This is a genomic window from Leisingera sp. ANG49, assembly GCF_059694505.1.
In genome coordinates this window covers 56161-165005 of the sequence record NZ_JCATZN010000001.1, presented here as the reverse complement: position 1 = coordinate 165005, position 108845 = coordinate 56161, and the positions used below count along the sequence as shown (strand labels likewise).

Here is a 108845-nt window from a genome sequence, read left to right as displayed (position 1 = left end):
GGATGACTTCTGGGATGCATTCCGCGAGATCGCAGCCCGGGAAGACAGGGCAATCAATGACTTGGCAGCAGAAATTGACGAGACCCGCGGCGAGGACTGCGGCCTGGCATCCGCCATCCGGCTGTTTGTGCTGCGCCGGTTAAGGGCGCGTTAACCACGATCCCGGAGATTTGCGGGATGGCAAATGTGTTTCGCACTGTCTCACCCGAATTGTGGATGCAGCAGATTTTCGATGTGAAGTCTGCCCGCCAAGGTGGTGTCGTGCGCCGCAAGCTGCGGGATGTTGAACGCAATGTCGGCCTGGCCCGGCTGCAAAACGAAGTGCGGCGGCGCGGATATCATGCGGTCTCGAACGGTGAGCAGGTTGTCATCTTCTGCAACAATCAGCCTGTTCGCTTGCTGTGCTGACGCCAAAGTTTTCTAAAAACTTTGGCCAAAACTATTCAGAAAAGTTTTGGCTGCCGGGGTGATAGCCGCAGCCAGATCCCGTTTTTCGACCGCACTGTCAGATGCGCAACAGGCACCGGCGCCTTGCCAGCCACCGGTTCTATGCGGAACCGGCGCAGGATCATCGACAGGATCAGCGGCCCCTCCACCATGGCAAAGCCTGCGCCTGTGCAGACCCGGGAGCCTGCCGAAAACGGGATATAGGCCTCCCGCTGGCATTGCTTGCCGTTCTCCGTCCCCCAGCGCGCAGGGTCGAACCCGTCCGGGTTCTCCCACAGCCGCTCGTGCCGGTGCAGGTGCCAGGGGCTGAGGACCATCTGCGCGCCCTTGGGCACGGTGCGGTTGCGAAAGTGCTCGGGACAGGTGGCCTCGCGCACCATCATCGGCACCGGCGGGTAGAGCCGCAGGGTTTCGCGGAACACATCGCGGCTGATCTTCAGCTTCGACACCGCGGTAAAACTCTCATCTTCCAGAACCGAGGCTTCTGCCGCCACCTTCTCTTGCCACTCGGGGTACAGCGCCATCAGGTAGAGCGCCCAGGCCAAAGCGGAGGCGCTGGTTTCATGCCCTGCGAGGAAGAAGATCGCCACTTGATCGACCATCTCGGCGGTATCAAACGTGCTTCCGGTTTCCGGGTCCCGGGTTGTCATGATCTTGGTCGCCAGGTCATCGGGCGCCCTGCCCGCTTGGATCGCTGCCATCCGTTCGGCCGTCAGCTGCGCGATCAGCACCCGGATCGTTTCTGCGTTCCGGCGGGTCCCGCGTCGGAAGAACCGCGGCATCCAGCGCGGCAGCGGCACGAAGGCAGCCAGGTTCAGCAAGGGCTGGCTGCGCTGGTAATCGCGGAACCGGGTGAAGACTTTGCCTGCCACCTCATGCTCGATCGGGATGGAGAACAGGGTTCGGAAAATCACATCCGCTGCCGCGTGCGAGGTCTCCTCCTCGATCTCCACTGGCCCCTGCCTGCCCTCCAGCCGCTTGACTGCCGCCTCTGCCGCGGCGCGCATCGCCGGGTAGGTATCCTTCAGCCGCCCGCCCTCAAAAGCCGGATCAATGATCCGGCGCTGCCGCTTCCAGGCCTCGCCATTGGTCAGGAACACGGAATTGCCCAGCAAGGGCTTCAGCCCCTCGGCAATGCGGTCCGACTTGGGGAAGTCGTCCGGCCGCTCCTTCAGCAGCAGCTTCACCAGATCCGGCTGGTTGACCAGGAAGGAGCGGAAGAACGGCGTGCGGAACTCGGCCATCCAGGCGCGGTACAGGCGCGCAGGCTGGGCCGACAGGATGTCCTGGCGGAACAGTTTCGCATAGCGCCACAGCGACACCCGGTCGGGACGCGCCGGAGGTTTCGGCGGCATCACCTGCGTCATTCAGCGGCCACCGACGTGAATTTCGACACCGGCACGTCAATCCGCGACTGCGAGGGTTTGCGGTCCCTATAGCGCTCGGCCAGCGTCAGCGGACCGGCTGTAATCCGGAAATAGTCATAGTCGCCCGGCCGGTCGAAGGCGCAAAGATACTGGAAATGCAGCCGGAAGAAGCGCCAGCGCAGCTGCTGCCAGCGCTGAGGGCTGAGGGTCTGGGTGAAGGCGGCGGAGAACACCAGCGGCCAGCGCTTGCCCTCTGGTGCGACGCCGCTGACAGCCACCGGGTCACACAGCGCAAAGGCACAGCCGTCACCCGGCGCGGTGACATCCACCCAGGCAAGCTCCTGGCGTTGGCACAAGTATTTCAGATCGGTCCGCAAGCGCCGGGCCCGCGGCAGGAAAGAGACCATCGGCACCACCTGCCCCAATGTCAGGAACCCCAGGGCGGGCCGTTCTGGCGGTAACCCTTCGCGGATCAGGTCCGCCAGCACCGACACACCCAGGTGCGCTCCGGAGGAATGGCCGACAACCAGCACCTCGTCCAGGTTTTGATCCTGCAAAGCTTCTGCGAGCAAATCACGGAACTGGCCCATCCGAGCCTCCATCTCCGGCGCTATCGCGCCTCGCGTGGCAGCCGTATGTGCATAGTCGTGCATCAGATAATAGGCAAAGAACTTGCCGTCGCGTTTTTTGAACCAGCGCAGCAGCGCGTACCCGGCACCAAGGCCTAACGCCCAGCCAATGAGCACTAAAAGCGACCCGCCGAGGTCCGCGAATCCGGCCAGAATGCCAATGGCATGGCTGACGCCCCAGGCCAGCAGCAATGCCAGCAGCGCCTGCAAGAGTAGCATTCCCACCGGATAGAGCGCCGCAATCACCGGCCCCTTGCGCAGCCGCATCAGCCGCCTGAGCGCACCGGTGGAGATGTAGATCCAGGCGGTGCGCAACAGCTGCCAGTAGGTGCCGGGGATCGTCGCCTCCATACTGCCCCGAACGATGTCGGACCAGACCAGCACTTCGATATCGGCTTCTGTCCGCTGCCCGTCCATCTCCGCCGCCGTATGCCAGCCGTAGGGGCCTTTGGTCCGCTTGGGGGCCAGCGTCAGGCTGTAGCCGGAAATCTGCGCCTGCGCGGCCCCTTCCTTGCGGTAGAGCTCCCGGTAGCGGCGCGGGTGAATCGGGTCATAGCCGGGGATGTAGAACACCCGGCGTTTGCGCACCAGCTGGGGGTTGGAACCGATGTGAGCCACACTGTCCTGCTTTGACGTTTCAAGGGCAGACTAGCAGCGTAATCCGGCAAGAGTAAGGCCGGGAGGGGCAAAGAAAAAGGGGCCCGGAGGCCCCTTGGAAATCCCGGGCTCAACCCAGTGCTGCCAGCGCCGGGAAGGTCTCCAGCAGCCACCAGGAGAAGGTGGTGAACAGGCCGGTGACCAGCATGATGCCGACAAACAGCAACAGGCCGCCCATCACCTTTTCGATCAGCCCCATGTGGCGCTTCATCTTGTTCATCAGCGTCATCGAGCGGTTGAGGAACATCGCCGCCAGCAGGAACGGCACACCCAGGCCCGCGGCATAAACGCCGAGCAGAATGGTCCCGCGGCTGACTGAGGCCTCGGACGCCGCCAGAGACAGGATCGCGCCCAGCTGCGGACCGATGCAGGGCGTCCAACCAAAGGCGAATGCCAGCCCCAGCACATAAGCACCCAGGGCGGAGCCGCCGGATTCGCCGGCCTCCATCCGCGCCTCGCGGTCCAGCAGAGGAATGCGGAACACCGACAGGAAATGCAGGCCGAAGATGATCACCACGACACCTGAGACTTGCGCGAAAAGCTCCTGATTTTTCAGCACAAAGGCACCGAAGGCCGAAGCCGTGAAGCCAAGCAGCAGAAACACCGTCGACAGCCCCAGCACAAAGAACAGCGCCGCGATGATCGCCTTGCGCCGTGCGGCAACCGTGCCCTGCATCTCGCCGATGGTGACACCGCTCATATAGGCCAGATATGGCGGCACAATCGGCAGCACGCAGGGCGACAGGAAACTGATCACGCCGCCCAGCAGCGCCACCAGCATGGCAGGGAGCAGCCCTGCGTCGATGATCTCGATTCCAAACATGTCCAACACTTATGTCAGCGGCAGACCAACGTCACGGGGACGGCTGGTCACATCCTTGTGGACAGCATGAAACATCCCGCTTATCTGCACACCATGACCGAGATCAAAGAAACAGTAGACGCAATCGGGCTGCTCTGCCCCCTGCCCGTCCTGAAAGCCCGCAAGCGGCTGAAATCGCTGCAGCCCGGCCAGGTTCTGGAACTGCTGGCGGATGATCCGGCGGCCGTAATTGACGTGCCGCATTTCTGCAATGAGGCAGGCCATGATTTTCTGGGCCACAGCACCAGTGCGGGCCATCAGATTTATTTGATCCGCAAGGGCAGCTAACTCCTGACAGTGTCCGTGCTTTACCGCGAGGCAACCGGAATTCGGCGCGAATTCCGGCTCGGATTATCCGTGTTTGCCCCGCCGGGACGCGGCTGCAGCCCGGCCACCGGCTGAGAAGATACTGGCGGCACGCAAAAAGAAAGGCAGGCGAAACAGCCTGCCTTCCCTTCCATCTTTTCAGCCTCAGCTGCCCATAGACCACCAGCCGCGGCGCTTAGGCTTGGACGGGGCCGCAGGTTCGGACTCAGCCTCAGCTCCGGCCATTGCAGGCTCCGGCTGCATTTCCTCAGCCGCAGGTGCAGGCTCGGCTGCTTCGGTCTCTTCCTCAGCAACCGCTTCTGCAGCAGGCTCTTCAGCGGCGGGCTCCGCCTCCGCCTCGGCCTCTGCAACAGCAGCTTCTTCTGCAGCTTCCTCAGCGATCCCGGCAGGAGCAGCTTCAGCTTCCGCAGCATCCTTTTGCGCTGGGGCCTCGCCGGCCTCTGCCGGAGCGTCCTCGGACTCTGCCGCAGTTTCTGCCACCGGCTCCGCAGCCTCTGCCACCGGCGCTTCTGCTTCTGCCTCCTGCACGGGGGCTTCAGCTGCATCGGCAGTTTCCACAGCCTCGGCTGCTTCCTCAGCAGCTTCGGCAGGAGCCGTCTCTTCGGCCGCAGCTTCTTCACCAGCAGCGGCTTCGGCCTCAGCCGGCTTGGCCTTCGGCTTGCGCGAACGGGTCCGGGTGCGGGTGCGTTTCTTTTCCTTCACCTCTTCCGCCGGGGCTTCCTCGCCTTCGGCAGCGGGTTCAGCCGCTTCAACGGCCTCTTCCTTGGGCTGCTCCTCAACGTCGGACGCCTCGTCGCCGTTCTCGCCGCCCTCACCGTTCTGAGACTGCTCGCCACTGCCGGACTTGCGGCGGCGGCGGCGGCGGCGCTTGCGCTTGGGTTTGTCGTCTTGCGATGCCTCATCCGCAGTCTCGGGCGTGGCCGGGGCCTCATCCTCGTCCTGCTTGGCCTCATCCGCGTCGACCTGATCCATGATCGAAGTATCGACCGACACCACCGGAGCGGCGGCGGCAGGCACGTTGCGCGATGCGGTCTTGAACTTTTCAAGCACAAAGTCCGGACTGACCAGATGCGCGTCGCCTTCGATGCGCACGGACAGGCCGTAACGCGCCTCGATCTGGGCGATGTGCTCGCGCTTCTGGTTCATCAGGAAGTTGGCGATGGAGACCGGGCAGCGCACCAGCACTTCGCGCGAACGGCGGCGGGTGCCCTCTTCCTCGATCTGGCGCAGGATCGACAGCGCCATCGAGTCGTCGGAGCGGATCAGGCCGGTGCCGTGGCAATGCGGGCACGGCGCGGTGGTCGCCTCGATCATACCGGGGCGCAGGCGCTGGCGCGACATTTCCATCAGGCCAAAGCCGGAGATCCGGCCCACCTGGATGCGGGCGCGGTCGGTCTTCAGCTTGTCCTTCATGCGCTTTTCGACGGCGGCGTTGTTCTTGCGCTCGTCCATGTCGATGAAGTCGATGACGATCAGACCGGCAAGGTCGCGCAGACGCAGCTGGCGCGCCACCTCTTCAGCGGCCTCCAGGTTGGTCTTGAGCGCGGTTTCCTCGATCGAGCCTTCCTTGGTTGCACGGCCGGAGTTCACGTCGATCGCCACCAGCGCCTCAGTGACGCCGATCACGATATAGCCGCCGGATTTCAGCTGCACCGTCGGGTTGAACATGCCTGCCAGGTAGCTTTCCACCTGGAAGCGCGCAAACAGCGGCAGGCCGTCCTGGTAGTGCTTCACGTTCTTGGCATGGGACGGCATGATCATCTTCATGAAGTCCTTGGCGATGCGGTAGCCGCGGTCGCCTTCCACCAGAACCTCGTCGATCTCGCGGCTGTAGAGGTCGCGGATCGAGCGTTTGATCAGGTCGCCCTCTTCATAGATCTTGGCCGGCGCGATGGATTTCAGCGTCAGTTCGCGAATCTGCTCCCACAGGCGCTGCAGGTATTCATAGTCGCGCTTGATCTCGGACTTGGTGCGCTTGGCACCGGCGGTGCGCACGATCAGGCCCGCGCCTGTGGGCACGTCCAGTTCGGTTGCGATGTCTTTCAGTTTCTTGCGGTCGGCTGCGTTGGTGATCTTGCGGGAGATGCCGCCGCCGCGGGCGGTGTTGGGCATCAGCACGCAGTAGCGGCCTGCCAGAGACAGGTAGGTGGTCAGCGCTGCGCCCTTGTTGCCGCGCTCTTCCTTGACGACCTGCACCAGCAGCACCTGGCGCACCTTGATCACTTCCTGGATCTTGTAGCGGCGCGGACGCGGTTTGCGCGGCGGACGGATGTCCTCGCTGTCATCCTCATCGGCAACCGACTCGATGCTTTCGTCCTTGGAGGTTGCATCGGCGCGGCCGGTCTCGGCTTCGTCGTCGCTGTCTTCAGCGTCATCTTCGGCATTTGATTCATCAGCAGCAATCTCGGCATCCGCCGAAGCGGTCTCTGCCTCTGCCTCGGCTTCGCCTTCGCCGGTTGTTTCCGCAACGGCTCCCTCAGCCGGAGCCTCTTCAGCCTCCGGGACCTCTGCAGCGGCAGTTGTCTCTTCCGCCTCCGGTGCAGCTTCCGAAGCGTTGCCCTCTTCCGGCTCTTCCACCGGGGTTTCGGCGACACGTTCCATCGGCGAGGAGCCTTCCGGCACCTCGGCCAGCTCAGCCGGAACATCCGCAGCTTCAGAGCTGTCGGTCAGGTCGATCGTTTCCATACCGGCAATTTCGCCGGTGGCGGCGTCAGAGGCTTCGACCTCCTTGGTTTCCACGGCATCCTTGGACGATGCCTTGGCCGCCTTGGCAGAGGACTTGGAGCGGCGCGAGCGCTTGGGCTTGGCCGGTTTTTCATCCTCGTCCTCATCGCGGACGCGCATCGCCTCGGCATAGGCGCGCTCTTCCTCCATCAGGGCCTCACGGTCCGCAACGGGGATTTGGTAGTAATCCGGGTGGATTTCCGAAAACGCCAGGAAACCATGGCGGTTTCCGCCATAGTCCACAAAGGCCGCCTGCAGGGACGGTTCGACGCGTGTTACTTTTGCGAGGTAAATGTTGCCAGCAAGCTGGCGTTTGTTTTCGGATTCAAAGTCGAATTCCTCAACCTTGTTTCCATCGACCACCACAACGCGGGTCTCTTCCGCGTGGGTGGCGTCAATAAGCATCTTCTTTGCCATGGGTCCTTGGTGCACCTGCCCTGTGCGCCCGCAAGCCTTCTGCTTCCAGGCGGCCGCGCGCGTTTCGGGTGGTGTCTTGTCAGGGCGATAATGGACGGCGCGGTGCAGCAGGTGGTCCCGGGGTCTATGCCCGGCCTTCCTGCCTCAGTGCTCTTCGCTCTCGCGCGCGTCATCGCGGTTCTTCTCCGGCAGTCGGGGTGTGCCCGCGCCTGCCTTGTTATCCCTGCACCGGTGATAATTCCGGCTTGGGCGCTAAACTGCCCCCTTTGTTCAAGAGGGCCAATCGGTCTGGCTGCAGCTTTCTCGGATCATGCCGGACAAAAGCCGAAGCCAGCGAATCTCATCAGGACGGGCGGAACCACTTGCCGGTTTCCGGCCCGTTGCGCCAGCATAAGGCCTGTGGATAGGTAATGACAATGGACATTCGTCACCACCGGGCCTGAAAATGCAAACGGCCTGCCCCTATCAGGCAAGCCGTTAATTTCAGGTTAGTTTTCCAATCCACTCCGGCTCCAGACGCGAACTCCGCCGCGGAAAACCCTGTTTCCCGGGTGGCTTCCCGCCAAGGGTAAGGGCTTGGGCCAGACGTCAGGCGAGGTAGTCGGACCGTTGCAGGCCGTATTTCGCCATTTTCTCGTTCAACGTCCGACGCGGCAGGCACAACTCGTCCATCACACTGGCGATCGAGCCCTTGTGGCGGCGCATTGTGTTGTCGATCAGCATCCGCTCAAACGCTTCCACGTATTCCTTCAGCGGCTTGCCTTCGGTGGTCATCACCGGCTGCATCTCCTCGTGATCAGACATCAGAAGCGACGCAATGGTGCCGGATCCGCGGCGCGACTGCAGCACCGCGCGTTCGGCAATGTTGATCAGCTGGCGCACGTTGCCCGGCCAGGGCGCCTGCAGCAGTTGTGCGGCCTCCTGGGCGCTCACCTGCGGCGCGTCACAGCCGTATTCCTCGGAGAACTGTTCGCTGAGGCGGGTGAACAGCGTCAGGATATCCTCGCCGCGCTGGCGCAGCGGCGGCACGGTGATGCGCAGCGCCGCCAGACGGTAGAACAGGTCCGGGCGCAGCGCGTCCTCGCAGGTCTTGCCTGCCTCCTGCAGGTTGGAAATGGCGATGATCCGGGTTTCAGCCGGGGTGCCCTGCTCGTTGATCACGCTCAGCAGCTTGGCCTGCAGGGTCTCAGACAGCGCGTCGATGTCTTCCAGCACCAGGGTGCCGCCGCGGGCCTCTTCAATCGCAGGCAGCATGCTGTCTTCGGGCAGCATCGGGCCGAACAGGCGCTTGGCCAGCGCTCCTTCTTCCAGTGCAGCGCAGGAAATCAGCACGAACTTTTTGCCTGCCCGGCTGCCGACTGCGTGCAGCGCGTGCGCGACCAGCGTCTTGCCGGTGCCGGTCTCGCCGTCGATCAGCACATGGCCGTCTGCCTGGCCGAGGTCCAGGATATCCTCGCGCAGGCGCTCCATCACCGGGCTCTGGCCGATCAGCTTCTTCATGATCTGGCCGCCGTCCGACAGTTCGCGGCGCAGCGCCCGGTTGTCCAGCGTCAGACGGCGGGCACCGGTGGCGCGCTTCGCCAGCTCCGACATGCGGTCCGGGTTGAACGGTTTTTCCAGAAAGTCGAAAGCGCCGACGCGCATCGCCTCAACCGCCATCGGCACGTCGCCGTGGCCGGTGATCATGATCACCGGCAGCGCAGAGTCGCTGCCCATCAGCTTTTTCAGGAACTGCATCCCGTCCATGCCCGGCATCTTGATATCAGAGATCACGATGCCCGGATAATCCGGCCCCAGAACCTTCAGCGCCTCTTCCGCGCTGGAGAAGGTCTCCGTGTCATAGCCAGACAGCGCCAGCCACTGGCTGATCGACTGCCGCATATCCTGTTCGTCGTCCACGATCGCGATTTTCATAGCCTGGGCCATGCGCGTTCACTCCTAATCACTCCGGGCTGCCTATTCGGCAGCTTCGATACCGTCCACCAGGACCGGCAATTGCATTTCAAAGACCGCCCCGCCGTTCTGCCCGTTGCGGGCGGTCAGCCGTCCCCCAAGGTCGTTGACGATCCCCGAGGAGATGGCAAGCCCCAATCCAACCCCGTCGCCGGGCTGCTTGGTGGTGTAAAAAGGTTCAAACAGGTTGTCGAAGTCCTTGATACCCATCCCATTGTCACGCACCGACAAGGTTGCCGTCTCGCCCGCCGCCAGCAGGATCTCCACCTCCGGGTCGGCCACTGATTTGGTGGCGTCCAGCGCATTGCGCAAGAGGTTGACCATCACCTGCTCCAGCCGCATCCGGTCGCCCATCACCATAACAGGTTCTTCCGGCAGGATGCGGGTTATTTTCACATGCCGCTGGCGCAGCTGCGGCTCCATCATCGACAGGCTGGAAGCCAGCGCATCACCCAAGTTTACAGGGCTGAACGCATCGCCGCCCTTGCGCGCATACGACTTGAGCTGGCGCGTGATCGCGCCCATCCGCTCGATCAGATCGTCGATGCGCCCGAAGGAGGCCAGCGCCTCGTCCGGGCGGTTCCGGTTCAAGAGCAGCCGGGCGCCGGCCAGGTAGGTTTTCATCGCCGCCAGCGGCTGGTTCAGCTCGTGGCTGACAGCCGCGGACATCTCGCCCAAGGCCGCCAGTTTGGAGCTTTGCGCCAGGCTTTGCTCGGCCACCGCCAGGGTCTTTTGCATGCGTTCACGCTCGGCGATTTCCCGCTGAAGGCGAGCGTTTAATACGCGAAGCTCTGCCGACTCGCGCTGGAACAGCGCCATCCGCAGCGCCGTCTTGCGGCTGAGAAAGTAGAAAGCCAGCGCCAGGAGGATCGCGAATCCCATGATCTCCAGCGCCAGCACCGCATTCACCCGCTCGCGAACCGAGGAATAGGTGGTAAATGTGGCCATCCGCCATCCCTGGAACGGCACCCGGGTTTCCAGCCGCATCACCGCCTCGCCCTGCAGATAGGCGTCCGGCGGCAGCGCCGTCCAGTCGGTGGTGGCGCGAATCGCCCGCTGGATGGCGCCTTCGGGCGTTTGCAGCGTCATTGCATCGCCCTCCTTCAGCCCGCGCCAGCGTGCCTCGGTGGCCAGTATGATGGTGCCGGTGCTGTCGGTGACCAGCACCGCATCGGAAATCCCCGCCCAGGCGCGCTCGAACTTTTGCAGGTCGACCTCGACCACAATCGCACCCAGCACGCCGGTCGCATCAATGATGCGGCGCGAATAGGTGAAGCGGTAGCCGCCCACCTCGCGCGGGATGACCGAGAACACTGTCGACTTGGCCCGCACCGCATCAACGAAATAGGCGGCATTGCGGTGGCTCTCACCCAGCCGGTTACGGTCGGTGGCCGCCACCGTGCGCCCGTCCTGCGCCAGCAGCATGATCGACGCGGCGCCGATCTCATCCACAAAAGAGATCAGCCGCTGGGTGGACAGGGAGAAGTCGCTGGATTGCAACGCCGAGATCAGCGTCTGATCGCGGGCCAGAAGCTGCGGCACGATGGCGTGCTGGCGCAGCTCGCTCAGCAGATTGCCGGAATAAAGCGCCAGGCGCAGCTCGGCACGGTTGCGGGTGCTTTCGGTAAACCGGTGGGTCAACGCCCGGTTGGTGGTCCAAACGGTGACCGCTGCCACCGCCATGAACAGCACGAGCGCCAGCCGCGCCCGCCAGGAAATCGTGCGGGAACGCGCCTTTGGCTCAGATTTGGTCAGATCGGTGCGCGGGGCGGTCATAAAGATACACTATGGCCGCCGCCGCCTATCCTCAAGTCACGCAGCGGTGACCATCCCCGCCAATGCGCGGAACACTGCCGTGCCGTCGGTGCCGCCGTGGCCCTCGTCCGCAGCCCGCTCCGGATGCGGCATCATCCCGAGAACGCGGCGGTTTTCCGACAGGATGCCCGCGATGTCAGCTACCGAACCGTTGGGGTTTTCCTCGTATGTGAAGGCCACCCGGTCCTGATCCTGCAGCGCCTTGATGGTCTCTGCATCGGCAAAGTAGTTGCCGTCGTGGTGGGCAATCGGCACCCCGATCACATCACCGGCGTTGTAGCCCTGGGTGAAGACGCTCTCGGAAGTCGTCACCTTCAGGTTCACGGTGCGGCAGATGTATTTAAGGCCCGCATTTCGCAGCAGCGCCCCCGGCAGCACGCCGGTTTCGGTCAGGATCTGAAAACCGTTGCAGACGCCGATGGCATAGCCGCCACGGTCGGCATGCTCGATCACGGCCTTGCAGATCGGCGACTGCGCCGCGATGGCGCCGCAGCGCAGGTAATCGCCATAAGAGAAACCGCCCGGCACGCCGACGATGTCCACGCCTGCGGGCAGCGCGCTGTCCTTGTGCCAGACCATCGAGACGTCGAAACCAGCCTGTTCAAACGCCACCGCCAGATCGCGGTCGCAGTTCGACCCCGGGAAAACAACAACCGCCGCCTTCATCAGGCCATCTCGATGCTGTAGGATTCGATCACGGTGTTGGCCAGCAGCTTCTCGCACATTGCGGTCACATCTGCCTCGGTTGCGCCTTCGGCCAGATCCAGGTCAATCACCTTGCCTTGCCGGACGCCTTCGACCTTGTCAAAGCCCAGAGCGCCGAGCGCGTGGCGCACAGCCTCGCCCTGCGGATCCAGAACCCCGTTCTTCAGCATCACATGCACCCGTGCCTTCATCGCATCATCCCTCAGGTTTTCGATGGCGAAGCCCTGCCGGGCTTCATCTTTCCAAAAATACTCAAGGACCCGCGGCGCGGCAGGCGCAGCGGGTCCCTATCTCAGTTCACCAGCGTCGGCTTGCCCGGCGCGGGCGGGTTGTTCGGCATCACGCCCAGGCGGCGCGCCACTTCGCTGTAGGCGTCGGTCAGGCTGCCCAGGTCGCGGCGGAACACGTCCTTGTCCAGCTTCTGGCCGGTCTTGATGTCCCACAGACGGCAGCTGTCGGGGCTGATCTCATCGGCGATCACCAGGCGCTGGAAGTCGCCTTCGTAGATACGGCCGATCTCGATCTTGAAGTCGACCAGGCGGATGCCCACAGCCAGGAACACGCCGGACAGGAAGTCGTTCACGCGCAGGGCCAGGCTCAGGATGTCGTCCATGTCCTGCTGGCTGGCCCAGCCAAAGGCGGCGATGTGCTCCTCGGTGACCAGCGGATCGCCCAGGGCGTCGTCCTTATAGCAGTATTCCACCACCGGGCGCGGCAGCTGGGTGCCCTCATCGATGCCCAGGCGCTTGGAGATCGAACCGGCCGCGTAGTTGCGCACGATCACTTCCAGCGGAATGATCTCGCAGCTGCGCACCAGCTGCTCGCGCATGTTCAGGCGCTTCAGAAAATGGGTCGGCACGCCGATCTGCGCCAGACCCAGCATGAAAAACTCGCTCAGGATGTTGTTCAGAACACCCTTCCCCTCGATCACGTCGTGTTTTTCGGCGTTGAAGGCGGTGGCGTCATCCTTGAAGTATTGCACGATGGTGCCGGGCTCGGGGCCCTCGTACAAAGTCTTGGCCTTGCCTTCGTAAATCTTCTTGCGACGCGCCATTGGGAACCTTTCGGGTCAATGCCGGGAATCCGGCCCTGCGATGTGCCGCTCTCATAGTGCAAGGGGGCCTCAGCCGCAAGCGTGCTGCATGGATCAGGTGAACGCCGCCCCTGCCCTCAGCCGCAGCCTCCTGCGCCCGTGGCCCGGACCACATTCGCGCGCACCGCTTGCGCAACAGCACAAGGGCCTTGCCGGGCACAGTTTTTTCTTGCCCTGAGCCGCTATCATGCTCCTATCATGTGAAGGGGCGCAATAGGTTAAATGAGGACGCGATATGACAACATTCGACGAGCGCGAACAGGCCTTTGAAGCGAAGTTCGCGCATGATGAGGAGATGCAGTTCAATGCGCAGGCGCGCTGCAACAAGCTTCTGGGCATGTGGGCTGCCGGCCTGCTGGGACTTGGCGGCAAGGACGCCGAGGCCTTTGCCGGAACGATTGTAACAGCTGATCTGGAAGAAGCAGGCCACGAGGACGTGGTGCGCAAGCTGGAAGGCGAGCTGCAGGGCAAGGCCTCTGCCGATGAGATCCGGGCGAAACGCGCGGAGCTGCTGCCGGAAGCCAAGGACCAGATACTGAGCGAAGCCGGCTGAGACCCTTTTGCCGGCTTCCACATGCCGCATTAGCCTTTTGTTTGCCGGTATTGCCGGAAACTCCGCCGGTCGCGGCGGCAACCGCGCGGTGTCATGACGCAATCTGCCGCATGCCGCCATCTTTGCGGCAGCCGCGCAGCGCTCTCATAATGAAGATGAAGAAAATGAAATTGCCCTTGCCAGCGTAGCGTGAGACAGGGGAAGCAGACCAATTTGCCACCCGGCACACCGGGACGGCCTGCTGACACGGAATCCAACTGATGACAAACACCTTCAAACAGCTGCTGGACACCAAGGACGTGCTGCTGGCGGATGGTGCAACCGGCACCAACCTTTTCGCCATGGGCCTGCAGTCCGGCGACGCGCCGGAGCTGTGGAACGTTGATGAGCCCAAGAAAATCCTGGCGCTGTACCAGGGGTCGGTCGATGCCGGCAGCGACCTGTTCCTGACCAACAGCTTTGGCGGCACCGCCGCGCGCCTGAAATTGCATGACGCGCAGGGCCGCGTGCGCGAGCTGAACCGCATCGCCGCCGAACTTGGCCGCGAGGTTGCCGACAAGGCAAAGCGCAAGATCGCCGTCGCCGGCTCCGTCGGCCCGACCGGCGAAATCTTTGAGCCGGTTGGAGAAATGTCCCATTCCCTGGCGGTGGAAATGTTCCACGAGCAGGCCGACGCCCTGAAGGAAGGCGGCGCCGACGTGTTGTGGCTGGAAACCATTTCTGCGCCGGAAGAATTCCGCGCCGCCGCCGAGGCCTTCAAGCTGGCAGACATGCCCTGGTGCGGCACCATGAGCTTTGACACCGCAGGCCGGACCATGATGGGCGTGACCTCCTCGGACCTGGCCCAGCTGGTGGAAGAGTTTGAAAACACGCCGCTGGCCTTTGGCGCCAACTGCGGCACCGGCGCCTCCGACATCCTGCGCACCGTGCTCGGCTTTGCGGCCCAAGGCACTGAGCGCCCGATTATCTCCAAGGGCAATGCCGGTATCCCGAAATATGTCGACGGCCACATCCACTACGACGGCACCCCGGAGCTGATGGGCGAATATGCGGTGATGGCCCGCGATGCCGGCGCCAAGATCATTGGCGGCTGCTGCGGCACCATGCCCGATCACCTGCGCTCCATGCGCGATGCCCTGGACAGCCGACCGCGCGGCGATGCACCGGCGCTGGAGAAAATCGTTGAGGTGCTGGGCCCCTTCACCTCTGACAGCGATGGCACCGGCGAAGATGCCGGGGCTGGTGGTGAGCGCCGTAGCCGCCGCGGACGGCGCCGCGCCTGACCGCTGCAGCAGGCAGCGACAAAAAGAATGGCGCCGCGTCTTCGCACGCGGCGCTTTTTTACTGCCGGCCCTGCCTATCCAGTGATGCTGAATCCGCTGATCCCCGGCTCGGGATCGGTTCTTTCCGTTAGCACGTCCTTCACCGAGGCCGCCCCGGGCCCGCGGCCCATTCTGCGCACCATATCCGCGACGCTGGCTGCAGGCCCTATCAGCAAGGCCCGGACCGAGCCGTCAGGTTCATTGCGGACCCAGCCCGACAGCCCGTGGCGCAGCGCTTCCGCCCGCGCCCAGGTGCGGAAGGCCACGCCTTGCACACGTCCTGTGACACGCGCTTTCACAGCAACAGAAGCCATTGGACACCTTCCTTTCTGTCATGAAGGCCTCCAGCATAGCACAAAACGCGGCCCGGCTGGCCGGGAAACGTCAGAACAGTGCCAGCTGGTCGCCCGGCTGCGGCGGACGGGAAAACAGGTCGCAGCGCAGCGCCTTTGCCCGCTCCTGCAGGCCCAGCCTCTTGCAGGCCGCCTTGAACCGCTGCGCGATCATCTCCGCATAACGCCCCTCGCCCCGCATCCGGTGGCCCCAGCGCGGATCATAGTCGCGCCCGCCATGCATCTCCCGCAGCCGCGCCATTACCTTGACGGCGCGGCTAGGTTCATGTTCCGCCAGCCATTCCTGCCAGAGCTCCGACACCTCCCGCGGCAGCCGCAGCATAATCCAGCTGGCGGCATCCGCCCCGGCCTCCGCCCCGGCTGCCAGCAGCGCCTCCAGTTCATGATCGGTCAGCCCAGGCACGATGGGCGAGGTCATTACCCGCACCGGCACCCCTGCCTCGGTCAGCCGCCGGATGGCGGCCAGCCGCCGCGCCGGCAGCGGCGCCCGCGGCTCCATCCGGCGGGACAGGTCCGGGTCCAGCGTGGTGACGGAAATCCCCACCCTTACCAGTCCCTTGGCCGCCATCGGCGCGAGGATGTCCAGATCCCGCTCAACCATGGCGCCCTTGGTCACGATTGCCACCGGGTGGTTGAAGTCGCACAGAACCTCCAGGCAGGCGCGCGAGATGCGCAGATCCCGCTCGCACGGCTGATAGGGGTCAGTGTTAGTGCCAAGCGCCAGAGCGGCCACCTTGTAACGCGGTGCCGACAACTCCTTGCGCAGAACCTCGGCAGCATTTGGGCGCGCAATCAGCCGGGTTTCGAAATCCATCCCTGGCGACAGACCCAGATAGGCATGGGTTGGCCGCGCAAAACAGTAGATGCAGCCATGCTCGCAACCGCGGTAAGGATTGATCGACCGGTCGAAGGGCAGATCGGGGGAGCGGTTGTAGGTGATCAGAGTGCGCGCCGTTTCCTGACGCACCTCAGTGGGAATCACCGTCTCCGGCATCTCCTGGAACCAGCCGTCGTCTACGGCCTCCCGCGCCATGTCGAACCGGCCTGCCGCATTGCTGAGGCTGGCGCGTGTTTTGCGGCGCATGGTATGTGGCGTGTTTTCCGGCGGCATGGACGCAAATTAGCCGCCAGATAAGAACAAATAAAGAACAAATGGGCAAATTCGAAGATTTCCATGTGGAATCTTCATTATTCTTGCGCCGGAATTGTCTCTATACGTCGGTTAGAACAGCGGCGATGTCGCAAACAATGCAGTCCGCGGAGTGCATTCTGTCACAAAAGCTTCTGAAATAGGCCAACACCGGGGATTCCCCCGTCAGCAAGGATTAGGCGCATGTCGGACGAAGAAGACATCATCCTCTCGGAACTCGATGACGAGGAACTTGTTCAGCAGATGTTTGACGACCTCTATGATGGTCTCAAAGAGGAAATCGAAGAAGGCGTGAACATCCTTCTGGAGCGCGGCTGGGTTCCCTACGACATCCTGACCAAAGCGCTGGTTGGCGGCATGACCATCGTCGGCGCCGACTTCCGCGACGGCATCCTGTTCGTTCCGGAAGTGCTGCTGGCAGCAAACGCGATGAAGGGCGGCATGGCCATCCTGAAGCCGCTGCTGGCCGAAACCGGCGCACCGCGCGTGGGCTCCATGGTCATCGGCACCGTGAAGGGCGACATCCACGACATCGGCAAGAACCTGGTTTCTATGATGATGGAAGGCGCGGGCTTCGAAGTCGTCGACATCGGCATCAACAACCCGGTCGAGAACTACCTGGAAGCCATGGAAGAGCACAAGCCGGACATCCTCGGCATGTCCGCTCTGCTGACCACCACCATGCCCTACATGAAGGTGGTTATCGACACCATGGTCGAACAGGGCCTGCGCGACGACTACATCGTGCTGGTTGGCGGCGCGCCGCTGAACGAAGAGTTCGGCAAGGCAATCGGCGCCGACGGCTATTGCCGTGACGCAGCCGTGGCCGTGGAGATGGCCAAGGACTTCGTTGCGCGCAAGCACAACTCGATGAGCGCCTGATTTGGCACGCAAAGGACGCGCAGCCCGCTTGACAGAGCGGGCTGCCTTCCGCCCCCCGACCGGGCGGACGCTTGAGGAAAGCTCCCTCACCGAGCAGGGCCTGGCCGCGCCCGAAAAGAAGACCGGCCGCATCCTGCTGATCGCCTGCGGCGCGCTGGCGCGCGAGATCCTTGATATCAAGGAGAAAAACGGGCTGGATCACATCGACCTCACCTGCCTGCCCGCCAAGCTGCACCTGTATCCGGAGCAGATCACCGACGCTGTCGATGGCGCCGTGGCCAAGCATTCAGCGGTCTATGACAAGATCTACGTGGTTTATGCCGACTGCGGCACTGGCGGCGCGCTGGAGCGCAAATGCGCCGAGCTCGGCGTCGAGATGGTGGCGGGCCCGCATTGCTATTCCTTCTTCGAGGGCAATGACACCTTTGCCAAACATGCCGATGAGGGTGAAATCACCGCCTTCTACCTGACCGACTTCCTGGTCAAGCAGTTCGACGCCTTCGTCTGGCGGCCGATGGGGCTCGACAAGAATCCGGAGCTGCGGGACATGGTGTTCGGCAACTACACAAAGCTGGTCTACCAGTCGCAGATCAGCGACCCCAGGCTGGTGGAAAAGGCCCGCGAATGCGCAGACCGCATGGGGCTGGCGTTTGAGCACCGCCACACCGGCTACGGCGATCTGGAAACCGCCATTTCCGGCTGGGCCAGGTAAGCCCTTCATCTTTCCAAAAATACTCCGGGGAGCGCGAGGGGCCGGCCCATCGCCCGCGCTGCTCAGGCCTGCGCCATCGCAGTTTCGCGGATCCGCTCGATCATCGCCCTCAGGCCGTTGGAGCGCTGCGAAGACAGGTGCTCATTCAGCTCCAGCCGCCCCAGCTCCGCCTTGGCGTCCACCGACGCAACCTGCTGCAGGGGCAGACCGTTGTACAGGCAGCGCAGCACCGCGATCAGCCCGCGCACGATCATCGCGTCGCTGTCGCCGTCGAACCGGAACACCCCGCCCTCGACCGTGGCGTGCAGCCAGACCTGGCTGGCGCAGCCGTCGACCTTGGTCGCAGGCACCTTCAGCGCCTCTTCCAGCGGCTCCATGGCCTTGCCCAGATCGATCACATGGCGGTAGCGGTCTTCCCAGTCCTCCATGAACTCGAAGTCCTCCACGATCTCTTCAAAGGCGGCTGTGGCCATCGTCCGTCAATCCTCAAAATCCGCTTTCCGGGGCTGATCAGCACCTAAGCCCCTGCCCGCCCCTTTTCAACCGCTTTTCAAGCTGCAGCCAATCGGGTAATCCGTTGCAAAGACATTTTGAATGGGCGGGGACGGATGCAAAAACCATTGGCTCTTACATTGGCCTGCGCGCTGGTGCTTTCAGCGTGCGGCTGGCGGGATTCACGGCTGAACCCGAGCAACTGGTTTGGCAGCTCCGAACCGGCAGAGGTTGAGGTGGCCGCGAACGTCAACCCGCTGCTGCCGCAGGAAAGCAATGCGCGCGGCATCTTTGCCAAGAAACCGCCCGAAGACAAAAGCGTCCTGGTCAGCCGGATCGACGGCCTGGAAATCGAGCGGACCAGCACGGGAGCCATCATCCACGCAACCGGCATCGCTGCGCGCCAAGGTGCCTTCGACGTTGAGCTGCGCCGGGTCGAGGGCACTGAGGAAGGTGTTCTGACCTATGACTTCCGGATCGTATACCCGGAAGAGCCGACGATCACCGGCAGCGAATTCAGCCGCACCCTGCACGCCGCTCGCACCCTGTCGAACCAGGACCTGCAGGAGGTGCGCCTCGTGCGAGTGAACGGCGAGGCAAACGCCAGGGAAAGCCGCCGCCGCTAACCCAATCCTTCTAAAAAAGAAAGCGCCCGCGGATGCGGGCGTTTTTTCGTGGTCATACGCTTAAGCAGGGCGATCAGAGTTCGACCACCATCACGTCCTGGCCTTTGGCAGCCAATCCGATCTTGCCCTCGCACAGCCGCAGCGCATCGGCGCCGAAGACTTCGCGGCGCCAGCCGCTGAGGGCCGGCACATCGCGCAAACCAGCGGCAATTGCGTCCAGATCGGCGCTCGGTGCGATCAGCTTGGCGGCAACGCCTTCGGATTCCGTCTTGGCCTTCAGCAGCACCCGCAGCAGATCCGCCAGCGCCGGGTTCACTTGCAGCTTCTCCTTGCTGCGGTCCATCTTCGGGTGCTTCTCTGCCGGGCAGGCAACGCCCTTGGCCACGGCCTCCAGAATACCCTCGGCAATCGCGCCCTTTCGCGCCTCGCGCAGCAGCAGGCGGGAGCCGCCCAGATCCCCCGGATTGCGCGGCTTGGTTGAGGCCAGCTCGACCAGCGCATCATCCTTGAACACCCGGTTGCGAGGCACGTTGTTGCTCTGCGCATAGGTCTCCCGGAAGGCCGCCAGTTCACGCACCACGGCCAGAAACTTGCCGGAGTTGGTCCGGGTCTTCACCCGTTTCCAGGCATCCTGGGGCTGAATGTCATAGGTCGCAGGGTCGGTCAGCACCTGCAATTCCTCGGTCACCCAATGGGCGCGGCCGCTTTTGCCCAGTTCCGCAGCAAGGAACTCATAAATCTTGCGCAGGTGGGTCACATCCGCCAGCGCATAGGTTTTCTGCGCCTCGCTCAGCGGGCGGCGCGACCAGTCGGTGAAGCGCGAGGTCTTGTCCAGCCCCTGCTTGACGATCTTGCGCACCAGCGTCTCATAGCCCGCCTGCTCGCCAAAGCCGCAGACCATCGCCGCAACCTGGGTGTCGAACAGCGGCTTCGGAAACACCTGCGCGTCGACCCAGAAGATCTCCAAGTCCTGGCGTGCGGCGTGGAACACCTTGACCACATTCTCGTTGCGGAACAGCTCATACAGCGGCTCCAGCGAGATGCCATCGGCCAGCGGGTCGACCAGAACCGCGTCATTCTCCCCGTCGCCGGCAAAGGCCAGCTGGATCAGGCAGAGCTTGGAGTAATAGGTCCGTTCGCGCAGAAACTCGGTATCCACCGTGACATAGGCGTGCTGCGCTGCAGCTTCGCAGAAAGCCTGCAGTTCTTCGGTAGAGGTCAGAGTTTTCATCAATTACGGCTTTTTCATTATCAGTAAGACCGGGCCGTGATACGCGCTTGTCCCGGCCAATGCAAACAAGTGCGAGGCTCGGCAGAGAATTCTGCCAGCGGCGCTGTGGCCGCCAGCACACGGGCGCCACATGGGTTCACGATCCGTGATGCGAACCGTTTCAAACATTCATTTTCATAATGGCTGCAGCGCTCCTAGATTGGGGATACACCCGTCACAGGAGGACAAACTATGACCATACTTGATCTTTCTCCCGCCAAAACCGGTGGTTTCACACTGTCCCGAGGATTGATTCCGGTACTTGCGGCAGCATTGCTGCTGGTGCTGATCGGCCTGCCCGCACTGATGGCGCCGGAACAGCAGGCCGAACAGCTGGACTGGCGCGGAAACAGCGCGGCCGTGCAGGAAACCCGTTAAGGCAGCCGCACCGGCGTCTTGTCGCCCGCGGCAAAGCGGCGAAGCACCGCCGGATAGAGCTTGTGCTCTTGCTCCAGCACCCGCGCGGCCAGCGCGTCCGGCGTATCACCCGCCAGCACCGGCACCCGCGCCTGGCCCAGGATCGGGCCATCATCCAGCAGCGGAGTTACCTCATGAACGGTGCAGCCATGCTCTGCGTCGCCCGCTTCCAGCGCCCGCGCATGGGTATGCAGCCCCTTGTATTTGGGCAGCAAAGAGGGGTGGATATTCAGCATCCGCCCCTCGAATTGCGAGACGAACCCAGCGGTAAGTACCCGCATGAAGCCGGCCAGGCAGACGATATCGGCGCCCGCTTCAAAGATGGGCTTCACCAGTTCGGTCTCAAAGGCTTCCCGGTCGCCATGGAACGGGCGGTGGTCAACCACTGCGGTTGCCACACCAGCCGCAGCGGCCTTGGCCAACCCGCCGGCATCCGCATTATTGGACAGCACAAGGCAGGCGCGTGCCGGGTGATCGCCGGTCATGCTTTCCAGCAGCGACACCATATTGGAGCCGCCGCCGGAAATCAGGATCGCGACCTTCTTATGGCTCACAGCAGCTTGCCCGAGTAGCGCATGCCGGCGCCTGCAGTGACAGTGCCTAGGCGGGCGACGGTCTCGCCTTCTGCTTCCAGCACCTTGACCAGCTCATCAGCGCGGTCCGCGGAGACCGACAGGATCATGCCGATGCCGCAGTTAAAGGTTTTCAGCATTTCAGCCTCGGCAATGCCGCCGGTCTCGGCCATCCATTTGAACACGGGCGGCAGTTCCCAGGCGTTCAGGTCGATGTCGGCACCCAGATCCTCGGGCAGCACCCGCGGCAGGTTCTCGGTCAGGCCGCCGCCGGTGATATGGGCCAGCGCATGCACGCCCCCTGCCCGCACCGCGGCCAGGCACTGCTTGACGTAAAGGCGCGTCGGGGTCAGCAGCGCCTCACCCAGGGCACCTTCGCCGAACGGGCAGTCCGCGTCCCAGCCAAGACCGGAAACTTCAACCAGCTTGCGCACCAGCGAGTAGCCGTTGGAGTGCACGCCGTCGGACGCCAGCCCCAGCAGCACGTCGCCCTCGACCACGCCCTCAGGCAGCGCGGTGCCGCGCTCCATGGCGCCCACGGCAAAGCCCGCGAGGTCAAAATCGCCTTCCGGGTACATGCCCGGCATTTCCGCGGTCTCGCCGCCGATCAGCGCGCAGCCGGAGCGCACGCAACCCTCGGCGATGCCTTCGATGATGCGTGCAGCGACGTCGGTTTCCAGTTTGCCGGTCGCGAAGTAATCCAGGAAGAACAGCGGCTCAGCCCCCTGGCAGACCAGGTCGTTGACGCACATCGCCACCAGGTCGATGCCAACGCCGCCAACCACGCCGGTGTCGATGGCGATCCGCAGCTTGGTGCCGACGCCATCGGTGGCGCCCACCAGGATCGGGTCGTTGTAACCCGCAGCCTTCAGATCAAAGAGGGCGCCGAAACCACCCAGCCCGCTGGCCACGCCGGGGCGGTTGGTGCGCTTGGCGGCCGGCTTGATCCGGTCAACCAGGGCGTTACCCGCATCAATGTCCACACCTGCATCTGCATAGGTCAGGCCGTTCTTGCCGCTGGTCATCACATGGCTCCTTCCAACACGTTGCGGCAGCCTTTAGCGCAAGGCGGAACGGAAGGAAACAAGCGATTGCACCGCACCCCGATTCAGGGGCGCGGCACCGGGTTTCATCGGGTCAAATGCCGAACTGCCAGGGCGCCGCCTGATAGGCAAAGGCGTCGCCCCGCCGCAGCACCCGGCCCAGCGCCGGGAAGTCCAGATGCGCACCGGTCACCAGCAGGTTGTCCGCCGCCGCCCGGTCCATCATCTTGCGCCGGGTCTGCGCAGTCTGCGCCGGATCGGTATCAAAGGCGATGGTCCATTCCGGCAGCGCAAACTGCAACGCGGCGCTGTGGACCAGGTCGCCCCAGAACAGCAGCCCCTCGCTGCCTGCATCCAGCATAAACCCGGTGTGGCCCGGCGTATGGCCCGGCAGTTCCAGCGCGGTGAAGCCGGGCGCGGCCTCACCCTCTCCCTGAAGCAGTTGCAAACGGTCCGCATATGGCGCAACCGAACTGCGGGCCATGTCAAAGAACCCGCGGCTGCTTTCCGGCACGCCTGCCAGGACGGCATCGTCGTGCCAGAAGTCCCATTCGCGCTGCGCCATAACCAGTTCGGCATTGGCAAAGGCCGCGGCGCCGTCCGCTGTGATCAGCCCGCCGGAATGGTCCGGATGGATATGCGTCAGAAGCACCCTATCGATGCTCTCCGGTGCAACGCCCGCTGCTGCCAGACCAGCGCCCAGCGCTCCTAGCCCCGGCCCCATCAGCTGCGCCGTGCCGGTGTCGATCAGCAGCTTCTGCCCGCCGCGCTCCACCAGGTAACCATTGACCGGAATTTGCAGCGCATCGTCCTGCAGCCGGTGCAGCCCCTGCACCAGCACGGTTTCCGCCTTGGCCGGGTCATAATCGTTGAACAGCTGCGTCCGCAGCGGCAGATGCCCGTCCAGCAGCACGGTGATCCTGGCATCTCCAAGGGTGAAGGAGTGGATTACAGGAGAAGCCGCCGCAGCCCCCTCAGCCGCCCACGCCCAGCTGCCGCCTGCAAAACCGGTTGCCAGTGCCGCTGCCGGGGCCACTGCCAGCCCGCCCAGAAATGCCCTGCGATTGATTGTCATAAGAAACTCCAATATCTGTTTCGGAAAATATTCCTGTGCACCGGACTTAAGGCTGCATTTTCCCGGCTCACAGCCCGAAAGCTCCGATAACAGTTATTAGCAATGCTTATAGGGATGCCATGGACAAGCTGACGCTATTGGAGACATTCACCATTGCCCTGGACGAGGGCAGCCTGAACCGGGCTGCCCGGCGTCGCGGCATCACCCAATCCGCCGTCAGCCAGCAGATCAAGCAGCTCGAGGCCGTGATGGGCCAGCAGTTGCTGCACCGCACCGCCAAGGGGATTCATGCCACCCGGGCGGGCGATCTGGTCTACAGCCACGCGCAGACGCTGCTGTCTGGCTACAACCGCATGACTGCCGAAGTGGACGCACTGGAATGCAGCGTCTCCGGCACCTTCCGCATCAGCGTGAACTCCTTTCTCGGGCGCAGTGTGATCGGGCCGATGCTTCTGGATCTGAACCGGGAGCACCCGGACCTGAACATCGTGATGCGGCTTGAGGACCGGCTGGTCGATGTGGTGCGCGAGGGATACGACCTGGCCATCCGCACAGGGCGGCTGGGGGACACTGACGGCTTCGGGCGCAAGATTTCCACCCTGGAAACGGTGCTGTTTGCCACCCCGGACTACCTGGACCGCGAGACCCGCCCGCAGACACCGGAGGAGTTGAAGCGGCTCAAGTTCATCCAGCACCACGAGGACCAGACCCGCGGGTTCTTCCCTTTGCGCCGCGGCGGCCAGGAATATCCTGCGCCGGTGCAGGTGGGGTTCACCGCCGATGATCCCGACCTGATCATGCACGCCGTCAGCAGCGGCTCCGGCTACACCCGTGCGCCCCGCTTCATGGTCGAGGACCAGCTGGCCAGCGGCGAATATGAGCAGGTGCTGCCTGGCTATGAGGCCCCCTTGAAGGATGTGTTTGCCGTCTACCCGTCCCGCCGCACTCCGGACCGGCGCCGGGACCTGGCCATCGAGCACACGGTGGTCAGTCTGGAAGCCCTGCACCGGGCCCGGGCAGCGGAAACGCCGGCGGCTTCTGCAATCACCGCTTGACCTTGCCTGCCTCATTTCCTAACCACAAATCCATGGCGGGCCTGTAGCTCAACGGTTAGAGCAGAGCGCTCATAACGCTTTGGTTGCAGGTTCGAATCCTGCCGGGCCTACCAGAAACCCCGCCAAACTATTGATTTCAAACAGTAGAAACGCTCTAGGGCGGCAAAACCACCACTAGTGAAATCAATAGATTAGATACTCGGTAACGCCGCGATTCCCGAGAATTCGGGCAAGCGAAGCCCCGGTTTTCTAACCACACGCCACAACAGAGGTCAGGGTTCTCAGCTCTCTGACATCGCCTTGAACGCGCGCCACGCTGCCTCGAAATTGCGGCTGAGCGGTGCGGTAGGCCTTGACTGCGCCGCGTAATAGGCGCCAGTGCGGCAGAGCTGCGCGGCAAACTCCGGATGCACGCCGGCATCATCGAACTTGCGCACCTTCTCCTGGGTCAGCCAGCCGCGGCTTTTCACTTCCTTCTGGATCAGCTCCAGCCGCTGCACGCAATGCAGGGCGGTATAAGCTGAGAGATATTCCAAGTATGCGCCAATCTCGTGGCCGCAGCCTGGATCGAAAGTCTCGATCATCACATCGGCCATCTTGTCCGGCGCAATGGGCCAGGTCTCGTCGCCGATCAGCCAGGCAAAATCCTCCGCCCCGTGGCGCAGGCCGGCATACTCAAAATCGAACCAGCGGACATAACCGTCGTCGCCGATCGCCGCGTTGCCTGAGCGGCAGTCCCACTTCAGGAACTGCACCCCGGGATGCTCCATGTATTCGGCAACCGCCGGGTAGTCGAAATCGCCGGGAATGCCCATGGAATAAGCTTCCAGCGCCTCAACCGAGCTGACGAAATTGCGAATCCAGCTGCGGTTGGCGCCCAGATGCGGCAGCACCGTGTGCAGCTCGGTTTTGCGGGCCGCCGCCTGGATGCGGAAGATCGCTGCACAGGCCTCGGCTGCCAGGTCGAGCTGGTCGGCTTCCTCGTGCTCAATGATCTCTTCACTCAGCCGCGTCTCGCCGGTATCGGACTGGAACAGCACGTCATTATGCACCCCCAGCACTTTTGGAATGTCATCGCAGTGGGGCGCCAGCTGTTCCAGTACGAAAGCTTCCAGATGGGTGCGGCGGAAATTGGCGCGCAGCGTGGCGATTGCGGTGCGGTCCTTGAAATGCAGCCGCAGCGAGGAGCGCGACTTGCCGCCCGGAGCGCTGATTTCCAACGGCTCTTCGCCGAGAACCTCCCAGGCCGCGCCCGCGATATAGGCGGTGCGGTCGTCGAATCTTCCATCAGCCAAAACGTGCTCCCTTTCCCAACCCGCTGCGCAAAACAGGCGCAGCGCACCCCAGCCCCCTTAACCCTTTAGCGGTGAAAGAGGGCGTTTTTCGGGACAGATTGGGGCAATCCATCCTCCTCACGCGCTGATTCGAAGGCCCCAGGCGGAAGGCTGGCAATGCGATTGGATCAAGCCGGCGCACAATGGAAAGCTCCGCCTTGCGATTGTTTCTCGCAACCGCTGCTCAATCGGGAATTTTGACTAAAATGTGCCGAAAATTTGGCCGTTCCCGCCCGCTTTCCTACCCTCGTTCAAGGCGCACTTACGGCCTGCCGAAGGCGTTGGCGCATCTGTGGTTCAGGATTTCTGTGGGGGTAGATAATGGGTCGGGGACATTATTCATGGGGCTGGGGCGGCAAGCACGCTTGCGGCGGCAACAGCTATTACAATGGCGGCGTGCAGGGCGGCAATTTCAGCCGCTGGTATGACGGCCACTTGTCGGACCGCTATAGCTGGAAGGGCAAAGGCTACAAGGCCTGGCGGGAAGACAAAGAAGAGGACGGAACCGGCGGCACCAAGGGATCCGGCGGCACCAATGGATCCGGCGGCACCAGGGGGTCCGGGGGCACCAAGGGATCCGGCGGCACCAAGGGATCCGGCGGCACCAAGGGATCCGGCGGCACCAAGGGATCCGGCGGCACCAAGGGATCCGGCGGCACCAAGGGATCCGGCGGCACCAAGGGATCCGGCGGCACCAATGGATCCGGCGGCACCAGGGGGTCCGGGGGCACCAAGGGATCCGGCGGCACCAAGGGCTGTGGAACCAAGGGCCATCACGGCAAGAAGCATTGGTGGTACCGCGAGGAAGATGATTGGAACGACAGCTCCGGCGGCACCAGAGGTTCGGGCGGCACCCGCGGCTCCGGTGGGTCAGGCGGCTCCCGCGGCTGCGGCTCGGGCACCAAGGGCTCGGGCGGCACCAAGGGATCCGGCAGTGGCGGGACCAAGGGGTCCGGTGGGACCAAAGGAAGCGGAGGCACCAAAGGCTCCGGCGGGACCGGCGGCACCAAAGGAACCGGCGGCGGCAATAGCGGCGGCGACAAGACCTCGGTGTTCTTCGAGATCGGCGGCAACGGTGATCCGAGTGTCACTGTCGAGGTTCTGCAGACGCCGGAGAACCAGCTGTTCATCAAACTGGAACCCACTTCCTATGACGGAGAGGTCGCGGATATCGACGGCGTGTTCTTCAACCTCGTGGATGAAACCAAGCTCGACGGTCTGAACTTCTTCCCGGATGAGAACGCGCTGCCGGTGACCGGCCATGAGGCCAATGCCAACGCGGTCAACCAGTTGGATGATGGCGCCACCGTCCCGGAGAACTTCGACGCAATGGTGCAATTCGGCCAAGTGCCGGACAGCACCGATGGCACCGTAGCCACCGCCAACTTCACGCTGTGGTCCGACGCCGGGCTGTCGCTGGACGATATCGACCTCAGCAGCATGTCGCTGGTCATCAGCAACCCGGACGGCTCGCAAGAGGTGCTGGAAGGCGGCTATGATCCGGCAGCCGCGGCCAGCACCGGCAGCAGCTACGCCAACGGCGGGGTGACCGGAGACGGGCTCAGCAACTGGTATGACGCCCATATGGCGGGCCAGTACGGCGGCAGCTCTGAACCCGGCACCGGGGACATCCTGGCACTGATGAACCAGCCGGTGGGCGGTACCATGCCCGGCACCGGCGCCAGCGGCGGCACCGGCGGGATCTACGACCTCGCCTGAGCCCTTCCGGCTTTGCCAAGACATCTGAGAGGGCGCCTGCAAGCGCCCTCTTTGTTCGTTGCGCAGCAGGCCGGCGGGTGGCGAAAGCCCATCCCTGCTCCTTACTTGGATGGCCCATTCGCTCCACCCTCAAAAAGTCCGGGCGCGCGGCAAAGGTTTCAATCAAATCACCGCACTTCGGACAATGGATGGCTTGCAAGCCCAACCGCCTCTTGATCGCCTCCAGACTGCTTTAAATGGCCTTTGCGCGTTCTCTTGCAGCTCCGCAAATCTTCTTCCACTCCACTTCTCGCTGATGCAAACGGAGAAGGGCTCCCACTTGCTGACCCCGCAGCCGCTTTTCATTCAGGAAATCAATTTGGCAAACACAAAAGCCGGCCTTGGGTCTGATCAGCAGGAGTCCCGGCCGCGGTTCAAGCGCCCTCAGCCTGGCCCGGCGCGCCTATCCAATCCCCCAACCGTCCTTCAGATAGCTGACATTGCTGCCCGCCGCCCCTGCATCCAGGGTATCCGAGTAGGCCAGCACCTCGCATACCGGCCCCCGCCACGCCCGGCTGGACCCGTTATTGCGCCCGCCGATTGCCGCCAGGGCAAAAGGCGCGGCGGATTTGATGTGGACCACCGACAACGGCATTGGCAGCAGTGTCGTGGTGGCGTCTCCGCCATTCAGGTGGATTGTCATCCCGGGCGGCAGCGAAGAAGTGAAAACGCCGGCGTCACCCTCCTGACCCATGACCCGGTTGACGCCACTGGAATCAAGGCCCGCAAGGTCGGTGATCAGCGTGTTATAGGTGTCAAACGCCCCCCGCGCGCCATCGGCGTAGGCCATGACCGCAAACACCTCTCTGACAAGCGCATCCGCTGCGAGCGCCAAGCCGCTGGCGTTGGCCGCATCCGGCCAGACCAGCGCCGGGCGCCCGCCTGCGAGCGGCTCCGACGCCGCATAGACCGGCCCCCCGCCGGACAGCTTGCTGAGGCCGGCGCCTCCGGGAACCAGATTGGCGACAGCGGTGGCTTCCTCCCCTGCCCCGCGGGTGATGGTCCCTGTCGCCTTGGCGCTGTACCATCCGATCAGGCCGGCGCCGACAGGACGGGATCCAGGCCCCAGCAGTGCCGCGCCGGTGACGGAAAACCCCAGCCCCAGCATCAGTACCACCCCGCAACGGATGCGGTGGTGCCAGTTGCCTCGATACCAACGGCCGAGAAGCCGATGGTTTCGCCAGCGGTGACCGCATAGGCAATCACGGTGCCCGCTTCATCGCGCAGGGCCAGGTCGCCGGAGGCCAGCACCCGCAGGACCCTGGGCCGGACGGGCAGATCCACCCCGTCCTGCGGAGTAATGGCAATTTGGTGAGTGGCCGGGCTTTCGAGGCCGCGGCGGAAGCTGGTGAACGGATCGATCTGAGGCATGTGAAAACTCCCAGGCAGGTTGCGCTACAGGACTGCTTCCCCTGAGCCTGAGTGATACCGGCAAAAGACGAAGATCCGGAAAACCGGGCGTGCGCTGTCCGGGCGCCCTGCGCAACACCCTGCGACCGGCAGCCACCCGCCTGAGCCGTGCCAGGCCAATGCAGCGGCAATACGCACACGATGCTGTTCTTCCCTGCCGCCTTCATCCGGCCGTAAGCTTTTTGCTTTCATAATCCCCGCCGTCCGGTAGGGTGGCCTGAGAACAGGGCAAATTACTTGTTCCGTAGCGATTTCGAGACTGTTTTCAGGCGCCGCCCCCGCCGCAAGAAAATTTGAGAGGCACCAGATTTATGGCGACAGAAAAGCTCACCATCATCAAAGCTGACGTGAAAAACGAGGTCACCAAAAAGGTGAAACCGAAGTTCGTGCAGCTCGGCAACATGAACTTTGCGGCCACCGTCGAGGTGGACAAGAGCGCCGCCAAGGAGCTCGACACCGACGCGCGCTTTGTCGCCAAGCTCTATGACGATGCCACCAAGGAATACAAAAAACTGGTGAACGAGTGCAGCCTGCGGGTCAGCCAGGCCAATGATCTCGGCTCGGTGATGCCGCTCACCGACAAGGAATGCAAAGAGCTGGACGCCGACATCCAGAAGATCTTTGCCAAGTACCAGAAGTCGATCGAACAGGTGACGAACAAGCATTTCGACAAGTGGAAGCAGGCCAACAAGGACCGCAAGAAATACCGCATCAAGGTGGTGGGCGCGATTGTGCTCGGCAGCGCCTGCGCCATCGGCTCCACCGCTTCGCTGGCGGCCGGAGCGGTGACCGGCGGCGTGTCCATTGCTGCCAGCATTTATGGCATCGCGCAAAGCATCGTCTCGGTGGCGCGCGCCGTGCAGAAGGTGACATCCGACATCGTCAAGATCCACGGCGAGCTTGAGAAAGCGCTGAAGCAGCTGGTCTCGGCCTATGAGAAACAGTCCAAGGCCAAGGTGAAGGCGAAGGAGATCGGCAAGGAGTTCCTGGCGGACTTCCTGATGATCGAAACCGCCGGCTTCAACCGCGTCGACAAGCACCTGGAGACCTACAAGGCAAAGCTCAAGAATATCGACCTGGAAATCGCCGCCCTCGGCAAGGAGCTGAACAAGCTGCTGGACAAACAGAGCAAGCTCGACAAGGAAATCGAGAAGAAGCTGGGCAAGATGGCCAAGGACCGCGGCTACAAGAGCAAGAAGCTGGACGGCTTGTTTGCCGCCATGGAGGCGACCCGCAAGGAAACGGCCAAGCTGATCAAGAGCATCGAGGCCTATCACGTCAGCATAAAGCCGGCCGAGAAGTTCCGCGACAACTCGCAAAAAGCCGTCGACGCCCTGCGCCACAAGGATCCGGTCTGGGCCAAATGGGTGATCTGGGTCGGCAGCCTGGGCCTCAGCACCACAGTTACCAGCATTGCCTCTGGCGGCGAAAACCTGGTCAAGGCCGCTTCGGCAATCGAAACCGGCTTCAATACTTTGTCCAAAGAATTTGCGTGACGGCCGACTGGCCTGCAGGCGCAGATCATTGGAAATTCAAGCTGGCAGCCTCTTCAGGGCTGCCGGTTTGCTTTGGCCGGGGCGGTATCAGCGGGCGATGACAATATCCGCCTTCAGCCCGCCCAGATCAGCGCTTTCGCCCAGCCGCAGGGTGCCGCCATGCGCGCGCGCGGTATCGGCCACAATTGCCAGCCCCAGCCCCACGCCAGAGCCCAGGTTCTGATTGCGAGCCGGGTCGAGGCGGGTGAAGGGGCGCACCGCGTCGCCGCGCTGCTCTGCCGGGATGCCCGGCCCGTCATCCTCGACCCGGATCCGCATGGACTTGTCGGTCACTGCAACCGAAACCCGCGCCCGGGTGCCATAACGCACTGCATTGGAAATCAGGTTCGACACCGCCCGCTGCATCGGCTGGCGGCGCAGCATCACCTCCCCCTCGCCGGTCATCTCGCCCATTGTCACCTGCTGCTCCTGGCGCTGCCAATCGCTGATGATATCCCGGACCAGCTCCTGCGGGTCCACCGGCTCCGGCTCGCTGACCGCCGCGCCGCGGGAGAAATCCAGAAACGCGTCCAGCAGCGCCTGCATCTCGTCGACGTCGCGCAGCATCGGGGCCGCGTCCTCCTCGTCCAGCATTGCCAGTTCCAGTTTCATCCGGGTCAGCGGGGTGCGCAGATCGTGGCTCACCCCGGACAGCATCAGCGTGCGCTGCTCGATCTGCCGTTCGATCCGGGCGCGCATGTCCAGAAAGGCGCTGCCCGCGGCCCGCACCTCGGTTGCGCCGGACGGCGAATACGGCACTGCCCGCCCGCGCCCGAACGCCTCTGCCGCGTTGGCCAGCCGCTTGATCGGACGCAGCTGATTGCGCATGTACAGGAAGGAGATCATCATCATGAAAAAGCCGAACAGCAGCATGGTGACGATCAGCTGGTGCGGCGCCGCCGCAGTCAGCCTGCGGCGGTCAAAGCTCAACTCCAACAGCCCGTGCGCGGTGCCGAAATAGATCTGCACCACCCGGTTCGGCAGGAACCGCGCCGCCAGGAAGCCCGGGAAAGTCTTCTCCATTTCCTCCCGCACCACCCGCCCGGAGAATTCGATCAGGCTGAATTCATCCTCCGGCAGCGGTGCACCCGGCGGCAGAAACCGCGCCTGCATCTGCAGCGGCTGCAGCACCGGCGCGATCTGCACCAGTGCCGCATCCTGGTCCGGCGCCGCATCCGCGATCTGGCGCAGCAGCTCCATCTCGCGCTGGATGGTCGCCGTCATCTGCACCGTCACATCCTCCAGGTCGCGCTTGATGAACACAACAGAGATCACGATCTGCAGCGCCACGATGGGCACCACCAGGATCAGGGCCGCCCGGGCATAGAGGCTGCGCGGCATATATCGTTTGAGCCATTGGAAGAACATGGGCTAAGCCTATAGGGCACCGGGGAAAGAAGGAAGATTGCCCGGGCCAGGAAACAGCAATGGGGCAGGACAATGCAGGCACCGGACGACTTCAACCCGCAACCCGGACTGGCCGAGGAGCTGGAGCCGGGGCTGCGCCGGATCCTGGCGCCGAATCCTTCGCCGATGACCTACCGCGGCACCAATACCTATGTGCTGGGCACCGGCGGGCTGGCGGTGATTGACCCGGGGCCGGATTCGGACACGCATCTGAAGGCAATCCTTGCCGCGGTGCAGCCCGGCCAGCAGATCACCCACATCATCGTCACCCACAGCCATCTGGACCATTCGCCGCTGGCCCGCGGCCTGAGCCAGGCCACCGGCGCACCTGTCTATGCCTTTGGCGGGCCGCAAGCGGGGCGCAGCAAAGTGATGTCCGGCCTCGCCGCTGACGGGCTGGCCGGCGGCGGCGAGGGCATCGACAGAGAGTTCTCTCCCGATGTGACCGTTGCCGATGGCGAGGTCATCAGCGGGAACGGCTGGGAGCTGGAAGTGATCCACACGCCCGGGCACCTGGGCAACCACATTGCGTTGGCCTGGCAGGATGCCTGCTTCACCGCCGATCACGTTATGGGCTGGGCCAGCTCGCTGGTATCGCCTCCGGACGGCGACCTGACCGACTTCATGGCCTCCTGCCGCCGCCTGCGGCAACGCGATTGGCGGATCTTTCACGCAGGCCACGGCGCGCCCATCGCCGACCCGGCCAGGCGGCTCGACTGGCTGATTGCGCACCGGGAATCGCGCGAGGCCGCGATTCTGGCGGCCTTGGCACAGGCCCCCGCCACCGCCCGCAGCCTGGCAGAGCAGATCTATACCGACACCCCGCCCGCTTTGCTGAAAGCCGCGGAACGCAATGTTTTTGCTCATCTCGTGGACCTCACAGGCCGCGGCCGGACAGCACCGCAAAGCCCCCTCTCTGCATCGTCGGTCTTTGCGCTGAGCAGCGGCTGAATTTTTTCAAAAAATTGCCTGCTGCCCTCTGGACGCCCAATCCCGGGAACGCTATACGGCACGGACCGTTCCGGCGTAGCTCAGCGGTAGAGCAGTTGACTGTTAATCAATTGGTCGTAGGTTCGATCCCTACCGCCGGAGCCATAAAAAGCCCTCAAGCCTCAACCGCTTGAGGGCTTTTTTGCATTTACACGCTCCCTGCACCGCAAACCGCAAGGCACGCGGCGACAGGCTTTGCACGGCCGGTTATGTCTATATATATAAGCATTAAGTCATTTTATTGGAGGCAGCATGGCCGCACCCCGGGCAAACATGAGCTACCGCGACATCAAGCAGGTGGTGCTAGACCGAATCCATAACAAAATCTGGGCGCCGGACAGCCTGCTGCCCAGTGAAACCGACCTTGCGGAAGAATTTTCCAGCACCCGCACCACCGTCAACCGGGCGCTGCGGGAACTGGCAGAGGAAGGCTATCTGGAGCGGAAGCGCAAGGCCGGCACCAGGGTTCTGAATGCGCCGGTCAGAAAGGCCCAGTTTTCAATTCCGCTGGTCCGCGATGAGATCACGGAAACAGGGTCTGAGTACCGCTATGCACTGGTCGAGCGTGCCGTCATGCCGGCCCCGGCCTGGCTGTCGGCACGGATGAACATCCCGCAAGGCCGGGACGTTCTGCACTTGCGGTGCATGCATTACGCGGACAATGCGCCTTTTCAGTATGAGGTCCGCTGGATTGTTCCGGACAGCATTCCGGAGGTTCTGACGGCGGATTTTTCCCGCTCCGGCCCCAACGACTGGCTGGTGCAGAAGGTGCCGTTCACCAATCTGGAGCTGAGCTTTCTGGCGACCAAGGCGGACCAGGCCGTGGCTGAATTTCTGGACACCCAGTCGGGCGATCCGATCTTCACCGCCGAACGCATCACCTGGCTGCGCGGCCAGCCCGTAACGCTGGCCAAGCTGTTCTTTGCACCTGGTTACAGGATGACAACCCACCTTTGATAAGGTTGCGAAGAGGGGTCTCATCGCAACCTCCCGGCCGCCGCCGGCACACCGCCATGCGCATCGAAAAAAATTCGCTTTGCGTGAGAATTTCCTCTGGACGCCGCAGGCCGGAAATCCTATACGACGCCACATGTTCCGGCGTAGCTCAGCGGTAGAGCAGTTGACTGTTAATCAATTGGTCGTAGGTTCGATCCCTACCGCCGGAGCCAAAGAATTCAAGGGCTTAGCGATCTCTCGCTAAGCCCTTTTCTTTTACGGCATTGGCCCGGGAAGGGCAGTTGAGGGCCGGTCTTACAGTTCGGGACACCTCCTCAAATGCGCACCGCCAAACAGCCCTGCCCATGGCGATGCACCTTCCAGGCTCAGCTGTTGGGACGCACCCGGGCGGCGGTCTTGTTGGCAAAGGCCTCCAGCCGTTCCCGCGCCGCGGGCTGGGTGTTCACCACGCCGGCCACAACCGCCTCCGCATAGGCGGCATCCATGCCGGACATGTTGTTCAGATGGCTGATTGCCGAACAGATCGCATAATTGGTCAGCGGCAGGTTCTCGGCAATCTTGTCCGCCAGTTCCAGCGCCTTGTCGAAACTGGAGCCTTCGGTGATGTATTGCGCCAGGCCCAGTTCAACCGCTTCCTGGCCCTGATAGACGCGGCCGGTCAGAATCATGTCGATCATCCGGTATTTCCCGATCATATCAGAGACCCGGATGGTGGCGCCGCCGCCGGTGAAGATACCGCGCTGGCCTTCGGGAAGCGCAAAATAGGTGCTCTGGTCGATCACCCGGATATGGGCCGCACTGGCCAGTTCCAGCCCGCCGCCGACAACCGCGCCCTGCAGCGCTGCGATAACCGGGACGCCGCCGTATTCCATCTTGTTGAAGGCCTCATGCCAGCGCAGGCACACATGCATGAAATCGTCAGGGCTGCGGTCCGCCTTCCAATGCTCGACCAAGTCGAGCCCGGCGCAGAAGTGGTCGCCCTTCCCGGCCAGCACCACCGCCTTCACACCGTTGCGATGGGCGCTGCTGAAAAAGCTGACCAGTTCCTCGATGGTGGCGGTATCCAGCGCGTTGCGCTTGGTCGGCCGGTTCAGCCGGACGATGCTGACACCGTTGTCCCGCTGTTCGACTTCAAGGTTTTCATAAGTTTGCGCATTTGCCGCTTGGGTCATGGGTCCAACCCTTTCTTTGTTTTCCAGCACAGAGCCGTGCCACTGTTGTTCGATGTTCAGAGGTTAACCGCAGCATCGCCCAAGCTGGCGCTGCCTTCAGTGATACGCAGGCCTTCGGCGCCGCATTCCACAAGGATGTGCTGGGCGTAGAAGGCTGCCGTGGCGATCTTCTGCGTCATGAAAGCCGTGTCTTCGCCCTGCTCCAGCTTGGCGCTGGCCGCCAGTACGGACCGACCCAACTGCCAAGCCGCAGCGAGATTGCCGGTCAGCATCAGGAACGGGACACTGCCGCCATAGGCCGCATTCGGGTCCGCCGCTGCATTGTCCAGCAGCCAGGCAAGGCTGGCCTCAAACATCCGGCGCGCCTCGCCCAGGCGTTTTGCCACGGCCTGCGCCTGTTCAGATCCCTGCTGCAGGGCCTGTTCGGTCTCCTGCACCAGCCCGGCAAAGCGGCGTGCGGTTGCGCCGCCGTCCCGCAGCACCTTGCGGCCCAGAAGGTCGTTCGCCTGGATCGCAGTGGTGCCCTCATAGATCGGCAGTATCCGCGCATCGCGGTAGAACTGGGCGACACCGGTCTCCTCGATGAAGCCCATGCCGCCATGCACCTGCACCCCCAGCGAGGTGACTTCCAGCGACCGCTCGGTGCAGAAAGCCTTAACCAGCGGCACCAGGAATTCGGCCATATCCACTGCGTCAGAGGCGCCCTGCGTCTCAGCCTGCTTTGCCAAATCCAGCCAGCCCGCAGTGGCAATCGCCAGCGCTCGCCCGCCTTCGGTCAGCGCCCGCATCCGCAGCAGCATCCGCTGCACATCCGGGTGCCGGATGATCGGTGCGGCATCCTTGGTGCTGCCATCCACCGGGCGGCTTTGCACGCGGTCCTGCGCATACTGCAGGGCGTGCTGACAGGCCCGCTCCGACACCGCTACGCCCTGCACGCCAACGGCAAAGCGCGCGGCGCGCATCATCACGAACATGTACTCCAGCCCGCGGTTCTCCTCGCCGACCAGAAAACCGGTCGCGCCATCGTATTCCAGCACCGCGGTCGGGCTGGCCCGGACGCCCAGCTTGTGCTCTAGGCTGACGCAGGTGACCGCGTTTCGGCGGCCGAGCGTGCCGTCCTCCTCCACCAGGAACTTGGGCACGATGAACAAGCTCAGCCCCTTGGGACCGGCCGGCGCGCCGGGCGTCCGGGCCAGCACCAGGTGGATGATGTTCTCCGTCAGCCCATGCTCGCCATAGGTGATGAAGATCTTGGTGCCGGAAACCGCATAGGTCACGTCCGCAGCCGGCTCCGCCTTGCATCGCACCCGTCCCAGGTCGCTGCCGGCCTGCGGTTCGGTCAGGTTCATGGTGCCGGACCACTGGCCGGAAATCATCGGCCCCAGGTACTTCTGTTGCTGGGCATCCGACCCGGTCAGCAGCAGAGCCTCCACCGCGCCGTCGGTCAGCAGCGGGCACAGGCCGAAACTCAGATCAGAGGCATTCAAAATCTCGGTCGCTGCCGCCGCTGCCGCCCGCGGGAGACCCATGCCGCCGAACTCTTCCGGGTGCGGCAGACTTTGCCAGCCCATCTCGGCAAATTGCGCATAGGCCTGCGCGTAAGGTTCGGGCAGTACGGCCTCTGCCCCCTCCAGCCGCGCGCCGGCCTCATCCCCGGTCCGGGACAGCGGCGCAATAACGTCCGAGCAGAAGCGCCCCAGCCCTTCCAGCGCTGCCTCGATATCCGACAGCTCAATCCCGCCGCCTGCTGCCGCCGTTTTGGCCGGCAGGTGTTCAATGTTGAACATGATATCGCGAATAGGCGCCTGATAGGTCATTTCCGTCGCTCCGGATTATTGTTCCTTCATGCCAGATACGCGTTGCAAGGAGGCTGTTCCACGTTCATTACAGACATTATCCTATCCAAAAGTGACAAACCGCCCTGACACCCATGCAGTTCTCCACACCAGACTCTTCCAGCCTTGCAACGGTTTCGCCGCAGTTGGCCGGGGATTGGATACTGGCGTTGCGGCACTGCTGCACGGATGTCCAGCTGGCGTCCTTTCTGCAGCGGGCGGGATTGCACCTGTCAGAGGGGCAGCTGACCCACCGGGTTACCCTGGATCAGATCGTCCGCCTGTACCAGATAGCCGCCGTCGAGACCCAGGACGAAATGACGGGTCTTTGGAGCCGGCCGGTCAGGCCAAGAGCCCTGCAGCACCTTTTGACCACGGTCCGCGAAGCCGGCACGCTACCCGCCGCCCTGCACCGGTTCTCCACTTTCTGGAACCTGCTGCTGGACGACTACAGGATCGATCTGACAGAGGACAGCACCAGTACCGGCCTGCAGCTGGTGCCGCAGGGCGGGCAGCCCGTGCAGCGGTTCGGCCACATGCTGATCCTGAAGCTGGCGCATGGGCTGCTCTCGTGGCTGGCAGGTTATGAGGTGCCGGTCCGGGCGGTGCACTTTGCCTTTGAACGGCCCGCGTTTTCGCAGGATTACTCGGTCATTTTCCCAGCCTTGGTGAGTTTCAAGGCGCCCTGTTCGGCAATTGTCTTCGAGACCGGCAAGTTGGGCCTGCCCGGCCACCGCACCAATGCAGAGCTGAACGAGTTCCTGGCCCGCGCCCCCCGCGACTGGATCTTCACCGGGTTCCGCGAGCATACTCAGTCGCTGAAAGTGCGGGAATTCCTGTACCGGTCCAGCTGGGAGAACTGCCATCTGGCGGATGCGGCGCAGGCATTGAGCGTCACCCCGCGAACGCTGATGCGGCGGCTGGATGCGGAGGACACCTCGTTTCAAGCCATCAAGGACGGGCTGCGCCGTGACCTGGCAATCCGCGACCTGCAATCCGGCCTTAAAAGCATCGAAGAAATATCGCAGGATACCGGGTTTTCTTCCGCGGCGAACTTTCACCGGGCGTTCCGCCGCTGGACCGGTGCACCGCCAAGCGCCTACAGATCACCCGGGGCCTGAACGCAGGCGCCGCGTCACCCCGGCTCCGCAGGCAAGGCCGCATAGCCGCGGAACCGGATCCGCCCGCCAGGCACCCGCCCGGGCAAAATGCGGTAGTCCGGAAACCGGCGCAGCAGGCGCTCTATGGCAATCTTCCCCTCCAGCCGTGCCAGCGTCAGGCCGACACAGACATGCGGCCCGCCAGCAAAGGCCAAGTGCCGGTTCGGTGCACGAGTGATGTCAAATTCCCCGGGGTTCTCGAACACGTCCGGATCGCGGTTCGCCGCCCCGATCACCAGATGCAGGTTGGTTCCCGCGGGCACCCGGATGCCGCCGATCTCCGCCTCTGCGGTAGTTTCGCGGTTGCCCAACTGGTTCGGAGATCGGAACCGCAGCATCTCCTCCACCGCGGGCTTGATCAGCTCCGGCTCCGCCAGTAGTTTCTGCTTCTGGTCCGGATGATCATTCAGCAGCGCCAGACCGTTGCCGATCAGGTTGGTGGTGGTCTCATGGCCCGCATTCAGAATGAAGATGCAGTTCTGGATCAGCTCGATCTCGCTCAGGGTCCCGTCCGCGCCCTCGCCCCGGATCAGCCGGGTCAGCACGTCAGTCTCGATGTCGCCGGGCTTGGCCCGCCGCCGGGCGATCAGGTCCTGCAGATAGGTCCTGAACTCCTCCACCGCGCGGTGTCCAGCCGCCAGTTGCGCCTCGCTCAGCGCAGGTTCCAGCGCCCCCAGGATCGCCAGCGACCAGTCGCGCAAGGGCGCCCGTTCGTCCATCGGCACATCCAGCAGGTTGCCGATGATCTGGATCGGGATGGAGGCGGCAAAATCGCCGATCAGATCCACATTGTCCCGGCCCGTCATGGCGTCCAGCAGATAGTCGACAGTCTCAACCAGGCCCGGTTCCATTTTTGCAATTGCCCGCGGTGTCAGCGCCGCTGTCATGATCTTGCGCACACGCGTGTGCAGCGGCGGATCCGAGAACACCAGCGAGGTGGTGTGATGCTCAAACAGCGGCGACCCCTCGCCGTATTTGGGGGCAAAGGCGCGCTTCTTGTCCGAGGAGAACAACGTGGTGTCACGGTAGATCCGGTCCAGGTCCGCATGGCGGCAGACCAGCAGAGAGCCGTCCGGCTGCGGCAGAACCGGTGCCTCGCGCAGGAGGGCATCGTAGTAGGGAAAGGGATCCTCCACAAAGCCCTCAGGAGGATTTGCAAGATCAAATCCCTCAGTATTCACAGCCACATGCGCCCCATCACTCATCCGTCGTCCTCCCCTCGGCCCTGGTGTCAGCGTTTCCGGCGCAAATGCGACTGTCAATCACCCAATCAGGTGCGGAACCCAGCGTCAGTGCACCGGAGCGCGATTTACGACGATACCGGATTTCCGCGTGACAACGGACCAAGGCAGGGATAGAAACAAACCATGAACACAGCCATTTCCTCCATCCGAAACCTTGGCCCCGCTTATGAGGAAGCGTGCCACCGCGCCGGCATCACCTCAGCTGAGGAGCTGCGCGCGATCGGCGCCGATGCGGCCTATGCCAAGCTTCTGCAAACCGGCACCCGGCCGCATTTTATCGGCTATTACGTGCTGGTGATGGCGCTGCAGGGACGGCCCTGGAATGATTGCAAGGGCAAGGAGAAGGAAGAGCTGCGCAAACGCTTTGATGCGATCAAGGCAGAGACCCGCCCGCAGCACAGCTCGAAGCTGCTGGCGGAACTGGACGCCATTGGTGTGCGGGCCACGCCCGCGGATTTGAAAGTCACCTAGGCCTCCCGGCGCTGCCACTCTCACATAAGAAAAGAAAAGGCCGCCCCTGAACGGGACGGCCCCAAAACTTTCGGTAAGCCCTGAAGCTTAGCCGACCAGCTCGATGCCGGAGAAGAAGTAAGCGATTTCCACGGCAGCGGTTTCCGGCGCGTCGGAACCGTGCACGGAGTTTTCGCCAACCGATTCAGCGAACTCTGCGCGGATGGTGCCGGCCGCTGCGTCTGCCGGATTGGTGGCGCCCATCACTTCGCGGTTCTTGGCGATGGCGTTTTCGCCTTCCAGAACCTGCACAACCACCGGAGCGGAGGACATGAATTCGCACAGTTCGTCGTAGAACGGGCGCTCGGCGTGCACTTCGTAGAACTTGCCTGCCTGCTCTTTGGTCATGTGGATGCGCTTCTGCGCCACGATGCGCAGACCGGCTTCTTCAAACTTGGCGTTGATCTTGCCGGTCAGGTTGCGGCGGGTTGCATCGGGCTTGATGATCGAGAAAGTGCGTTCCAGTGCCATGGGGCAGACTCCTGTGCTGAAAAGCCGGACGTCATGCCCGGCCCGTTACGAATTGCCGCCCCGATAGCATGGCTCTGTGACAGGATAAAGAGGTGATTGCGCAGCTTTGACGCAGCTGCAGATTCGGGGTTGCACTTACTTGATTATTTTAGTCAGGTACCGCGGCGCGAACAGGGTTGAAACTTGAAACAAGGTTGAACAATGAAACCTGCATTTGCTCTGATCGCCTGCCTCGCAGCCGCACCGGCCTTTGCCGCTGAAACCGCAATGCCAATGACCTACGGGTTGTTCGAAACAGCTGTTGCCCACGCCGATCTGGACAGCTGCCCGTCGGCACTCGCCAAAGAAGGCAGTTTCTGCCGCGCGACCCTGCGCCATGACGAAATCCACGTCTTTGCCTTCAGCCGCGAGGGTGACAATCCGCTGGTCGGCTTTGCTTCCTATTCCTTCGATGAATTCGCCGAACATTTGAACTAGCCGGGGCCGCCAGCCGCCGCCAGCTCCCTCCCCCATTGACAACACCGCAGCACTGCCGCAGTGCTCCGTCCATGTTACGCATTCAGGACATTACCTATTCGGTCGAAGGCCGCCCGCTGATCGAGGGCGCATCGGCCACCATTCCCACCGGCCACAAAGTCGGCCTGGTCGGGCGCAACGGCACCGGCAAGACGACGCTGTTCCGGCTGATCCGGGGCGAGCTGGCGCTGGAGACCGGCAGCATCTCCCTGCCCTCCAAGGCCCGCATCGGCGGTGTCGCGCAGGAGGTGCCCTCGTCAAATGTCTCTTTGACCGACACCGTGCTGGCGGCCGATACCGAACGCGCCGCTCTGCTGGCCGAGGCCGACAGCGCCACTGATCCTGCGCGGATTGCTGAGATTCAAACCCGGCTTTCGGACATTGACGCCTGGTCGGCCGAGGCACGTGCCGCCTCCATCCTCAAGGGCCTGGGTTTCGACGACGAAGATCAGAAACGCCCCTGTTCCGATTTCTCCGGCGGCTGGCGCATGCGTGTGGCGCTGGCCGCTGTGCTGTTTGCCCAGCCGGATCTGCTGCTCTTGGACGAGCCGACCAACTATCTCGACCTCGAAGGCGCGCTGTGGCTGGAAAGCTACCTGGCGAAATACCCGCACACCGTCGTGATCGTCAGCCACGACCGCGGCCTTCTGAACCGGGCGGTGGGGGCGATCCTGCATCTGGAAGACAAGAAGCTCACCCTCTACCAGGGCAACTACGACACCTTTGCCGAGACCCGCGCCGCCCGCATTCTGGCGGCCCAGTCCGAGGCCAAGAAGCAGGAGGCCCGCCGCGCCCATCTGCAAAGCTTCGTCGACCGCTTCCGCGCCAAGGCAACCAAGGCGAAACAGGCTCAGGCCCGCCTCAAGATGATCGCCAAGATGAAGCCGATCACCACCCCGCAAGAAGCCGCCCTGCGTGCCTTCACCTTCCCGGAGCCGGAGGAAATGTCGCCGCCGATCATCCATATCGAGGGCGGCATCACCGGCTATGGCGACACCGAGATCCTGAAACGGCTGAACCTGCGGATCGATCAGGACGACCGCATCGCGCTGTTGGGCAAGAACGGCCAGGGCAAGTCGACCCTGTCAAAACTGCTGGCCGACCGGCTGCCGCTGATGGCGGGCAAGATGACCCGGTCCTCCAAGCTGCGCATCGGCTATTTCGCCCAGCATCAAGTGGATGAACTGTATGTCGACGAAACCCCGCTCGACCACCTGCGCCGCCTGCGCCCGGACGAGGCACCGGCAAGGTGGCGTGCGCGGCTGGCAGGCTTCGGCCTAGGCGCCGCACAGGCTGAAACCGAGGTCGGGCGGCTGTCCGGCGGCCAGAAGGCGCGGTTGTCGCTCCTGATTGCCACCATCGACGCGCCGCATATGCTGATCCTAGACGAGCCGACCAACCACCTCGACATCGAAAGCCGCGAGGCGCTGGTGGAGGCGCTCACCGCCTATTCCGGCGCGGTGATCCTGGTCAGCCACGACATGCACCTCCTCAGCCTGGTGGCAGACCGGCTGTGGCTGGTCTCGGACGGCACCGTCAAACCTTATGACGGCGACCTGGAAAGCTACCGCGCCCTGCTGCTTGCCCGTGAAAAACCCGCCGCCAAAGCCGACGCGCCCAAGCCCGCCAAGCCCAAGCGCGCCTCCCGCGATGTGCTGCTTGGCTTGCGCGCGGACGTGCGCAAGTCCGAGGCGCGGGTGGAGAAGCTCAGCGAAATGCGTGAAAAGCTTGACGAAAAGCTCGCCGACCCTAGCCTGTACGAACCGGGCAAGGCGTCGGATATGGCGGTCTGGCAGAAAAAACACGCTGAGTGCATCGAGGCGCTGGAACGGGCCGAGGGCCTGTGGATGGACGCGCTGGAAAAACTGGAGCAGGCAGAGGCACAATGATCGACACCGCATTCCTGATCACCTCCTTTGTGACGCTGTTCGTGATCGTCGACCCGATCGGCCTGACGCCGGTTTTCATTGCCCTGACTCAGGGCATGCCGTCAGCCCGCCGCCGCTCCATCGCTCTGCGGGCGACGATCACTGCCGCGGTCCTGCTGGCGATCTTCGCCGCCCTGGGCGAAGCGGTGCTGGGCTTCATCGGCATTTCCATGCCCGCTTTCCGGGTGGCCGGCGGCGCGCTGCTGTTCCTGACGGCGCTCGACATGCTGTTCGAACGCCGCAACAAACGGCGCGAAGACCGCAGCGAGGAAGATGACTTCGACGACCCCTCTGTCTTTCCGCTGGCAATCCCGCTGATGGCAGGCCCCGGCTCCATCGCGACCGTGATCCTGCTGACCGGCCAGCAGCCGGGGTTCGCAGGCTTTGCCATGGTCATGGGCGTGGTCATTGCGGTGCTGGCGATTCTCCTGGTGATGTGCCTGTTTTCCGGTCTGTTCGAGCGGATGCTGGGCAAGACCGGCATCACCGTTGTCACCCGGCTTCTTGGCATGCTGCTGGCAGCGCTTTCGGTGCAGTTCGTGCTGGACGGCCTGCGCGACTTCGGTTTCGCAGGCTAGTATAACGCCCCGGCCCGCCTACATCATAACCAGGAGGTGAGCGCATGGGCGAATATGAAATCGGGCGGTTTATCTATCTGATCATCCTGCTGGTTGCGGTCGGGTCCTGGGTCTTTGTCCAGAACCGCCAGAGCATCGGCAAGACGCTGCAGATGTTTGCGGTCTGGGGCTTCATCTTCCTTGGCGTCATCGCTTCATACGGGTTGTGGGAAGACATCCGCCAGACTGTCCGCCCGCAGCAAAGCGTCGCCATTGACGCAGGCCGGGTCGAGGTGCCGCGCGCACCGGACGGCCACTATTACCTTACACTGGACGTGAACGGCGCCCCGGTGGAGTTTCTGGTCGATACCGGCGCCAGCCAGGTTGTCCTGAATGAGCGCGACGCCCAAAGCGCGGGCATCGACACCGGCAGCCTTGCCTATCTCGGCCGCGCCAGCACCGCCAATGGCGAGGTGCGCACCGCATCGGTCTGGGTCGATGAGATTTCGCTTGGCGGCATCACCGACACGGACGTGCGCGTCTGGGTCAACCAGGGGGAGCTGGAACAGTCTCTGCTGGGCATGGGGTATCTGCAGCGCTGGTCCAGCATCGAGATCCGCAACGGTGCGCTGGTGCTGACACGTTAAGGTCACCCCCATTCATCCTGCCCGCCCTGAAACCATGGTTTGCAACGTATTGAGGCGGATCAAGGAAAGACACCTGTTTGGCCCCTAGATTGGTCGTGAACAATCCAATCAAACAGGAGGAAGACAAGCCAGTGAACGAAGCAGAACTGAAACAGCTGCAGGACAGCTACAGCAAGCTGAAAGATGCAGCCGACAAGGCGCCTACGTATTTCTACGACGCGCTGTTCCGCCGTGCGCCCGAACTGCGCCAGATGTTCCGGGAAGACCTGGAAGGCCAGGGCATGAAATTCATGACCACGCTTGGCGTCATTCTGGCCAAACTGAATGACGAGAGTGCCGTGAGCACGCAATTTCAGGAGCTCGGCAAGACGCATGCGTCTCTTGGCGTCCTAACCCCTCACTTTACCCCGATGGAAGAAGCGCTGATCGACACTCTGCGCAATGCCCTCGGCAAGGAGATGACACCTGAACTCGAAGGTCTCTGGCGCGCTGCCTTCAAGGAGATTGCCGGCAAGATGATCCAGCGCGGCAACATTCCAGGCAAATGACCCAAGCCGGGGCAGCGGTTCTATCCGTTGCCAGGCTCCGCTGCAATGAACCCCTTGACGGGATAGACCCGCCCGAACGCGCCCGGATAGCTCTCCAGGCGGACCGCGGACCAGTCGTTCTTTTCAGACACATCGATCACAGCCATGCCCAGCGAGATCTTGTTGCGGTGCCAATTGGCGTGGTTGACCCGGATTCTGCGCGCATCCTCGACTTTGGACACAACAGCAACATGACCCAGCGGGTTGGAGCGGGTGGCGCTGAACGCCATCACGGCGCCGGGCTGCGGCTCCCTGCTGCGGGCAAACTGGTCCTTGGCCTGCGCCCACCAGGTCTTGGCATTGCCGAAGATCTCGATCCCGCTGGCATTGCGGGCAAAGGGTACACACCAGACGCGGCGGCCCTTGGATTGCAGGTACTGAACTTCCTGAACCGCATACTCCAGCCGCGCGGCCTCAGCCTCTGCCCGGCTTACTGATCCGTTCTGAAAATCGCCGCAATTGGCCAGAAAAAGAAGGCCGGCGCCGGCAATAGGAAGCAGCCGCAGCCGCTTGACCGCACGTCCAAATTTCATCTGTCCCCCCAGTGTCCTGGTTGTTTTTCCGGTGGTCCGGATATTGTGCTGGCAGGGATAAAGGCCGAGTGACAAAAAATCGAGTAATTGCTGCCCTTGTGAAACAAATCACACCAGCCGTCGGCGATTTTTTGCCGACGCCAGACATCGCCACCCGATTTCCGCCTATTTCTCGGCCTTCTTTTCCCAGCGGCCGCTTTCCTCGGACCAGTACTGGGCGGAACAGCCCGCATCAGTCAGGGACTTCCACTGGGTGCGGGCGTGCTGGACGGCCTCGGGATCAGTGCCGTCAAACAGGATGCAGACCCGGCTCAGCGCCTGCACTTCCTCTGCGCTGACGGCGGCGCCATCGACCGCCATCACGCAGTCAGGACTATTGGCCGCCTCTGGCCCTGCTGTCAGCAGGATGGGCTGCAGCGCATCATGGTGGCCGCCCGCCAGGCCATGGGCCAGGAAGCTCTCCTCGGGCCCCTGCCACAGGCGGTCATCCAGCCAGGCCATGCGCTCCGGGTCGCGCCCGCGCACCGCAATGCGCCAGCCCGCCCCGCGCGCCTTGTCCAGAAGCACCGGCAGGGTCTCCTCCAGCGGCCTGCGCGTCAGATGATAGAAATAGGCGGCCCCCATTGGTGCTTATTCCGCCTCGAACTTGTCCGCGACCAGCCGGTTCAGCGCCATCACGCCCCAGCCAGTGGCGCCTTTGGGCGCATAGTCCGTGTCTTTGCTGACCGAAGCCACACCGGCAATATCCAAGTGGATCCACGGCATATCGTCCTTGATGAACCGCTGCAGGAACTGCGCCGCGGTGATCGAGCCGGCCGGGCGGCCGCCCACGTTCTTCATGTCGGCGATGCGCGATTTCAGCTGCTCGTCATAGGCCTTGCCCAACGGCATCCGCCAGGCGCCCTCGTTCTCCGCCTTGGCGGCCTTCAGGAACGCATTGCAAAGGTCGTCATCATTAGAGAACACCCCGGCGTTTTCATGCCCCAGCCCGATAATGATCGCGCCGGTCAGGGTTGCCAGATCAATCACGCCTGCGGGCTTGAACCGTTCCTGTGCGTACCAAAGGACGTCGCACAGCACCAAACGGCCCTCGGCATCGGTGTTGATGATCTCGACGGTGTCGCCCTTCATCGATTTCACCACGTCGCCCGGGCGGGTGGCATTGCCCGACGGCATGTTTTCCACGAGACCAACCAGGCCAACCACATTTGCCTTGGCCTTGCGCAGCGCCAGCGCCCGCATAGCGCCGGCCACGACGCCTGCGCCGCCCATATCCATGGTCATCTCTTCCATGCCGGCGGCGGGCTTCAGGGAAATGCCGCCGGTGTCGAACACCACGCCCTTGCCGACCAGTGCCAGCGGCGCGGCATCCTTGGCGCCGCCCTTCCATTGCATCACCGCAACTTTGGACGGGCTGTCGGAGCCCTGCCCGACGCTCAGCAGCGTGCGCATGCCCAGCTTTTCCAAGTCAGCCTCTTCCAAAATCTCGACCTCCAGGCCGATCTCTTTCATTTCCTCAATGCGGCGGGCAAATTCCGTGGTGGTCAGTACGTTTGCGGGCTCATTGACCAGATCCCGGGTCATATGCACCCCCTCGGCCACCGCCAGCAGCGGCGCGCAGGCGGCCTCCAGTTCCGCGGGCGACTTGGAAGCAATCACCACTTCCCCCTCCGGCTTGTCGTCCTTTGGCGATTTGTGGTTGTCAAAGGTATAGTCCCGCAAGGCCATTCCCATGGTCAGATCCGCAGCCTTGTTCATGCTGCCGGCCATGACGGTCAGCCGCTTGCCAGCAGCCCCCTTCACCAGCTTGGCGCCCGCCTGGCGCGCTTCCACCGGCGTCAGCTTGCGCGGCAGCACCAGCACGTCCAGCGCCTCGGCCTTCATGCCCGCGGGCCAGCCCAGCGAAATCACATCGCCTGCCTTTGCCTTCTTGAAGCCTTCCGAGTCGATCAGCCGGGCAATCGCACCCTTGGCCAGACGGTTGGCACTGCGTGCAGCCTGATCCATGCTGCCTTCCGGCGTCACCAGAACCGCAACACGGCCGGTCATCTCCGCCAGCGCCTTGGGGTCGTATTCGGCAAAACGGATCGGGGTAAGGCTGCTCATTCTTGCGCGCTCCTGCTGAAATCGTTTGGTTCTTGGCACCAGAGGTATCCTGCGCGGCAGCGCTTGGAAAGACCCCCGCGGCACAGTCCGGCACCTGCGGTCCGCCGCCGATCGAAGGCTTGCTCGAGAATGCAGTTTTCCCCGCCATTCAAATCCACTAAGGTCCGGCAAAATAACAATGGCAAGATCTGGGGGGATCGGGTGTCACGCTACGACAGATATGTGCTGTCACAGTATCTGCTCTTCTTTGGCTTCTTTGCCCTGATTCTGGTGGCCGTGTTCTGGGTCAACCGGGCGGTTGTCCTGTTTGATACGCTGATCGGCAACGGGCAGTCCGCGCTGGTGTTCCTGGAATTCACCGCGCTCACCCTGCCGAACCTGATCCGCATGGTGCTGCCGATCGCCGCCTTTGGCGCCGCGGTCTGGGTCACCAACCGGCTCAACGGCGAAAGCGAACTGACCGTGCTGCGCGCCACAGGCACCAGCCCTTGGCAGATGGCCCGCCCTGCTCTGGCATTCGGCATCATCACCGCGCTGATGATGTCGGCGCTGACCCACTATCTGCTGCCCGCCTCGATCAGCCAGTTGGAAGTGCGCGAAAGCGAGGTCTCCCGTAACATCACCGCCAAGCTGCTGAGTGAGGGCGACTTCCTGCACCCTGCAGACGGGGTCACCTTCTACATCCGCCAGATCGACCCGGACGGTACCCTGAACGATGTCTTCCTGTCGGACCGCCGCGACCCGGCGCTGACAGTGACCTATACAGGCGCGCGTGCCTTTCTGGTGCGTGATGGCGCCAGCGCGCATCTGATCATGGTCGAAGGCATGGCGCAGCGGCTGGACCACGAAACACAGCGGCTTTCGACCACCTTCTTCTCGGATTTCTCCTATGATATCAGCTCCCTGGCCCGCAAAGCTGAGAACCCCGCCCGCAATATCCGAGCCATTCCCAGCCTCGAGCTGATTAACAGCACCGCAGCCATTACCAAAAGCGATGGCTATTCCGCGGGCGCCCAGGCCGAAGAGCTGCACCTGCGCTTTGCCCGTGCACTGGTCTGTGTCGCGGTAGCGCTGATCGGATTCTCCGCGCTGATGCTGGGCACCTTCTCCCGCTTCGGGGTCTGGCGTCAGGCTTTCCTCGCCTTCGTCGTGCTGATCTTCATCGAGGGCCTGCGCGGTGTTGTCACTGAACCGGTCTTGCAAAATCCCGGCCTGTGGCCGCTGATCTACGTGCCCGCCCTGCTGGGCCTGGTTGTAGCGCTGATCTTTCTGATCCTGTCTGCCCGTCCGAAGCGGATCCGGGCCCGGACGCCGGAGGCCGCGGCATGAAGCTGGATATCTACTACGCCCGCCGCTTCCTGCAGTGGTTCCTGGTGATCGTTGCGGTACTGATGACGCTAGTGGTGCTGATCGACCTGAACGAGCAGGTCCGCCGCTTCGAAGCGGTCGACCTCAGCCTGGCACAGCTGGTTGGCCTGACGCTGCTGAACATCCCTGCAGCGCTCAGCGAGTTCCTGCCGCTGATCATGATCCTGTCGACCATCGTGCTGTTTGTCGGCCTTGCCCGCAGCAGCGAACTGGTGGTTACCCGTGCCATCGGCCGGTCCGGCATCAGGGCCCTCGCGGCGCCGGTGCTGATGGCCGCCGTTATCGGCGGCCTCGCTGTCACCATGCTCAACCCGATCGCAGCCGCCACTGCCAACCGCTATCAGGATCTGGCCGAGACTTACCACAACGGCGGCCCCTCGGCGCTGTCGCTCAGCGGCGAAGGGCTGTGGCTGCGCCAGGGCGGACTCCGCGGCCAGTCGGTCATTCACGCCAAGGGCTACAGTGGCGATAGCGCCGACATCACACTGTTTGACGTCTCAATCCATGCCTATTCCAATGCCGGCGGGCCGGTGCGCCGCATCAATGCCGACAGCGCCCGGCTGGACGGCAGCAACTGGATCCTGACCAATGCCAAGGTCTGGCCGCTGACGGCCGGCATCAACCCGGAAACCGGCGCTGCTCAGCATGATGAGCTGCAGCTGCCCACAACCCTGACAACGGACCGCATTCGCGATACGCTGGGCTCGGCCAGCGGCATCTCGATCTACGATCTGCCCTCCACCATCCGCGAGCTGTCCGCCGCGGGCTTCACCACCAAGCGGTATGAAGTCCAGTTCCAGGCACAACTGGCCCGGCCGCTGTTCCTGATAGCCATGGTTCTGGTCGGTGCCTCCTTCACCATGCGGCACGCCCGCTTCGGCGGCACCGGCCTGGCGGTGCTGATGGCGGTTCTGTTGGGATTTGGGCTTTATTTCATCCGCAATTTCGCGCAAATCCTTGGCGAGAACGGGCAAATTCCGGTGGCACTTGCCGCCTGGGCGCCGCCTGCTGCCGCAATTTTATTGACCTTGGGACTGCTTCTCCATGCCGAAGACGGGTAATCTGCGCCGCGCCCTGCTGCTTTCCGCCGTACTGCCCTGGCTGGCGCTGTCCTCCCCTGCCCTGCAAGCCCAGACTGCCGTGCCGCCGGATCCGGCCCAGCCCGCGATGCTGGTTGCCGACCAGGTGTTCATCACCCCGGACCGCACCCTGGTGGCAGAAGGCAATGTCGAAGCCTTCCAAGGCAATATCCGGCTGCGCGCTCAAAAGATCACCTTTGACCAGGCCACCGGCACCCTGCAGATCGAAGGCCCGATCCGCATTGACCAGAACGGCGATATCACCATTCTGGCCAATGCCGCGGAGCTGGACCAGGATCTGCGCAACGGCCTGCTGACCGGAGCCCGCATGGTGTTCCAGCAGCAGCTGCAGCTGGCCTCGCTGCAGATGACCCGGGTTAGCGGCCGCTACACGCAGCTTTACAAGACCGCCGTCACCTCCTGCCATGTCTGCGATGACGGCCGCCCGCCGCTCTGGCAGATCCGCGCCGAACGAGTGACCCACGACCAGCTGGAACGGCAGCTCTATTTTGAGAGCGCCCAGCTGCGGGTGCTGGATGTGCCGGTCTTCTACTTCCCGGCAATCCGCCTGCCGGACCCCTCGCTGGAACGGGCCAATGGCTTTCTGGTTCCCTCGGTCCGCTCGACTTCGAACCTCGGCACCGGGCTGAAGATCCCCTATTTCTTCACGTTCGGCCCGCACAGGGATCTGACCCTGGCACCTTATATCTCGTCCAGCACAAAAACCCTGGACCTGCGCTACCGCCAGGCGTTCCGGCGCGGCCGGATCGAGTTCAACGGCGCCTATACCCGGGACGATCTGTACCCGGATCAGGACCGCGGCTACATCTTCGGTGAAGGCCAGTTCGACCTGCCGCGCGATTACCGCTTCACGTTTGACGTCAAGGCGGTCTCGGATGATGCCTATCTCGAAGATTACGGCCTGCCGGATCTCGACCGCCTGCGATCGCGGGCGGAGCTGGACCGGATCCGCCGCGACAGCCTGTTCCACCTATCGCTGACCCATTACAAGACCCTGCGCGACAGCGAGGTCCAAAGCGACATTCCTTCCGGCATTGCAGAGGCCTTCTATCAGAAGCGCTATTTCCCTGCCCTGACCGGCGGCGAAATGCGCTTCACGCTTCAGGGCCACGGCCACCACCGCAGCTCCAGCATCGAAGCCACCGAAACAGACAGCAATGGCCGCGACCTGGCCCGGCTGACGGCCGATCTCAGCTGGAACCGCACCTGGAAGCTTGGCTACGGCCTCCTGGCAGAGGCTGAGCTTGGCGCCGCTGCCGATGCCTTCCGGGCTTACGATGACGCCTTTTTCACCGAAGACGTCACCCGCCTGACACCGCGCGGCGGGCTGACGTTCCGATTGCCGATGACCCGGCGCGAGGCCAGCGGCGCCACCCAGTACCTGGAGCCGATCCTGCAATTGGGCTGGCGGGACGAGGGCGGCGGCGAAGTGGTCAGCGAGGAGAGCCGGTTTGTGGAGTTCGACCAGGGCAATCTGCTGTCGCTGTCCCGCTTCCCATCGACCGATGCGCGCGAAGATGGCTTTACCCTGGTCTATGGCACCAATTGGGCACGCTATTCCCCCAATGGCTGGCAGGCCTATGCCACCATCGGTCAGGTCCTGCGCAGCGAAGACGACGCCCGCTTCACCAAGAGCTCGGGCCTCAGCGGCACATCTTCGGACCTGCTGCTGGCCGGCCAGATCAAATTCGGCGACGGTCTGGCGATCTCCAGCCGCGGTCTGCTGAACGGCTCGCTGAACTTCTCCAAGGCCGAAGTCCGCGGCGATTGGCACACCGAACGGTACAGCCTTTCCGGCACCTACCTGTGGCTTGGCACCGATCCGGACGAGGACCGGACAGAGGAAAGCTCGGAAATCTGGGTCGACGGGCGCTACGATATCAACCCCAGCTGGTCCGCCAGCGCCCGGCTGCGATATGACATTTCCGGCGCCCAAGCAACACGCGCAGGCCTAGGACTGGCTTACCAGAACGAATGCGTAACGGTCGACCTTTCGGTCAACCGCCGCTATACCTCAACAACAAGTGTTGAGCCGACAACGGATTTCGGCTTTACCATCTCGCTCAGCGGTTTCTCCGTGAAGAGCGGCAACAAACAGTACAGGCGGTCATGCAGCAAGACGTGAATACCCGGTTCCCGGCTCCCTTCCTTTCCCGTGCTCTCAAATCCGCAGCCGCACTGGCGCTGGCCGCGGGTCTTTCCCTGACCGGCCTGCCGGCAGCGGCACAGAACCTTTTTGCTCCCGCTATCACCGTGAATGACGAGGTCATCACCCGCTACGAGCTGGAACAGCGCGCCCGCTTCCAGTCGGCGCTGCGGGTTCCGGGCGACCCGCTGGAGACCGCCCGCGATGAGCTGATCAACGACCGCCTCAAACTGGCAGTGCTGGAACAGGCGGGTATTGAACTCTCCGACGAGGATGTCACCGCCGGCATGGAAGAACTGGCGGGCCGCGCCAACCTGTCGCTGAACGACTTCCTGACCGCGCTTCAGCAGCAGGGTGTCGCCCCGCAAACCCTACGCGATTTTACCAAGATCGGCCTGGGCTGGCGCGAGTATACCCGCGCCCGTTTCCTCTCCCAGGCCCGGCCGACTCCGGAAGAGATCGATCGTGCCATGGGGGCTGCAGGCACCGGCAGCGTCCAAGTGCTGCTGAGCGAATTCATCGTGCCGATCAACGAGCAGAACGCAGCTCAGGTCGAAGAGCTGATCGAGCAGGTTTCGCAGCTCAAAGGCTACGACAGTTTTGCCGCCGCAGCCACTCAGTACTCCGCCGCAGCCAGCCGCAACGAGGGCGGCCGCCTGCCGTGGATGCCGCTGACCAAACTGCCGCCCCAGCTGCAGGAAATCGTGCTGGCGCTGAAGCCGGGTGAGATTTCCGAACCGCTGCCGCTGCAAAACGCCGTGGCACTGTTCCAGATGCGCGGCGTGCGTGAGGTCGAGGGCGCCGCTCCGCGCTATACCGCAATCGAATACGCCACCTACTACCTGCCCGGCGGGCGAACACCGGAAAGCCTGACTGCAGCGCAGGAGGTCGTGAACAGAGTCGACACCTGCGAGGACTTTTACGGCCTGGCGCAGGGCCAGGACCCTTCGGTGCTGGACATCCAAAGCCTGCCCCCCGCGGACATCCCCCGCGACATTGCGCTGGAACTGGCCAAGCTCGACCCCAGCGAAACCTCCACCGCGCTGACCCGCAACAACGGCCAGACGCTGATGGTTCTGATGCTTTGCGGCCGCACTGCCGACCTCGGTGAAGGCGCCAACCGCGAAACCGTGGCCAATGCGCTTACCGGGCAGCGGCTGACTTCGCTGACTGACAGCTTCCTGGAACAGCTGCGCGCAGACGCCCGGATCGACATCAAATGACCTCCTCCGGGCCTGTTGCTCTCAGCTGCGGTGAGCCCGCAGGCATCGGCCCGGAGATCGCCGTCAAGGCCTGGGAAACCCTGCGCGCCGCCTGCCCGTTCTTCTGGATCGGCGACCCGCGCCACCTGCCCGCCGGCACCCCGGTCAAGGAAATCGCCGCCCCGGCAGAGGCCGCGGCAGCCTGCGCGGACCACTTCCCCGTGATGCCGCTCGCCTTCGGCGGCAGCGCCGCGAAGGGGACCGCTGACCCGGCCAATGCCGCCGGTGTCATCCAATCCATCGAAACCGCCGTGCGGCTGGTCCAGCAGGGTGAAGCCTCTGCCGTTTGCACCGCCCCCATCCACAAGAAAGCGCTGATTGACGGCGCAGGATTTGCTTACCCCGGACATACCGAGTTCCTCGCGTCTCTTGCGGGCCGGGACCGCGTGGTGATGATGCTGGCCAGCGAGCAGCTGCGGGTGGTGCCTGCCACCATCCACATTGCCCTGTCGGACGTGCCAACGGTGCTGACCCCGGGCCTCCTGCGCGAAACCGTTGAAATTACCGCCGCAGGCCTGCGCGGCCAGTTCGGCATCGCCGCGCCGCGCATCGCAGTTGCGGGCGTCAACCCGCACGCAGGCGAAGGCGGCGCCATGGGCCGCGAAGAACTCGACTGGATCAACGCGCTGGTCGTTGAGATGCAGAATGAAGGGTTGAACATCACCGGCCCGCACCCCGCCGACACTATGTTCCATGCCGCCGCCCGTGCGCGCTACGACGCGGCCGTCTGCATGTACCACGACCAGGCGCTGATCCCGATCAAGACGCTGGACTTCGACCGCGGCGTCAACGTGACCCTGGGGCTGCCCTTCATCCGCACCTCCCCCGATCACGGCACCGCCTTCGACATCGCAGGCACAGGTCAGGCCAACCCTTCCAGCCTGATCGAGGCGCTGAAGCTGGCGCAAGCCATGGCCGCCAGCACTTGATTCTTCTACTGGCGGCAAATATCCCCGCCGGAGGCATGAAAATTCCGGCGCGCCCCCCCGCGCCCTGTCCCAAGGTCCAGATGACATGAGCGCCATCGACTCTCTCCCTCCCCTGCGTGAGGTGATCGCCACCCATCAGCTGTCGGCGCGCAAATCGCTGGGCCAGAACTTCCTTCTTGACCTCAACCTCACCGCCAAGATCGCCCGCCAGGCAGGCGACCTCACCGGCTGCGACGTGCTGGAGATCGGCCCCGGCCCCGGCGGCCTGACCCGCGGCCTGCTGGCCGAAGGTGCCCGCCGCGTTCTGGCGGTGGAGAAGGATCAGCGCTGCCTGCCCGCACTGCAAGAGATCGCGGATGCCTATCCGGGCCGCTTCGACGTCATCAACGGCGACGCGCTGGAGATCGACCCGCTGGAGCATCTCACACCGCCGATCCGCATCGCTGCCAACCTGCCCTACAACGTCGGCACCGAACTTCTGGTGCGCTGGCTGACGCCCAAAGCATGGCCGCCTTTCTGGCAGAGCCTCACCCTGATGTTCCAGCGCGAAGTGGCCGAGCGCATCGTGGCGCAGCCCGGCACCAAGGCCTATGGCCGCCTGGCGATCCTGGCGCAGTGGCGCGCGGATGCAAGGATCGTGCTGTCGCTGCCCCCCGGCGCCTTCACCCCGCCGCCCAAGGTCTCCAGCGCCGTGGTGCATCTGGACGCCCTGCCGGAACCGCGTTTCCCGGCCGATGCTGCGATCCTGTCCCGCTTGGTGGCCGCCGCCTTCAACCAGCGCCGCAAGATGCTGCGTGCCTCGCTCAAGGGCATCTCGCCCGATATTGAGGCGCATCTGACGGCGGCCGGTATTCCGCCGACTGAGCGTGCCGAGCAAGTGAGCCTCGAGGCCTTCTGCGCCCTGGCCCGCGAAGTGGCCAAGGCCTGATCCTCATTCCCCAAAGAACTTGCCGGAGCATGATTCCCCGATGACCCAGCCCGTCGCCCCGCGCCCGACCCTCCTGTCCGTAAACGTCAACGCGGTCGCCTATTTGCGCAACCGGCGCGAGGTGCCCTGGCCCGACCTGATCGACATCTCCCGCGCCATCCTGCAGGCCGGCGCCCACGGCATCACCGTGCATCCGCGTCCGGATGAGCGCCACATCCGCTTTTCCGACCTGCCCGCCCTGTCGCGGCTGATCGCCGAGGAATTCCCGCAAGCCGAGTTCAACATCGAGGGCTACCCGACCCGCCATTTCATCGACCTGGTGCTGGAAAACAAACCGCATCAGGTGACACTGGTCCCTGACACCCCGGAACAGTCCACCTCCGACCACGGCTGGGACTTTGCCGCCGACGGCGAAATGCTCCTGCCCATCGCCGGGGAGTTCAAGGCGGCCGGCATCCGAGTCTCCTACTTCGTGGACGCCAGCCCGGCTGACCCCGCACTGGCGCGGCAGGCGGGTGCCGACCGGATCGAGTTCTACACCGGCCCCTACGCAGAACAAACCACGTCCGGTGCCGTCGCGCAGGAGCTTGGCAAGATCAAGGACACCGCCGACGCCGCCCGCGCGTTGGCCGCGGACGGCAACGGCTCGCTGATGATGAACGCAGGCCATGACCTGACCGTGGAAAATCTCCCCGGCCTGCGCCAGGCCATCCCCGATCTGGCCGAAGTCTCCATCGGCCATGGCCTGACTGCCGACGCCCTGATGCTGGGGTTCCCCGAAGCTGTCCGCCGCTACTTGCGGGTGCTTGGCCACGAGGCCTGAACGGCGCCACAGCGGACCGCCTTCACGAAAAACCCCCGGGGCCAGCGGCTCCGGGGGGTTTGCATATCTGACTGAAACCCGCTTACTCGGCGGCTTCTGCCGGGCCATCCTCTGCCTTCGGCTTCGGTTTGGCGCGCGGCCGGCTTGGCTTCTTCAGCGCCGGGGCGTCGCCGCCTCCGCCTGCCGCTTCAGCTCCCTCAGCCTTGGCTGCGGGCTTGCGGGCGCGGGGCTTGCGGGCCGGGGCTTTCTTCGGGGACGCTTCCTCGCCGCCTTCTGCCGGAGCCGCGCTCTGGCTCTCCGGGGTTTCGACGAGGCCGCTGTCCTGGCCGTTGCCGTTGTCGCCGCGCGGATCAATCACCTCCGGCTGCGGCGCGCTGGCCGGGTCGCTGTCTGCCGCGGCAGTGGCTGCCGCCTCGCGCTCCTGGCGCTCCAGCCGTTCCGCGCGCTCGCGGTCGCGCTCGGCCTGGCGCTCGCGGTTCTGGCGCTCCTGTTCCTCGCGGCGCGCCTCGATCTCGCGCTGCGCCTCGTTCAGCATCCGCAGGTAATGCTCCGCGTGCTGCTGGAAGTTCTCGGCCGCAACCCGGTCATTGCCCAGCTGCGCGTCGCGGGCCAGCTGGTTGTATTTGTCGATGATCTGCTGCGGGGTTCCGCGCACCTTGCCTTCGGGGCCGGAGCTGTCGAACACCCGGTTGACCACATTGGCGCCGTTCGGGCGATTCCGGTTCGACTTGGAGCGTGAACGTGATTTGGACGATCTCATATGCCTATCATAAGCCTTGAGTTAATGCGCCGTTGACCCTGTACAGCGCGCCTCGGCGCCGGATCGTTAGCTTTTTTGGGCTTGATGCCGCGGGAATGCTTGGAAAGCGTTCACCTCATACGGCTCATCTTGAGTAACCATGTTCCGGAGCCCCAGACAAGGGGGCCAAAGGGATTTTCTGTGTTTTTTCGGCCGAATCTGCGGATTTTCGCGTTAAAATCCGCAATTTGAGGGGGAATGCGCCCGTACTACCCGGTCGCGCCCGTCCAGGTCCGGCAGCACCGCGATGCCACTGAAACCTGCTGCCTCCAGCAATGCGCTGACCGCCTGGCCCTGGGTCGGGCCGATTTCCAGCAGCAGCCGCCCGCCCGGTGCCAGATGCGCGGCTGCCTGCGCGGCAATCTTCCGGTAGGCCCCCAGCCCGTCGCCGCCATCGGTCAGGGCGATGCCTGGCTCATGCCCGCGCACCTCGGCTGACAGCCCCTCCATCTCATCCAACGCGATATAGGGCGGGTTCGACACGATCAGGTCAAACTGCCCCTCAACATTTTCAAACCAATCCGATTTCTGGATATCGGCGCGCGCCTCCACCCGGTGCAGCACCGCGTTGGCGCTGGCCTGCAGGCAGGCCGCCTCGCTGATGTCGACCCCCAGCGCGGTGGCCTCCTGCCGTTCCGCCAGCAGAGTTACCAGAATGCAGCCGGAGCCGACGCCCAGATCCAGCACCCGCGCGTAAGGTTCAGCCAGCGCTGCCTCGATCAGGATCTCGGTCTCCGGCCGCGGGTCCAGAACATCCCGCGAGACCTTAAACCGGCGGCCGTAGAACTCCCGCTCGCCGATCAGATGCGACACCGGCACCCGCACGGCACGCAGCGAGATCAGCTGCTCATAGCGTTCCGCCACTTCCGCCGCCAGCTCCTCCGGCGCAATCAGGGTGACACGGCTGGCCTCGATCCTGGCCGCATGCGCCAGCAGCACCCGCGCATCGCGTGCCGGGTCCGGCACCCCGGCGGCCCGGAGCTTGGCCGTTGCTGCCGCCATTGCCTGTGCCGCGGTCTCAGCCATGCTCACTGCCCCATCTCGGCCAGCAGCCGCGCCTGATTGTCCGCGGTCAGCGCGTCGATGATCTCGTCCAGGTCGCCGCCCATCACCTGATCCAGCTTGTAAAGCGTCAGGTTGATGCGGTGATCGGTCATGCGGCCTTGCGGAAAGTTGTAGGTCCGGATGCGCTCGGACCGGTCGCCTGAACCAACCTGGCTGGCCCGGTCCGCCGAGCGTTCGCTGTCGATCCGCTGGCGTTCCAGGTCATAAAGACGTGTCTTCAGCACCTGCATGGCGATCTCGCGGTTGCGGTGCTGGGACTTTTCCGACGAGGTCACTACCAGCCCGGTCGGCAAGTGGGTGATCCGCACCGCTGAGTCGGTGGTGTTCACATGCTGCCCGCCTGCGCCGGACGCGCGCATGGTGTCGATACGAATGTCGTTGGCGTCGATATGTATATCCACATCCTCCGCCTCCGGCAGCACCGCCACGGTGGCGGCCGATGTATGGATGCGCCCGCCGCTTTCGGTCGTTGGCACCCTCTGCACCCGGTGCACGCCGGATTCGTACTTCAAGCGGGCAAAGACGTTTTCGCCCTTGATATGGGCAACCACTTCCTTGATGCCGCCCAGCTCGGTTGCCTGCTCCTCGATGATGTCAAACTTCCAGCCCTGCCCCTCGGCATAACGCTGGTACATGCGCAGCAGGTCGCCCGCGAACAAAGCCGCCTCATCGCCGCCGGTGCCGGGGCGGATTTCCAGCATCGCCGGGCGGCTGTCCGCCGCGTCCTTGGGCAGCAGTGCCAGCTGCAGCGCGTGCTCAGCTTCAGGAATGGCCGCCTTCAAGGCCGGGATCTCCTCCGCGGCCAAATCCTTCATGTCCGGATCCGCCAGCATCAGCTCGGCCTCTTCCAGATCGCCCAGCAGCTTGCGGTAGGCCGTCACCTGCTCCGCCACCGGCCGCAGGTCGGAATATTCCTTGGCCAGAGCAGCAATATCCCCGCCCCCGGCACCATCCGCCATAGCGGCTTCAAGATACTGAAACCGCTGCAGGATCTGTTCCAGCCGTTCTTCGGGGACCATGGGTGCGCCTATTGTTGCTCATGTTTTGGCCAAGTGACCCCCATGTGATATGCTAGACCCATGCGACATGCCAGAGCCCTTATTGCCACAATCCTCCTCACCCTGCCCGGCGTAGGGCTGGCGGATGTGAAGGGACCGGGCGGCAGGACCATCGACTGCTACTGCACCGACAAATCGGGCGCCCGGGTGGAACTGGGCGAACTGCGCTGCCTGCAGGTGGACGGGCGGATGTTCATGGCGCAATGCCAGATGTCGCTGAACGTGCCGATGTGGCGCGAGGTGCAAAGCAGCTGCCTGTCAGCGTCGCTGGCCCCGCTGCCCGGCATTTCAGGCGCCCCGTCAGAGCTGCCGCGGCTCTGATTCACTGCGTCCCAGCTGCATTACAGTTCATACAAAGAAAATAGGAACCCTGGAAACGCTCCTCATTTGGACTTCACCCATTTTTCCAGCTCGCCATCGTAGCGATAGGTCACCACAACACCGCCGAGACTGATCGGGTAGAATACATCAATGGTGGCGTCATCGATGCGGGAATAGTGCTGGGCCCACTTGGATTTTGCCGCGTCAACACCCCTGCAGTGTATCCGCCTCCCGTCGCCAAGATCGAGCACTGCAATATAATCCAACCGGCCTGTCCTCCCTGGCTGGTGCAATCCAACTGGCACCTGAAGCGCTTCTCAACAAACTAAGGCTCTACCGCCGAAGGCGGAAGAACCAGCGAACAGGCGGGTGCCTCCGCTTACTCCCCAGCAGCAGAAGCCTGCGGCGCATCCTCCAACGCCGCCAGCCAGCCGTTGATCCGCTCCTTGTTGGCGCCCAGGTCAGAGCGGCCGAACCGCAGGCGGGCATAGACCTTCAGCAGATCGCCGTCCTGCGCCGCGGTGGTGTAGTCGGGAAAGCCCAGCACCTGGGTGCGGGTGATATAGGTCACCATCCCGTCATCCGGCCCGCCCGCCAGCACGCTGGTGCGCGGCGCGTGGCTGGCGATGCGGTGGAACCGCTCCAGCCCGTCCGGGCCGGTGCGCACCACCCGGAACACGCCGCCGCGGAATTCCTTGTCCTCGCTCAGCTCCGGCTGAGTGTTCCAATCCAGCGGATCGCTCGGCGCCAGCCGGATGAACCCCAGTCCGGCGACAATCGCGGCCAGCAGCAGCCAGCCCAGCAGCATCAGCCGCCTCAATGCGGTTTCAAGGTCACCCCTTGCCTCCTCCTCACGCGGCCCTCCCCCGGCCTCACGTTCAGGCCGGACCGCTTATTTTGTTTGCACGCCCGGCAGCACGCACAACAGCTCATAGAGCAGGTTGGCGCCCACAAGGGCGGTGTTGCCCGAGGGATCATAAGGCGGCGACACCTCCACCAGGTCGCAGCCAACGATATTCACCCCCTTCAGCGCCCGTATCAGCTCCAGCGCCTGCGGCGTTGTCAGTCCGCCGATTTCCGGCGTGCCGGTGCCCGGCGCATAAGCCGGGTCAAGACTATCGATATCATAGGAGACATAGACCGGCCTATTGCCGATATCGCGGCGAATTTCCGCACCCATCTGGTGCAGCGAGCGGTTCCACAGCTCCTGCGCCGGGAAGTGCTGAAAGCCCCAGCCCTGCGCCTCGGAAAAATCGGTGGCGGCATAACCGGTCCCGCGGATGCCGATCTGATAGGTCTTGTCCGGGACGATCAGCCCTTCTTCATAAGCGCGGCGGAACACCGTGCCATGGGTTTCGCGCTCGCCGAACATCTCGTCGTTCACATCGGCATGGGCATCCACATGCATCAGTGCAACGGGGCCGTATTTCTTGGCAATCGCGCGCAGGATCGGCAGGGTGATCGAATGATCGCCGCCCATCGCAACCGGGATCACCCCGCCCGACAGGATCGCGTCGTAGCTGTCCTCGATGATGCGCAGCGAATCCTTCAGCGAAAACGTGTTGATCGCCAGATCGCCGATATCGGCGATGTTCAGGCTGTCGAACGGCGCCGCCCCGGTCGCCATGTTGTAGGGCCGCAGCATCGCGCTCTCGGCCCGGATCTGTTTGGGGCCGAACCGCGTGCCCGACCGCCAGGAAGTGCCGATGTCCATCGGAACCCCCAGCACTGCCACATCCAATCCCTCCAGCGAGGTTGCCTGCGGCAGCCGCATATAGGTGTTCGGCCCGGAAAACCGCGCCAGGTCGTTTCCGCTGATCGGTTGATTGAAGTCAGTCATTGTCTCTCACGTTTCCGCCAAGGCGGCAGATGCATCCCGCCGCTGCCTGTTCCGGCAATAACACCTGCGCCGCGGCTGTCAAAGGGCGGAGACCGCCGCCGCGGCTCCGCCCCAAGGAGTGGTGCAGAGGCGCCGCGCCTTACCCGTTCAGCGGCTGCGCCCGTTCTACCAGCCGGGCAAAAAAGGACGCCCCCACCGGCGCAATCGCATCATTGAAGTCGTACTTCGGGTGATGCAGCCCGGCGCTGTCGCCCTGTCCCAGGAACAGGTAGGAGCCGGGCCGCGCCTGCAGCATATAGGCAAAATCCTCTGCCCCCATCTCGCGCCCGCCATCCGCTTCCACATTGGACTCGCCGGAAATCTCCCGCGCGACGTCCACCGCAAAACCGGTTTTTTCCGCGTCGTTGAAGGTGGCCGGATAGCCGACCTCATAGTCCAGTTCCGCCTCGACCCCGTAGCTGGCCGCCTGCCCCGCGACGATCTCCTTCATACGCCGCATCACCATTTTCTGAACTTCGGGGTTAAAGGTGCGCACGGTGCCGTTGATATAGGCGGTGTCCGGGATCACGTTGTCGACGGTGCCGGTGTGAATCTGGGTGACCGAAACCACCAGATCCTCCAGCGTGTGGTGATTGCGGCTGACGATGGTCTGGATCGCCTGCGCCATGCCGCAGGCCGCCATCACCGGATCACGGGTCTCATGCGGCATCGCCCCATGGCCGCCCTTCCCCTGAATATGGATGTGAAACGTGTCCACCGCCGCCATCAGCGCCCCTGGCGTGGTCAGGAAATGCCCCTCCGGCAGGCCGGGCGCGTTGTGCAGCGCATAGACCTCGCCGATATCAAACCGCTCCATGATGCCTTCCTCGACCATGATGCGGGCGCCGCCGATCGCCTCCTCCGCGGGCTGGAAGATCAGCGCCGCCCGGCCCCGGAAATTGCGCGTCTCCGCCAGGTATTTCGCCGCCCCCAGCAGCATCGCGGTATGGCCGTCATGGCCGCAGGCATGCATGTTGCCCGCGTGGCCTGAGGCGTACTCCACCCCGGTTTCTTCCGGGATCGGCAGCGCATCCATATCCGCGCGCAAGCCGATGGTCGGCCCCTCTCCCTGCCCGTTGATGATCGCCACCATGCCGGTCTGCGCGATGCTTTCATGCAGCTCATCAACCCCGAACTCCCGCAGCCGCTCCGCCACAAAACCCGCCGTCTTGGGCAGATCCAGCGCCAGCTCCGGGATCTGGTGCAGATGCCTCCGCCAGGCCTTCATCTCCTCGGCAAAATCGGCAATACGGTTCACAACGGGCATCGGGGTGGACTCCTGCTCCAGACTCGGGATGATGCATCTGACACCGGAACAAGAGCAGCCGCAATGCAAGAAACAGACCTGATCCACGACCAGACCGCAGGCATCGAGCGCCTGCTGGAAATCATGGCACGCCTGCGCGATCCCGAAACCGGCTGCCCTTGGGACATCGAACAGGATTTCGCCACCATCGCCCCTTATACCATTGAAGAGGCGTATGAAGTTGCTGACGCGATCGAACGTGAAGCCTGGGATGAGCTGAAAGGGGAACTGGGCGATCTGCTGTTCCAATCGGTCTTCCACGCCCAGATGGCACAGGAAGCCGGGCATTTCTCCTTCCAGGACGTGGTCAGGACGATGTCGGACAAGATGGTCTCGCGCCACCCGCATGTGTTCGGGGACGAAAGCCGCGAGAAATCAGCCGAACAGCAGACCCGCGACTGGGAGGCGATCAAGGCCGCCGAACGCGCAGGAAAAGCGCAAAAGGGCACGCTGGACGGCGTTGCGGTCGGCTTGCCCGCCCTGCTGCGCGCCTACAAACTGCAGAAACGCGCCGCCCGCGTCGGCTTCGACTGGCCCTCCGCCGACAATGTCATCGCCAAGATCACCGAAGAATGCGCTGAGCTGGTCGAGGCCCGCGACAGCCTCTCCCATGCGGAAGTCGAAGAGGAATTCGGCGACCTGCTGTTTGTGATGGCCAACCTCGGCCGCCATCTGGGGGTTGAGCCCGAAGCCGCCCTGCGCGCCGCCAACGCCAAATTCACCCGCCGGTTCGAAGGCGTCGAAGCCAAGCTCGCCGCCCGCGGCAAACGCCCCGAGGACAGTGATCTGGCGGAAATGGACGCGCTCTGGGATCAGGTCAAAGCCGACGAGCGCGCCTGAGCGCGCCCCTCGCCTTCATCTTTCCCCGAACACTCAAATCCCGGCGGCCCCGCCACCGGGTCCCACCGGCTCCGGAATCAGACCAGGCTCGCCTTTTTCAGCGCCGAGGACATTGCCTTGTAGTCCTCGATGATTTTTTCCTTCTTCATCAGCTCTTTCCAAAGCTTCTCGGCAGTCTTCTTGTCGTCGACCGCGACGTTGACCATTACGTCTTTCAGCTTCTTCACATCTGTGATGCCCAGCAGCTTGGCCGCCTTCTTGGGATCGCCCATGCCGTTTTCGGCGACGTATTTCTTGTACTCGTCGCTGCCGGTGAACCCCATCACGTCCTTGTTCAGCATCTTCACGACCTCATCCTTGCCGGTCGCGATGATCTTCTTCCAGTCGCCGTTCTTGAAGTCGCCCTTGTCGGCCAGCGCCTTAGCGGCGAGATGGGTCTTGGAGGTGATGTTGACCGGCTCCTTGCCCTTCTTCTGGTCCATGTATCGGGTCCAGAGCGATTCCGGATTGCCCTTATTCTGGGTGAACATGAACTCGTTCAGGCAGTAGCGCCGCTTGCAATAATCCATGTAGGCGGCGGTCATCTTCTTGTCTTTCAGGATGTCGCCAACAACTTTGGGCTCTTTGGGCATGTCTTGTTTTCCCCATACAAATCAATGTGTTTCCGGCCAAACAATGCCGTACCAATAAGGCCCGCGATCCGGGCCGGCAGTCACTGCCTCGCCCGCGGGCCATCCCGCCCGTGACGCAGCGTAAGGCAACTATAGGAAGCAAACGCGGGGGCGGCAAACTTCCGTCGCAGAAAATCTCCGGAAATTTGCAAAGGTTTGCGCGGCAGCGGTTCAATCCCGGCTGAACTGCGCGTAGTCTCGTGGCTCACGACCAGCGGAGGCCGACATGAGCGCCAGGAAAATCATCATCGACACCGATCCGGGCCAGGATGATGCCGTCGCCATCCTGCTGGCGCTGGCCAGTCCTGAGGAACTGGACCTGCTCGGCATCACCTGTGTTGCCGGCAATGTGCCGCTGAAGCTGACCAGCAAGAACGCCCGCATCGTCTGCGAAGCCGCGGGCCATACAGATGTGCCGGTCTATGCCGGCAACAAGGCGCCGCTTGCCCGGCCGTTGATCACCGCCGAACATGTGCACGGCCAGACCGGACTCGACGGCCCCGAGCTGTGGGAACCGCAAATGCCGGTGGCCGAGGGCAATGGCGTCGATTTCATCATCGAAACGTTGCGGGCGCTTGATCCGGGCACCGTCACCCTCTGCACCCTGGGCCCGCTCACCAATATCGCCGCCGCCTTCAACACCGCGCCCGACATCATCGAACGGGTGCAGGAGATCGTGATGATGGGCGGCGCCTATTTCGAGGTGGGCAACATCACTCCGGCGGCTGAGTTCAACATCTACGTCGACCCGGAAGCCGCTGAAATCGTGTTCAGATCCGGCGCACCGATCACTGTGATGCCGCTCGATGTGACACATAAGGTGCTGGCCACCAAGCCGCGCGTCGAGGCGATCCGCGCCCTCAATACTCGGGTCGGCCACTTCACCGCCGAAATGCTCGATTTCTTCGAACGCTTCGATGTGGAGAAATACGGCTCCGAAGGCGGCCCGCTGCATGATCCCTGCGTGATCGCCTGGCTCTTGAAGCCGGAGATGTTTTCGGGCCGCCACGTGAATGTCGAGATCGAAACCGCCTCCGACCTCACCCTCGGCATGACTGTCGCCGACTGGTGGGGGGTCACGGACCGCAAGCCAAATGCCCTGTTCATCGGCGATGCGGACGCCGACGGCTTCTTCAATCTTCTGACCGAAAGGCTCGCCCGCCTATGAGCGCCGCCCTGCATCTCGCCAAACCCGAACACCTGGACACCGTGCTGGCGTTGGTCGCCGCCTTCCACGCCGAATCCGGGCTGGACAGCAGCGACGAGCACCGCCGCGCCGGGATCGAGCCGCTGCTGAACGGCCACCCTTACGGCGCCGTCTACCTGATCGGCCCGACCCGGGCGCCGATCGGCTATATCGTGATAACCTTCGGCTGGTCGGTTGAATTCGGCGGCATGGACGGCTTTGTCGATGAGCTTTACATCCGCCCCGCCGTGCGCGGCCGCGGCATCGCCACCGAAGTGCTGACCGAATTGCCGAAATCACTGGCCAGTGCCGGCATGCGCGCGCTGCACCTTGAGGTCGACCGCGGCAACGAGACCGCCCAGCGGCTCTATTTGCGCACCCGCTTCCAGCCGCGGAAAAACTACATCCTGATGAGCAAGGAGCTCTGAAACTCCGCTGCAAAGGCGCCCCACCTGCAGGGAAGGCCCGGAAATCACCGGATCTCCGGGCCGCAGCCCGCCGCGGATCCCGGCATCTCGCGGCGGGCCTTCCACCCCTCCCCGGCAAAAGCCCGCCGCTGAACGCCCGCCTCCGGCAGAATTGCGCTGCTGTCCCCGCCGCGCGCATTTATGCGGAACCATCCCCCAAGGCTCGGCGTTATAGTCCCGTCTGCGGCCCGCAATAGGGCCGCCTTCGACCTGAAAATGGAGATACCAAATGACTTTCCGCTGGATCCCTGCACTTGCAAGTTCCGCTGTACTGGGCTTGGGCGCCTGTACCAACCTGACCCCGGAACAGCGCACCGTTGCCGGTGTGGCAGGCGGTGCCGCAGCCGGCCTGATCGCAGCCGACGCGCTCAAGGCTGACGACGACTGGCGCCTGATCGCGGCCCTTGGCGGCGCCGCCGCAGGCACCCTGGTTGCGCAAAACAACCAGAGCCGGCAGTGCGCCTATTCCCGCGGCGACGGCACCTATTACACCGCCCCGTGCTAATAACAAATTCCCGATCTGGCGCCCGCCCCCCGGCCGGGGCGCCAGATCTCCGGATGCAGCCTGTCAGGCCGCCTCCCTGGCATCAGCGTATTTCACCACCAAGATTCAACCGCTGGACCGGATCATCCGGTGACGCGGTCTGGCCGCTGAACGGATAGGTTCCCGGCTCGCTGCATCCCAGAAGGGTCGAAAGAACTGCACAGATTGCCACTGTGCGCAAAGCCCGCATCGTCATGGCCTGTTCCCCTTTCCGGCAGCGCCTGCTGCGCCGCGCAAGAACAAGTTACCATGACGCCAGCGTGAGCGTCTGTGATCCCGGCCACATATGCTGTTTCCGGCAGGTATCGGGTCAGATTAACGCGTAATCCCGGAAACTTGCCGCCTCGCCCAGTTTCTTCCCGTCACGGCCAAGCAGCGGCCAGATCACCGCCCCCTGGATCTCGAACCGCCGCCCTGAGGCGCTGATCCGAACACCTGCATAGTTGCCGATGAACCCCTTGGCCCGCATCTCCGCAAACATCGCATCGCGCTGCTCCCGGTGCGCAGGCTCCGCCGTCAGCCGCGACGGCATCGACGTCAGCTGTTCCCAGCCCAACTCCCACAGCGCCTGCGCCGCCAGGTTGCCATAGGTCAGCACCGGATCGGCGGCAGTGTTGTGCGACAGCACCGGGAACGGAGCGCGGTACAGCGCCTCGGCATCCGCGTTGTCCAGCAGCGCGCGGCCTGTCGCTTGTTCAAAGGACCGCAGCAGCAGCTCTGCGTGCGCGGATTGATAGCTGTTTTCCGGTCCGGGTGCCTGCATCTCTGCCGCCTCTGAAGAACAATCCCGCTGGAGCAATAGACTGCCTCCGCTTTTTCTTCCAGCCGCTCTGCATGCGAACCAGCTGGCGCACAAAGCAAAAAACCCCGCCAGACAGGCGGGGCTTTCAGGCGGGTTATCCCGCCAATCTCTTGGCCTGCTGGCTTACTTCAGGATCGAGCGGCCCGCGTATTCGGCCACTTCGCCCAGCGCTTCCTCGATGCGGATCAGCTGATTGTACTTGGCAAGCCGATCAGAGCGTGCCAGCGAGCCGGTCTTGATCTGGCCGCAGTTGGTGGCAACCGCCAGATCGGCAATGGTGGCGTCCTCGGTCTCGCCGGAGCGGTGCGACATCACGTTGGTGTAGCGGGCGCGGTGGGCCATATCGACCGCCTTCAGGGTCTCGGTCAGGGAGCCGATCTGGTTCACCTTCACCAGCATCGAGTTCGCCACGCCGCGCTCAATGCCATCGGCCAGACGTGCCGGGTTGGTCACGAACAGATCGTCGCCCACCAGTTGCACGCTGTTGCCGATCTTGTCGGTCAGCAGCTTCCAGCCGTCCCAGTCGTCCTCGGACATGCCGTCTTCGATGGAGATGATCGGATAGTCGTTGACCAGCGCCGCCAGATAGTCGGCGTTTTCCTCGGAGGTCAGGCTCTTGCCTTCGCCGGACAGAACGTATTTGCCGTCCTTGTAGTACTCGGTCGCCGCGCAATCCAGCGCCAGGTAGATTTCCTCGCCCGGCTTGTAGCCCGCTTTCTCGATGGATTTCAGGATGAAGTCCAGCGCTTCGCGGGAGGAGCCGATGTTCGGGGCAAAGCCGCCCTCGTCGCCGATTCCGGTGCTGAGGCCCGCCGCCGAAAGCTCTTTCTTCAGGGTGTGAAACACCTCGGAGCCCATCCGCACCGCCTCGCGGATGTTGTCCGCGGCCACCGGCATGATCATGAATTCCTGGATGTCGATCGGGTTGTCGGCGTGCTCGCCGCCGTTGATGATGTTCATCATCGGCACCGGCAGCACACGGGCCGAGGTGCCGCCGATGTAGCGGTAGAGCGGCTGGGTGGTGAAATCCGCCGCGGCCTTGGCCACTGCCATCGACACGCCCAGGATCGCATTGGCGCCCAGGCGGCCCTTGTTCTCGGTGCCGTCCAGCTCGATCATCGCCTGGTCAACTGCGACCTGCTCGGTGGCGTCAAAGCCGACAAGCTCCTCAGCGATCTCGCCGTTCACCGCGGCCACCGCTTCCAGCACGCCCTTGCCCATGTAGCGGGACTTGTCGCCGTCGCGCTTCTCCACCGCCTCGTAGGCGCCAGTCGATGCGCCCGAGGGCACGGCAGCACGGCCCATGGTGCCGTCTTCCAGGATCACGTCGACCTCAACCGTCGGGTTGCCCCGGCTGTCGAGGATCTCACGGGCGTGAATGTCGATAATGGTGCTCATCTGTCCATCCTTGGTTGGGCCTGAAAGCGGCGCGTTTTGCTGCCAGCGTCATACCAGCCGCGGCAGAAATGTAAACCGTGCACGTTATCGCTAACACACCTAAATCCGACAGGTTAGGGCTAACAAGGCGCTGTTTGCGCCAACAGGCCTGCGGAAAACTGCGCGCCGGAACCCGGCCCGGGGCGTCAGGCCGCAGCCGCTAGCGCCCGGCGCGCCCGCCGTGCCAGCCGCTGCTCGCGCACAAAGGTATAGAGGCCGGAGCCGATGATCAGCGCCGCCCCGGTCAGGGTCAGCGTATCTGGCCGCTCGCCAAAGACCAGCACGCCCGCCAGGATCGAAAACAGAAGGCGCGTGTAACGGAACGGCGTCACCGCCGAGGCATCCCCCACCCGCATTGCGGTGACAATGCCGTAGTAGCCCAGAACGCCGAACAGCACCCCGCCTGCCATCATCAGATATTCATTCTGCTCCATCACCTGCGCCTCGCCGGGGGTGAAGGCCAGCAGCAGCAGACCCGCAGGAATGACCGCCAGGAACGCTTGGAAGCTGACAACGGTGGAGGGCACCGCGCTGTCCATCACCCGCGTCATCAGGTCCCGTGCGGCAACCCCCAGCACGGCAATCAATACCAGCAAAACAGCAGGTTCAAAACTGTCGAGCCCCGGCCGGATGATCAGCAGCACCCCGGCAAAGCCGGTGCAGATTGCCAGCCAGCGCCGCCAGCCGACCTGTTCGCCCAGAAACAGCGCTGCCCCCATGGTGATCACCAGCGGCGTCGCCTGAAACACCGCCGCGACCGTGGAAATGTCGACCAGCGCCAGCGCCGAGGCGAACCCCAGCGCCGATACGGCCTCCATTGCAGCCCGCAGAACCGGCCTGATCCGCCAGGACCGCGGCGCAAACAGCCGGTGCCCCTGCAACTTCGCCATCACCGCAAAGACCAGCCCGCTGCCGATACCAAGACAGATCAGGATCTGCCCCACCGGCAAAGTGCCCGACAACTGCTTGATGAACATGTCCTCAAGCGTGAAGGCCGCCATCGAGGCGATGACCAGCAGAATGCCGTGCAGGTTGTTCATGTGCGCGCGTCCCGTATCTCGTCCCGGCAGCATGCCGGGCCATCCGGGCAAAAAACACCAGTGCCCAGGCACCGGCAACTCCGTTTCCGACCCCGCTCCATGACAAGTCGTTACGGCAATCATCAAGAGTTATGATATATGTTAAGGAACGGCGGCTCCCGTTTTCAGGCGCGCGGCGCTCCAGCCGCGCCCCGGTTTCCTGACGAAAACGTACCACGGATTGCGCCGCCTGCCGTTTCCATACCCAGCCGGAGACATCCTGATGCCAGACTTCGACCCGCTGAATTCGATGATCAAAACCGCCAAGGACGCCGAAAAAGCGATCGACGAACTGGGCAAATCCGCGGTGGATGAAGTCAAGGCGGCAATGCACGACGCCAACAAATCAGCGAACAAGAATTACCCCATCGCCTACGAACACATGAAGCGCTCCATCGATGGCAAGGGAAACATCAGCCACGGGGTGAAGTCGAAGATCTCACAGGCCGTTCTGCACAGCGCGGAACTGCGCAAGATCGCCGCCAAGCACAAGAAGCCCGCCAAGCTGAAGAACACCACGATCTTCTTCGTCAAGAACCGCGACCTGGCCAGAACGCTGTATCAGGCCTCCCTCTCCGGCAGCTTGACCCCCAAAGGCAAGACATTCGAGTTCGATGGCGCAGTGAATGATGTCTATGACTTCCGCTGGGACTGGCTGCCCAAGAAGACAACCGTCAAAGGGTTCAAGCTGCGCTACGCAGGCAATGCCGCCTACCTGGCGCAGAAGATGAAACTGATGAGGTCCTACAAGATCACGGTCCTGATCAAAGGCGAAGCCAAACTGTAGAACAGGCTGCTCCGGCGGGCTCAGGCCTTCTTGGCCGGCACCCCGTAAAGCTCCAGCTTGTGCCCGCGCAGCTCATACCCCAGCTTGCGCGCAATCCGCTCCTGCAACTCCTCGATCTCGGGGTCGCAGAACTCGATCACCTCGCCGGTGTTCATGTCGATCAGGTGGTCGTGATGCTCGCGCTCCGCATCCTCATAGCGCGCGCGTCCGTCGCCGAACTCCAGCCGCTCCAGTATGCCCGCCTCCTCGAACAGCTTCACCGTGCGGTAGACGGTGGCGATGGAAATTCCGGCATCCATCGCGCTGGCGCGGGCATAAAGCTCCTCGACATCCGGATGATCATCGCTGTCCTGCAGCACCTGGGCAATCACCCGGCGCTGACCGGTCATGCGCAGCCCCTTGGCTTCGCAGCGGGCGATAATCGGCTTTGGCATCGATGGTCCTCGCGGTTTTCTGGGCTTCCTCTTTAACGGATGCACTCTGCGGCGAAAACAGGCTTTTCACCCGTATCAAAGGTTGACAAACGGCTTATCCACAGCCATTTGGCGCCTAGGCATCCTTCCCTGCCGCGTGAGCAGAGGCCGAAAACCGGACGCGCATCCTGCGCATGACCAATGCTCCGGGGTCTAGTGATATGCCGCCATTCCCAAGATCACGCGTGGGGATTGCAGAGGCCAGCGGCCTGGCATCCGGCCAGCGCACGTGTGAGGTCCCTGCCCCACCCCATCCGCGGGTCTGATCCGCGGCACCGGCCTGTGCGCTTTGCCTGGCCGCACAAGGATATGAATGTGACTGAATTTTCGACCATGGGGCTGCCCGAGAAGCTCCTCGCACGCCTCAAGGACATGGGTCTCAATGATCCCACCCCGATCCAGGCCCGCGCTATTCCCCATGCGCTGAACGGCAAGGACGTGCTGGGCCTGGCGCAGACCGGCACCGGCAAGACCGCCGCCTTCGGCGTGCCGCTGGTGGCACGGATGCTGGAATACGGCCGCAAGCCCGCCGCGATGACCGTGCGCGGACTGGTGCTGGCGCCGACCCGCGAGCTTGCCAACCAGATCGCCGACACGCTGAAGGGCCTGACCGAAGGCACCCCGATGAAGGTGGGCCTGGTGGTCGGCGGCGTCTCCATCAACCCGCAGATCGCCCGCATCGCCAAAGGCACCGACATCCTGGTTGCCACCCCGGGCCGCCTGATCGACATCCTCGACCGCGGCGCGCTGGACCTCGGCTCCTGCGACTTCCTGGTGCTTGACGAGGCCGACCAGATGCTGGACCTCGGTTTCATCCACACCCTGCGCAAGATCGCGGCGCTGATCCCGGCGGAACGCCAGACCATGCTGTTCTCTGCCACCATGCCGAAACAGATGAACGAGATCGCCAACTCCTACCTGCAAAGCCCGGTCCGGATTGAGGTCTCCCCCCCGGGCAAGGCTGCCGACAAGATCACCCAATCGGTGCATTTCATTGCCAAGGCCGCCAAGCTGGACCTGCTGAAGGAACTGCTGGACCAGCACAAGGATGAGCGCACCCTGGTGTTCGGGCGCACCAAATGGGGCATGGAAAAGCTGATGAAAACCCTCGATAAAGCGGGTTTTGCAGCGGCATCCATCCACGGCAACAAGAGCCAGGGCCAGCGAGAGCGCGCCCTCGCCGCCTTCAAGGCAGGCGAAATCAAGGTGCTGGTGGCCACTGATGTGGCGGCCCGCGGGCTCGACATTCCGGATGTGAAATACGTCTACAACTACGAACTGCCGAATGTGCCGGACGCCTATGTCCACCGCATCGGCCGCACCGCGCGTGCGGGCAAGGACGGCCAGGCAATTGCGCTGTGCGCCCCGGATGAGATGGAAGAGCTGAAGGCGATCCAGAAAGTGATGAAAATCACCATCCCCACGGCCTCCGGACGCGCTTGGGAAGCCATGCCCGATCCGGCAGCCCCCGCAGGCAAACCGGGCGGCCGTCCCGGCGGGCGCCGCGGCGGCGGCAAACCCGGCGGCCAGCGCCGCCGTGGCGGCGGCAACAGCGGCCAGGGCAAACCGCAGGGCAGCAAACCCGGCAACGCCCAGCGCCGCGGCCAGAAACAGCGCGCGCGCTAAGCCTTCCCCGCCAGCGCCGGGTCAAGGGTCCCGCAGGGACCGCGCGGCACGCCCTTGACGCGGCGCTGGCGGAACACACACTTGAAATGGCGCTTCAGGGCAAACCTGCCCTTAAGCGCCTCTCAGCACTAAGAAAACGCGCTGCGCAGCAGCGCCACGCCCAAGCCTGACGGCAACTTGCCGGAAAAGGCGCGGGAGCGCTCCCGGCTCAAACCGCCCGCAAATCCGCCCAGACCGGCAAATGGTCAGAGGCGATATGCGCCGGCCGAGCGCCATGCACCCCATGCTCAACTGCCTTCAGCCGCTTGCAATGGGCAATCCGGTCCAGCGCTCCCAGCGGCCGCACCGCCGGAAAGCTCGGTTTCGGCGGCAGAAAATTCAACCCGGGGGCAATATGCTCCAGCACCGGGGTGCGCGACCATTCGTTGAAATCCCCCGCCAGCACCACTGCAGCGTCCTCCCGCTTTGCGGCCCGCGCCAGCGCATGCATCTGCTCGCGCCGCGCCCGGCCGGTCAGCCCCAGATGGGCGCCGATCACCCGCACCGGCCCCACCGCCGTCTCCAGCTCCACCCAGACCGCGCCGCGCGGCTCCAGGCCCGGCAGCGCGATATGGCCCTTGCCCCGCAGCTGCACGCCGTTCCTGTAGAGCACCGCATTGCCATGCCAGCCCAGCGACCCGGCGCCGCCCAGATCCGCCGCCTGCCAGCCGGTTTCCTCGATCAGGAAATGCGGCAGCGCTGCCGGCCGCGGCGGCAAGCGCTTGTCGGCCTCCTGCAGCACCGCCACATCCGCGCCCAGCCCCGACAGCACCTGAAGGGTGCGCTCCGGCCGCCGGCGCAGATCCAGGCCAACGCATTTCTGAATGTTGTAGGTGGCAATCCGCAGGGTATCCGGCGGGGGGGTCTTTGGCATCTGCTCTCTCCGGGCCTGCCGGAAGTGTGGCGCAGAATGCGGCCCAAGCACAACCGGCTTCAGGCCGCAACCGGCACAGGGGGCTGTCTGCCCCCAATTGAGCTTTCAGCTCAATTCATCCACGAAGATATTTTCAGCCGGATGAACAGGGGATCAGGTGCCGCAGAAAGTCGCCTGCACCACTTCCTCCGGCAGCGGCGGGCGCTGCAGATCGCTGTGCTCCGGCTGATCCGCATAAGGTGTCGCCAGCACCGCGCTCAGCCTGTGGAACAGCGCATAGTCGCCTGCCACAGCGCCGGCGATCATCTCCTCGATCCGGTGGTTGCGCGGGATAAAGGCCGGGTTGGCCGCGAGCATGATGCTTTCCGGCTCCGGCTCATCCTCCAGCCTCGGCTGCCAGTCCTCCGCCCAAGCGTCGAAGGCAGCCGGATCGGTGAACTGGTCCCGCGCCGTGCCGTCTGCCAGGGCGCGGAAGGTATTGGTGAAATCGCTCTGGTTCTCTGCCATGCGGCCCAGCAGCGCGGTGATCAGCTCCAGGTCGCCGTCCCGTCCTGTGGTGATTCCCAGCTTGGCGCGGAAGCGCCGCAGCCAGGCCGCCTCTGTCAGCGCGGGCATCGCATGCACGATTTCCGTTGCCTCCTCCACACCCGCCTCCGGGTCGTCCAGCTGCTGGATCAGAGCCGTGGCCAGCTGCGCCAGGTTCCAGACCGCAATTGTGGGCTGATTAGCATAACAGTAGCGCCGCCCCCGGTCGATCGAGGAAAACACCGTGTGCGGGTGATAGACATCCATGTAGGCGCAAGGACCGTAATCGATGGTCTCGCCCGAGATCGAGAAGTTGTCGGTGTTCATCACCCCGTGGATGAAGCCCACCGCCATCCAGGCCGCAATCAGCTCTGACTGCGCATCGCGCACCGCGCGCAGCAGCGCCATCGGCCCTTCGGCCTCAGGGTAGTGGCGCGCAATGGCATATTCTGTAAGCCGCTGCAGGCTAACCTTGTCGCCCCGCGCGGCAAACACCTGGAAGGTACCAACCCGCAGATGGCTCGCCGCCACCCGGGTCAGCACCGCACCGGGCAGGCCGCCCTCGCGCCAGACGGTCTCGCCGGTCTCCACGGCCGCCAGCGCCCGCGTGGTCGGGATGCCAAGCGCATGCATCGCCTCGCTCACCACATATTCGCGCAGCACCGGCCCCAGCCAGGCGCGCCCGTCCCCGTTGCGGGAGTACGGCGTGCGGCCTGATCCCTTCAGCTGAATGTCCCGGCGCTGGCCGTCCGTCCCTACCGTCTCGCCCAGCAGGATCGCGCGCCCGTCGCCCAACTGCGGATTGTAGGTGCCGAACTGATGCCCGGAATAAAGCTGCGCCAGCGGGTCGGCCCCCTCCGGCACCTGATTGCCGCTGAACACCTCTGCCATCTCCACCGCCTCACCGGGCGTGATCGCCATGATCCGTGCCAGATCCTCGTTAAACGCCACCAGCCTGGGCGCCTTCACCGCCTGCGGCGGCAGTTTGGAGTAGAACTGCCCCGGCAGGGCAGCATAGGTGTTGTCAAAGGGGATCATGAGTGTCATGGCCCAAACATATGACTGGAATAGAGATTTACCAGCACCAAAGCGGGGAGAGCAGCAATGGACGCAGACCGGATCATCCAGCACCTGGGCCTGCAGCAGCACCCGGAGGGCGGCTGGTACAAGGAAACCTGGCGCGCTGAGAATGAAGGCCGCCCCACAGGCACCTGTATTTACTTCCTTTTGAAGGCTGGCGAGAGCAGCCACTGGCACCGTGTCGACGCGGCCGAGATCTGGCTCTACCACGCCGGTGCACCGCTGGTGCTGTCGATGGCGGCAACGGATGCAGGCCCGGCGAAGGACCACCTGCTGACCCCGGACCTGACCAAAGGCGCACCGCAGCTGATCGTGCCGCAGGGCCACTGGCAGGCCGCCCGCACCACCGGGAACTACACACTGGTCAGCTGCGCGGTGTCACCGGGGTTCCAGTTCGAGGGATTCGAACTCGCCGCCCCCGGCTTCGGCATTCCGCGCGGCTGACCCGCCCCTTGCAGCGAATCGCCGGGCTGGACAAGACTGTCCATATGCCTGCGCATTTGGATCACACCGCCCTGATCAAGACGCTGCCGCCGGACACCAAGGCAGCACTGACCGCCCGCTCCGACGCCGCGGGCCTGCGGCATTTGGCGCTGTATCTGGCGGCTCTTGGCGCCTGCACCACGGGCATCGCGCTGCAGGTCCCGCTCTGGCCGCTGCTGATGCTGCCGCAGGGAATCTTGCTGGTCTTCCTCTTTACGCTGTCACACGAGTGTACCCACCAGACACCGTTCCGCAGCAAATGGCTGAACGAGGCCGCGGGCCATTTCTGCGCCCTCGCCATCGCCCTGCCCTTTGTCTGGTTCCGCTACTTCCACCTGGCGCATCACAAATACACCAATGACCCGGAGCGCGACCCGGAGCTGGAACACGGCCCCCGCCCCGCAACCCTGCCGCAATGGCTCAGATATCTCAGCGGCTGGGGCTACTGGCGCGGCATGGGCAGCACCATCTGGCGCAACGCCTTCGGCACCATCGACGCCCCCTACCTGCCGGAACGCCGCCACACGGACATGCAGCTGGAGGCGCGTGTGCTGCTGGTGATCTATGCTGCCGCGCTGCTCAGTCTTCTCCTATCACCGCTGGTACTGTGGCTGTGGATCCTGCCGCTCTTGATCGGCCAGCCGTTCCTGCGCGCCTACCTGCTGGCGGAACACGGCCTTTGCCCACCGGTCGCCAACATGCTGGAAAACTCCCGCACTACTTTCACCAACCGGCTGGTGCGTTTTCTGGCCTGGAACATGCCTTACCACGCCGAGCATCATTCCTTCCCGAGCGTGCCGTTCCATCAATTGCCCGCCTTCCACGCCATCACGCAGGCGCATTTGAAGTCGACATCGAATGGATATGGCGAGTTCACCGCAGATTACGTGAAGCAGCTTGCTCGCTGAAAACCAGTGGGGGAGTGCCCAAGCCTAGCCTCACACAGCCCATTCAAGCGGCTCCGGAAGCGGACAATTGGCATAGTCCACCCTGATTACCCGCCGGGGCTGCTGCGACTGCGCCGGCAAAGACCTGTGCACCAGCAGCATGTTCATCACCAGGATGTCGCCGCGCCGGGCCTGCTCCGTTTCATGAACACAGTCCGCTGCCAGCGCCTCCGCCTCATCCTTTGGCAAAATGCCTTTCCTGTGGCTGCTAAGCGCCAACTGCATGCCGCCGCTCTGTTCAGTGACATCGTCAAGATACAGACGGACAAATAGCATTCTGTTCAGAACCGTTTCCTGCGGCTCGCAATGCCAGACCCCGCTCTTGCGGGACCAATTCTTCGCCATGGGGGTTTCCAGTTGCTCCTTGACCGCGACAACCCGGTCCTGGTGCCAGGGCAGTGACCAGTTGCGGCCCTCAGCCTTGTTAAAAGCCACCGCACGGGTGGCAAAGGCACCCGGCAGCAACCCATGCAGCACCCACCGGATCTCCGGCGCGTTGAATCGGGTGAGTGCCTTGATCCGCTCCCCAGCCTGACCGAACCCGTCATACAGCGTGTCAAGCCGGGCAAGGGTTTCCGGTTGCAAAACCTGCCGCAGCCAGCAGCGGCCATGAGTGTCAAGATCGCTCTGAGCGTTCATTGCGTTACGCCCCCGGCACGCTGACCACACCGCCGCCAACACAGGCACTCACCCCGGTGGTCCCAGGCGCCGAGGTCGGCATTCCGCGCGCCACCCGCACCGCCAGATGGGCAAAGGCCTGTGCCTCCAGCATATCGCCATCCAGCCCGGCGTCCTCCACCGGCTTCACCGGGCAATCAAGCGACACCCGCAGCATCTCCATCAGCACCGGGTTGTGCCGCCCGCCGCCAGTGACCAGCACCGCCTCCGGCGCCTCCGGGCAATGCTCCATCCCCTGCGCCACGGCGGCTGCGCACATGGCAATCAGGGTTGCCGCCGCATCCGCATCGTTCAGCTCATTCACCAGGCCCACCATCTCGGCAAAATCGTTCCTGTCCAGCGACTTGGGCGGCATTCTTGAAAAATAGGGCTCGGCCAGGAACAGCTCCAGCGCGCCGGTCTCCACGGTGCCTGAACGCGCCACTTTGCCATCCTCGTCCCAGGGGATACCCAGCCGCTCCTGCATCAGATCATTGACCGGCGCATTGGCAGGCCCGGTATCGAACGCCAGAAGCGCCCCCGGCTCCTCCGGCCGCTCAAACCTCGGGTCCACATAGGTGAGGTTGCCGACCCCGCCCAGGTTCAGGAAGCACAAGGGCCGTTCGGCGCCGATGTATTTGGCGCAGGCAAAGTGAAAGAACGGCGCCAGCGGCGCGCCCTCGCCGCCCATCGCCACATCGTCAGAGCGGAAGTCCCAGACCACCGGCTTGCCCAGGTGTTCGGCCAGCGCCGTGCCGTCGCCCACCTGCAGCGTGCCTTGCAGCCGCGGCGCATGGGCCAGGGTCTGGCCATGAAAGCCGATGATCTCCACATCCTTGAACTCCGCCAGCGCCGCCGCATGGGCTGCATCGCAGACCGCTGCCGCGGCCTCCACTTCCGGCCCGGTCCATTTGCCCAGACCCGCGCGCAGCACGCTGCGCTCTGCGGCGGAATACTCGCGGTAACTGCTCTCTCCGAACCCGTGAATACGCGCGCCGTCGGTCACCACCACCGCCGCATCCACCCCGTCCAGCGAGGTGCCGCTCATCGCGCCCAGCGCCCTGACCGCACCCGTTTTTGCAATGGCCTTGCTCATCGCCCCTGCCCCTTCAACAGAACCGGGCCGTCCCGCCCGTTTGCGCGCCACAATACAGCGCATATTTTGCCGGGAAAACAGGTTCCAACCGGCGCCAATGCGATTTATAGGGCATGGTGCAAAACCATAGACCGAGGCATGTTATGACCTACACACCGAAATCGGATTTCGTCGCAGTCATGATGGAACGCGGGTTCCTCGCGGACTGCACCGATTACCAGGGCCTGGACGACGCCCTGCTGCAAGGTGTGCGCCCGGCCTATATCGGCTTTGACGCGACAGCGAAATCGCTGCACGTCGGCTCGCTGATCCAGATCATGATGCTGCGCTGGTTCCAGAAGACAGGCCACCAGCCGATCACCCTGATGGGCGGCGGCACCACCAAGGTGGGCGACCCTTCCTTCCGCGCAGATGAGCGCCCGCTGCTGGATGAGGCTGCGATCTACGACAATATTGCCGGCATCAAGAAGGTGTTCTCCGCCTACATCGACTACGACAGCGACGCGCCGAACAAGGCGCTGATGCTGAACAACGCCGAATGGCTGGACGGGCTGAACTACCTGGAATTCCTGCGCGACATCGGCCGCCACTTCTCGGTGAACCGGATGCTCAGTTTCGAGAGCGTCAAATCCCGCCTCGACCGCGAGCAGTCGCTGTCGTTCCTCGAGTTCAACTACATGATTCTGCAGGCCTATGACTTCATGGAGCTGAACCGCCGCTACGGCTGCATCCTGCAAATGGGCGGCTCCGACCAGTGGGGCAATATCGTCAACGGCATCGACCTCACCCGCCGGGTGATCGACAATGAGGTCTATGGCCTTACCTCGCCGCTGCTGACCACCTCTGACGGCAAGAAGATGGGCAAAACCGCCGAGGGCGCGATCTGGCTCAATGCCGACATGCGGTCGCCGTACGAGTTCTGGCAGTTCTGGCGCAACACCACCGACGCCGACGTGGGGCGGTTCCTGAAGCTCTACACCGAGCTGCCGGTCGCGGAATGCGAGCGCCTGGGCGCGCTGGCGGGTTCCGAGATCAACGCCGCCAAGGTGATCCTGGCCAATGAGGTCACCACCCTCTGCCACGGCGCCGAAGCGGCCGCCGCAGCGGAAGCGACCGCGCGCGAGGTGTTCGAGAAAGGGGGCGTCGGGGACGACCTGCCCACCCTCTCGCTGTCGCCCGCCGACCTGGGCGATGGCATCTCGATCGTGCAGCTGATCGTGAAATCGGGCCTCGCCAAATCCGGCAAGGACGCCAAGCGCCTGATCGCCGAAAACGGCGCCAAGCTGGACGACCAGCCGCTCACGGACGCAGGGCTGATGATCGACGCAGGCGCGCTGTCCTCACCGATCAAGCTGAGCGCGGGAAAGAAACGCCACGCCCTGGTGCGGCTGGACGGCTGATCCATTTTACATGAACCGGAAAAAGGGAGCCTTTGCGCTCCCTTTTTTGCTGCCTGCATGCTCTCCCGCCCATTCCAGCCCCGTCAAAGACGGGTCCTCACGGTTGGGCCGGGCGCCGCTGCGCGGCGCGCCAGCGGTTTCACGCAACTGCTCTTCAGGCCAGCCCCGGGTCAAGGGCCGCTCATGCGGCCGTGCGCAGCACGGTTTACCCTTGAGGCGGGGATGGCCGGGATACACTGAACCAGGCGCCTTAAGGGCAGACCTGCCGTTAAACGCCTCTCAGCAATCCATCTGCAGCGCCGCGCAGCGGCGCCCGGCCCAAGGCCGCCAAGGTTCAATTGGAAAGGCCAATGCACCTGCGGGCGCGGGAGCTTTCCCGCGTGTCAAAACACCACCGCTTCCACCAGCGTCAGCACCAGAAACACCGGCACCGACAGGCCGATGGCAATCAGCAGCGCCGCCGCCTTGGTCATTCGCGGGGCCGCTGCCGCCTGCCCCATGATCTGTTTTGCTTTCCTCATGCTGGAAATTAACCATGATTTAGGTTTCCAGCGCGTTAATGACCCCATGTTCGACAGCGCCCCTGATCCCGACATCCACGCAGCAGCCAGCCGCCCCCAGCCCCGCGCCCTCCAGCAGTCGCCGGAGTTCGCCCGTGCGCTGATGGCCTGCGGCCAGGAGCCCTTGAGGCTGGACGGCACACTGGTGCTGCAGCAGCGCCTGCCCGGCGGGCTGCGGCTGGCGATGGTGAACAGGGCGAATCTGACGGATCCCGCCCCTCTGCTGGCCGCCTTGCGCACCAGCGGCCTGCACCGCGCCCCGCTGATCCTGTCGCCGGAGGCCCCCGCGCCGCACCTCTCCCGTCTCGGTGCGGTGCCGCTGGTCACCCCGGCGCATACTGCTCTCTGGGATCTGACAGGCGATCCTGATCAGCGCCGCGCCGCCCTGCACCCGAAATGGCGCAACCGGCTGAAACACGGCGAGGCGCAAAACCTCCGCCTCGCCCGCCAGAATCTGCCGCATGACGTGCGCCACTGGCTGTTCCGGGCAGACGCGGCACAGCAATCCCAGCGCGGCTACCGCAGCTGGCCCATCCCCCTCACCCTTGCCTACGCCCGCGAGAACAAAGGCCGGGCGAAACTCTTCCAGGCGTTTGAGGGCAAGGAACCCGTCGCCGCCATCCTGATCCTGACCCACGGCATCGCCGCCACCTACCACATCGCCCACACCACTGCCCGCGGCAAACAGCTCAGCGCCCACCCCCTGCTGCTGTGGGAGGCGGCGAACTGGCTCGCCGCCAAGGGCATCTGCCGCCTCGACCTCGGCCTCATCAATACCGAGGACGCCCCCGGCCTTGCCCGTTTCAAGCTCGGCACCGGTGCGCAGCTGCACCGCCTGGGCGGCACCTGGGGCTTCTGGCCGCCGCTCGGCCGCATCTTAAGCCCGCTGGCACGGCTCGACTGCGGCCTGATGGGCGACTGAAAATCCGCGACGTCCCGTCCCGCTGGACAGGCGCCCGGCCTCTCCATTATATGAACACATGTTCAGATAACCGGGAGGAGCCCCGCTCATGAAACTTGCAGACACCGCAGCCGTCGTCACCGGCGGCGCCTCCGGCCTGGGTGAGGCCACCGCGCGCTATTTCGCCGAACAGGGCGCCCAGGTCACCATCCTGGACCGCGACGCCGAACGCGGCACTCAGGTGGCACAGGAGATCGGCGGGCATTTCGCCCAGACCGATGTGACCAGCGAGGACTCGGTTTCCGCCGCCATCGCCCACGCGGCAGAGAAGATGGGCAAGATCACCGCTTGCGTGAATTGCGCAGGCATCGCCATCGGCGCCAAGACCGTGGGCAAGGAGGGCGCACACCCCTTGGATGCCTACAAGCGCACCATCGACATCAACCTGGTCGGCACCTTCAACGTCGCCCGCCTGGCTGCGGTGGAAATCGCCAAGAACGCGCCCGATGCGGACAACGCCCGCGGCGTGATCATCAACACCGCGTCGATTGCCGCCTTCGACGGGCAAAAGGGCCAGGCCGCCTATGCCGCCTCCAAGGGCGGTGTTGCCGGCATGTGCCTGCCGATGGCGCGCGATCTCGCGTCTTCCGGCATCCGGGTGATGACCATCGCACCCGGCATCTTCATGACCCCGATGCTGGCCGGACTGCCGGAAGAGGTGCAGCAGCAGCTCGCCGCAGACGTCCCCAACCCGGCCCGCCTCGGCGACCCGCGCGAATACGGCCGCCTGGCCGGCTTCATCGTCGAGATGGGCTACCTCAACGGCGAGGTCATCCGCATCGACGGCGCCCTGCGCATGCGCTGACCCCCTGCCGCTGAGACCGGGTCAAGGGCCGCATGAGCGGCGGCGCTTGCGCCGTTTACCCTTGAGGCGGTCTCAGCGGTTCACACACTGGAAAACGTGCCTTCAGGGCAGACCTGCCCCTGAAGCGCTTCTAAGCAAATCCTTCGACGCTGCGCAAGCAGCGCCCGGCCCAAGGCCGCACAAAGGCGGCTTGGCGCAGCCAAGGCATCTGCGGGCGCGGGAGCCCTCCGCCATTTGACAAGACGCCGCGCCCGGTGTCCTCTCCCCGGCAAGGAGACACCGATGACCAAAACCGAACGGCAAAAGATGCAGGCGGGCGAGTGGTACTGTTGCCTGGACAGCGAACTGGCGGCGTTGCGCCACCAGGCCCGCGTTGCAGTGCATCAGCACAATATGGCGGCCCCTGATCCGGCTGAAAACCTCAGCCCGCCGCTTGCCAAGCTCTTTGCCGGCCACGGCGAAAACTGCCTGATCGAGACGCCGTTCCACTGCGCCTACGGCATCAACATCAGCCTCGGCAACAACGTCTATTTGAATGCGGGCTGCACCATTCTGGACACTGCGCCCGTGACCATCGGCGACGGCACCATGCTGGGGCCGAATGTGCAGATCTACTGCGCCCAGCACCACAAGGACAAAGACTTACGGGCGAAGGGCCTCGAGATCGCATACCCCGTCACCCTGGGCGCCGATGTCTGGATCGGCGGCGGCGCCATCATTCTGCCCGGCGTCACCATCGGCGATGGCGCCATTGTCGGCGCCGGGGCCGTAGTCACCCGCAGCGTGGCCGCCGGGCAAACAGTGGCAGGCAATCCGGCCCGACACCGGAGCGGGTGATCCGGCCAGAGATCAAACCGTAAAGCCTGCGCCCGCCGCCTTAACCTGCGCTTAGCATTTCCTGATGAATTCCAAAGTTTTACGGCAGGAATTTTGACCAAATGTTTCGCGCGCGAAACATTTGGTCAGCCTCGCTGTCCTAATTGAAAAGAGCCGCTTCAGCCTTCGGCCTTTTCCTCCAGCAGCAGCCATTCTTCCTCGGCGGCCGCCAGCTTTTCCTGCCGCTCCACCAGCGCCTCTGTGGCCTTCTTGAACTTGACCGGCTCGCGGGTGAACAGCTCCGGATCGCTCATCAGTTCCTGCAGCTTGCCGATCTCCGCTTCCAGCCGCTCGATCTCACCCGGCAGCGCCTCCAGCCGGTGCTTCTCCTTGAAGCTCAGGCCGTCCTTGGGCTGGCTCTCCTGCTTCGGCTTGGGCTTCGCAGGCTTCACCTTCTCAGGCCGTTCCGCCGCCTCCAGCGGCCCGCGCTGCGCGTTGTAATCGCTCCAGCCGCCGGCGTAGGCCGTGGCCTTGCCGTCGCCCTCCATCGCAATCGTCGTGGTCGCCACCCGGTCCAGGAAATCCCGGTCGTGGCTCACCAGCAGCACGGTGCCGTCGTAATTGTCCAGCAGCTCCTGCAGCAGGTCCAGCGTCTCGACGTCCAGATCGTTGGTCGGTTCGTCCAAGACCAGCAGATTCGAGGACCGCGCCATCAGCCGCGCCAGCAAGAGCCGCGCCTTCTCGCCGCCCGAGAGCGACCGAACCGGTGCCCGCGCCTGACGTTCGTCGAACAGGAATTCCTTGAGGTATCCCACCACATGTTTCGGCTGGCCCCGCACCATCACCTGGTCCGCCTTGCCGGAAATCCCCAGCAAGGGGTCGGCGGTCAGGTTTTCCCACAGGGTCGAATCGCCGTCCAGTTGGTCACGGGTCTGGTCGAACAATGCGATCTCCAGGTTGGTGCCCAGCTGCACCTTGCCGGCATCCGGCTCTTCCATGCCCAAGAGCATCTTCAAGAGCGTGGTCTTGCCCGCCCCGTTGGGGCCGACAAAGGCCACCCGGTCGCCGCGCTGCACCTTCAGCGAGAAGTCCTTGACGATCTGCTTGCCGCCAAACGCCTTGCTGAGGTTCTCGGCCTCGATCACCTTGCGACCCGACTTGGGGCCAGCCTCCAGCGCCATCTCGGCGGCGCCCTGGCGCTTGATCTGGGCAGAGCGTTCCGCCTTCAGATCCTGCAGCGCCCGCACCCGCCCCATGTTGCGCTTGCGCCGGGCCGAGATGCCCTCCACCGCCCAGCGGCTTTCCGACTTGATCAGCCGGTTCAGCTTGTGGCGCTGCATGTCCTCGTCTTCCCAGACCTTGTCGCGCCAGGCTTCGAAATGCTCAAACCCCTTCTCCTGCCGCCGCACCTCGCCGCGGTCCACCCACAGGGTGGCGCGGGTCAGCGCCCGCAGGAACGCCCGGTCGTGGGAGATCAGCACGAAGGCCGCGCGGGTGGCCTTAAGTTCGTTTTCCAGCCAGGTGATCGCCTCGATATCCAGATGGTTGGTGGGCTCGTCCAGCAGCATCAGGTCCGGCGCCTCGGCCATCAGCTTGGCCAGCGCCGCGCGGCGGCGTTCGCCGCCCGATGCGGTCTCAACGGGGCGCGCCGGGTCGAACTTCAGCCCCTCGCCTGCACGTTCCACCTTGTACATCTCGCCCGGGTCCAGCTCGCTGGCGGCAAAATCGCCCAGCGTCGCGAACCCCTCCATCTTCGGGTCCTGCTCCATGTAGCCGGCGGATTTGCCCGGCGGCACCACAATGTCGCCCTGGTCGGCTTCAACAATCCCCGCCATCACCTTCATCAGGGTGGATTTTCCCGACCCGTTGCGGCCCACCAGCGCCACCCGGTCGCCGGGCTGCACCACCAGATCGAGGTTCGAAAAAACCGGATCGCCCCCGAAGGTGAGGGAAATGCCGGACATCTGCAAAAGAGGAATTCGTGCCATGCCAGCCAGCTACCCCGGCGGCAAAATCGCGTCAACGCTCCGCATTCATCTTTCCCGAAATACTCAAGCCCCGCCGGCCACCGCCCGCAGCAGCCGTTTGCGGGCCTCCGGGATCGCGCCGGTCTCCAGCCCGGTGAACACATGCAGCGTGTTCATCTGCCGGTCCACCACCGCGTGATCGCTGACCCAGCCGCCCATCGCCAGGTAGGACCGCAACAAGGGCGGCATCCCCTGCAGCGCCTTCTTCGCATCCGGCTCCTGCGGCAGCGCCGCGGCATAGCGGACCACCTCAGGCGCCTTCACACCCGGCCGCCACTCTGCCGGTGCCAGGTGCCGCTGCCGCAACAGCGCAAAGACATCCTTGTAAGGCTCGGCAGAGGTGCCCGCAAAGGAGGAGCAGCCAAACAGCATCTGCACCCCCTGCCCGTCAACAAGGCCCGTCATTGCCCCCCAGGCGATACGCAGGATGTCGGGATCCTGCCATTCCGGGTGCGTGCAAAAGCGGCCCAGCTCCGCCATCCTGCCCGCAAAGTTTTGGAGCGCAGACAGGTCATAGAATTGCGCCGCATAGCTCTGCGCCAGCTGACCGCCGCTTTCCAGCAGCAGCAGCCGGAAGCAGCAAACCAGCGTGCCGCCGGCTTTCTCCTCCACCAGGACATGGGAACACAGGCTGTCATAGGGATCGCTGTCCATGCCGCCGGTCCGGAAGCACAGCGTCCGCAGGGATTGCGCCGCCGCTACATCCGCCGCCCCGGCAGCCAGCCGGGCGCGGTAGCGCCCCCTGCTCAGCAAAATCTCAGGTTCCGCCACATCGGCCTCCAGCTTTCCGGCTAAGCCCATAAAGCCCTGCCCCTAGCATAGGCGATGCGGCAAACCCGTGAAGCCGTCTTATTCGTCGTTCAGCAGCTGGCCGGGGGCGAAATTACCCAGGTTGCCCAGCAGCTGGCGCAGGAAGGTGTTGTCTTGCACCCCGGAGCTGGTCACGCGGCGCTCCAGCGGCACCACCTTGCCGTCTTCCAGGCTGTAGCGCTCGATCCCCTGCACCACGCCCGCAGCGTCAAAACTGATCGCCACCAGATCGCGCGCCACCGGCTCGGGCGCCTTGGCCCCGTAGTGGCGGAAGCGGGTCGCCACATAGTAATAGCCGCTCTCGTCCAGCACCCCGGTCGAGGATGGCATCCCGATGGTCTCCGCCACCGAGTCCCTGGTGTCGATGCCCGGCACCACTTCGGCCAGCTGATGCGGCGACGGCACATAGCCGTGCTTGCGGTAGACCGCGGTGCAGGCCGCCAGTGCCAGCCCCGCCGCCGCAAATACTGCGCCGCGCAAAACGGCCTTGAAGTGAAATGCCTTTGCAACCATGACTGCCCCCCAGCCTGCCGCCATCAGGGGCGGCTTGAATACGTCTTTCAACCCGATTACCTAATGACCGCCTCCGGTTCAAGAAACGAAAGTCCCCGAAAATGTCTGACAGCACCGCTTTGCGGGTGGCGGACCTGCCGCAGAACGCCCCGACCGCCTTTGAAATCACCCCGGACAAGGACGCCCTGGCGGCGCTGGCAACGGAAATGGGGGTGAATGCCCTGCGCAAAATGCGCTTCACCGGCGAGATCAGGGCCATGGGCAAGAAAGACTGGAAACTGACCGGCCGCCTGGGCGCCACCGTGGTGCAGGACTGCGTGGTGACGCTTGAGCCGGTCACCACCCGGATCGAGGAGCCTGTGGAGATCACCTATCTGGCCCGGTTCGAAACCCCGGAAGGCGCTGAGGCCGAAATGCCCGAGGATGACAGCATCGAGCCGCTGGGCAGCCACATCGACCCGGCCGCGGTGATGGCCGAGGCGCTGGCGCTGCACATCCCCGCCTACCCGCGCAAGGACGGCGCCGAACTGGGTGAGGCAGTCTATGCCGAGGATGGCGTGCAGCCGATGCGCGACGAGGACACCAAGCCCTTTGCCGGCCTCGCTGCCCTGCGCGGCCAGCTGAAAGATGGGGACTGAAGGCAGAATTTTTGCGGTGCAGAAAATCGCCTCTGGCGCCGCCGCCCTGCCTGACTTAAAAAACAGCTTGCGCCAGCGGAGATTCGCAGTATTTTCGCGCGCTCATCGGAATTTTTGGTTGGACAATGCTTGGGCAGACGCCTAAACGCACGTCAGACTGATCGAACAGAATGCAATCGCGCCGCGGGGATGGCCCCAAGGCCCAAACAGACAAAGGTTGAGACATGGCCGTCCAACAGAACAAAGTATCCAAATCGCGCCGCAACAACCGCCGCGCGCACGATGCACTGGTTGCTGCGAACCCGAACGAATGCGGCAACTGCGGCGAGCTGAAGCGCCCGCACCACGTATGCCCCTCCTGCGGCCATTACGACGACAAGGAAATCGTCGCAGCGGCTGACGAGATCGAGATCGACGAGGACGCGGCGTAAGCCACGGACAGGATCCTGATGCCAGGCAGGCTTTCGCATGACGGGTAAACCCGATCAAAATCAGGCAAAAGCCGGCCGCATCACTATTTCTGTTGACGCCATGGGCGGAGACGCCGGCCCCGCAGTTGTGGTGGCCGGCATTGCCATGTCCGCACAGAAGAACCCGGACATCGGGTTCATCCTGCACGGGCCTGCCGAACAGCTGACACCCCTGGTTGCCAAGAAACGCGCGCTGAAGGGCCGCGTCGAGATCCGCGATGTCCGCGATGTGGTCACCATGGAGGACAAACCTTCTCAGGTGATGCGCAACGGCAAGGGCACCTCGATGTGGTCGGCGCTCGACGCGGTCAAGAACGGCGAGGCCGACGGCGCGGTGTCCTGCGGCAACACCGGCGCGCTGATGGCGCTGTCGATGCTGCGGCTGCGCAAGCTGCCGGGCGTCAACCGCCCTGCCATTGCGATCCTCTGGCCGTCGCTGAACCCGCAAGGCTTCAACGTGATGCTGGATGTCGGCGCCGACGTGAAGGCGGATGCCGAGGATCTCTTGCAGTTCGCCCTGATGGGCACCTCCTATGTGCGCAACTCGATGGACATCGCCCGCCCCCGCGTGGGCCTGCTGAATGTCGGCACCGAAGAGCACAAGGGCCGCGCCGAGCTGAAGGAGGCCTACGGACTGATCGCGGACCAGGCGGAGCAGGCGAATTACGAATTCGTCGGCTTTGTCGAAGGCAGCGACATTCCCGGCGACGCCGTGGATGTGATCGTGACCGACGGGTTCACCGGCAACGTGGCGATCAAGACCGGCGAAGGCACCGCGCGGGTGATGCGCGCGGCCCTGCGCGAGGCGTTCCAGTACTCCTTCCTGTCGAAGATTGCCGCGGTCCTGGCGATGACCTCGCTCAAGCGGCTGTCCAAGCGGATGGACCCGCGCCGGGTCAACGGCGGCGTGTTCCTGGGCCTCAACGGCACCGTGGTGAAATCCCACGGCGGCGCCGATGCCATGGGCGTCTCGGCCGCGGTCAAGCTGGCTTTCCGGCTGGCACAGCACGGTTTCGCCGAAAAGCTGGCGGCACGGGTTGCATCTGCAGGCGTGCATACCCAAGATAATATTGCGGTCCGCAGCATGCGGACGGCCACCGAAAAAGACTAATATAGGCAGGCAGACGAATGACGCGACGCGCGGTAGTTGCTGGCACAGGACACTATCTCCCCGAGCGGGTGGTGGAAAACGCGGAATTCGAAGCCACGCTGGACACAACGGACGAATGGATCCGCAGCCGCTCCGGCATCGAACGCCGCCACTTCGCCGCCGAGGGAGAGACCACATCGGATATGGCCGCCAAGGCTGCTGAACGCGCTTTGGCGGATGCAAGCCTGACGGCGGCTGATATCGACGCCATCGTGGTGGCAACCTCCACTCCGGATCTCACCTTCCCCTCTGCGGCCACCATGGTGCAGTCCAAACTGGGCATGACCAAGGGCTTTGCCTTTGACGTCCAGGCGGTCTGCGCGGGTTTTGTCTATGCGCTGTCAAACGCCAGCGCGCTGATCGCTTCGGGCCAGGCAGACCGCGTGATGGTGATCGGTGCGGAAACCTTCAGCCGGATCATGGACTGGACCGACCGCTCCACCTGCGTGCTGTTCGGCGACGGCGCCGGCGCGCTGCTGCTGGAAGCGCAGGAACAGCCCGGCACCAACAAGGACCGGGGCATCCTGGCGACCGACCTCAACTCCGACGGCCGCTACAAGGACCTGCTCTACGTCGACGGCGGGGTTTCGACCCAGTCCACCGGCCACCTGCGGATGCAGGGCAACCAGGTGTTCCGCCACGCGGTCGAAAAGCTAGCCTCCACCGCCAATACCGCACTGGACCGCGCGGGCCTCTCGGCCGCGGACGTCGACTGGATCGTGCCGCATCAGGCCAATATCCGCATCATCCAGGGCACGGCCAAGAAAATGGGCCTCAGCATGGACAATGTGGTGGTTACCGTGCAGGATCACGGCAACACCTCCGCCGCCTCCATTCCGCTGGCCCTGTCGGTCGGCAAGGAACGCGGCCAGATCAACGAAGGCGATCTGATCGTGACCGAGGCCATCGGCGGCGGCTTGGCCTGGGGCGCTGTTGTGCTGCGCTGGTAACTGCGCAGCTCTAATTTCCGCCCGAATACCCCGGTGCAATTCATTGATATTGACAGGGAAATTCCCTCCGCCCTATGCTTTGGCAAACAACGGGGATTGGTATGGGCGAAAAAACACTGACACGAATGGATTTGAGTGAAGCAGTTTTCCGGGAAGTCGGCCTGTCGCGCAACGAAAGCGCACAGCTGGTGGAAAGCATGCTGCAGCATATGTCGGATGCCCTGGTGCGCGGTGAACAGGTTAAGATTTCCTCGTTCGGCACCTTCAGCGTAAGGGACAAGTCGGCCCGGGTCGGGCGCAACCCGAAAACGGGCGAAGAAGTGCCGATCCAGCCGCGCCGCGTGCTGACCTTCCGGCCCTCCCACCTGATGAAAGACCGCGTGGCAGACGGCAACCGTAAGTAACGGGACCAATAGGCCATGTCGAAATCACCGGACGCCTTCCGCACCATCAGCGAAGTTGCGGAATGGCTGGACGTGCAGGCGCATGTTCTGCGCTTCTGGGAGAGCAAATTCACCCAGGTCAAACCTGTCAAGCGCGCCGGCGGGCGGCGCTATTACCGGCCTGCGGACATGCAGCTGCTGGGCGGGATCAGGAAACTGCTGCACGTTGACGGATTGTCGATCAAAGAAGTGCAGGCACTGTTGCGCGAGCGGGGCGTGGCCCATGTCGCCAGCCTGTCGCACCCGCTGGAAGGCGAAGACGAACCCGCCGTTGAAGCGCCGCCTGCGGACAAGCTCGGTGAGGACTGGCAGCAGTCGCTGGAGCTGAGCGCGGAGGCCGCCCCGCAGGACACCGCCGGGGACAGCAATGTGGTCGGCTTCCCGCAGCCTGCCGGCACAGAAGCCGAACCGCCTGCCCCCGCAGCACCTACCACTACCAATGCCCCTGCCTCTGTCGCACCGCGGCCCGAAGCCGCTGCCGCCCCGCAAATGCAAATGGACCTTGCGCCCCCCGCGGCGGAAGGCGGCGCAGCAGCCCCTGCAGTGGGACCGGCCGGCACATGGTCACAGCCGCCCGCAGTCCCCCCCGCGGCAGAGACGGGCAACCTGCAGGACACTCCGGCTGCTTCCGAGGCTCCCGCAGCTTCAGACGATATTCCTGAACAAACCCAAGAGGCAGCTTCTCAGGAGGCGGCCCCTTCCGAGGGCTTGCCGGAGGCAGAGCAGCCGGCACACGGCGCCGGGCAGGACCCGCAACCCGCCGCAGAGGCGCCTGCCGGAACCGCTCCCTTGGATCAGGCACCGGACTCTGCCGGGGCGGCCCTTCCGCAGGAAAGCGGAACGGCACCTAAACTGCCCGCCGGTCCTGCTGCCGAAGCGCCGCAGGATCTTATGGCCGATGCCCCAGCCATCGGCGCCCCCCCTGCTGCAGACCTCCAGCCCGCCGCACCGCAGGCGGAGGAGGAGCCGGATGCCGCACAGATGCCGGAGGCTGCGCCGGAAGCGGATGCGCCGCAGCCGGCTTTGGCTGATGAGCCCGCCGCCGCTGAGGATGCCCCCGCAGACATGCTGCAACCGGCTGAGAATGCAGAGAATTCCCTGAAAACCGCTTCGGAGCCGGCAGCAGAGCCGGCCCCTGAAACACCGCCTGCGCCGCTGCAGGAAATTGCCCCGCTGACCGGCCAGGAGCATCTGCCCGAACCGGAGCCGGACGCCGCTGCCGCAGAGGAACCGGCCCCTGCCGCCGCAGCGGCGCCTCTGCCGGAGGCGCTGCAGCCGGCAGAGGACGCCGAGGACGCACAGGAACCCGCTCCGGAACCGGCAGCGGACCCGGTCCTTGAGACACCGCCCGCCCCGCTGCAGGAAATTGCCCCGCTGACCGGCCAGGAGCATCTGCCGGAACCGGAAGCAGAGCTTGCTGCCGGCCCTGCAGAGGACCCCGGACAGGAGCCTGCTGCCGCAGTTGCGGAATTCCCGGAGGAAGCCAGCCCTGCTGAGCCGGAAGTCCCGGCAGAGGATCTGGAGCCGCTGACGGAGGACGCCGCCCCGGCCGCCCCGGACCCCGAACCGCTGGCAGACGCGGACCCTGCAGAAGACACGCTGATTGCCGCCGCAGGGATGCAGCCCGAGGAGCCGCTGGACTTCACCTTTTCCGCTGAAGAACCCGCCCAGGATCTTGCATCCGAACCGGACACGCCTCCTGACACCGCCGCGGCCTTTCCGCCGCATGACCTCGATCAGGCCGCCCGCCAGGTCGACGCGCTGGAATTTGCCAGCGGTTTCAACGGCGGCGATGACGAGGACGAAGAAGAGGACGCCCTGCCGGAGGCAGAGCCGGACCTGCAGCCGGATGCCATGGCGGAAGCAGCAGCCGGTCCGGAAGACCTGCTGGAGGAAACGGCAGAGGAACCCGCGCAAGAGCCGCCAGTTGCCCCTGCCCCGCCGCAGCCCGGCATCCTGGCGCTTCTGGCCGAAACCCGCAGCCTGCCGCCGCAGTCGCTGGCGGGAATTGCCGCCTGCGCCGAGGAACTGCGGGCACTGGCCGGGAACCGGCCCTGAAGCCAGAGGTCCGGAATCCGGAACGCAGTCCGGCCCGCAAATCTCTTGATTTCCGGACTGTTTTCCGCGCCGGAAAACGGCTTGCTGATCAGCGGGCGCAGGCAAGGGGCTCAGCCGGCAGGATTTTTACAGAGGTCCGCAAAAAATCTTGCCGCGCCCTCTTGCTCCTGCTGCGAAAACGGTTAGAAGGCTTTGCAACGGGCTATGGCGCAGCCTGGTAGCGCGTCCGTCTGGGGGACGGAAGGTCGCAGGTTCGAGTCCTGCTAGCCCGACCATATGAAAAACGCCCGGGTGTTTTCGCACCCGGGCGTTTTCGTATCCTGCGCAAGGCTTTGGCGATTGCGCACAGGAGCCGTTTGGGCCAGCATCGCCGCAAAGCCGGCGCGGAGGGGGACAGGACATGACAGGCGTATTGCCCAGCCAGACCATTGAAATGATGCTGGAGCGCGGGGAGATCACCGTCAGCACGCCGCTGGTGGAGGGCCAGGTGCAGCCTGCCAGCCTCGATCTGCGGCTGGGCCATGTCGCCTACCGGGTGCGGGCGTCATTTCTGGCCGGCCAGGGCCGCAGCGTCTCCGACCGCCTGACCGAATTCGAGATGCACCGCATCAGCCTTGACGGCGGCGCGGTGCTGGAAAAGGGCTGCGTCTATGTGGTGCCGCTGATGGAAGGCCTGGCGCTGCCGGAGGATGTCTCGGCCGTCGCCAACGCCAAAAGCTCCACCGGACGGCTGGACCTGCTGACCCGCACCATCACCGACGGCGGCGAGGAGTTTGACCGCATCAAGCCCGGCTACACCGGCCCGCTCTACGCCGAAATCTGCCCGCGCTCTTTCTCAGTGCTGGTGCGCCCCGGCATGCGGCTGAACCAGATCCGCTTCCGCACCGGTCAGGCGGTGCTGTCGGATGCGGAACTCAAGATGCTGCACGCCGGCTCCCCGCTGGTTGATGGCGAGGCGGTGATCGAGGACGGCTTGGGCTTTTCCGTCGACCTCAAGCTGCCGGGCACCGATCTGGTCGGCTACCGCGCCAAGCCGCACACCGGGGTCATCGACCTGGACCGGATAGGCGAATACGACCCGCAGGAGTACTGGGAAGAGGTGCACACCAAGGACGGCCGCATCATCCTGGACCCCGGCGCCTTTTACATCCTGGTCAGCCGCGAGGCGGTGCACATCCCGCCTGCCTATGCGGCTGAAATGGCCCCCTATTTGGCCATGGTCGGTGAATTCCGGGTGCATTACGCGGGCTTCTTCGATCCCGGCTTCGGCCATGACGCGGCCGGCGGCACCGGATCGCGCGGGGTGCTGGAGGTGCGCTGCCACGAGGCGCCCTTTGTGCTGGAGCACGGTCAGGTGGTGGGCCGCCTGGTCTATGAGAAGATGGCCGAGGTGCCGGAACAGCTCTATGGCGCCGGCATTGCCTCCAACTACCAGGGCCAGGGGCTGAAGCTGTCGAAGCATTTCAAATCGCCGGAGTAACCCTTCCTGCGCCGCCTCAGCGCTTGATATACAGCTCTTCCTCCAACTCATTGCTGACACCGGCCTGCACGGTCCGTTCCAGATGGGTGGACAGCGTCATATAGGTGCGGGTGCCGCGCACTCCTTCGACGTCGTAGATGCGGGCCAGCAGCCCCTCCAGCGCATGCGGGGAGGCGACGCGCACCTTGAGGATCAGGCAAGTGTCGCCGGTGGCGGTGTGGATCTCCTCCACCTCCGGCCAGGCCTCCAGCGACAGAAGCTCAGCCGTCTTGCCCCAGCCGACTGTGTCGACATGGATGAAGGCCAGCATCGGCTTGCCCACCGCCGGCCCGTCCAGCTGCGCCACCGTCGCCCGGATCGCGCCGGAGGCCCGCAAGCGCTTCACCCGCTCATGCACCGCCGGCGCAGACAACCCGGCCACCTGCCCGATAGCCGCATAAGACAGCGTCGCATCGACGCTCAGCGCGCCTAATATTTTTCGGTCCAACGCGTCCAGAACACGGGCAGCCCCGCCGTTCCTCCGAACCTCATCTGTTTTTTCCCTGACCATATCCGCCTGCCCTTCACAGAACTTCATTCAGCACATAGCAAAGATACCTGAAGATTATTCAAGGTAAACCCATGCGAACCCCGATTCTGATCCTGATGAGCGCCATTGGCGTGATTGGCGCGAACTCCCTTCTGCTGTCGCCGGTGGTGACGGCGGTCAGCCAGACCCTAGATGCCACCACGGCAGAGGTGATGCGGGCCGCCAGCGCCTATGGGCTGGGGGTGGCCGCCGCGGCGCTGCTGCTGGCACCGCTGGGGGACCGGCTCGGTGCCGGGCGGGTAATGCGTGCTGCCCTCCTGCTGCTGGGGGCCGGGCTGGGCGCCAGCGCGGCGGCGCCGGATGTCTGGACGCTGATGGCGGCGCAAGCCCTCTGCGGGCTGGCGGCGGGGGCCGCCCTGCCCTCGATCTACACGCTGGCGATGGTGATTGCCCCCAAGGGGCGCGAAGCACAGGTGCTGGGCTATGTGCTGGCGGGCTGGACCGTGTCGATGGTGCTGGGGGTCAGCGTCAGCGCCTGGGCCACCGACCTGGCAGGCTGGCGCGCGGTCTACGGCACGCTTTCGGGCGTGGCGCTGCTCTTGTGGGCCGCCTCCGCCTCCCTGCGCGCCGCGGGCAGCCCCAGCGGCCAGGCCACCTCGCCGCTGACGGCGCTGCGGGTGCCGGGAATCTTCCGCGGCCTCCTGGCAACCGCCCTGCTGATGCTGGGCTTCTACGGCAGCTATTTCTTCACCGGCGCCCATATCACGCAGGAATTGGGGCACAGCACCACCCAGGCGGGTCTGCTGCCGCTGTGCTACGGCATCGGCTTCGGCCTCGCCGTGCTGCTGGATCCGCTGCTGGACCGGCTGGGGCTGGCCCGCGCCACCGCGCCGGTGCTGCTGGCCGTCACCGCCAGCTACCTGCTGATGGCGGCCGTGGCACCGGAGTACCTGCTGCTGTTGGGAGCTGCCCTGGTGTGGGGTGTGTTCCAGCATCTCGCCCTCAACCTGCTGGTGGCGCGGCTCACCGCGCTGGAGCCTGCGCAGCGCGGCGCCATCATGGGGCTGTACAGCACCGTCACCTATCTCTGCGTGTTTGCGGCGCCCTTCGGCGGCGGGCTGCTGTATGCCGCCTGGGGGCTGGCGGGCTGCCTGGCGCTGTCGGCGCTCTTGGCGCTCAGCGGCGCGGCTGAGGCGCTTGGCCTCCGGCGAAAGCCCGGCGGTGCGCTGCCTGCCGGTTCCGCTACTTGACCTTGGGGATGCGTGATTTTGCGTTGCGCAGCTTGCGCTGCGGGCTGGGGCCGGGCCCGAATCCCGGTGCCGGCCCTTTGCTCTTGCCGAGCCGCTGCGCGCCCTGCTGCGCCGCGCGGCGCAGCCCGGCGTTGACCGCGCGCCCGATCAGGCGGCGCAGCACCATGCGGATGATCCAGTTCGCATTCATGACCTCAGTCCTCTGCCTTCGCTTGCCTGCCACCATAGAAGCGTAATGCGGCAATTTCCGGGCGTTCTGAGCCGCGGCGGCAGGATCACTCCTCGAACAGTTCCGCCTGTTCTTCCGCCTCTTCGTCCTCGTCGCCGTTCTGACCCAGCGGCAGGCTGCCCGGCGGCGGCCGGTTCTCCAAAAGGCCCGCGGCGCGCAGCTCCTTCAGGCCCGGCAGGTCGCGGGCGCTTTCCAGGCCGAAATGGTCCAGGAACACCGGCGTCACCACGAAGGTCACCGGGCGGCCCGGCGTCATCCGGCGGCGGCCGAGGCGGATCCAGTCCATTTCCATCAGCTGGTCGATGGTGCCGCGCGAGACCGACACGCCGCGGATCTCCTCGATCTCCGCCCGGGTCACCGGCTGGTGATAGGCCACGATGGCCAGTGTCTCGATCGCGGCGCGGCTCAGCTTGCGCAGCTCGGTGGTTTCCTTCTGCATCAGGAAGCCGAGGTCCGGCGCGGTGCGGATTGCCCAGGCATCGCCCAGCCGCACCACCCGCACGCCGCGCCCCTCATAGCGTTTGCGCAGATGCTCCAGCGCCTCGCGCGGGTTGCAGCCATGCGGCATCCGGCCTTCCAGGTCGCGCAGGGTCACCGGCTCGGCACTGGCAAACAGCACCGCTTCCACCATCCGCTCCTGCTCTGCCATCGGCGGCGCATCGAACAGGGTGTCATTGTCATCGCGCACAGGGGCGCCCTGGCCGTGGCCGTCCATGATCTGGTCTTCCATCAGCTATCCTCGTTCAGGCTGCGCAGCTGGATCGGCGCAAATGTTTCGCTCTGGCGCAGCTCGGCCTTGCCTTCCTTGACCAGCTGCAGCGAGGCGGCAAAGGTCGCCGCGGTGGCTGAGCGCCGCTTCACCGGATCACTGTGCCAGCCGTCCGGCAGATAGCTGATCAGGTCGGTCCAGTCGCCGGTGAAACCCAGCAAGTGCCGCATCCGGTCAAGCGCCTCCTCCATGGTGAAGACCGAATCCCGGTCCATCACGAAGGGGCGGAAATCCTCCTTGGTGCGGATGCGGGCATAGGCCTGCATCAGGTCCAGCAGGTTGGCGGTATAGGTGACGGTCTTGATCCGGGCGACGCTCTCTTCCTCGCCGCGGGCAAAGAAGTCGCGGCCCAGACGGTCGCGCCCCATCAGCCGCGCAGCTGCATCGCGCATCGCCTGAAGGCGCTCCAGCTGGAACGCCAGGTGCGCGGCCAGCTCCTCGCCCGACGGCCCTTCTTCCTCCGGGTCCGGGGGCAGCAGCAGGCGGGATTTCAGGAATGCCAGCCAGGCCGCCATCACCAGGTAGTCGGCGGCCAGCTCGATCCGAAGCTCCTTAGCCTTCTCGACAAAGGCCAGGTACTGTTTTGCCAGCTCCAGCACAGAGATCTTGCGCAGATCCACCTTCTGGGTGCGCGACAGCGTCAGCAGCAGGTCGAGCGGGCCTTCGAACCCGTCCACATCGACGATCAGGGCCTCGGCCGCCAGCCGCTCCTCTACGCTTGTGTCCGCTTCTGAAAAAAGTGACTGCTCAGCCATACACCTGCCCGCCCATGAGGGCGGCAAGTTCGTCTTCGGCAGCCTGAATGTCAAGGTCTGCAGGCGGGCGCCGGGCCGCCAATGCGGCCTCTGCGCGGGTCTGTGCCGCCGCTGTCATGGCACCGGCAGCCTCCGCCACCGCGATGCGGTCCGCCAGCGGCGCATTGCACAGCAGGACCACGTCGCAGCCCGCCGCCAGCGAGTCCCGCGTGATGTCCGTCAGCGATCCCTGCAGCGCCTTCATCGAGATGTCGTCGGTCATCACCAGCCCGTCAAAGCCGATTTGCTCGCGGATCAGCTTCATCATCACCGGCGAAGTGGTGGCGGGCCGGTTATCATAGGCGTCATAGACCAGATGCGCGGTCATCCCCAGCGGCAGGTCATTGAGCGCCTTGAAAGCCGCGAAATCAGTCTGTTCCAGCAGCTCGGACCGGCTGGCCACATGCGGCAGGTCCAGATGGCTGTCGGCGGTGGCGCGGCCATGGCCGGGGATGTGCTTCAGCACCGGCAGCACGCCGCCGTCCAGATGCCCCTGCGCCACGGCGCGGCCGATGGCGGCCACCGCCTGGGTGTCTTCGCCATAGCAGCGGTTCTTCAGAAACTCATGGGTGTCCGCGCAGGCCACATCGGCAATCGGCGCGCAGTTGCTGTCGATGCCAAGGGTGTGCAACTCATGCGCGATCAGCCGGTAGCGCAGGTACATGGCGCGTTCCGCGCCCGCGCCGGCCCGCTGCACATGCTCCAGCGGCGGCAGCCATTCGCGCCCCAGCGGTTTGCGCAGGCGCTGTACCCGGCCGCCCTCCTGGTCGATGGTGATGGGACACTCTCGCCCCACTGCCTCGCGGAAATCTCCGCACAGGGCACGCACCTGCTCCGCGTCTTCGATGTTGCGGGCAAACAGGATGAAGCCGAAGGGATCGGCGTCTCGGAAGAACGCCTTTTCATCCGCGCTCAGGCGCAGGCCGCCGGCGTCAAGGATGGTCGCTCCGTAGGTCATGATGGCCCTCTGCAATACCCCAGTGCTGTGTCCCGGCAAGGGTTGCGCCCGCCACGTGGGGGGCGGGGCGGGCGCTGCCCGGCCTTGCGGCCGGGCGGTACATTAATCTGCTGTCCGTACTGTCACCGGGTGGTCACCGGAATGCAATCGGCATTGCCCGCGACCAGTGCCGAACAGAACCGGCGCGCGTCCGACAGCCCGTCAAAGCCCATTGCCCGCAGCCGGTAGAAGGTGCGGCCGCCGCTTTCGGCGCGCTGGATCACCCGCTGCTTGGTTTCAAGATACTCCGGGAAACGGGCGCTGATGCGGTCCCATTCGGCGCGCGCCACTTCGGGGCTTTCATAGGCGCCCAGCTGCGCAAGGCGGGTGCCGGCTGCCAGGGTGGCCGGGTCCACATCGACCGGTGCGGCCAGCGCTGCCGGTGCGGCTGCGGCCGGAGCCGGGCTGAACCGTGCGGGACGGGCCGAGGGCCGCAGTGAAACCTTGACGCCGGGCGCATTCAGCAGCGCCGGAGACGCCGTGGCAGCGGCCAACGCCGGCTGCAGCGGTTCCGGCTGCACGATCGCAGGCGCTGCCGCAGCGGCGGGCACCGGGGCCGAGACGTTCTCGGCCTCGCGGGCCAGTTCCGCCACCAGCGCGTCGATATCGCCGTTCTGGAAGGAGGCCACCGCCTCCCCGCTGACGCCCGATTCCGCGCCAGGGGCCGCCGGAGCATCAGGCTCCGCCGGGGCGGCAGGCAGCTCCGCAACCGGCGCGGCCTCTGCGGCCAGTTCCGGCAGCGGCTTGTCATCTTCGGTGAGTTCAATGGCAGAGGGCGCCAGGGTCAGCCGGTCGGCAGGCGCCTCGGCGCTGCCGCTGGCCGCCACCGCGTTCACCGCCAGCCCCTGGTGATCCGCCTGGCTGCCGCCCGGATTCTCCGGCTGCTCGCGCATCGGGCCCTCGGCGGCACGCACCACCGGCACACCGCTGACGTCGCGCATCACCAGCTTGTAGCCCCAGAAGCCGACGCCCGCGACCAGTGCGATGGAGGCCACCGCGCCCAGGATGCTCAAGCTTTTGGAGAACCGCGCCCGCAGGCCCGCCGGGGCCGCAGCATAGGCGGCGTAATCATCAGCGCCATAGCCCTGCCCCTCCGGCTGGTAGCCGTAGGCCGGGTCTTCATACCCATAGTCCGGCTCGGCGCCCGGCCCGGTGTACTGCTGGCCGGTGTACGGCTGCCCTGCATAGCTCTGATCGGAGTACTGCTGCCCGTAAGGACCGCCAGCTGCGGTGTCCTGCTGCTGCCGGTCACCGCCCTGTGAATAGGCGCGCCCCTGGCCCGCCTGCGCAAAATACGCCATTGTCCGCCTCACTGCCCGGTATGGCGGCGCCATGCGGCCCCGCGCTCCCAGGTCTCTTGAACTGCCTCAGTCCGGCGGATGAGCAATTTTCACCGCAAGGGCTTGCGCCCCTTTGGCTATCGCATCTCTTCTGCCGGTTTCACGCCAAGAATACCAAGACCAGCGGAAATGACAACGGAAACGGCCCGCGCCAGCGCCAAATTTGCATGTGTTGCCAATTGGCTGCTTTCATTAACAAAGCGTAAACCTTCGTTCGATTTGCCGAGGTGATACAGCCCGTGCAGCTCGGAGGCGAGGTCGTAGAGGTAGAAGGCCACCCGGTGCGGCTCATGGGTGCGGGCGGCGATTTCCACCTGGCGCGGCCATTCTGCCAGCTTCTTGGCCACCGCCAGCTGCGCCGGATCGGCGATCAGGCTGAGGTCCGCAGCGTTCAGGGTGGCATCATCGGCCGCGATCCCCTGCTCCTTTGCCTTGCGCAGGGTCGAGCAGATCCGCGCGTTGGCGTATTGCACGTAGAAAACCGGGTTGTCCTTGGACTGCTCCAGCGCCTTGTCGAGGTCAAAGTCGAAGCCCTGATCGTTCTTGCGCGTCAGCAGCATGAAGCGGGTGACGTCCGGGCCGACAGAATCCACCACATCGCGCAGGGTGACAAAGGTCCCTGCCCGCTTGGACATCTTGAACTCCTGGCCGTCCTTGAACAGCTTCACCAGCTGGCACAGCTTGATGTCCAGCGGCACCTTGCCATTGGACAGCGCCGAAACCGCCGCCTTCATCCGCTTGACATAGCCGCCGTGGTCGGCGCCGAAGATGTCGATCAGCTCGTCAAAGCCGCGCTCCACCTTGTCATAGTGATAGGCAATATCGGGCGCGAAATAGGTCCAGGAGCCATCGGATTTCTTCACCGCCCGGTCAACGTCGTCGCCATGGTCGGTGGACTTGAACAAAGTCTGCTCGCGCGGCTCCCAATCGTCGGGCTTCTTGCCCTTCGGCGGCTCCAGCACGCCCTGGTAGATCAGACCCTTGGCTTCCAGGCTGGCCAGTGCCGCCTCGATCTTGCCGGTGCCGTAAAGCGACTTCTCGGAGTAGAACTTGTCCATCTCGATGCCGAGCTGGGCCAGATCCTCGCGGATCAGCGCCATCATCGCGTCGGTGGCGAACTCGCGCACTTCCGCCAGCCAAACGTCCTCGCCCTTGCCGACATAGGCATCACCCACCTTGTCCTTCAGCGCCTGCCCGACCGGAACCAGGTAGTCGCCCGGATAGGTGCCGTCGGCAAAGGCCACTTCCTGCCCGTGCGCCTCCAGGTAGCGCAGGTAGACGGAGCGCGCCAGAACGTCGACCTGGCCGCCGCCGTCGTTGATGTAGTATTCGCGGGTGACGTCGTATCCGGCATAGGCCAGCAGCGCCGCCAGCGCATCGCCGAACACCGCGCCGCGGGTATGGCCCACATGCAGCGGGCCGGTCGGGTTGGCGGAGACATATTCCACGTTCACGCGCTTGCCTTCGCCCATCGCCGAGCGGCCGTAATCCGTGCCTGCGTCCAGGACCGATTTCAGAACGCCCTGCCAGATGCCCGGGGCCAGCCGCAGATTGAGGAAGCCGGGGCCTGCAACCTCAGCCGAGGTGATCCGCTCGTCTGCCGCCAGCTTGGCCGCCAGCGTCTCGGCAATGTCGCGCGGTTTCATCTTGGCAGGCTTGGCCAGCACCATCGCCGCATTGGTCGCCATGTCGCCATGGGCGGCATCGCGCGGCGGCTCCACCGCCACATTGGCAAAATCGAGCCCCTCGGGCAGCGCGCCTTCGCCGGTCATGGCGGTGAGGCTGTCAATCACAAGCGTGCGGATATCGGTAAAGAGGTTCATGTCTGGCGTCCCAACTGTTCAGCACTGCGGATACCGGGGGCTGCAGGAAGGGTCAACAGGATTGCAGGGGCAGCCCGGCGCCTTGAGAGGGCCGTGCCGGAAAATCCGGATTTTCCAGCCAGTTTTCTTGCGCAGGAAAATTGCGCCGCTGCCGCGGCGCCGGCCTCACAAAACCGCGGTGCGCTCTTCCAGGATCTTGCCCCAGGTGAAAATCTCGTAAGAGCGGAAGGCGGGCACGTAAAACGGATCGCCATGGATCAGATGCTCCACTTCGATCCGGTCCTCGGCCTCGACAATCCACAAGGCGCCGCAGAAATCGCCATCGGTGTCCGGTTTCAGCCCGCCGCCGATGCGCAGCTCCGGGTGTTCCTCGACATAGGCCACATGGGCGTCGCGCCGGGCCTTGTCGGCGCGGATATCCATCATCGCAGGCGCATCGCGGAACAGCACCGCCCAGCGGGTCAGCTCCGGTGCGGAATTGCGGGCTTCACTGGCGGCGGTCACGAGAACATCCCCTGAATGGCCGAGGCCGTGCCCCATTCGGTGATCTTGTAGGTGCGCAGGGAGGCCACATAATAGGGGTCCTGCAGGATCAGCCGCTCCACATCCTGGCGGGTTTCGGCCTCCACATTCCAGATCGCGCCGGGAAAGTCCTGCATCGGCCGCATCGCCAGCGCGCCGCCGATCTGCAGCTCGGGCCGCGACCGCACAAAGGCGATATGCGCCTCGCGCCGCTTCTTGTCGCTGCGCACCCGGTCCATGTCCGGCTTGTCCGTGAATGTGACGGTCCAGCGTGCCATGGCTTTCCCCTCGTAATGCCTCCCCTGCGGATACCGCCGATGCCCCGCGGCATCATAGGGCCAGATCATAGCACGGCTTACGGCCAATTTGCAGCGCAGCGCAGGAACCGGGTGCGGACAACACCCCACCTCACCAATATCTCAGATCAGGCCGGATGCCCCTGCGACTGCTTTGCGCCGTCGCAAATTTCATACCAGCCGGGCTTCTCGCCCACGAACTCATGGAAGCTGTTCGCCGCCTCCAGCACCCCGTCCAGCGCATTTGCGGCAATCGGGAAGCTCTCTTCCTCCGACAGGATCTCCCCCAGCGAGCTGCCGCATATCCGGCAGAAGCAGCGGCCGTATTTATAAGGCGGCGCAGGCTGGTACAGCGCCACGTCCTCCTTGCCGGCAATCCAGCGCAGGTCGTCCTTTTTCACAAAGACAATGGTGCTGGCCCCGGCCTTGCGGCAGCGGGAGCAATGGCAGGTGCCCATCAGCGCCGGCTGCGCCAGCAGTTCAAACTTCACCGCTCCGCAGCAGCAGCTTCCCTCAATCATTCCGGCAATCCTCTCTATCATGAATTTGATGAGAACATTACAGGAACATTTGCATTAAAACAAGCCGAACAGGGCGTTGCGCAAAGGCCCGCAGCAGCGCACGCCCCGCTTGCGCGGCCTTAACCCCGATCTGCGAAAATCACCCCCGCTGCAGCACATGGCGCGGGTCTGGCACCCCGCGCGCACAGGAGACCAGGACCCCCGAGACCACCTCCACAAAAGGTGCAGGGACGTCAAATGGTTGAAGCTTTGGACCGGACCCGGGGCGCGCTGGCGCTCCGGCCCTATCCTCCGCCCCCGTGGCGGCGCCGCCATCCCTATTCCGCCCCTTTGAAAGGCACGGCAGAAAGAACAACAGCAGAAACGGCAGCAGCCGGAGCCCTTTAGACCTCGACCTTCACCCCGATCAGCCGCTCATGCAGCTGCAGGGCAAACCGGTCGGTCATGCCGGCAATATAGTCCGACACGATCCGCGCCAGCGCGGTGCGGTCCCCTGCGGCCGCAATCTCGGCGTGCCAGCGTTCCGGCATGTCCTGCGGGTTGTCCAGGAAATAAGGAAACAGCGCTTCCACCACCTTGGCGACCTTGGCCCGCTTCTCCATCACCGAGGGCGCCCGGTACATGCGGGTGAACAGGAAGGCGCGGATCTCCTTCAGGTCCCGCCACAGCGGATCAGAGAATTTCACCACCGGATGGCCCAGACCGCGAACCTCCTCGACGCTTTGCACGCCGGTATCCGCCAGCAGGCTGCGGGCGGTGCTGATCACATCCTCGACCATGAAGCCAAAGAACCGCCGCAGCGCCTCGTGCCGCCGCCGGTTCGCATCCAGCCCGGGATACTTCCGGTCCACCTCGCCATAGGCACGATCCAAGAGCGGCAGCCGGGCCAGATCGTTATCGGTGAACAGCCCGGCCCGCAGCGCATCATGCAGATCGTGATTGTTGTACGCGATGTCATCCGACAGCGCCGCCACCTGCGCCTCGGCGCTGGCGTGGGTGTGCAGTTCCAGGTCGATGGCGGCATTGCATTCGGCCAGCGCCCAGGGCAGTTCTCCCACCACCGGGCCATTGTGTTTTGCAATGGCTTCGAGGGTTTCCCAGGTGAGGTTCAAGCCGTCAAACTCGGCATAGTGGCGCTCCAGGCAGGTCACGATGCGGATCGCCTGGGCGTTGTGGTCAAAGCCGCCGTAGGGCGCCATCAGCGCATGCAGCGCGTCCTCGCCGGTGTGGCCGAACGGCGTGTGGCCCAGGTCATGCGCCAGCGCCACCGCCTCGGTCAGTTCCTGGTTAAGCCCCAGCGCGCCGGCAATGGTGCGGCCCACCTGCCCGACCTCGATCGAATGGGTCAGCCGGGTGCGGTAATTGTCGCCCTCATGCTCCACGAACACCTGGGTCTTGTGCTTCAGCCTGCGGAAGGCGCTGGCGTGGATGATCCGGTCGCGGTCGCGCTGATAGGGCGAGCGGAAGGAGCTCTCCTCCTCCGGCACCTGCCGCCCGCGGCTGCGGTCCGGCATCGTGGCATAAGGTGCGTGCAATTCAAATCTTTTGACCAAAGCTGGGGCTCCACATCTTGCCGCTTGAATTGCACCTTTCTATATAAAGCTTTGCGCTGCAACCTACGCCCGTGGAGAAACCTGATGCACCTGCCCCCGAAAGTCACCGACCGCGCCTTTGCCCGGCTGGCCGAGATCGGCGCCGCGGATCAGGGCCAGGCGCTGCGGGTCGCTGTGGAAGGCGGCGGCTGCTCCGGCTTCCAGTACGAGATCGCGCTGGATGAGGCCAAGGAGGATGATCTGGTGCTCGAGGGCCAGGGTGAAAAGGTGGTGGTCGACAGCGTCTCCCTGCCGTTCCTGGAAAACGCGGTAATCGATTTCACCGAGGAGCTGATCGGCGCCCGCTTCACCATCGAGAACCCCAACGCCACCTCCAGCTGCGGTTGCGGCACCTCGTTCTCGATCTGAGAATAGGATTGCGAATTCCCGAGCCTTGCCCAAGCAAGGCCGCGCCCGCCCCCGGCTGAAGGGGCGGGCGCTTCGCCCCTGCGGGGCTCAACAGCCATTTCTTCTCAGGCGTTACGGATCGGTCTGCAGCCGCCCGGCACTGCGCAGCCGCGGCATGGCCGGGGCAAACTGATCCCACACCAGATAGAGCCCTGAGGCAATGACAATGGCGCCGCCCACATAGGTGGAGGCCGGCGGGAACTCCCCGAAGAACACCGCGCCGATGACCGCCATCCAGATGAACTGCAGATTCATCAGCGGGGTGACGGCGTAGGAGGCCAGGAGCCGCAGCGCCACCACCAAGAGCCAGCGCGCCCCGAACAGGAGGAACGCATAGGCGGCCGCCCAGCCCGCATCCGCCAGCGGCATCGGCACCCAGACAAAGGGCAGCACCAGCAGCATCGCGCCGCACAGCGTCAGGTTCGGATAGAACACCTGCGCCAGCGCGTTGCTTTCATAACGGCCGATAAACCGCGCCATGGTCATCGAAAACGTGCCGGACACCACCGCGCCGAAAGCAATCAGATGCCCCCAGGCGGCATGCGCCCCGCCATCGTTGTGGGGCAGCAGGAACAGCACCCCCGCAAAGCCTGCCATCAAGGCGATCCAGGCCGCCGGGCGCACCGGCTCCTTCAGCACCAGCCCGGACATCGCGCCCGCCAGCAGCGGCATCATGCCGATGAAGACGAACACCTCGGCAAAGGGCAGCAGCCGGAAGGCATAAAAGAAACAGACCGCGGCGATCAGCGTCGCCACCGAGCGCAGCGCCATCGCCCGCGGGCACCGGGTGCGGAAGCCGCCGCGCTGCGCGGGCAGCCGGTCCGCCAGCAGGCAGAAGCCCGCCACCATGGCGCCCGACAGAGCATAAAGCTGCGCCGCCGCATACTGGCCCGCCAGCAGTTTGGTGATCCCGTCAGCTGAGGCGATCAGGCCGGTATAGGCCACCACCAGAAGCGCCCCGCCCAGGGCCTGGTTGCGTGAACAGCCCATCACGCAGCCCCCGCGCTGCCCGCGCGGGCAAATCCTTCAAAGAAGCCGGCAAACCCGGCGCAGCTGCGCTCTGCCGCGCAAAGCAGCCCGTGCTCCTCCTCGCTCAGCATGGCTTCGGCCCGCGCTTTGACCGCGCCCCAGCCGGGCCGGCCTGTTCCAGCCTCAAAAACGGCTTCCGAAAGACTTTTCAATATACTTCCTCCCCGCAGCGCCGACACATGCACGCCCCCTGCGGGTACCGCCTGCCGGAACGCCGTGCGGCCGGACAGGATCATGAGCCAGTTAACAACAAAATACTCGTGATAGGAATCGTTAAGTCCAGAAAATTCCCGTTTTGATAGAGTAAACCCGGAAACCTGTCTGTCAAGCCAGCCTTCCCAGGCGGCGGGCGGCTGCTGCCCGGCATAGCGCAGCGCGATGCAGATCTCGGCCAGCAGATCAGCGTTCTGGTCGAGGAACGCCACCAGGCCCGCAAACTCCAGACTGGTCAGCGCCGCCTGCGGCAGCTGCGGGTCGCGGCGGCCGTATTCCGACAGGTAAAAGACGATGTGTGTCAGTTCGTAAGCCGCTTTTTTGTTTGGGATCGCAAAGGTTTGCGGGCGCGAGATGAAGGCGCGCAGCCGGTCGTCCAGCCCGTCGTCGCGCAGGACCGCGCCGCGCCGTGCCAGCAGGCGGCGGGCCTCGGCCCGCTGCAGGTCCGACAGCTCCGCCTGCGCCAGCCTCTCCCGTTCGATCCATGCGGCCAGCTGCGCCCCGGTGCCCCCGGGCAGACCCAGGTCCTCCAGATCCAGGCAGATCGACAGGATGAAACGGTAATACTGGCGGAAGAAACTGATATGCCGCGCCGCGCCCTCGTAAAACCCCTGCAGCGGCGCCAGGGCCTCAGCGGCAACATCCGCCCCGGTGCATTCCAGAATGTTCAGAAGCTCGGCGTTTTCCTTGAGCCAGAACACGTCCTCCTGCGTGCGCCGGTGCGCGGCGAAACCGCCGATCAGCGCCGCATGCGCAGCCGCCCGGGACTGGCGGGCGGCGGGAGAGAAGAACGGGATGATCTGGGCCATGGGAACCTCCTGCGGAAAGATGCGGCGCGGCAAGGGCGGCCCCGCAACCGGGACCGCCAAAAGGTCAGGGGCCGGAAAGGAGGCCGGCCCGCTCCCGGTCAGCTGCCCGAGGAGAACAGCCGGGTTGCGTCGCCGCCGCTGGTGCGCGCTTCTGCCGCCGGAGCGGAGCCCGAGGAGAACAGATGCGTGCCCTCGCCCGCGCCGGTCTCAGCCGCGGCTGCCGGGGCCGAGCCGGAGGAAAACATTTCCGTCAACTGCCCGGAAGCAACCTCAGATTGAGTTGCGGGCGCAGAGCCTGAAGAGAACATCTGCACCAGATCGCCCCCGGACGTCTCTGCCCGTGCCGCCGGAGCCGAACCGGACGAGAACATTTCCACCAGGTCGCCGGCCGCCGTTTCGCTGCGGGCCGCCGGGGCCGAGCCGCTGGAGAACAGCCCGGTTTCACCGCCTGCCCAGCTGTCCGCCATCTGCGGCATGGAGCCGGAAGAGAACAGCGAAACGCCTTCCCCTGCTGACAGATCCGCGGTGCATTCAGGCGCTGAGCCGGAAGAGAACATCTCCGTTGCATCGCCTTCGAACAGGCTGGCGCCTGCGGCCGGGCGGGTGGCGCGGATGGTCTGGATTTTACGCTGAGCAGTCATGTTGGAACCCCATTCATTAAGGACAAAAGGCTCCTTGACGCTGGCACGGGCGCCGCGCAGCGCAAACAAAAAATGCAATTTCACATTGTATTTTGCATTCGCAATTACTTTAACTTCAACCCGCTATTTTTTGCGCAATTTCAATTATTTCAATTCATCCACAGGATATTCACCGTGTTATTCACACGCATATTATTGCAAAATAATTAAAATCAACCTGAGGGTTATTTTTCACCCGTGCAAAACGCCAGCGGGCCGCAGCGGCACAAGTGATTCGCGATTCGCGCTCCGGGCTTGCCCCGGGGCGCTGATTCAGCGATAGATCGGCCCCGAATAAAGCAATCTGGGCCGGAGGCAAGCCATGAAAATCGCCACTTTTAACATCAATGGCATCAAGGCCCGCGCCCAGGCGCTGCCGGACTGGCTGGACGAGGCGCAGCCCGACGTGGTTCTGCTGCAGGAAATCAAGTCGGTGGATGAAGCGTTTCCGCGCGAGATCTTCGAGGAGCGCGGCTACAACGTCGAAACCCACGGGCAAAAAAGCTTCAACGGCGTGGCGATCCTGTCCAAGCTGCCGCTGGAGGATGTGAGCCACGGCCTGCCAGGCGATGACAGCGATGAACAGGCGCGCTGGATCGAGGCGACGGTGGTGGGCAAGCAGGCGATCCGGATCTGCGGCCTTTACCTGCCCAACGGCAACCCGGTGGAGCTGGAGGCGGACGGCAGCCCGGCGGCGGGCGGCAAATACGCCTATAAACTGGCCTGGATGGAGCGGCTGAAGGCCCGGGCCGAGGCACTGCTGGCCGAGGAGATGCCCGCGCTGATGGCCGGCGATTACAACATCATCCCGCAGGCCGAGGACGCCAAGCGCCCGGAGGCCTGGGTAGAGGACGCCCTGCACCGCCCGGAAAGCCGCGCCGCGTTTCAGCGGATCGTCAACCTGGGCTTCACCGAGGCCTTCCGCGCCCGCCACCAGGGGCCGGGGCAGTATTCCTTCTGGGACTACCAGGCCGGCGCCTGGAACCGCGACGACGGCATCCGAATCGACCATTTCCTGCTGACGCCGCAGGCGGCGGACCTGCTGCGGGAGTGCCAGATCGACAAGGACGTGCGCGGCCGCGAGAAGCCCTCCGACCACGTCCCGGTCTGGGTGGACCTGGACATCTAGGCGCTGCCCGCGCCGCGCGCCAGCGCGGCGCCACGCCCAACCTGTGCCGGTTCATCTTTGATGATCCGGAACGGTGCGGGGGCCTTCCCTGCCCGCCTCAGGCGGTGACGTCGTGGCGGTAGATCCAGTCGAACTGGCTGACCATGCGGTCCGGGGCGAAACGGCCGCCCAGTTTCAGCACCTGGTGCGCAGGCCAGCTGAGCGGCGCCCGCAGATGGTATTTCCAGGCATTGTTGCTGGCCGCCCGCACCACTTTCTCCGCCCGATCGCGGCGGCGCGACTGGTACATTGCCAGCCCGGCCTTGAGCCCCGTCGCCTCCTGCAGCGAACGGGCCAGCACCCAGGCATCCTCCAGCGCCAGATTGGCGCCCTGGGCCATGAACGGCAGCGTCGGATGCGCGGCGTCGCCCAGGATGGCGGTGTTCTCGCCATACCAGCGCTCTGCCACCGGATGGCGGAACAGCCCCCAGAGCAGCACTTCCTCCACCGCGTCCAGCAGCGCCGCGGCATTGCCGCCGAAGCCCGCAAAGGCGGCGCGCAGGTTCGCGGGGTCGTCCTTGAAGTTCCAGCTTTCCTCGGCCCAGGCGCGGCGCTCCTGCACCGCGACCAGGTTCATCAGGCTGCCGTCGCGCAGCGGATAGGCCACCAGATGCCGTCCCGGCCCCATGAACACCTGCGCCTCCGGCGGCAGGTTCAGATGGTTGGGCACGGTGGCGCGCCAGGCCACCTGGCCGGTGAAGAAGGGCTTGCGCTCGCCGTTCAGGGCCACCCGCGTTTTCGAATGCAGCCCGTCGGCGCCCACCAGCAGGCCGCCGCCGCATTGGGCGCCGTTCACCAGGTGCACAAGGGGCTGCGGGCCGGGTTCGATCCGCTCCGCCTTTTGCAGCAGCCGCACCTGCACGCCTTCGCGCCGGGCGGCGCCGGCCAGGATGCCGACGAGGTCGGAGCGGTGCACGAAGTAATAGGGCAGCCCGGCGGCGTATTCATCCAGGTCCAGCCGCAGCACCTGATTGCCGCGTCGGTGGCCGCGCAGCACCACCGCGCGGGCGCGCTGTGAGCACC

113 protein-coding genes and 4 tRNA genes (2 of these 117 only partly in view) are annotated in these 108845 nt (G+C 64.3%); 55 read left to right on the top strand and 62 right to left on the bottom strand.

All coding sequences use genetic code 11. The features are described from left to right. Both AC58NV_RS00835 and AC58NV_RS00830 read left to right on the top strand, forming a co-directional pair. On the top strand, nucleotides 1–154 hold the 3' portion of the coding sequence (locus AC58NV_RS00835; RefSeq protein ID WP_497225461.1) for a ribbon-helix-helix domain-containing protein. 65 nt of this gene lie to the left of the window's left edge; the window shows 154 of its 219 coding nt (coding positions 66–219); its start codon lies beyond the left edge, outside the window; it ends in the stop codon at nucleotides 152–154. Between the two features lie 23 nt (nucleotides 155–177). Beyond that, a complete protein-coding gene (locus AC58NV_RS00830; RefSeq protein ID WP_497225460.1) occupies nucleotides 178–408 on the top strand; it encodes an N-(5'-phosphoribosyl)anthranilate isomerase in 231 nt (76 codons plus the stop codon). Between the two features lie 35 nt (nucleotides 409–443). On the opposite strand, the gene AC58NV_RS00825 is transcribed toward AC58NV_RS00830, so the two are convergent. From AC58NV_RS00825 to AC58NV_RS00815, 3 genes are all read right to left on the bottom strand, one after another. Continuing rightward, nucleotides 444–1814 carry a cytochrome P450 gene (locus AC58NV_RS00825; protein WP_497225459.1) on the bottom strand — a complete coding sequence of 457 codons (1371 nt, stop codon included), beginning with the start codon at nucleotides 1812–1814 and terminating at the stop codon, nucleotides 444–446. Next, a complete protein-coding gene (locus tag AC58NV_RS00820) occupies nucleotides 1811–3052 on the bottom strand; it encodes a hypothetical protein (protein WP_497226376.1) in 1242 nt (413 codons plus the stop codon). The genes AC58NV_RS00825 and AC58NV_RS00820 overlap by 4 nt, the downstream gene beginning before the upstream one ends. 118 nt (nucleotides 3053–3170) lie before the next feature. Next, a complete protein-coding gene (locus AC58NV_RS00815) occupies nucleotides 3171–3923 on the bottom strand; it encodes a cytochrome c biogenesis CcdA family protein (protein WP_497225458.1) in 753 nt (250 codons plus the stop codon). Nucleotides 3924–4016: 93 nt separating this feature from the next. On the opposite strand from AC58NV_RS00815, the gene AC58NV_RS00810 reads away from it, so the two are divergent. Then, nucleotides 4017–4250, top strand: coding sequence for a sulfurtransferase TusA family protein (locus AC58NV_RS00810; protein ID WP_497226375.1), 234 nt, complete (start codon nucleotides 4017–4019; stop codon nucleotides 4248–4250). 183 nt (nucleotides 4251–4433) lie between these two features. Here AC58NV_RS00810 and AC58NV_RS00805 read toward each other — a convergent pair whose 3' ends face one another. The 6 genes from AC58NV_RS00805 to purC form a co-directional block, all read right to left on the bottom strand. Next, the gene (locus AC58NV_RS00805; protein ID WP_497225457.1) at nucleotides 4434–7430 is read right to left on the bottom strand and encodes an Rne/Rng family ribonuclease; all 2997 of its coding nucleotides are present in this window, start codon (nucleotides 7428–7430) and stop codon (nucleotides 4434–4436) included. Between the two features lie 588 nt (nucleotides 7431–8018). Next, the gene (locus tag AC58NV_RS00800) at nucleotides 8019–9356 is read right to left on the bottom strand and encodes a sigma-54-dependent transcriptional regulator (protein WP_497225456.1); all 1338 of its coding nucleotides are present in this window, start codon (nucleotides 9354–9356) and stop codon (nucleotides 8019–8021) included. 30 nt (nucleotides 9357–9386) lie between these two features. Beyond that, a complete protein-coding gene (locus AC58NV_RS00795; RefSeq protein ID WP_366659580.1) occupies nucleotides 9387–11159 on the bottom strand; it encodes an ATP-binding protein in 1773 nt (590 codons plus the stop codon). A gap of 36 nt (nucleotides 11160–11195) precedes the next feature. Continuing rightward, the gene (gene purQ / locus AC58NV_RS00790) at nucleotides 11196–11864 is read right to left on the bottom strand and encodes a phosphoribosylformylglycinamidine synthase subunit PurQ (protein ID WP_497225455.1); all 669 of its coding nucleotides are present in this window, start codon (nucleotides 11862–11864) and stop codon (nucleotides 11196–11198) included. Further along, a complete protein-coding gene (gene purS / locus AC58NV_RS00785) occupies nucleotides 11864–12094 on the bottom strand; it encodes a phosphoribosylformylglycinamidine synthase subunit PurS (protein ID WP_019297460.1) in 231 nt (76 codons plus the stop codon). Before purS ends, purQ begins: the two co-directional genes overlap by 1 nt. Before the next feature lie 101 nt (nucleotides 12095–12195). Continuing rightward, the gene (purC, locus tag AC58NV_RS00780; RefSeq protein ID WP_019297459.1) at nucleotides 12196–12957 is read right to left on the bottom strand and encodes a phosphoribosylaminoimidazolesuccinocarboxamide synthase; all 762 of its coding nucleotides are present in this window, start codon (nucleotides 12955–12957) and stop codon (nucleotides 12196–12198) included. 274 nt (nucleotides 12958–13231) lie between these two features. On the opposite strand from purC, the gene AC58NV_RS00775 reads away from it, so the two are divergent. Further along, nucleotides 13232–13549, top strand: coding sequence for a DUF1476 domain-containing protein (locus AC58NV_RS00775; RefSeq protein ID WP_497225454.1), 318 nt, complete (start codon nucleotides 13232–13234; stop codon nucleotides 13547–13549). Nucleotides 13550–13809: 260 nt separating this feature from the next. Beyond that, nucleotides 13810–14832: a betaine--homocysteine S-methyltransferase gene (gene bmt, locus AC58NV_RS00770; protein WP_497225453.1), complete on the top strand. Its 1023-nt coding sequence runs from the start codon at nucleotides 13810–13812 to the stop codon at nucleotides 14830–14832. Between the two features lie 74 nt (nucleotides 14833–14906). Here bmt and AC58NV_RS00765 read toward each other — a convergent pair whose 3' ends face one another. Both AC58NV_RS00765 and AC58NV_RS00760 read right to left on the bottom strand, forming a co-directional pair. Next, complete coding sequence (locus AC58NV_RS00765) at nucleotides 14907–15185, bottom strand: acylphosphatase (RefSeq protein ID WP_366659587.1); 279 nt, start codon at nucleotides 15183–15185, stop codon at nucleotides 14907–14909. A gap of 70 nt (nucleotides 15186–15255) precedes the next feature. Further along, a complete protein-coding gene (locus AC58NV_RS00760; RefSeq protein ID WP_497225452.1) occupies nucleotides 15256–16308 on the bottom strand; it encodes a PA0069 family radical SAM protein in 1053 nt (350 codons plus the stop codon). Nucleotides 16309–16557: 249 nt separating this feature from the next. Between AC58NV_RS00760 and AC58NV_RS00755 the strand changes: the two genes are divergently transcribed. After that, entirely contained in the window at nucleotides 16558–17256 is a 699-nt protein-coding gene (locus tag AC58NV_RS00755; RefSeq protein WP_271905524.1) for a corrinoid protein, read from the top strand. 1 nt (nucleotide 17257) lies between these two features. Further along, nucleotides 17258–17968 carry a DUF1638 domain-containing protein gene (locus AC58NV_RS00750; RefSeq protein ID WP_497225451.1) on the top strand — a complete coding sequence of 237 codons (711 nt, stop codon included), beginning with the start codon at nucleotides 17258–17260 and terminating at the stop codon, nucleotides 17966–17968. Nucleotides 17969–18030: 62 nt separating this feature from the next. Here the strand turns inward: AC58NV_RS00750 and AC58NV_RS00745 are convergent, their stop codons facing one another. Beyond that, entirely contained in the window at nucleotides 18031–18441 is a 411-nt protein-coding gene (locus AC58NV_RS00745; RefSeq protein ID WP_497225450.1) for a SufE family protein, read from the bottom strand. Between the two features lie 135 nt (nucleotides 18442–18576). Between AC58NV_RS00745 and AC58NV_RS00740 the strand changes: the two genes are divergently transcribed. Continuing rightward, nucleotides 18577–19086, top strand: coding sequence for a hypothetical protein (locus AC58NV_RS00740; protein ID WP_497225449.1), 510 nt, complete (start codon nucleotides 18577–18579; stop codon nucleotides 19084–19086). A 73-nt stretch (nucleotides 19087–19159) separates the two neighbouring features. On the opposite strand, the gene rnd is transcribed toward AC58NV_RS00740, so the two are convergent. Further along, complete coding sequence (gene rnd, locus AC58NV_RS00735) at nucleotides 19160–20317, bottom strand: ribonuclease D (RefSeq protein ID WP_497225448.1); 1158 nt, start codon at nucleotides 20315–20317, stop codon at nucleotides 19160–19162. Nucleotides 20318–20548: 231 nt separating this feature from the next. Here rnd and AC58NV_RS00730 point away from each other — a divergent pair, with 231 nt between their 5' ends. Continuing rightward, nucleotides 20549–20734: a hypothetical protein gene (locus AC58NV_RS00730; RefSeq protein WP_039192667.1), complete on the top strand. Its 186-nt coding sequence runs from the start codon at nucleotides 20549–20551 to the stop codon at nucleotides 20732–20734. Here AC58NV_RS00730 and purN read toward each other — a convergent pair. The 3 genes from purN to AC58NV_RS00715 all read right to left on the bottom strand — a co-directional run bounded on the left by purN (nucleotide 20731) and on the right by AC58NV_RS00715 (nucleotide 23463). Further along, nucleotides 20731–21327: a phosphoribosylglycinamide formyltransferase gene (gene purN / locus AC58NV_RS00725; RefSeq protein WP_497225447.1), complete on the bottom strand. Its 597-nt coding sequence runs from the start codon at nucleotides 21325–21327 to the stop codon at nucleotides 20731–20733. The two genes, AC58NV_RS00730 and purN, sit on opposite strands and share 4 nt — an antisense overlap. After that, a complete protein-coding gene (purM, locus tag AC58NV_RS00720; RefSeq protein ID WP_497225446.1) occupies nucleotides 21324–22370 on the bottom strand; it encodes a phosphoribosylformylglycinamidine cyclo-ligase in 1047 nt (348 codons plus the stop codon). Before purM ends, purN begins: the two co-directional genes overlap by 4 nt. A 112-nt stretch (nucleotides 22371–22482) precedes the next feature. Next, nucleotides 22483–23463: an MBL fold metallo-hydrolase gene (locus AC58NV_RS00715; protein ID WP_497225445.1), complete on the bottom strand. Its 981-nt coding sequence runs from the start codon at nucleotides 23461–23463 to the stop codon at nucleotides 22483–22485. 119 nt (nucleotides 23464–23582) lie between these two features. On the opposite strand from AC58NV_RS00715, the gene AC58NV_RS00710 reads away from it, so the two are divergent. Both AC58NV_RS00710 and AC58NV_RS00705 read left to right on the top strand, forming a co-directional pair. After that, complete coding sequence (locus AC58NV_RS00710) at nucleotides 23583–24518, top strand: LysR family transcriptional regulator (protein ID WP_497225444.1); 936 nt, start codon at nucleotides 23583–23585, stop codon at nucleotides 24516–24518. 37 nt (nucleotides 24519–24555) lie between these two features. Next, nucleotides 24556–24631, top strand: a tRNA-Ile gene (locus tag AC58NV_RS00705). A gap of 168 nt (nucleotides 24632–24799) precedes the next feature. Here AC58NV_RS00705 and AC58NV_RS00700 read toward each other — a convergent pair. Beyond that, on the bottom strand, nucleotides 24800–25813 hold the full coding sequence (locus AC58NV_RS00700; protein ID WP_497225443.1) for a hypothetical protein: 1014 nt from the start codon (nucleotides 25811–25813) through the stop codon (nucleotides 24800–24802). A 360-nt stretch (nucleotides 25814–26173) separates the two neighbouring features. Here AC58NV_RS00700 and AC58NV_RS00695 point away from each other — a divergent pair, with 360 nt between their 5' ends. After that, on the top strand, nucleotides 26174–27571 hold the full coding sequence (locus AC58NV_RS00695) for a hypothetical protein (protein ID WP_497225442.1): 1398 nt from the start codon (nucleotides 26174–26176) through the stop codon (nucleotides 27569–27571). A gap of 442 nt (nucleotides 27572–28013) precedes the next feature. Here AC58NV_RS00695 and AC58NV_RS00690 read toward each other — a convergent pair whose 3' ends face one another. Continuing rightward, nucleotides 28014–28718: a hypothetical protein gene (locus AC58NV_RS00690; RefSeq protein ID WP_497225441.1), complete on the bottom strand. Its 705-nt coding sequence runs from the start codon at nucleotides 28716–28718 to the stop codon at nucleotides 28014–28016. After that, the gene (locus AC58NV_RS00685; RefSeq protein ID WP_366659604.1) at nucleotides 28718–28981 is read right to left on the bottom strand and encodes a spike base protein, RCAP_Rcc01079 family; all 264 of its coding nucleotides are present in this window, start codon (nucleotides 28979–28981) and stop codon (nucleotides 28718–28720) included. Before AC58NV_RS00685 ends, AC58NV_RS00690 begins: the two co-directional genes overlap by 1 nt. Before the next feature lie 350 nt (nucleotides 28982–29331). Here AC58NV_RS00685 and AC58NV_RS00680 point away from each other — a divergent pair, with 350 nt between their 5' ends. Beyond that, on the top strand, nucleotides 29332–30516 hold the full coding sequence (locus AC58NV_RS00680; RefSeq protein ID WP_497225440.1) for a hypothetical protein: 1185 nt from the start codon (nucleotides 29332–29334) through the stop codon (nucleotides 30514–30516). 87 nt (nucleotides 30517–30603) lie between these two features. On the opposite strand, the gene AC58NV_RS00675 is transcribed toward AC58NV_RS00680, so the two are convergent. Then, nucleotides 30604–31923, bottom strand: a complete 1320-nt coding sequence (locus AC58NV_RS00675) for an ATP-binding protein (protein WP_366659607.1) — start codon at nucleotides 31921–31923, stop codon at nucleotides 30604–30606. 72 nt (nucleotides 31924–31995) lie between these two features. Between AC58NV_RS00675 and AC58NV_RS00670 the strand changes: the two genes are divergently transcribed. The 4 genes from AC58NV_RS00670 (at nucleotide 31996) to AC58NV_RS00655 (ending at nucleotide 34121) form a co-directional block, all read left to right on the top strand. Further along, complete coding sequence (locus AC58NV_RS00670) at nucleotides 31996–32913, top strand: MBL fold metallo-hydrolase (protein ID WP_497225439.1); 918 nt, start codon at nucleotides 31996–31998, stop codon at nucleotides 32911–32913. Nucleotides 32914–32982: 69 nt separating this feature from the next. After that, nucleotides 32983–33057 (top strand) — tRNA-Asn (locus AC58NV_RS00665). A 147-nt stretch (nucleotides 33058–33204) separates the two neighbouring features. Then, the gene (gene hutC, locus AC58NV_RS00660; protein WP_497225438.1) at nucleotides 33205–33909 is read left to right on the top strand and encodes a histidine utilization transcriptional repressor HutC; all 705 of its coding nucleotides are present in this window, start codon (nucleotides 33205–33207) and stop codon (nucleotides 33907–33909) included. A gap of 137 nt (nucleotides 33910–34046) precedes the next feature. After that, nucleotides 34047–34121, top strand: a tRNA-Asn gene (locus AC58NV_RS00655). A 153-nt stretch (nucleotides 34122–34274) separates the two neighbouring features. On the opposite strand, the gene dmdD is transcribed toward AC58NV_RS00655, so the two are convergent. After that, nucleotides 34275–35081 (bottom strand): methylthioacryloyl-CoA hydratase, encoded by an 807-nt coding sequence (gene dmdD, locus AC58NV_RS00650; protein ID WP_174146311.1) that lies wholly within the window; start codon nucleotides 35079–35081, stop codon nucleotides 34275–34277. Between the two features lie 56 nt (nucleotides 35082–35137). Then, complete coding sequence (locus tag AC58NV_RS00645) at nucleotides 35138–36898, bottom strand: acyl-CoA dehydrogenase family protein (protein ID WP_497225437.1); 1761 nt, start codon at nucleotides 36896–36898, stop codon at nucleotides 35138–35140. A 113-nt stretch (nucleotides 36899–37011) separates the two neighbouring features. Here AC58NV_RS00645 and AC58NV_RS00640 point away from each other — a divergent pair, with 113 nt between their 5' ends. Continuing rightward, entirely contained in the window at nucleotides 37012–38037 is a 1026-nt protein-coding gene (locus AC58NV_RS00640; protein WP_497225436.1) for an AraC family transcriptional regulator, read from the top strand. 14 nt (nucleotides 38038–38051) lie between these two features. Here the strand turns inward: AC58NV_RS00640 and AC58NV_RS00635 are convergent, their stop codons facing one another. Further along, the gene (locus AC58NV_RS00635) at nucleotides 38052–39281 is read right to left on the bottom strand and encodes a cytochrome P450 (RefSeq protein WP_497225435.1); all 1230 of its coding nucleotides are present in this window, start codon (nucleotides 39279–39281) and stop codon (nucleotides 38052–38054) included. A gap of 162 nt (nucleotides 39282–39443) precedes the next feature. Here AC58NV_RS00635 and AC58NV_RS00630 point away from each other — a divergent pair, with 162 nt between their 5' ends. Beyond that, nucleotides 39444–39791, top strand: coding sequence for a TfoX/Sxy family protein (locus tag AC58NV_RS00630; protein WP_497225434.1), 348 nt, complete (start codon nucleotides 39444–39446; stop codon nucleotides 39789–39791). Nucleotides 39792–39878: 87 nt separating this feature from the next. Here the strand turns inward: AC58NV_RS00630 and ndk are convergent, their stop codons facing one another. After that, nucleotides 39879–40301 carry a nucleoside-diphosphate kinase gene (gene ndk / locus AC58NV_RS00625; RefSeq protein ID WP_008556653.1) on the bottom strand — a complete coding sequence of 141 codons (423 nt, stop codon included), beginning with the start codon at nucleotides 40299–40301 and terminating at the stop codon, nucleotides 39879–39881. A 201-nt stretch (nucleotides 40302–40502) separates the two neighbouring features. Between ndk and AC58NV_RS00620 the strand changes: the two genes are divergently transcribed. The 5 genes from AC58NV_RS00620 to AC58NV_RS00600 all read left to right on the top strand — a co-directional run bounded on the left by AC58NV_RS00620 (nucleotide 40503) and on the right by AC58NV_RS00600 (nucleotide 44497). Then, nucleotides 40503–40778, top strand: a complete 276-nt coding sequence (locus tag AC58NV_RS00620) for a hypothetical protein (protein ID WP_497225433.1) — start codon at nucleotides 40503–40505, stop codon at nucleotides 40776–40778. A gap of 71 nt (nucleotides 40779–40849) precedes the next feature. Continuing rightward, the gene (locus AC58NV_RS00615) at nucleotides 40850–42706 is read left to right on the top strand and encodes an ABC-F family ATP-binding cassette domain-containing protein (protein ID WP_497225432.1); all 1857 of its coding nucleotides are present in this window, start codon (nucleotides 40850–40852) and stop codon (nucleotides 42704–42706) included. After that, nucleotides 42703–43323: a MarC family protein gene (locus tag AC58NV_RS00610; protein ID WP_366659626.1), complete on the top strand. Its 621-nt coding sequence runs from the start codon at nucleotides 42703–42705 to the stop codon at nucleotides 43321–43323. Before AC58NV_RS00615 ends, AC58NV_RS00610 begins: the two co-directional genes overlap by 4 nt. A gap of 44 nt (nucleotides 43324–43367) precedes the next feature. Next, the gene (locus AC58NV_RS00605) at nucleotides 43368–43949 is read left to right on the top strand and encodes a retropepsin-like aspartic protease family protein (RefSeq protein WP_497225431.1); all 582 of its coding nucleotides are present in this window, start codon (nucleotides 43368–43370) and stop codon (nucleotides 43947–43949) included. 95 nt (nucleotides 43950–44044) lie between these two features. Beyond that, on the top strand, nucleotides 44045–44497 hold the full coding sequence (locus AC58NV_RS00600) for a globin domain-containing protein (protein WP_497226374.1): 453 nt from the start codon (nucleotides 44045–44047) through the stop codon (nucleotides 44495–44497). 20 nt (nucleotides 44498–44517) lie between these two features. On the opposite strand, the gene AC58NV_RS00595 is transcribed toward AC58NV_RS00600, so the two are convergent. The 3 genes from AC58NV_RS00595 to AC58NV_RS00585 form a co-directional block, all read right to left on the bottom strand. Continuing rightward, nucleotides 44518–45069, bottom strand: coding sequence for a CHAP domain-containing protein (locus tag AC58NV_RS00595; RefSeq protein ID WP_497225430.1), 552 nt, complete (start codon nucleotides 45067–45069; stop codon nucleotides 44518–44520). Between the two features lie 165 nt (nucleotides 45070–45234). Beyond that, the gene (locus AC58NV_RS00590; protein ID WP_497225429.1) at nucleotides 45235–45693 is read right to left on the bottom strand and encodes a DNA polymerase III subunit chi; all 459 of its coding nucleotides are present in this window, start codon (nucleotides 45691–45693) and stop codon (nucleotides 45235–45237) included. Nucleotides 45694–45699: 6 nt separating this feature from the next. Continuing rightward, nucleotides 45700–47175 (bottom strand): leucyl aminopeptidase, encoded by a 1476-nt coding sequence (locus AC58NV_RS00585; RefSeq protein WP_497225428.1) that lies wholly within the window; start codon nucleotides 47173–47175, stop codon nucleotides 45700–45702. A 201-nt stretch (nucleotides 47176–47376) separates the two neighbouring features. On the opposite strand from AC58NV_RS00585, the gene lptF reads away from it, so the two are divergent. The 7 genes from lptF (at nucleotide 47377) to AC58NV_RS00550 (ending at nucleotide 55731) form a co-directional block, all read left to right on the top strand. Beyond that, entirely contained in the window at nucleotides 47377–48504 is a 1128-nt protein-coding gene (lptF, locus tag AC58NV_RS00580; RefSeq protein ID WP_497225427.1) for an LPS export ABC transporter permease LptF, read from the top strand. Next, nucleotides 48501–49604, top strand: a complete 1104-nt coding sequence (gene lptG / locus AC58NV_RS00575; RefSeq protein WP_497225426.1) for an LPS export ABC transporter permease LptG — start codon at nucleotides 48501–48503, stop codon at nucleotides 49602–49604. The genes lptF and lptG overlap by 4 nt, the downstream gene beginning before the upstream one ends. Continuing rightward, nucleotides 49588–51768 (top strand): LPS-assembly protein LptD, encoded by a 2181-nt coding sequence (locus AC58NV_RS00570; RefSeq protein ID WP_497225425.1) that lies wholly within the window; start codon nucleotides 49588–49590, stop codon nucleotides 51766–51768. Before lptG ends, AC58NV_RS00570 begins: the two co-directional genes overlap by 17 nt. Further along, on the top strand, nucleotides 51753–53012 hold the full coding sequence (locus AC58NV_RS00565) for a peptidylprolyl isomerase (RefSeq protein WP_497225424.1): 1260 nt from the start codon (nucleotides 51753–51755) through the stop codon (nucleotides 53010–53012). Before AC58NV_RS00570 ends, AC58NV_RS00565 begins: the two co-directional genes overlap by 16 nt. Next, the gene (gene pdxA, locus AC58NV_RS00560; protein ID WP_497225423.1) at nucleotides 53009–53980 is read left to right on the top strand and encodes a 4-hydroxythreonine-4-phosphate dehydrogenase PdxA; all 972 of its coding nucleotides are present in this window, start codon (nucleotides 53009–53011) and stop codon (nucleotides 53978–53980) included. Before AC58NV_RS00565 ends, pdxA begins: the two co-directional genes overlap by 4 nt. A gap of 85 nt (nucleotides 53981–54065) precedes the next feature. Continuing rightward, on the top strand, nucleotides 54066–54908 hold the full coding sequence (gene rsmA / locus AC58NV_RS00555) for a 16S rRNA (adenine(1518)-N(6)/adenine(1519)-N(6))-dimethyltransferase RsmA (protein WP_497225422.1): 843 nt from the start codon (nucleotides 54066–54068) through the stop codon (nucleotides 54906–54908). A 40-nt stretch (nucleotides 54909–54948) separates the two neighbouring features. Then, nucleotides 54949–55731: a pyridoxine 5'-phosphate synthase gene (locus tag AC58NV_RS00550; RefSeq protein ID WP_497225421.1), complete on the top strand. Its 783-nt coding sequence runs from the start codon at nucleotides 54949–54951 to the stop codon at nucleotides 55729–55731. Between the two features lie 82 nt (nucleotides 55732–55813). Here the strand turns inward: AC58NV_RS00550 and AC58NV_RS00545 are convergent, their stop codons facing one another. The 3 genes from AC58NV_RS00545 to prfA form a co-directional block, all read right to left on the bottom strand. After that, nucleotides 55814–56491 (bottom strand): DUF4167 domain-containing protein, encoded by a 678-nt coding sequence (locus AC58NV_RS00545; protein WP_497225420.1) that lies wholly within the window; start codon nucleotides 56489–56491, stop codon nucleotides 55814–55816. 213 nt (nucleotides 56492–56704) lie between these two features. Continuing rightward, nucleotides 56705–57556 carry a peptide chain release factor N(5)-glutamine methyltransferase gene (prmC, locus tag AC58NV_RS00540; RefSeq protein WP_497225419.1) on the bottom strand — a complete coding sequence of 284 codons (852 nt, stop codon included), beginning with the start codon at nucleotides 57554–57556 and terminating at the stop codon, nucleotides 56705–56707. A gap of 2 nt (nucleotides 57557–57558) precedes the next feature. Continuing rightward, a complete protein-coding gene (gene prfA, locus AC58NV_RS00535) occupies nucleotides 57559–58614 on the bottom strand; it encodes a peptide chain release factor 1 (RefSeq protein WP_497225418.1) in 1056 nt (351 codons plus the stop codon). Nucleotides 58615–58674: 60 nt separating this feature from the next. Between prfA and AC58NV_RS00530 the strand changes: the two genes are divergently transcribed. Further along, nucleotides 58675–58974, top strand: a complete 300-nt coding sequence (locus tag AC58NV_RS00530; RefSeq protein ID WP_497225417.1) for a hypothetical protein — start codon at nucleotides 58675–58677, stop codon at nucleotides 58972–58974. 62 nt (nucleotides 58975–59036) lie between these two features. Here the strand turns inward: AC58NV_RS00530 and AC58NV_RS00525 are convergent, their stop codons facing one another. The 4 genes from AC58NV_RS00525 to AC58NV_RS00510 all read right to left on the bottom strand — a co-directional run bounded on the left by AC58NV_RS00525 (nucleotide 59037) and on the right by AC58NV_RS00510 (nucleotide 62120). Further along, the gene (locus tag AC58NV_RS00525) at nucleotides 59037–59240 is read right to left on the bottom strand and encodes a hypothetical protein (protein ID WP_497225416.1); all 204 of its coding nucleotides are present in this window, start codon (nucleotides 59238–59240) and stop codon (nucleotides 59037–59039) included. Between the two features lie 113 nt (nucleotides 59241–59353). Next, nucleotides 59354–59782 carry a DUF1499 domain-containing protein gene (locus AC58NV_RS00520; protein ID WP_497225415.1) on the bottom strand — a complete coding sequence of 143 codons (429 nt, stop codon included), beginning with the start codon at nucleotides 59780–59782 and terminating at the stop codon, nucleotides 59354–59356. Between the two features lie 84 nt (nucleotides 59783–59866). Then, nucleotides 59867–60814: an agmatinase gene (speB, locus tag AC58NV_RS00515; RefSeq protein ID WP_497225414.1), complete on the bottom strand. Its 948-nt coding sequence runs from the start codon at nucleotides 60812–60814 to the stop codon at nucleotides 59867–59869. Nucleotides 60815–60953: 139 nt separating this feature from the next. Continuing rightward, nucleotides 60954–62120 carry a M20 aminoacylase family protein gene (locus AC58NV_RS00510; RefSeq protein WP_497225413.1) on the bottom strand — a complete coding sequence of 389 codons (1167 nt, stop codon included), beginning with the start codon at nucleotides 62118–62120 and terminating at the stop codon, nucleotides 60954–60956. Between the two features lie 63 nt (nucleotides 62121–62183). Between AC58NV_RS00510 and mazG the strand changes: the two genes are divergently transcribed. Then, nucleotides 62184–62999 (top strand): nucleoside triphosphate pyrophosphohydrolase, encoded by an 816-nt coding sequence (gene mazG, locus AC58NV_RS00505; protein WP_497225412.1) that lies wholly within the window; start codon nucleotides 62184–62186, stop codon nucleotides 62997–62999. 77 nt (nucleotides 63000–63076) lie between these two features. Here mazG and AC58NV_RS00500 read toward each other — a convergent pair whose 3' ends face one another. Next, nucleotides 63077–63631 (bottom strand): hypothetical protein, encoded by a 555-nt coding sequence (locus AC58NV_RS00500; RefSeq protein WP_366659660.1) that lies wholly within the window; start codon nucleotides 63629–63631, stop codon nucleotides 63077–63079. A 265-nt stretch (nucleotides 63632–63896) separates the two neighbouring features. On the opposite strand from AC58NV_RS00500, the gene AC58NV_RS00495 reads away from it, so the two are divergent. The 3 genes from AC58NV_RS00495 to AC58NV_RS00485 all read left to right on the top strand — a co-directional run bounded on the left by AC58NV_RS00495 (nucleotide 63897) and on the right by AC58NV_RS00485 (nucleotide 65828). Continuing rightward, nucleotides 63897–64838, top strand: coding sequence for a nucleoside hydrolase (locus AC58NV_RS00495; RefSeq protein WP_497225411.1), 942 nt, complete (start codon nucleotides 63897–63899; stop codon nucleotides 64836–64838). Next, on the top strand, nucleotides 64835–65284 hold the full coding sequence (locus AC58NV_RS00490; RefSeq protein ID WP_366659664.1) for a GNAT family N-acetyltransferase: 450 nt from the start codon (nucleotides 64835–64837) through the stop codon (nucleotides 65282–65284). Before AC58NV_RS00495 ends, AC58NV_RS00490 begins: the two co-directional genes overlap by 4 nt. Before the next feature lie 268 nt (nucleotides 65285–65552). Then, nucleotides 65553–65828 carry a glycine zipper 2TM domain-containing protein gene (locus tag AC58NV_RS00485; protein ID WP_366659666.1) on the top strand — a complete coding sequence of 92 codons (276 nt, stop codon included), beginning with the start codon at nucleotides 65553–65555 and terminating at the stop codon, nucleotides 65826–65828. A 349-nt stretch (nucleotides 65829–66177) separates the two neighbouring features. Here the strand turns inward: AC58NV_RS00485 and AC58NV_RS00480 are convergent, their stop codons facing one another. From AC58NV_RS00480 to AC58NV_RS00470, 3 genes are all read right to left on the bottom strand, one after another. Beyond that, nucleotides 66178–66630 (bottom strand): MEKHLA domain-containing protein, encoded by a 453-nt coding sequence (locus tag AC58NV_RS00480; RefSeq protein ID WP_497225410.1) that lies wholly within the window; start codon nucleotides 66628–66630, stop codon nucleotides 66178–66180. Nucleotides 66631–66792: 162 nt separating this feature from the next. Further along, complete coding sequence (gene eno, locus AC58NV_RS00475) at nucleotides 66793–68067, bottom strand: phosphopyruvate hydratase (protein WP_366659671.1); 1275 nt, start codon at nucleotides 68065–68067, stop codon at nucleotides 66793–66795. Nucleotides 68068–68252: 185 nt separating this feature from the next. Next, the gene (locus AC58NV_RS00470) at nucleotides 68253–69146 is read right to left on the bottom strand and encodes a DMT family transporter (RefSeq protein WP_497225409.1); all 894 of its coding nucleotides are present in this window, start codon (nucleotides 69144–69146) and stop codon (nucleotides 68253–68255) included. Between the two features lie 262 nt (nucleotides 69147–69408). On the opposite strand from AC58NV_RS00470, the gene AC58NV_RS00465 reads away from it, so the two are divergent. After that, nucleotides 69409–69972 (top strand): hypothetical protein, encoded by a 564-nt coding sequence (locus tag AC58NV_RS00465; protein ID WP_497225408.1) that lies wholly within the window; start codon nucleotides 69409–69411, stop codon nucleotides 69970–69972. A gap of 20 nt (nucleotides 69973–69992) precedes the next feature. Here AC58NV_RS00465 and AC58NV_RS00460 read toward each other — a convergent pair whose 3' ends face one another. Then, on the bottom strand, nucleotides 69993–70406 hold the full coding sequence (locus AC58NV_RS00460; RefSeq protein WP_497225407.1) for a Fur family transcriptional regulator: 414 nt from the start codon (nucleotides 70404–70406) through the stop codon (nucleotides 69993–69995). 354 nt (nucleotides 70407–70760) lie between these two features. Between AC58NV_RS00460 and AC58NV_RS00455 the strand changes: the two genes are divergently transcribed. After that, nucleotides 70761–72071 carry a DEAD/DEAH box helicase gene (locus AC58NV_RS00455; protein ID WP_497225406.1) on the top strand — a complete coding sequence of 437 codons (1311 nt, stop codon included), beginning with the start codon at nucleotides 70761–70763 and terminating at the stop codon, nucleotides 72069–72071. Nucleotides 72072–72279: 208 nt separating this feature from the next. Here the strand turns inward: AC58NV_RS00455 and AC58NV_RS00450 are convergent, their stop codons facing one another. Then, on the bottom strand, nucleotides 72280–72984 hold the full coding sequence (locus tag AC58NV_RS00450) for an endonuclease/exonuclease/phosphatase family protein (RefSeq protein ID WP_497225405.1): 705 nt from the start codon (nucleotides 72982–72984) through the stop codon (nucleotides 72280–72282). Nucleotides 72985–73137: 153 nt separating this feature from the next. Beyond that, nucleotides 73138–74556: a protein adenylyltransferase SelO gene (locus AC58NV_RS00445; RefSeq protein ID WP_497225404.1), complete on the bottom strand. Its 1419-nt coding sequence runs from the start codon at nucleotides 74554–74556 to the stop codon at nucleotides 73138–73140. 57 nt (nucleotides 74557–74613) lie between these two features. Between AC58NV_RS00445 and AC58NV_RS00440 the strand changes: the two genes are divergently transcribed. Then, on the top strand, nucleotides 74614–75033 hold the full coding sequence (locus tag AC58NV_RS00440) for a cupin domain-containing protein (protein WP_497225403.1): 420 nt from the start codon (nucleotides 74614–74616) through the stop codon (nucleotides 75031–75033). A 44-nt stretch (nucleotides 75034–75077) separates the two neighbouring features. After that, complete coding sequence (locus AC58NV_RS00435) at nucleotides 75078–75980, top strand: fatty acid desaturase (RefSeq protein ID WP_497225402.1); 903 nt, start codon at nucleotides 75078–75080, stop codon at nucleotides 75978–75980. Nucleotides 75981–76010: 30 nt separating this feature from the next. Here the strand turns inward: AC58NV_RS00435 and AC58NV_RS00430 are convergent, their stop codons facing one another. Further along, nucleotides 76011–76688: a phytanoyl-CoA dioxygenase family protein gene (locus AC58NV_RS00430; RefSeq protein WP_497226373.1), complete on the bottom strand. Its 678-nt coding sequence runs from the start codon at nucleotides 76686–76688 to the stop codon at nucleotides 76011–76013. After that, nucleotides 76663–77772 (bottom strand): anhydro-N-acetylmuramic acid kinase, encoded by a 1110-nt coding sequence (locus AC58NV_RS00425; RefSeq protein ID WP_497225401.1) that lies wholly within the window; start codon nucleotides 77770–77772, stop codon nucleotides 76663–76665. Before AC58NV_RS00425 ends, AC58NV_RS00430 begins: the two co-directional genes overlap by 26 nt. A gap of 143 nt (nucleotides 77773–77915) precedes the next feature. On the opposite strand from AC58NV_RS00425, the gene tyrS reads away from it, so the two are divergent. After that, the gene (gene tyrS / locus AC58NV_RS00420; RefSeq protein ID WP_497225400.1) at nucleotides 77916–79172 is read left to right on the top strand and encodes a tyrosine--tRNA ligase; all 1257 of its coding nucleotides are present in this window, start codon (nucleotides 77916–77918) and stop codon (nucleotides 79170–79172) included. A gap of 383 nt (nucleotides 79173–79555) precedes the next feature. On the opposite strand, the gene AC58NV_RS00415 is transcribed toward tyrS, so the two are convergent. After that, nucleotides 79556–79693 carry a hypothetical protein gene (locus AC58NV_RS00415; RefSeq protein WP_497225399.1) on the bottom strand — a complete coding sequence of 46 codons (138 nt, stop codon included), beginning with the start codon at nucleotides 79691–79693 and terminating at the stop codon, nucleotides 79556–79558. 46 nt (nucleotides 79694–79739) lie between these two features. On the opposite strand from AC58NV_RS00415, the gene AC58NV_RS00410 reads away from it, so the two are divergent. The 3 genes from AC58NV_RS00410 to AC58NV_RS00400 all read left to right on the top strand — a co-directional run bounded on the left by AC58NV_RS00410 (nucleotide 79740) and on the right by AC58NV_RS00400 (nucleotide 82335). Further along, complete coding sequence (locus AC58NV_RS00410; RefSeq protein ID WP_497225398.1) at nucleotides 79740–80654, top strand: GNAT family N-acetyltransferase; 915 nt, start codon at nucleotides 79740–79742, stop codon at nucleotides 80652–80654. Nucleotides 80655–80742: 88 nt separating this feature from the next. Continuing rightward, on the top strand, nucleotides 80743–81498 hold the full coding sequence (locus tag AC58NV_RS00405) for an SDR family NAD(P)-dependent oxidoreductase (RefSeq protein WP_497225397.1): 756 nt from the start codon (nucleotides 80743–80745) through the stop codon (nucleotides 81496–81498). Nucleotides 81499–81780: 282 nt separating this feature from the next. Continuing rightward, nucleotides 81781–82335, top strand: a complete 555-nt coding sequence (locus AC58NV_RS00400; RefSeq protein ID WP_497225396.1) for a sugar O-acetyltransferase — start codon at nucleotides 81781–81783, stop codon at nucleotides 82333–82335. Nucleotides 82336–82493: 158 nt separating this feature from the next. Here AC58NV_RS00400 and AC58NV_RS00395 read toward each other — a convergent pair whose 3' ends face one another. The 3 genes from AC58NV_RS00395 to AC58NV_RS00385 form a co-directional block, all read right to left on the bottom strand. Then, nucleotides 82494–84302, bottom strand: a complete 1809-nt coding sequence (locus AC58NV_RS00395; RefSeq protein ID WP_497225395.1) for an ABC-F family ATP-binding cassette domain-containing protein — start codon at nucleotides 84300–84302, stop codon at nucleotides 82494–82496. A 63-nt stretch (nucleotides 84303–84365) separates the two neighbouring features. Beyond that, the gene (locus AC58NV_RS00390) at nucleotides 84366–85142 is read right to left on the bottom strand and encodes a GNAT family N-acetyltransferase (protein WP_497225394.1); all 777 of its coding nucleotides are present in this window, start codon (nucleotides 85140–85142) and stop codon (nucleotides 84366–84368) included. A gap of 48 nt (nucleotides 85143–85190) precedes the next feature. Then, a complete protein-coding gene (locus tag AC58NV_RS00385; RefSeq protein ID WP_497225393.1) occupies nucleotides 85191–85664 on the bottom strand; it encodes an outer membrane protein assembly factor BamE in 474 nt (157 codons plus the stop codon). Between the two features lie 101 nt (nucleotides 85665–85765). Here AC58NV_RS00385 and AC58NV_RS00380 point away from each other — a divergent pair, with 101 nt between their 5' ends. From AC58NV_RS00380 to AC58NV_RS00345, 8 genes are all read left to right on the top strand, one after another. Continuing rightward, the gene (locus AC58NV_RS00380; RefSeq protein WP_497225392.1) at nucleotides 85766–86302 is read left to right on the top strand and encodes a YceD family protein; all 537 of its coding nucleotides are present in this window, start codon (nucleotides 85766–85768) and stop codon (nucleotides 86300–86302) included. Nucleotides 86303–86526: 224 nt separating this feature from the next. Next, the gene (gene rpmF / locus AC58NV_RS00375) at nucleotides 86527–86733 is read left to right on the top strand and encodes a 50S ribosomal protein L32 (RefSeq protein WP_008558107.1); all 207 of its coding nucleotides are present in this window, start codon (nucleotides 86527–86529) and stop codon (nucleotides 86731–86733) included. Between the two features lie 37 nt (nucleotides 86734–86770). Further along, the gene (gene plsX / locus AC58NV_RS00370) at nucleotides 86771–87883 is read left to right on the top strand and encodes a phosphate acyltransferase PlsX (protein ID WP_497225391.1); all 1113 of its coding nucleotides are present in this window, start codon (nucleotides 86771–86773) and stop codon (nucleotides 87881–87883) included. A gap of 17 nt (nucleotides 87884–87900) precedes the next feature. After that, nucleotides 87901–88872 (top strand): beta-ketoacyl-ACP synthase III, encoded by a 972-nt coding sequence (locus AC58NV_RS00365; protein ID WP_497225390.1) that lies wholly within the window; start codon nucleotides 87901–87903, stop codon nucleotides 88870–88872. Nucleotides 88873–88973: 101 nt separating this feature from the next. Then, nucleotides 88974–89276 carry an integration host factor subunit alpha gene (gene ihfA / locus AC58NV_RS00360; protein ID WP_008207184.1) on the top strand — a complete coding sequence of 101 codons (303 nt, stop codon included), beginning with the start codon at nucleotides 88974–88976 and terminating at the stop codon, nucleotides 89274–89276. A gap of 15 nt (nucleotides 89277–89291) precedes the next feature. Then, complete coding sequence (locus AC58NV_RS00355; protein WP_497225389.1) at nucleotides 89292–91373, top strand: MerR family transcriptional regulator; 2082 nt, start codon at nucleotides 89292–89294, stop codon at nucleotides 91371–91373. A 198-nt stretch (nucleotides 91374–91571) separates the two neighbouring features. Further along, nucleotides 91572–91648: transfer RNA gene (locus tag AC58NV_RS00350), tRNA-Pro, on the top strand. Nucleotides 91649–91773: 125 nt separating this feature from the next. Further along, nucleotides 91774–92853, top strand: coding sequence for a 2'-deoxycytidine 5'-triphosphate deaminase (locus AC58NV_RS00345; protein ID WP_497225388.1), 1080 nt, complete (start codon nucleotides 91774–91776; stop codon nucleotides 92851–92853). 16 nt (nucleotides 92854–92869) lie between these two features. On the opposite strand, the gene AC58NV_RS00340 is transcribed toward AC58NV_RS00345, so the two are convergent. Beyond that, a complete protein-coding gene (locus tag AC58NV_RS00340; RefSeq protein ID WP_497225387.1) occupies nucleotides 92870–93403 on the bottom strand; it encodes an Lrp/AsnC family transcriptional regulator in 534 nt (177 codons plus the stop codon). Nucleotides 93404–93474: 71 nt separating this feature from the next. On the opposite strand from AC58NV_RS00340, the gene AC58NV_RS00335 reads away from it, so the two are divergent. Further along, nucleotides 93475–94632, top strand: a complete 1158-nt coding sequence (locus AC58NV_RS00335) for an MFS transporter (protein ID WP_497225386.1) — start codon at nucleotides 93475–93477, stop codon at nucleotides 94630–94632. On the opposite strand, the gene AC58NV_RS00330 is transcribed toward AC58NV_RS00335, so the two are convergent. The 10 genes from AC58NV_RS00330 to AC58NV_RS00285 all read right to left on the bottom strand — a co-directional run bounded on the left by AC58NV_RS00330 (nucleotide 94625) and on the right by AC58NV_RS00285 (nucleotide 103458). Continuing rightward, complete coding sequence (locus AC58NV_RS00330; protein ID WP_497225385.1) at nucleotides 94625–94822, bottom strand: hypothetical protein; 198 nt, start codon at nucleotides 94820–94822, stop codon at nucleotides 94625–94627. The two genes, AC58NV_RS00335 and AC58NV_RS00330, sit on opposite strands and share 8 nt — an antisense overlap. 85 nt (nucleotides 94823–94907) lie before the next feature. Continuing rightward, nucleotides 94908–95591: an SMC-Scp complex subunit ScpB gene (gene scpB, locus AC58NV_RS00325; RefSeq protein ID WP_497225384.1), complete on the bottom strand. Its 684-nt coding sequence runs from the start codon at nucleotides 95589–95591 to the stop codon at nucleotides 94908–94910. Then, complete coding sequence (locus AC58NV_RS00320) at nucleotides 95591–96385, bottom strand: segregation and condensation protein A (protein ID WP_366659712.1); 795 nt, start codon at nucleotides 96383–96385, stop codon at nucleotides 95591–95593. Before AC58NV_RS00320 ends, scpB begins: the two co-directional genes overlap by 1 nt. Then, nucleotides 96378–97382 (bottom strand): beta-N-acetylhexosaminidase, encoded by a 1005-nt coding sequence (nagZ, locus tag AC58NV_RS00315; RefSeq protein ID WP_497225383.1) that lies wholly within the window; start codon nucleotides 97380–97382, stop codon nucleotides 96378–96380. Before nagZ ends, AC58NV_RS00320 begins: the two co-directional genes overlap by 8 nt. A gap of 122 nt (nucleotides 97383–97504) precedes the next feature. Continuing rightward, nucleotides 97505–98722 (bottom strand): SPOR domain-containing protein, encoded by a 1218-nt coding sequence (locus tag AC58NV_RS00310; RefSeq protein WP_497225382.1) that lies wholly within the window; start codon nucleotides 98720–98722, stop codon nucleotides 97505–97507. A 116-nt stretch (nucleotides 98723–98838) separates the two neighbouring features. Further along, nucleotides 98839–100584: an arginine--tRNA ligase gene (gene argS / locus AC58NV_RS00305; RefSeq protein WP_497225381.1), complete on the bottom strand. Its 1746-nt coding sequence runs from the start codon at nucleotides 100582–100584 to the stop codon at nucleotides 98839–98841. 165 nt (nucleotides 100585–100749) lie between these two features. Next, complete coding sequence (locus AC58NV_RS00300) at nucleotides 100750–101088, bottom strand: YciI family protein (RefSeq protein WP_497225380.1); 339 nt, start codon at nucleotides 101086–101088, stop codon at nucleotides 100750–100752. Continuing rightward, entirely contained in the window at nucleotides 101085–101384 is a 300-nt protein-coding gene (locus AC58NV_RS00295) for a YciI family protein (RefSeq protein ID WP_174144876.1), read from the bottom strand. The genes AC58NV_RS00300 and AC58NV_RS00295 overlap by 4 nt, the downstream gene beginning before the upstream one ends. A gap of 146 nt (nucleotides 101385–101530) precedes the next feature. Next, nucleotides 101531–101923, bottom strand: coding sequence for a GFA family protein (locus AC58NV_RS00290; RefSeq protein WP_497225379.1), 393 nt, complete (start codon nucleotides 101921–101923; stop codon nucleotides 101531–101533). A 383-nt stretch (nucleotides 101924–102306) separates the two neighbouring features. Further along, nucleotides 102307–103458: a deoxyguanosinetriphosphate triphosphohydrolase gene (locus AC58NV_RS00285; protein ID WP_497226372.1), complete on the bottom strand. Its 1152-nt coding sequence runs from the start codon at nucleotides 103456–103458 to the stop codon at nucleotides 102307–102309. 102 nt (nucleotides 103459–103560) lie between these two features. Between AC58NV_RS00285 and AC58NV_RS00280 the strand changes: the two genes are divergently transcribed. Beyond that, a complete protein-coding gene (locus AC58NV_RS00280) occupies nucleotides 103561–103884 on the top strand; it encodes a HesB/IscA family protein (protein WP_366659722.1) in 324 nt (107 codons plus the stop codon). 111 nt (nucleotides 103885–103995) lie between these two features. Here AC58NV_RS00280 and AC58NV_RS00275 read toward each other — a convergent pair whose 3' ends face one another. The 3 genes from AC58NV_RS00275 to AC58NV_RS00265 form a co-directional block, all read right to left on the bottom strand. After that, a complete protein-coding gene (locus AC58NV_RS00275; RefSeq protein WP_497225378.1) occupies nucleotides 103996–104913 on the bottom strand; it encodes a DMT family transporter in 918 nt (305 codons plus the stop codon). Further along, the gene (locus AC58NV_RS00270; RefSeq protein ID WP_497225377.1) at nucleotides 104913–105974 is read right to left on the bottom strand and encodes a DUF6902 family protein; all 1062 of its coding nucleotides are present in this window, start codon (nucleotides 105972–105974) and stop codon (nucleotides 104913–104915) included. Before AC58NV_RS00270 ends, AC58NV_RS00275 begins: the two co-directional genes overlap by 1 nt. Before the next feature lie 98 nt (nucleotides 105975–106072). Continuing rightward, the gene (locus AC58NV_RS00265; RefSeq protein WP_497225376.1) at nucleotides 106073–106615 is read right to left on the bottom strand and encodes a hypothetical protein; all 543 of its coding nucleotides are present in this window, start codon (nucleotides 106613–106615) and stop codon (nucleotides 106073–106075) included. A gap of 361 nt (nucleotides 106616–106976) precedes the next feature. Between AC58NV_RS00265 and xth the strand changes: the two genes are divergently transcribed. After that, the gene (xth, locus tag AC58NV_RS00260; protein ID WP_497225375.1) at nucleotides 106977–107783 is read left to right on the top strand and encodes an exodeoxyribonuclease III; all 807 of its coding nucleotides are present in this window, start codon (nucleotides 106977–106979) and stop codon (nucleotides 107781–107783) included. A gap of 97 nt (nucleotides 107784–107880) precedes the next feature. Here xth and AC58NV_RS00255 read toward each other — a convergent pair whose 3' ends face one another. Then, nucleotides 107881–108845: the 3' portion of an FAD-dependent monooxygenase gene (locus tag AC58NV_RS00255; RefSeq protein WP_497225374.1), read on the bottom strand. It continues 202 nt past the right edge of the window; the window shows 965 of its 1167 coding nt (coding positions 203–1167); its start codon lies off the right edge, out of view; it ends in the stop codon at nucleotides 107881–107883.

Excerpts from the sequence above, each read along its gene's own strand:
- AC58NV_RS00830 (WP_497225460.1), top strand. The coding sequence starts at position 178 with ATGGCAAATGTGTTTCGCACTGTCTCACCCGAATTGTGGATGCAGCAG.
- AC58NV_RS00825 (WP_497225459.1), bottom strand. The coding sequence starts at position 1,814 with ATGACGCAGGTGATGCCGCCGAAACCTCCGGCGCGTCCCGACCGGGTG.
- AC58NV_RS00815 (WP_497225458.1), bottom strand. The coding sequence starts at position 3,923 with ATGTTTGGAATCGAGATCATCGACGCAGGGCTGCTCCCTGCCATGCTG.
- AC58NV_RS00810 (WP_497226375.1), top strand. The coding sequence starts at position 4,017 with ATGACCGAGATCAAAGAAACAGTAGACGCAATCGGGCTGCTCTGCCCC.
- AC58NV_RS00805 (WP_497225457.1), bottom strand. The coding sequence starts at position 7,430 with ATGGCAAAGAAGATGCTTATTGACGCCACCCACGCGGAAGAGACCCGC.
- AC58NV_RS00800 (WP_497225456.1), bottom strand. The coding sequence starts at position 9,356 with ATGGCCCAGGCTATGAAAATCGCGATCGTGGACGACGAACAGGATATG.
- AC58NV_RS00795 (WP_366659580.1), bottom strand. The coding sequence starts at position 11,159 with ATGACCGCCCCGCGCACCGATCTGACCAAATCTGAGCCAAAGGCGCGT.
- purQ (WP_497225455.1), bottom strand. The coding sequence starts at position 11,864 with ATGAAGGCGGCGGTTGTTGTTTTCCCGGGGTCGAACTGCGACCGCGAT.
- purS (WP_019297460.1), bottom strand. The coding sequence starts at position 12,094 with ATGAAGGCACGGGTGCATGTGATGCTGAAGAACGGGGTTCTGGATCCG.
- purC (WP_019297459.1), bottom strand. The coding sequence starts at position 12,957 with ATGGCGCGTCGCAAGAAGATTTACGAAGGCAAGGCCAAGACTTTGTAC.
- AC58NV_RS00775 (WP_497225454.1), top strand. The coding sequence starts at position 13,232 with ATGACAACATTCGACGAGCGCGAACAGGCCTTTGAAGCGAAGTTCGCG.
- bmt (WP_497225453.1), top strand. The coding sequence starts at position 13,810 with ATGACAAACACCTTCAAACAGCTGCTGGACACCAAGGACGTGCTGCTG.
- AC58NV_RS00765 (WP_366659587.1), bottom strand. The coding sequence starts at position 15,185 with ATGGCTTCTGTTGCTGTGAAAGCGCGTGTCACAGGACGTGTGCAAGGC.
- AC58NV_RS00760 (WP_497225452.1), bottom strand. The coding sequence starts at position 16,308 with ATGCGCCGCAAAACACGCGCCAGCCTCAGCAATGCGGCAGGCCGGTTC.
- AC58NV_RS00755 (WP_271905524.1), top strand. The coding sequence starts at position 16,558 with ATGTCGGACGAAGAAGACATCATCCTCTCGGAACTCGATGACGAGGAA.
- AC58NV_RS00745 (WP_497225450.1), bottom strand. The coding sequence starts at position 18,441 with ATGGCCACAGCCGCCTTTGAAGAGATCGTGGAGGACTTCGAGTTCATG.
- AC58NV_RS00740 (WP_497225449.1), top strand. The coding sequence starts at position 18,577 with ATGCAAAAACCATTGGCTCTTACATTGGCCTGCGCGCTGGTGCTTTCA.
- rnd (WP_497225448.1), bottom strand. The coding sequence starts at position 20,317 with ATGAAAACTCTGACCTCTACCGAAGAACTGCAGGCTTTCTGCGAAGCT.
- AC58NV_RS00730 (WP_039192667.1), top strand. The coding sequence starts at position 20,549 with ATGACCATACTTGATCTTTCTCCCGCCAAAACCGGTGGTTTCACACTG.
- purM (WP_497225446.1), bottom strand. The coding sequence starts at position 22,370 with ATGACCAGCGGCAAGAACGGCCTGACCTATGCAGATGCAGGTGTGGAC.
- AC58NV_RS00715 (WP_497225445.1), bottom strand. The coding sequence starts at position 23,463 with ATGACAATCAATCGCAGGGCATTTCTGGGCGGGCTGGCAGTGGCCCCG.
- AC58NV_RS00710 (WP_497225444.1), top strand. The coding sequence starts at position 23,583 with ATGGACAAGCTGACGCTATTGGAGACATTCACCATTGCCCTGGACGAG.
- AC58NV_RS00695 (WP_497225442.1), top strand. The coding sequence starts at position 26,174 with ATGGGTCGGGGACATTATTCATGGGGCTGGGGCGGCAAGCACGCTTGC.
- AC58NV_RS00690 (WP_497225441.1), bottom strand. The coding sequence starts at position 28,718 with ATGCTGGGGCTGGGGTTTTCCGTCACCGGCGCGGCACTGCTGGGGCCT.
- AC58NV_RS00685 (WP_366659604.1), bottom strand. The coding sequence starts at position 28,981 with ATGCCTCAGATCGATCCGTTCACCAGCTTCCGCCGCGGCCTCGAAAGC.
- AC58NV_RS00680 (WP_497225440.1), top strand. The coding sequence starts at position 29,332 with ATGGCGACAGAAAAGCTCACCATCATCAAAGCTGACGTGAAAAACGAG.
- AC58NV_RS00675 (WP_366659607.1), bottom strand. The coding sequence starts at position 31,923 with ATGTTCTTCCAATGGCTCAAACGATATATGCCGCGCAGCCTCTATGCC.
- AC58NV_RS00670 (WP_497225439.1), top strand. The coding sequence starts at position 31,996 with ATGCAGGCACCGGACGACTTCAACCCGCAACCCGGACTGGCCGAGGAG.
- hutC (WP_497225438.1), top strand. The coding sequence starts at position 33,205 with ATGGCCGCACCCCGGGCAAACATGAGCTACCGCGACATCAAGCAGGTG.
- dmdD (WP_174146311.1), bottom strand. The coding sequence starts at position 35,081 with ATGACCCAAGCGGCAAATGCGCAAACTTATGAAAACCTTGAAGTCGAA.
- AC58NV_RS00645 (WP_497225437.1), bottom strand. The coding sequence starts at position 36,898 with ATGACCTATCAGGCGCCTATTCGCGATATCATGTTCAACATTGAACAC.
- AC58NV_RS00640 (WP_497225436.1), top strand. The coding sequence starts at position 37,012 with ATGCAGTTCTCCACACCAGACTCTTCCAGCCTTGCAACGGTTTCGCCG.
- AC58NV_RS00635 (WP_497225435.1), bottom strand. The coding sequence starts at position 39,281 with ATGAGTGATGGGGCGCATGTGGCTGTGAATACTGAGGGATTTGATCTT.
- AC58NV_RS00630 (WP_497225434.1), top strand. The coding sequence starts at position 39,444 with ATGAACACAGCCATTTCCTCCATCCGAAACCTTGGCCCCGCTTATGAG.
- ndk (WP_008556653.1), bottom strand. The coding sequence starts at position 40,301 with ATGGCACTGGAACGCACTTTCTCGATCATCAAGCCCGATGCAACCCGC.
- AC58NV_RS00620 (WP_497225433.1), top strand. The coding sequence starts at position 40,503 with ATGAAACCTGCATTTGCTCTGATCGCCTGCCTCGCAGCCGCACCGGCC.
- AC58NV_RS00615 (WP_497225432.1), top strand. The coding sequence starts at position 40,850 with ATGTTACGCATTCAGGACATTACCTATTCGGTCGAAGGCCGCCCGCTG.
- AC58NV_RS00610 (WP_366659626.1), top strand. The coding sequence starts at position 42,703 with ATGATCGACACCGCATTCCTGATCACCTCCTTTGTGACGCTGTTCGTG.
- AC58NV_RS00605 (WP_497225431.1), top strand. The coding sequence starts at position 43,368 with ATGGGCGAATATGAAATCGGGCGGTTTATCTATCTGATCATCCTGCTG.
- AC58NV_RS00595 (WP_497225430.1), bottom strand. The coding sequence starts at position 45,069 with ATGAAATTTGGACGTGCGGTCAAGCGGCTGCGGCTGCTTCCTATTGCC.
- AC58NV_RS00590 (WP_497225429.1), bottom strand. The coding sequence starts at position 45,693 with ATGGGGGCCGCCTATTTCTATCATCTGACGCGCAGGCCGCTGGAGGAG.
- AC58NV_RS00585 (WP_497225428.1), bottom strand. The coding sequence starts at position 47,175 with ATGAGCAGCCTTACCCCGATCCGTTTTGCCGAATACGACCCCAAGGCG.
- lptG (WP_497225426.1), top strand. The coding sequence starts at position 48,501 with ATGAAGCTGGATATCTACTACGCCCGCCGCTTCCTGCAGTGGTTCCTG.
- AC58NV_RS00570 (WP_497225425.1), top strand. The coding sequence starts at position 49,588 with ATGCCGAAGACGGGTAATCTGCGCCGCGCCCTGCTGCTTTCCGCCGTA.
- AC58NV_RS00565 (WP_497225424.1), top strand. The coding sequence starts at position 51,753 with ATGCAGCAAGACGTGAATACCCGGTTCCCGGCTCCCTTCCTTTCCCGT.
- pdxA (WP_497225423.1), top strand. The coding sequence starts at position 53,009 with ATGACCTCCTCCGGGCCTGTTGCTCTCAGCTGCGGTGAGCCCGCAGGC.
- rsmA (WP_497225422.1), top strand. The coding sequence starts at position 54,066 with ATGAGCGCCATCGACTCTCTCCCTCCCCTGCGTGAGGTGATCGCCACC.
- AC58NV_RS00550 (WP_497225421.1), top strand. The coding sequence starts at position 54,949 with ATGACCCAGCCCGTCGCCCCGCGCCCGACCCTCCTGTCCGTAAACGTC.
- AC58NV_RS00545 (WP_497225420.1), bottom strand. The coding sequence starts at position 56,491 with ATGAGATCGTCCAAATCACGTTCACGCTCCAAGTCGAACCGGAATCGC.
- prmC (WP_497225419.1), bottom strand. The coding sequence starts at position 57,556 with ATGGCTGAGACCGCGGCACAGGCAATGGCGGCAGCAACGGCCAAGCTC.
- prfA (WP_497225418.1), bottom strand. The coding sequence starts at position 58,614 with ATGGTCCCCGAAGAACGGCTGGAACAGATCCTGCAGCGGTTTCAGTAT.
- AC58NV_RS00530 (WP_497225417.1), top strand. The coding sequence starts at position 58,675 with ATGCGACATGCCAGAGCCCTTATTGCCACAATCCTCCTCACCCTGCCC.
- AC58NV_RS00520 (WP_497225415.1), bottom strand. The coding sequence starts at position 59,782 with ATGCTGCTGGGCTGGCTGCTGCTGGCCGCGATTGTCGCCGGACTGGGG.
- speB (WP_497225414.1), bottom strand. The coding sequence starts at position 60,814 with ATGACTGACTTCAATCAACCGATCAGCGGAAACGACCTGGCGCGGTTT.
- AC58NV_RS00510 (WP_497225413.1), bottom strand. The coding sequence starts at position 62,120 with ATGCCCGTTGTGAACCGTATTGCCGATTTTGCCGAGGAGATGAAGGCC.
- mazG (WP_497225412.1), top strand. The coding sequence starts at position 62,184 with ATGCAAGAAACAGACCTGATCCACGACCAGACCGCAGGCATCGAGCGC.
- AC58NV_RS00500 (WP_366659660.1), bottom strand. The coding sequence starts at position 63,631 with ATGCCCAAAGAGCCCAAAGTTGTTGGCGACATCCTGAAAGACAAGAAG.
- AC58NV_RS00495 (WP_497225411.1), top strand. The coding sequence starts at position 63,897 with ATGAGCGCCAGGAAAATCATCATCGACACCGATCCGGGCCAGGATGAT.
- AC58NV_RS00490 (WP_366659664.1), top strand. The coding sequence starts at position 64,835 with ATGAGCGCCGCCCTGCATCTCGCCAAACCCGAACACCTGGACACCGTG.
- AC58NV_RS00485 (WP_366659666.1), top strand. The coding sequence starts at position 65,553 with ATGACTTTCCGCTGGATCCCTGCACTTGCAAGTTCCGCTGTACTGGGC.
- AC58NV_RS00480 (WP_497225410.1), bottom strand. The coding sequence starts at position 66,630 with ATGCAGGCACCCGGACCGGAAAACAGCTATCAATCCGCGCACGCAGAG.
- eno (WP_366659671.1), bottom strand. The coding sequence starts at position 68,067 with ATGAGCACCATTATCGACATTCACGCCCGTGAGATCCTCGACAGCCGG.
- AC58NV_RS00470 (WP_497225409.1), bottom strand. The coding sequence starts at position 69,146 with ATGAACAACCTGCACGGCATTCTGCTGGTCATCGCCTCGATGGCGGCC.
- AC58NV_RS00465 (WP_497225408.1), top strand. The coding sequence starts at position 69,409 with ATGCCAGACTTCGACCCGCTGAATTCGATGATCAAAACCGCCAAGGAC.
- AC58NV_RS00460 (WP_497225407.1), bottom strand. The coding sequence starts at position 70,406 with ATGCCAAAGCCGATTATCGCCCGCTGCGAAGCCAAGGGGCTGCGCATG.
- AC58NV_RS00450 (WP_497225405.1), bottom strand. The coding sequence starts at position 72,984 with ATGCCAAAGACCCCCCCGCCGGATACCCTGCGGATTGCCACCTACAAC.
- AC58NV_RS00445 (WP_497225404.1), bottom strand. The coding sequence starts at position 74,556 with ATGACACTCATGATCCCCTTTGACAACACCTATGCTGCCCTGCCGGGG.
- AC58NV_RS00440 (WP_497225403.1), top strand. The coding sequence starts at position 74,614 with ATGGACGCAGACCGGATCATCCAGCACCTGGGCCTGCAGCAGCACCCG.
- AC58NV_RS00435 (WP_497225402.1), top strand. The coding sequence starts at position 75,078 with ATGCCTGCGCATTTGGATCACACCGCCCTGATCAAGACGCTGCCGCCG.
- AC58NV_RS00425 (WP_497225401.1), bottom strand. The coding sequence starts at position 77,772 with ATGAGCAAGGCCATTGCAAAAACGGGTGCGGTCAGGGCGCTGGGCGCG.
- tyrS (WP_497225400.1), top strand. The coding sequence starts at position 77,916 with ATGACCTACACACCGAAATCGGATTTCGTCGCAGTCATGATGGAACGC.
- AC58NV_RS00415 (WP_497225399.1), bottom strand. The coding sequence starts at position 79,693 with ATGAGGAAAGCAAAACAGATCATGGGGCAGGCGGCAGCGGCCCCGCGA.
- AC58NV_RS00410 (WP_497225398.1), top strand. The coding sequence starts at position 79,740 with ATGTTCGACAGCGCCCCTGATCCCGACATCCACGCAGCAGCCAGCCGC.
- AC58NV_RS00405 (WP_497225397.1), top strand. The coding sequence starts at position 80,743 with ATGAAACTTGCAGACACCGCAGCCGTCGTCACCGGCGGCGCCTCCGGC.
- AC58NV_RS00400 (WP_497225396.1), top strand. The coding sequence starts at position 81,781 with ATGACCAAAACCGAACGGCAAAAGATGCAGGCGGGCGAGTGGTACTGT.
- AC58NV_RS00395 (WP_497225395.1), bottom strand. The coding sequence starts at position 84,302 with ATGGCACGAATTCCTCTTTTGCAGATGTCCGGCATTTCCCTCACCTTC.
- AC58NV_RS00390 (WP_497225394.1), bottom strand. The coding sequence starts at position 85,142 with ATGGGCTTAGCCGGAAAGCTGGAGGCCGATGTGGCGGAACCTGAGATT.
- AC58NV_RS00385 (WP_497225393.1), bottom strand. The coding sequence starts at position 85,664 with ATGGTTGCAAAGGCATTTCACTTCAAGGCCGTTTTGCGCGGCGCAGTA.
- AC58NV_RS00380 (WP_497225392.1), top strand. The coding sequence starts at position 85,766 with ATGTCTGACAGCACCGCTTTGCGGGTGGCGGACCTGCCGCAGAACGCC.
- rpmF (WP_008558107.1), top strand. The coding sequence starts at position 86,527 with ATGGCCGTCCAACAGAACAAAGTATCCAAATCGCGCCGCAACAACCGC.
- plsX (WP_497225391.1), top strand. The coding sequence starts at position 86,771 with ATGACGGGTAAACCCGATCAAAATCAGGCAAAAGCCGGCCGCATCACT.
- AC58NV_RS00365 (WP_497225390.1), top strand. The coding sequence starts at position 87,901 with ATGACGCGACGCGCGGTAGTTGCTGGCACAGGACACTATCTCCCCGAG.
- ihfA (WP_008207184.1), top strand. The coding sequence starts at position 88,974 with ATGGGCGAAAAAACACTGACACGAATGGATTTGAGTGAAGCAGTTTTC.
- AC58NV_RS00355 (WP_497225389.1), top strand. The coding sequence starts at position 89,292 with ATGTCGAAATCACCGGACGCCTTCCGCACCATCAGCGAAGTTGCGGAA.
- AC58NV_RS00345 (WP_497225388.1), top strand. The coding sequence starts at position 91,774 with ATGACAGGCGTATTGCCCAGCCAGACCATTGAAATGATGCTGGAGCGC.
- AC58NV_RS00340 (WP_497225387.1), bottom strand. The coding sequence starts at position 93,403 with ATGGTCAGGGAAAAAACAGATGAGGTTCGGAGGAACGGCGGGGCTGCC.
- AC58NV_RS00335 (WP_497225386.1), top strand. The coding sequence starts at position 93,475 with ATGCGAACCCCGATTCTGATCCTGATGAGCGCCATTGGCGTGATTGGC.
- AC58NV_RS00330 (WP_497225385.1), bottom strand. The coding sequence starts at position 94,822 with ATGAATGCGAACTGGATCATCCGCATGGTGCTGCGCCGCCTGATCGGG.
- scpB (WP_497225384.1), bottom strand. The coding sequence starts at position 95,591 with ATGGAAGACCAGATCATGGACGGCCACGGCCAGGGCGCCCCTGTGCGC.
- AC58NV_RS00320 (WP_366659712.1), bottom strand. The coding sequence starts at position 96,385 with ATGGCTGAGCAGTCACTTTTTTCAGAAGCGGACACAAGCGTAGAGGAG.
- nagZ (WP_497225383.1), bottom strand. The coding sequence starts at position 97,382 with ATGACCTACGGAGCGACCATCCTTGACGCCGGCGGCCTGCGCCTGAGC.
- AC58NV_RS00310 (WP_497225382.1), bottom strand. The coding sequence starts at position 98,722 with ATGGCGTATTTTGCGCAGGCGGGCCAGGGGCGCGCCTATTCACAGGGC.
- argS (WP_497225381.1), bottom strand. The coding sequence starts at position 100,584 with ATGAACCTCTTTACCGATATCCGCACGCTTGTGATTGACAGCCTCACC.
- AC58NV_RS00295 (WP_174144876.1), bottom strand. The coding sequence starts at position 101,384 with ATGGCACGCTGGACCGTCACATTCACGGACAAGCCGGACATGGACCGG.
- AC58NV_RS00290 (WP_497225379.1), bottom strand. The coding sequence starts at position 101,923 with ATGATTGAGGGAAGCTGCTGCTGCGGAGCGGTGAAGTTTGAACTGCTG.
- AC58NV_RS00280 (WP_366659722.1), top strand. The coding sequence starts at position 103,561 with ATGCACCTGCCCCCGAAAGTCACCGACCGCGCCTTTGCCCGGCTGGCC.
- AC58NV_RS00275 (WP_497225378.1), bottom strand. The coding sequence starts at position 104,913 with ATGGGCTGTTCACGCAACCAGGCCCTGGGCGGGGCGCTTCTGGTGGTG.
- AC58NV_RS00270 (WP_497225377.1), bottom strand. The coding sequence starts at position 105,974 with ATGGCCCAGATCATCCCGTTCTTCTCTCCCGCCGCCCGCCAGTCCCGG.
- AC58NV_RS00265 (WP_497225376.1), bottom strand. The coding sequence starts at position 106,615 with ATGACTGCTCAGCGTAAAATCCAGACCATCCGCGCCACCCGCCCGGCC.
- xth (WP_497225375.1), top strand. The coding sequence starts at position 106,977 with ATGAAAATCGCCACTTTTAACATCAATGGCATCAAGGCCCGCGCCCAG.